This window comes from Embleya scabrispora DSM 41855, from assembly GCF_000372745.1.
Classification (GTDB): domain Bacteria; phylum Actinomycetota; class Actinomycetes; order Streptomycetales; family Streptomycetaceae; genus Embleya; species Embleya scabrispora.
Genome location: NZ_KB889667.1, coordinates 57,672 through 141,789, shown reverse-complemented (window position 1 = coordinate 141,789; position 84,118 = coordinate 57,672). Strand labels below are relative to the sequence as shown.

At 70.2% G+C, this 84,118-nt stretch carries 60 protein-coding genes, 3 tRNA genes and 1 pseudogene (1 of these 64 running past the window's edge); 33 read left to right on the top strand and 31 right to left on the bottom strand.

All coding sequences use genetic code 11. The features are described 5' to 3' along the window. Window positions 1-5,994 (top strand): non-ribosomal peptide synthetase, encoded by a 5,994-nt coding sequence (locus A3IC_RS55710; protein ID WP_020552118.1) that lies wholly within the window; start codon window positions 1-3, stop codon window positions 5,992-5,994. A 284-nt stretch (window positions 5,995-6,278) separates the two neighbouring features. On the opposite strand, the gene A3IC_RS0121495 is transcribed toward A3IC_RS55710, so the two are convergent. Genes A3IC_RS0121495 through A3IC_RS55705 form a run of 3 tightly spaced genes read right to left on the bottom strand, consistent with a single transcriptional unit; the run spans window position 6,279 to window position 16,443 of the window. Further along, window positions 6,279-7,475 carry an NAD(P)/FAD-dependent oxidoreductase gene (locus tag A3IC_RS0121495; RefSeq protein ID WP_020552117.1) on the bottom strand — a complete coding sequence of 399 codons (1,197 nt, stop codon included), beginning with the start codon at window positions 7,473-7,475 and terminating at the stop codon, window positions 6,279-6,281. Beyond that, the gene (locus A3IC_RS0121490) at window positions 7,472-10,399 is read right to left on the bottom strand and encodes a non-ribosomal peptide synthetase (protein WP_020552116.1); all 2,928 of its coding nucleotides are present in this window, start codon (window positions 10,397-10,399) and stop codon (window positions 7,472-7,474) included. Before A3IC_RS0121490 ends, A3IC_RS0121495 begins: the two co-directional genes overlap by 4 nt. Continuing rightward, window positions 10,396-16,443 carry a non-ribosomal peptide synthetase gene (locus A3IC_RS55705; RefSeq protein WP_158696043.1) on the bottom strand — a complete coding sequence of 2,016 codons (6,048 nt, stop codon included), beginning with the start codon at window positions 16,441-16,443 and terminating at the stop codon, window positions 10,396-10,398. Before A3IC_RS55705 ends, A3IC_RS0121490 begins: the two co-directional genes overlap by 4 nt. A gap of 429 nt (window positions 16,444-16,872) precedes the next feature. Here A3IC_RS55705 and A3IC_RS0121480 point away from each other — a divergent pair, with 429 nt between their 5' ends. From A3IC_RS0121480 to A3IC_RS0121455, 6 genes are read left to right on the top strand one after another with little or no spacing between them, the layout of a single operon-like run. After that, on the top strand, window positions 16,873-17,202 hold the full coding sequence (locus tag A3IC_RS0121480; RefSeq protein WP_020552114.1) for a cupin domain-containing protein: 330 nt from the start codon (window positions 16,873-16,875) through the stop codon (window positions 17,200-17,202). 1 nt (window position 17,203) lies between these two features. After that, on the top strand, window positions 17,204-17,758 hold the full coding sequence (locus tag A3IC_RS0121475) for a prephenate dehydratase domain-containing protein (RefSeq protein WP_052173684.1): 555 nt from the start codon (window positions 17,204-17,206) through the stop codon (window positions 17,756-17,758). Then, window positions 17,755-18,507 (top strand): RraA family protein, encoded by a 753-nt coding sequence (locus A3IC_RS0121470; protein ID WP_020552112.1) that lies wholly within the window; start codon window positions 17,755-17,757, stop codon window positions 18,505-18,507. The genes A3IC_RS0121475 and A3IC_RS0121470 overlap by 4 nt, the downstream gene beginning before the upstream one ends. Window positions 18,508-18,533: 26 nt before the next feature. After that, window positions 18,534-19,505, top strand: coding sequence for a quinone oxidoreductase family protein (locus A3IC_RS0121465; protein WP_020552111.1), 972 nt, complete (start codon window positions 18,534-18,536; stop codon window positions 19,503-19,505). 57 nt (window positions 19,506-19,562) lie between these two features. Next, on the top strand, window positions 19,563-19,838 hold the full coding sequence (locus A3IC_RS0121460; protein WP_158696042.1) for a chorismate mutase: 276 nt from the start codon (window positions 19,563-19,565) through the stop codon (window positions 19,836-19,838). 38 nt (window positions 19,839-19,876) lie between these two features. After that, window positions 19,877-21,121, top strand: a complete 1,245-nt coding sequence (locus A3IC_RS0121455; protein ID WP_191864114.1) for a 3-deoxy-7-phosphoheptulonate synthase — start codon at window positions 19,877-19,879, stop codon at window positions 21,119-21,121. An 83-nt stretch (window positions 21,122-21,204) separates the two neighbouring features. Here the strand turns inward: A3IC_RS0121455 and A3IC_RS55700 are convergent, their stop codons facing one another. The 7 genes from A3IC_RS55700 to A3IC_RS0121415 form a co-directional block, all read right to left on the bottom strand. Next, entirely contained in the window at window positions 21,205-21,981 is a 777-nt protein-coding gene (locus tag A3IC_RS55700) for a thioesterase II family protein (protein ID WP_052173682.1), read from the bottom strand. A 22-nt stretch (window positions 21,982-22,003) separates the two neighbouring features. Further along, window positions 22,004-24,577 (bottom strand): non-ribosomal peptide synthetase, encoded by a 2,574-nt coding sequence (locus tag A3IC_RS55695; RefSeq protein WP_158696041.1) that lies wholly within the window; start codon window positions 24,575-24,577, stop codon window positions 22,004-22,006. Window positions 24,578-25,730: 1,153 nt separating this feature from the next. After that, a complete protein-coding gene (locus A3IC_RS55690; protein ID WP_020552105.1) occupies window positions 25,731-27,383 on the bottom strand; it encodes a sugar ABC transporter ATP-binding protein in 1,653 nt (550 codons plus the stop codon). Beyond that, complete coding sequence (locus A3IC_RS0121430) at window positions 27,380-28,465, bottom strand: ABC transporter permease (protein ID WP_020552104.1); 1,086 nt, start codon at window positions 28,463-28,465, stop codon at window positions 27,380-27,382. The genes A3IC_RS55690 and A3IC_RS0121430 overlap by 4 nt, the downstream gene beginning before the upstream one ends. Continuing rightward, complete coding sequence (locus A3IC_RS0121425) at window positions 28,462-29,562, bottom strand: ABC transporter permease (protein ID WP_020552103.1); 1,101 nt, start codon at window positions 29,560-29,562, stop codon at window positions 28,462-28,464. Before A3IC_RS0121425 ends, A3IC_RS0121430 begins: the two co-directional genes overlap by 4 nt. After that, window positions 29,559-30,647, bottom strand: a complete 1,089-nt coding sequence (locus A3IC_RS0121420) for a mandelate racemase/muconate lactonizing enzyme family protein (protein ID WP_020552102.1) — start codon at window positions 30,645-30,647, stop codon at window positions 29,559-29,561. Before A3IC_RS0121420 ends, A3IC_RS0121425 begins: the two co-directional genes overlap by 4 nt. Window positions 30,648-30,723: 76 nt before the next feature. Continuing rightward, on the bottom strand, window positions 30,724-31,794 hold the full coding sequence (locus A3IC_RS0121415; RefSeq protein WP_020552101.1) for a sugar ABC transporter substrate-binding protein: 1,071 nt from the start codon (window positions 31,792-31,794) through the stop codon (window positions 30,724-30,726). A 343-nt stretch (window positions 31,795-32,137) separates the two neighbouring features. Between A3IC_RS0121415 and A3IC_RS0121410 the strand changes: the two genes are divergently transcribed. From A3IC_RS0121410 to A3IC_RS71190, 7 genes and pseudogenes are all read left to right on the top strand, one after another. Beyond that, complete coding sequence (locus A3IC_RS0121410; protein WP_040876943.1) at window positions 32,138-32,815, top strand: GntR family transcriptional regulator; 678 nt, start codon at window positions 32,138-32,140, stop codon at window positions 32,813-32,815. A 160-nt stretch (window positions 32,816-32,975) separates the two neighbouring features. Further along, window positions 32,976-33,749, top strand: coding sequence for an SDR family NAD(P)-dependent oxidoreductase (locus A3IC_RS0121405; protein ID WP_020552099.1), 774 nt, complete (start codon window positions 32,976-32,978; stop codon window positions 33,747-33,749). Continuing rightward, window positions 33,746-34,651, top strand: a complete 906-nt coding sequence (locus A3IC_RS0121400; protein ID WP_020552098.1) for an aldo/keto reductase — start codon at window positions 33,746-33,748, stop codon at window positions 34,649-34,651. Before A3IC_RS0121405 ends, A3IC_RS0121400 begins: the two co-directional genes overlap by 4 nt. A 103-nt stretch (window positions 34,652-34,754) precedes the next feature. Continuing rightward, on the top strand, window positions 34,755-35,624 hold the full coding sequence (locus A3IC_RS0121390) for an amidohydrolase family protein (protein WP_020552096.1): 870 nt from the start codon (window positions 34,755-34,757) through the stop codon (window positions 35,622-35,624). After that, the gene (locus tag A3IC_RS0121385; RefSeq protein ID WP_020552095.1) at window positions 35,621-35,968 is read left to right on the top strand and encodes an L-rhamnose mutarotase; all 348 of its coding nucleotides are present in this window, start codon (window positions 35,621-35,623) and stop codon (window positions 35,966-35,968) included. The genes A3IC_RS0121390 and A3IC_RS0121385 overlap by 4 nt, the downstream gene beginning before the upstream one ends. Before the next feature lie 67 nt (window positions 35,969-36,035). Further along, window positions 36,036-36,908 (top strand): fumarylacetoacetate hydrolase family protein, encoded by an 873-nt coding sequence (locus tag A3IC_RS0121380; protein ID WP_020552094.1) that lies wholly within the window; start codon window positions 36,036-36,038, stop codon window positions 36,906-36,908. A gap of 62 nt (window positions 36,909-36,970) precedes the next feature. Continuing rightward, window positions 36,971-37,147 (top strand): annotated as a pseudogene (locus A3IC_RS71190) (NAD(P)/FAD-dependent oxidoreductase); the annotation flags it as partial. Window positions 37,148-37,154: 7 nt separating this feature from the next. Here the strand turns inward: A3IC_RS71190 and A3IC_RS0121375 are convergent. Beyond that, window positions 37,155-38,051 carry an RNA polymerase sigma-70 factor gene (locus A3IC_RS0121375; protein WP_026218550.1) on the bottom strand — a complete coding sequence of 299 codons (897 nt, stop codon included), beginning with the start codon at window positions 38,049-38,051 and terminating at the stop codon, window positions 37,155-37,157. A gap of 495 nt (window positions 38,052-38,546) precedes the next feature. Continuing rightward, entirely contained in the window at window positions 38,547-39,071 is a 525-nt protein-coding gene (locus A3IC_RS55685; protein WP_020552092.1) for a carboxymuconolactone decarboxylase family protein, read from the bottom strand. 180 nt (window positions 39,072-39,251) lie between these two features. Between A3IC_RS55685 and A3IC_RS0121365 the strand changes: the two genes are divergently transcribed. The 4 genes from A3IC_RS0121365 to A3IC_RS0121350 all read left to right on the top strand — a co-directional run bounded on the left by A3IC_RS0121365 (window position 39,252) and on the right by A3IC_RS0121350 (window position 43,293). Next, window positions 39,252-40,295: a hypothetical protein gene (locus A3IC_RS0121365; protein WP_020552091.1), complete on the top strand. Its 1,044-nt coding sequence runs from the start codon at window positions 39,252-39,254 to the stop codon at window positions 40,293-40,295. 41 nt (window positions 40,296-40,336) lie between these two features. Beyond that, complete coding sequence (locus A3IC_RS0121360; RefSeq protein WP_026218548.1) at window positions 40,337-41,347, top strand: clavaminate synthase family protein; 1,011 nt, start codon at window positions 40,337-40,339, stop codon at window positions 41,345-41,347. Window positions 41,348-41,678: 331 nt separating this feature from the next. Continuing rightward, window positions 41,679-42,740, top strand: coding sequence for a ferritin-like domain-containing protein (locus tag A3IC_RS0121355; protein WP_020552089.1), 1,062 nt, complete (start codon window positions 41,679-41,681; stop codon window positions 42,738-42,740). A gap of 130 nt (window positions 42,741-42,870) precedes the next feature. After that, the gene (locus A3IC_RS0121350) at window positions 42,871-43,293 is read left to right on the top strand and encodes a hypothetical protein (protein WP_020552088.1); all 423 of its coding nucleotides are present in this window, start codon (window positions 42,871-42,873) and stop codon (window positions 43,291-43,293) included. Window positions 43,294-43,429: 136 nt separating this feature from the next. Here A3IC_RS0121350 and A3IC_RS0121345 read toward each other — a convergent pair whose 3' ends face one another. Further along, window positions 43,430-43,882: an ATP-binding protein gene (locus A3IC_RS0121345; protein WP_026218547.1), complete on the bottom strand. Its 453-nt coding sequence runs from the start codon at window positions 43,880-43,882 to the stop codon at window positions 43,430-43,432. A gap of 170 nt (window positions 43,883-44,052) precedes the next feature. On the opposite strand from A3IC_RS0121345, the gene A3IC_RS0121340 reads away from it, so the two are divergent. Next, a complete protein-coding gene (locus A3IC_RS0121340; protein WP_020552086.1) occupies window positions 44,053-44,940 on the top strand; it encodes a helix-turn-helix domain-containing protein in 888 nt (295 codons plus the stop codon). Next, window positions 44,937-45,128 (top strand): DUF397 domain-containing protein, encoded by a 192-nt coding sequence (locus tag A3IC_RS0121335; protein ID WP_020552085.1) that lies wholly within the window; start codon window positions 44,937-44,939, stop codon window positions 45,126-45,128. Before A3IC_RS0121340 ends, A3IC_RS0121335 begins: the two co-directional genes overlap by 4 nt. Before the next feature lie 120 nt (window positions 45,129-45,248). Here the strand turns inward: A3IC_RS0121335 and A3IC_RS0121330 are convergent, their stop codons facing one another. Together A3IC_RS0121330 and A3IC_RS55680 are read right to left on the bottom strand one after the other, a co-directional pair. Further along, complete coding sequence (locus tag A3IC_RS0121330) at window positions 45,249-46,499, bottom strand: hypothetical protein (protein WP_020552084.1); 1,251 nt, start codon at window positions 46,497-46,499, stop codon at window positions 45,249-45,251. A 761-nt stretch (window positions 46,500-47,260) separates the two neighbouring features. Further along, entirely contained in the window at window positions 47,261-49,990 is a 2,730-nt protein-coding gene (locus tag A3IC_RS55680) for a M28 family peptidase (protein ID WP_079026583.1), read from the bottom strand. Between the two features lie 252 nt (window positions 49,991-50,242). On the opposite strand from A3IC_RS55680, the gene A3IC_RS70150 reads away from it, so the two are divergent. Continuing rightward, window positions 50,243-50,848 (top strand): site-specific integrase, encoded by a 606-nt coding sequence (locus A3IC_RS70150; RefSeq protein WP_211232303.1) that lies wholly within the window; start codon window positions 50,243-50,245, stop codon window positions 50,846-50,848. 116 nt (window positions 50,849-50,964) lie between these two features. Here the strand turns inward: A3IC_RS70150 and A3IC_RS0121315 are convergent. Beyond that, window positions 50,965-51,041 (bottom strand) — tRNA-Pro (locus A3IC_RS0121315). A 44-nt stretch (window positions 51,042-51,085) separates the two neighbouring features. Between A3IC_RS0121315 and A3IC_RS0121310 the strand changes: the two genes are divergently transcribed. The 4 genes from A3IC_RS0121310 (at window position 51,086) to A3IC_RS55670 (ending at window position 55,569) form a co-directional block, all read left to right on the top strand. Continuing rightward, window positions 51,086-52,129, top strand: a complete 1,044-nt coding sequence (locus A3IC_RS0121310) for a hypothetical protein (RefSeq protein ID WP_158696039.1) — start codon at window positions 51,086-51,088, stop codon at window positions 52,127-52,129. After that, window positions 52,119-53,171, top strand: coding sequence for a helix-turn-helix domain-containing protein (locus A3IC_RS0121305; RefSeq protein WP_020552080.1), 1,053 nt, complete (start codon window positions 52,119-52,121; stop codon window positions 53,169-53,171). The genes A3IC_RS0121310 and A3IC_RS0121305 overlap by 11 nt, the downstream gene beginning before the upstream one ends. 37 nt (window positions 53,172-53,208) lie before the next feature. Further along, entirely contained in the window at window positions 53,209-54,129 is a 921-nt protein-coding gene (locus tag A3IC_RS0121300) for a DMT family transporter (RefSeq protein ID WP_026218545.1), read from the top strand. A 279-nt stretch (window positions 54,130-54,408) separates the two neighbouring features. Then, window positions 54,409-55,569, top strand: coding sequence for a M28 family peptidase (locus tag A3IC_RS55670; protein ID WP_205353904.1), 1,161 nt, complete (start codon window positions 54,409-54,411; stop codon window positions 55,567-55,569). A gap of 89 nt (window positions 55,570-55,658) precedes the next feature. On the opposite strand, the gene A3IC_RS0121290 is transcribed toward A3IC_RS55670, so the two are convergent. The 8 genes from A3IC_RS0121290 to A3IC_RS62485 form a co-directional block, all read right to left on the bottom strand. Continuing rightward, window positions 55,659-58,100 (bottom strand): endonuclease/exonuclease/phosphatase family protein, encoded by a 2,442-nt coding sequence (locus A3IC_RS0121290; RefSeq protein WP_020552077.1) that lies wholly within the window; start codon window positions 58,098-58,100, stop codon window positions 55,659-55,661. Between the two features lie 315 nt (window positions 58,101-58,415). Continuing rightward, window positions 58,416-58,486, bottom strand: a tRNA-Cys gene (locus A3IC_RS0121285). Window positions 58,487-58,590: 104 nt separating this feature from the next. Then, a tRNA-Cys gene (locus tag A3IC_RS0121280) sits at window positions 58,591-58,661 on the bottom strand. 233 nt (window positions 58,662-58,894) lie between these two features. Continuing rightward, window positions 58,895-59,794 (bottom strand): glutathione S-transferase C-terminal domain-containing protein, encoded by a 900-nt coding sequence (locus tag A3IC_RS55665; RefSeq protein ID WP_052173678.1) that lies wholly within the window; start codon window positions 59,792-59,794, stop codon window positions 58,895-58,897. Between the two features lie 14 nt (window positions 59,795-59,808). After that, window positions 59,809-61,707, bottom strand: coding sequence for an FAD/NAD(P)-binding protein (locus A3IC_RS55660; RefSeq protein WP_020552075.1), 1,899 nt, complete (start codon window positions 61,705-61,707; stop codon window positions 59,809-59,811). A gap of 558 nt (window positions 61,708-62,265) precedes the next feature. Continuing rightward, a complete protein-coding gene (locus A3IC_RS68830) occupies window positions 62,266-62,622 on the bottom strand; it encodes a hypothetical protein (protein ID WP_158696038.1) in 357 nt (118 codons plus the stop codon). A gap of 1 nt (window position 62,623) precedes the next feature. Next, on the bottom strand, window positions 62,624-65,038 hold the full coding sequence (locus A3IC_RS55655) for an RHS repeat-associated core domain-containing protein (protein ID WP_026218544.1): 2,415 nt from the start codon (window positions 65,036-65,038) through the stop codon (window positions 62,624-62,626). Window positions 65,039-65,042: 4 nt separating this feature from the next. Next, window positions 65,043-65,927 carry a hypothetical protein gene (locus tag A3IC_RS62485; protein ID WP_026218543.1) on the bottom strand — a complete coding sequence of 295 codons (885 nt, stop codon included), beginning with the start codon at window positions 65,925-65,927 and terminating at the stop codon, window positions 65,043-65,045. On the opposite strand from A3IC_RS62485, the gene A3IC_RS0121250 reads away from it, so the two are divergent. From A3IC_RS0121250 to A3IC_RS0121230, 5 genes are all read left to right on the top strand, one after another. Next, entirely contained in the window at window positions 65,890-67,812 is a 1,923-nt protein-coding gene (locus A3IC_RS0121250) for a hypothetical protein (protein WP_020552073.1), read from the top strand. The genes A3IC_RS62485 and A3IC_RS0121250 overlap by 38 nt on opposite strands. Window positions 67,813-68,406: 594 nt before the next feature. Next, window positions 68,407-68,577, top strand: a complete 171-nt coding sequence (locus A3IC_RS68825) for a hypothetical protein (protein ID WP_020552072.1) — start codon at window positions 68,407-68,409, stop codon at window positions 68,575-68,577. 96 nt (window positions 68,578-68,673) lie between these two features. Further along, a complete protein-coding gene (gene ssuE / locus A3IC_RS0121240; protein ID WP_020552071.1) occupies window positions 68,674-69,207 on the top strand; it encodes an NADPH-dependent FMN reductase in 534 nt (177 codons plus the stop codon). Window positions 69,208-69,281: 74 nt separating this feature from the next. After that, window positions 69,282-70,409 carry an LLM class flavin-dependent oxidoreductase gene (locus A3IC_RS0121235; RefSeq protein WP_020552070.1) on the top strand — a complete coding sequence of 376 codons (1,128 nt, stop codon included), beginning with the start codon at window positions 69,282-69,284 and terminating at the stop codon, window positions 70,407-70,409. Between the two features lie 13 nt (window positions 70,410-70,422). Further along, the gene (locus tag A3IC_RS0121230; RefSeq protein ID WP_079026580.1) at window positions 70,423-71,892 is read left to right on the top strand and encodes an NtaA/DmoA family FMN-dependent monooxygenase; all 1,470 of its coding nucleotides are present in this window, start codon (window positions 70,423-70,425) and stop codon (window positions 71,890-71,892) included. 195 nt (window positions 71,893-72,087) lie between these two features. On the opposite strand, the gene A3IC_RS55650 is transcribed toward A3IC_RS0121230, so the two are convergent. From A3IC_RS55650 to A3IC_RS0121195, 7 genes are all read right to left on the bottom strand, one after another. Beyond that, window positions 72,088-73,032, bottom strand: a complete 945-nt coding sequence (locus A3IC_RS55650; protein WP_020552068.1) for a glutathione S-transferase C-terminal domain-containing protein — start codon at window positions 73,030-73,032, stop codon at window positions 72,088-72,090. Between the two features lie 322 nt (window positions 73,033-73,354). Beyond that, the gene (locus A3IC_RS0121220) at window positions 73,355-74,410 is read right to left on the bottom strand and encodes an LLM class flavin-dependent oxidoreductase (RefSeq protein ID WP_020552067.1); all 1,056 of its coding nucleotides are present in this window, start codon (window positions 74,408-74,410) and stop codon (window positions 73,355-73,357) included. Then, window positions 74,407-76,221 carry a dipeptide ABC transporter ATP-binding protein gene (locus tag A3IC_RS0121215; protein WP_079026579.1) on the bottom strand — a complete coding sequence of 605 codons (1,815 nt, stop codon included), beginning with the start codon at window positions 76,219-76,221 and terminating at the stop codon, window positions 74,407-74,409. Before A3IC_RS0121215 ends, A3IC_RS0121220 begins: the two co-directional genes overlap by 4 nt. Beyond that, entirely contained in the window at window positions 76,218-77,078 is an 861-nt protein-coding gene (locus A3IC_RS0121210) for an ABC transporter permease (protein ID WP_052173676.1), read from the bottom strand. The genes A3IC_RS0121215 and A3IC_RS0121210 overlap by 4 nt, the downstream gene beginning before the upstream one ends. Window positions 77,079-77,080: 2 nt before the next feature. Beyond that, window positions 77,081-78,013: an ABC transporter permease gene (locus A3IC_RS0121205; protein ID WP_026218541.1), complete on the bottom strand. Its 933-nt coding sequence runs from the start codon at window positions 78,011-78,013 to the stop codon at window positions 77,081-77,083. Further along, window positions 78,013-79,659, bottom strand: a complete 1,647-nt coding sequence (locus A3IC_RS0121200; RefSeq protein ID WP_079026578.1) for an ABC transporter substrate-binding protein — start codon at window positions 79,657-79,659, stop codon at window positions 78,013-78,015. Before A3IC_RS0121200 ends, A3IC_RS0121205 begins: the two co-directional genes overlap by 1 nt. 565 nt (window positions 79,660-80,224) lie before the next feature. Continuing rightward, on the bottom strand, window positions 80,225-81,205 hold the full coding sequence (locus A3IC_RS0121195) for an NAD(P)/FAD-dependent oxidoreductase (protein ID WP_020552061.1): 981 nt from the start codon (window positions 81,203-81,205) through the stop codon (window positions 80,225-80,227). 200 nt (window positions 81,206-81,405) lie between these two features. On the opposite strand from A3IC_RS0121195, the gene A3IC_RS0121190 reads away from it, so the two are divergent. The 3 genes from A3IC_RS0121190 to A3IC_RS0121180 all read left to right on the top strand — a co-directional run. Continuing rightward, on the top strand, window positions 81,406-81,735 hold the full coding sequence (locus tag A3IC_RS0121190) for a hypothetical protein (RefSeq protein ID WP_020552060.1): 330 nt from the start codon (window positions 81,406-81,408) through the stop codon (window positions 81,733-81,735). A 46-nt stretch (window positions 81,736-81,781) separates the two neighbouring features. Beyond that, complete coding sequence (locus A3IC_RS55645; RefSeq protein ID WP_020552059.1) at window positions 81,782-82,402, top strand: hypothetical protein; 621 nt, start codon at window positions 81,782-81,784, stop codon at window positions 82,400-82,402. 256 nt (window positions 82,403-82,658) lie between these two features. Further along, window positions 82,659-84,118, top strand: the 5' portion of a protein-coding gene (locus A3IC_RS0121180) for a glycoside hydrolase family 18 chitinase (RefSeq protein WP_052173674.1). 385 nt of this gene lie beyond the right edge of the window; only the first 1,460 of its 1,845 coding nucleotides appear in the window; the start codon lies at window positions 82,659-82,661; the stop codon falls past the right edge of the window.

Here is an 84,118-nt window from a genome sequence, read left to right as displayed (position 1 = left end):
ATGTACCGCACCGGCGACGTGGTGCGCCGCGGCAACGACGGCCAGCTCGAATACCTCGGCCGCAACGACGACCAGGTCAAGGTCCGCGGCTTCCGGATCGAGCCCGGCGAGATCGAAGCGGCCCTGGCCGAGCACCATGGTGTGGCCCAGGCCGTCGTCGTGACCCGCAAGCTGCGCGGCAACCCCCAACTCGTCGGCTACGTGGTGCCCACCGGCGACCGCAACGCGGACGCCGGCGACGACTTCGACCTGACCACGGGTGTGTCCGTCGACGAACTACGCAAGTTCGCCACCGGACGGCTGCCGGAGTTCATGGTGCCGTCGGTGTTCGTCCTGCTCGACGAGCTTCCGCTGACCCCGAACGGCAAGCTGGACAAGGCCGCGCTGCCCGAACCGGAGTTCACCGGGGGCGACTACCGTGCCCCGCGCACAGCCCGGGAGCAGGCCATCGCCACGGTCTTCGCCGAGGTGCTCGGTGTCGAACAGGTCGGTGTCGACGACGACTTCTTCGCCGTCGGCGGCGACAGCATCCGCTCCATCCAGGTGGTCTCCCGCGCCAAGGCACACGGCATCGAGGTCACCCCGCGGCAGATCTTCGAATACCGCACCGTGGCCGACCTCGCCGCGTTCCTGCACACCGGTGACCACGCCACCCCCGTCCTGGCCGGACTGGAGGGTGGCGGCGTGGGCACCATGCCGCTGCTGCCGGTCGCCCGCTACATCACCGAACTGGGCGGCGGCCACAACCGGTTCAGCATGTCCATGGTGCTCGAACTGCCGACCGGCATCGACGAGCGGAACCTGGCCGCGACGCTGTCCGCGGTCCTGGACCACCACGACATGCTGCGCTCGCGCCTGGTGCCGGGTGCGCGGCCGGAGCTGGAGGTCGCCGCGCCGGGCACGGTCGACGCGACGGCACTCATCCACCGCGTCAGCTGTGACGGTGCCTGGGACCGGGACGACCGACGGGAGCGGGTCAAGGCCGAACTCGACGCGGCCGCTGCACGGTTGGACCCGAAGACCGGCGCCATGGCCCGCTTCGTCTGGTTCGACGCGGGTCCGAAGACCGCCGGGCGCCTGATCGTCGTCCTGCACCACCTGGTGGTCGACGGCGTCTCCTGGCGCATCCTGCTGCCCGATCTCGCCCACGCCTGGGAGCAGGTCCGCGAGGGCCGGACGCCCGAGCTCGCCCCGGTCGCCACCTCCGCACGCCGGTGGGCACACGCCCTGCTCGAGGAGGCGGCACGGCCGAAGCGGGTCGCGGAGCTGGAGCTGTGGCGCTCGGTGGTCGAGGGGCCGGACCCCCTCGTCGGCTCGCGGGACTTCGACCCGGCCGTCGACCTGCGCTCCACCGTGGAGACCGTGCGGGTGGAACTGCCGCCGGCGGTCACCGAAACCCTCCTGACCACGCTGCCCACCGCATTCCACGGCGGTGTCAACGACGGACTGCTGGCCGGACTGGCCCTCGCGGCGGCGAAGTGGCGCAAGCGGCGCGGCGTGCACGAGTCCTCGCTGCTGCTGCGCCTGGAAGGTCACGGCCGTGAGGAGGCCGCGGCGCCGGGTGCGGACCTGTCGCGCACGGTCGGCTGGTTCACCAGCGTGTTCCCGGTCCGCCTGGACGTGACCGGCTTCGACCTGGAGGACGCGTTCACCGGTGGCGGCTCCGCTGGCGGCGTCGTCAAGGCGGTCAAGGAGCAGCTCAAGGCCATCCCGGACAAGGGCATCGGCTACGGCCTCCTGCGCTACCTCAACCCCGAGACCGCCGACGCCCTCGGTGCCCACGGCACCGGTCAGTTCTCCTTCAACTACCTGGGCCGTTTCACGGCGGACACCAAGCCGCAGAGCGCGAGCGGCACGGGTTGGACGGTGGCGGCGGACGCGGCGGACCTGGCCGCGGAGCCGGACGCGGACATGCCCGCCCTCGCCACGGTGGAGATCAACTCCTACGTCCTGGACGGTGCGCAGGGCCCGCGGCTGAGCGCCGAGATCGGCTTCCCGGCCGGTCTGCTCACCCGGGACGAGGCGCAGGAGTTCGCCGACCTGTGGCGCACGGCACTCGAGGGCCTGGCCCGGCACGCGGCCAAGCCCGGCGCGGGCGGCCTGACCCCGTCGGACGTGCCCCTGGTCCGGGTGAGCCGGCGCGACCTGGAGGCATGGGAGGAGGACCACCCCGGCCTCGTGGACGTGTGGCCGCTGACCCCGGCGCAGTCCGGCATCCTGTTCCACAGCGTGATGGCGGAGTCGTCGTTCGACGCCTACCGGATCCAACTCGTGCTCCACCTGTCCGGGGAGGTGGTTCCGGAGCGCATGCGGGCGGCAGGCCAGGCGCTCCTCGGCCGCTACCCCAACATGGGCGCCGCCTTCGTGAACGGCGCGGCCGGCGAGCAGGTGCAGCTCATTCTCGATCACGTTGAACTCCCGTGGCACGTGGCGGACGTGCGAGACCTGAGCGCCGACCTGCGGGACGAGGAGCTGGAGCGGATCCTCGCCGCCGACCACGCCGAGCCGTTCGACCCGACCGTGCCGCCGATGGTGCGCATGACCCTGGTCCGGACGCACGAGCGGCGCTCGGAGCTGATCCTCACCGTCAACCACGCCCTGTACGACGGCTGGTCGCTCTCGCACCTCATGCGGGACCTGATCCTGCTGTACGAGGCGGAGGGCGACGCCTCCGCGCTGCCGCGCGTGCGTCCCTACCGTGACTTCCTGGCCTGGCTCGCGCAGCAGGACCACGAGGCGTCGGCCCGGGCGTGGGCCGAGGAGTTGGCAGGTGTGACGGAGCCGACCATGCTGGCGCGCGTGGCCGCCACCGAACAGGGCGGCGGCCTGGGTCAGTTGGAACTTCCGCTCGGTGCGGAGACATCCCATGCCCTGTCCCGCCGGGCACGCGAGTTGGGCATCACCCTCAACACCCTGGTGCAGGGCGTGTGGGGCGTGCTCCTCGGTCACCTGACCGGACGTCAGGACGTAGTGTTCGGCACCACCGTCGCCGGCCGTCCACCGCAGCTGACCGGGGTCGACGAAATGGTCGGCCTGTTCATCAACAGCCTGCCGGTGCGCGTGCGGTACTCCGCACAGGAGACGTTCGCGCAGGTGCTCACCCGGCTCCAGGAGCACCAGACCGTGCTGATGGACCACCATCACCACAGCCTCAGCGAGATTCACGAAGCGGTCGGCCTGGGCACCCTGTACGACTCGATGGTGATCCTGGAGTCCTTCCCGGTCGACCGGGAAGGGCTCACCGAGGCACACGCCTCGGCCGGTGTCGCCGTCACCGGTGTCCGCATGCTCAGCGGCACCCACTACCCGCTGATGCTGGCCGGCACGGCCGACCCGCACCTGCGGCTCGGCCTGCAGTACCAGGACAACATGTTCACCGCCGATGAGGTCGAGCGGATCGGTGCCCGACTGGGGCGCCTCCTGGAGCAACTGGCCGCCGATCCGCACACCCCGCTCACCGACCTGGACGTCCTCGACGCGGCCGAACGCGACCTGGTCCTGCGCCGATTCAACGACACGGCGCGCGAGCTGCCCGAGCGCACCGTCACGCAACTGGTCGAGGAACAGGCCGCCCGGCGGCCCGAGGCGACCGCGGTGGTCTGCGCGGACCGGTCCCTGACCTACGGGGAGCTGAACGAGTGGGCCAACCGGCTCGCCCGCCACCTCACCGGGCAGGGCATCGGCCCCGACGACACCGTCGCCGTCGTTTTGCCGCGCACGCCCGAACTGGTCGTGGCCCTGCTCGCCGTGATCAAGACGGGGGCCGCCTACGTACCCATCGACCCGGGCTACCCGAGCACCCGCCTGGCGCACATCCTCGCCACCGCCGAGCCGCGTCTGATCATCACCGACGCAACCGCGGCCGGTGTGCTCCCCGAGCGGGACACCGAACTGCTGCACCTGGACCGCGCGGACGTGTCGGGCCGGCTCGGCACCGACCTCGACGACGGCGACCGGACGCGGCCGCTGCGGCCGGACCACCTGGTGTATCAGGTGTACACGTCCGGCTCCACGGGCCTGCCCAAGGGCGTGGGCATCAGCCACCGCAACCTCGTCAACGCCCTGGCGGGGCTGGCCGAGGACATCGGCGTGCCACCCGGTTGGCGGATGCTGGCGAGCACCTCGATCGGCTTCGACATCGCGGCTTTCGAACTGTTCGTCACGCTGACCACCGGCGGCAGCGTCGAACTCGTCCGGGACGTCCTCGCCCTGGCCGAACGCGACGCGTGGGACGTGGACGTGATCAGCTCGGTGCCGTCGGCCTTCGCCGAACTGGTCGACCAGCTCGGCGACCGCGTGCACCCCAAGTCGCTGGTGTTCGCCGGTGAGGCCCTGACCACCGCGCTGGTCGACCGCCTTCGGGCGGTCTGGCCCAAGGCCCGCATCGTCAACGGCTACGGGCCCAGTGAGACCTTCTACGTCACCTCGCACATCGTGCCCGAGGACGGCCCCGGAGCCTCCGGCATCCCGATCGGCAAGCCGCTGGGCAATCTGCGGGCCTACGTCCTGGGCCCGGGCCTGACTCCGGTCGCCCTCGGCGCGGTCGGCGAACTGTACATGGCGGGTACCGGGGTGGGCCGCGGTTACCACAACCGCCCGGCCCTGACCGCCGAGCGCTTCGTGGCCGACCCGTTCGGCCCGCCGGGGGAGCGGATGTACCGCACCGGCGACCTGGCTCGCTGGAGCGAGGACGGCGAACTCGAATACATCGGGCGAGCCGACTCGCAGGTGAAGATCCGCGGTTTCCGGATCGAGCCGGGCGAGGTCGAGGCCGCGGTGGCAGCGCATCCCAGGGTCGCCCAGGCCGCAGTGATCGCCCGCGCCGGCGCGGGCGGCAAACAGCTCGTCGCCTACGTCGTCCCGGCGCCGGACGGCGGCGAGTCGACCACCACCGAGCTGCGCGCCTTCGTGTCCGAGCGGCTGCCGGAGTTCATGGTGCCCTCCGCCTTCGTCACCCTGGAGCGGCTGCCACTGTCACCGAACGGCAAGCTCGACCACAAGGCGCTGCCTGCGCCGGAGCTGACCGGCTCGGCGGCCTACCGGGCACCGCGCACTCCCCAGGAGGAAGTCCTGGCGGGCCTGTTCGCCGACGTCCTCGGCGTCGACAAGGTCGGCATCGACGACAACTTCTTCGACCTGGGCGGCCACTCGCTGCGCGCCACGCGCCTGGTCGGTCGTATCCGCACGGTCTTGATGATCGACGTACCGATGCGGACCGTGTTCCAGTCCCCCACCGTCGCGGGGCTGGCCGCGCACCTGAACGGCGGTACGGAATCCGGCGGCCACACCGACCCGTTCGGGGTGGTGCTGCCGTTGAGGACGGGTGGCGACAAGGCGCCGGTCTGGTTCATCCACCCCGGTATCGGCCTGTGCTGGTCGTACCTGGGCATGGCGATGCAACTGGGCGACCGGCCGGTGTACGGCATCCAGGCCCGTGGCTTCGACGGCGCACCGCTGCCGGAGAGCTTCGAGGCGATGGTCCTGGACTACGTGGAGCAGATCCTCGGCGTCCAGGCATCGGGTCCGTTCCACTTCATCGGGCACTCGATGGGTGGCACCCTCTCGCACGCCATCGCCGCGGAACTCCAACGGCGCGGTCACGAAGTGCCGTTGGTGGTGATCCTGGACGCCGCCCCCAGCAGCAGGTTCGCCGAGCAGGACGTGGTCCTGGACCCGTCCCAGGCGCGAGATTTCCTCCAGGGCTACCTGCCGGGCGGACAGGACGACGCCGACCGCCTGGCCCTGATCACCAACGGTTCGTCCCTCATGGTCGAACACGTCAAAATGGTGCGGGAGTTCGTACAGCCCACCTACCGGGGCGACGTGGTCTTCTTCAACGCGACGCTCAGCCCGGAGCCGTCAGCCGACCTGTGGGAGCCGTACGTCCGGGGCAGCGTGCGGTCGTACGACATCGAGGCCACACACTTCGGCCTGACGGCGCCCAAGCACACGGTCGACATCTGCGCGATCGTCAACCGTCACCTCGAAGAGTAGGCACCGCCGGCCGACGCCGGGTACGCGCGCCCCGGCCGGTCGGTGTGAACCACACCGACCGGCCGGGGCCGTCGAGCCGGGGAGGCAGGCACCTGCCGCGGTGACACCCGGCGAGTGCCTTCGGTACGCACGACGAGCCCGGCCCACTGGCAGTGGGCCGGGCTCGTCGTGCGTACGGTGGTCGAGACCGGCTTCGCACCGGCTCTTCGGCGGTGAGTCCCGCCGCCTTCACATCCTTCACATTCCGACGACCGTGGCCGGCAGCCCGCGGCCACCGTGCCCCGTCACGTCGACGCGAGCAGGTCCAGCAGTTCGGGTGTGACGAACTCGTCCGCCGGACAGGCGCCCGACATCGCCGAGAAGTAGCGATCGGTGAGTTCGGCGCTGCCCGCGATCACCCGGAGCAACTCGATCTGGTGCTTGCCGGCCGCCAGGGCGGCGGTTTTGAGTGTGTTGCGGTAGTCGGTGACGAGCATGTCGTCGCGCTCCGCGGCAAACCTGCCCAGCGCGCGATCGAGCCGCTGCGGGTCGTGCAGCCCGTCGCCGACGCAGTCGACGAGGAGCTGAACCTGGCGGAAGGCATCCGTGATGCCGCGTGCGGTGATGGAATCCTTGTGATGCCCGGCATCTCCCACCAGCACCCATCCCGGTCCGGTGGCCTTGCGGAAGAAGTTGAGCTGGTCGCCCGTGCCGTGCAGGCGCTCGAGCATACGGCCGCCGGCCATCTGCTCACGCAGCTCCGGGGCGGTGTGTTGGACGGCGGTGAGCAACGCCCCGAGACCGTCTCCGCGCAACTGCCCGAACCGGTCCTGGGGAAAATACGCACCCACCAGCGTCGCGCCGTCGTTGGTGGGGATGGTCCCCACCCAACTGCCCGGCGCCTCGTGCAACCGGAAGCGCTGCGGCAGGTCCGACCAGTACGTGTAGTAGGCGCATGTCAGCTTGGGGTCTTCGATCTCGACCGGCGCGCCGACCTTGGCGGCCACCGTGGACCGCATCCCGTCCGCGCCGACGACCAGGCCGGCACGCACCGTGTACTCGGTTCGGCCCGATCGCACTCGTACCCCGGTCACCCGGTCACCGTCGAACGTCAGGTCGAGCACGGTGGACTCGTCGCGGAACTCGGCGCCCGAGTCGACCGCGGCCTGCGCCAGGAGCGAGTCGAGGAGATACCGACGGGGTGCGAACGCGGTCCGCACCCCGTCGACGGCCCAGGAGGACCCGTCCAGTCGGACATCCGCCACGGTGTAGCTGACCCGGTCGATCGGCGGGCATCCGGTGGCGACCACACCGGGCAGCACGTTCCACCGCTTGAGCAGCGCGACCCCGGGTTGGTGGATGAGCAAAGTGGACAGTGTGTCCCGGGGAAAACGCCCGCGTTCCAGGAGCAGGACCCGGTATCCGGCACGCGCGAAGTGCATGGCGGTGGGAGATCCGGCGACGCGGGCGCCCACCACGACGACGTCGTATGTGTCGTTCATCGCGAACCTCCAGCGATGTGGGCGCAGTCGAACTCGGGCTCCGGCAGGGCCGCCCGGTCGAGCTTGCCGTTGGGAGCCAACGGAAGACGGTTCAGCAGGACGAAGTCCGACGGGACCATGAACTCGGGCAACCACTCGGCGGTGAACCTGAGCAGGTCACTCGCGGAGAGCGTGGCCGTCGAGTCCACGTTCGGGTCGCCGGGGCCGTCCGTGTCGCCGAATCCCGGATCGCCGGCGGCCACCGGGACGACGTAACCGACCAGGCGCCGGCCGGACTCACCGTCGTGGGCCGTGACCACGGCCTGCGCCACCTTGGGATGCGTGGTGAGTGCGGCCTCGACCTCGCCCGTCTCGATGCGCACGCCGCGGATCTTGACCTGGGCGTCGTCGCGGCCGACGTACTCGTGGACACCGTCGTGGCCGGCCCGGACGAGGTCGCCGGTCCGGTACATCCGCGCACCGGCCGGACCGAACGGGTCGGCCACGAACCGGGAGGCGGTCAGGCCGCGGCGGCCGTGGTAGCCGCGGCCGATGAGTCCCGCGACGTAGAGCTCACCGACGATGCCCGAGGGCACCGGCCGCAGCCCCGGGCCGAGGACGTAGCACCGCATGTTGCCCAGCGGCGACCCGATCGGGACGGCGGGCCGCTCGTCCGGCTCGCCGAACGCGGTGAACGTCGTGGCGTAGAAGCTCTCGGTCTGCCCGTACGCGTTGATCACCCGCGCCCGGGGCGCCACGGCGCGCAGGCGGTGCACCAGGGAAGTCGGCAGCGCCTCACCGGCCGACACGATGGTCGGCGCGTCGATGCCGTCGGGCAACCGGTCGAGGACCTCCGCCAGTACCGACGGCACGATGCTGACGACGTCGCCCGACCAACCGCCGCGCTCTGCGATGACGAGTCCGTCGCGGACGATCTCGACGCAGCCGCCGACGGACAGCGGGGTGATGATCTCGAACACCGACACGTCGAAGTCGACCGAGGTCGCGGCGAGTACCCGCGACCCCGCGCGCACGCCGATGACGTCCGCGAGCCCCCGGACCCCGTTGACCACCCCGGCGTGCGTGATCACCACACCCTTGGGCGGGCCGGTCGACCCGGACGTGAACATGACGTACGCGGCGTTGTCCGGGCCGGCCGCGTCGATCGCACGATCGTCCGCGGTGTCGACGTCGCGATCGAGCAGCAGCACCGGTACGTCCGCGGGCAGCACCGACGCGGTCGCCCGGTCGGTGAGAACCAACCGCGGCCGTGCGTCGGTGAGTACCGCGCCCAGTCGTCTGCTCGGATACTGCGGATCGAAGGGCACGTAGGCGGCCCCGGACTTGAGGATGCCGAGCATGCCGACCACGAGTTCGGCCGTTCGCGGCAGCGCGATGCCCACCAGATCCTCCGGCCCGATGCCTCGGCCGGCCAACGCGTTCGCCACCCGGTTCGCCCGCGAGCGCAGTTCACCATAGGTGAGCGAGCCACCCGCACTGATCACGGCCACCGCGTGGGGATCCGTGTCGGCCTGCGCGTCGACCAGGCCGGGGACGGTGAGAGCGGGCACGGCGGACGTGGTGCCCGCGAACCGCGCGAGCAGCGGGTCGCGTTCGGCGGCGGTCAGGATGTCCGCGAGGGCCACCGGCAGGTCCGGGTCCTCGGTCAGCTGCCGCACCAGGCGCAGGTACCGCGCCACGATGTCGGCCGCCGTCGCGCGGTCGAACAGGTCGGTGGCGTACCCGAGTCGGCAGCGAAGTCCCCCGGTTTCCGGCTCTGGGAAGAGGGTGAACTCCAGATCGAACCGCGCTGTCCGGGTATCGAGCACTTCCAGCCGCGCGGTCAGGTCCGGCAGCTCGATGTCGATCGCGAAGTCGTCCTTCCAGGTGAACATCACCTGGAACAGCGGGTGATACGCGGTGGGCCGCTCCGATTCGACCAGTTCGACCAGGCGCTCGAACGGGGCGTCCCGGTTGTCGTACGCGCCCAGGGCCTTGTCCCTGACCGACTCCAGCAAGTCGCCGAACGAGGGGTCACCGGACAGATCGGCGCGCAACACCCAGGTGTTGGCGAATGTGCCCACCAGATCGTCGAGTTGATCGTCCGTTCGCCCGGTGATCGTCGACCCGATGGCGATGTCGGTATCCGCGGCGAGGTGCCGCAGCAGAGCCACCACCCCGGCCTGCATCACCATGGGCACGGTCACCCCGTGCGCCCTGGCCAGTGCCTGGACCGCCGCGAGTTCGGTGCGGTTCAGCGAGCCGTCCACGACGTCGCCGCGGTGGCTGGGGATCGGCGGCCGGGGTCGGTCGAGCGGAAGCCTGGTCGGCTGGGAGATACCGGCCAACTCCCGGCGCCAGTACTCGGCCTGCTTCGACAGGAGAGCGGCCGGATCGCTCTCGTCCCCCAGCAACTCCCGTTGCCACAGCGTGTAGTCGACGTATCGAACGGAAAGCTCCGGCCGATTCGGGGCTTCGGCCCGGACCCGCGCGGTGTACGCGGCGGCCAGATCACGGGCCAGCGGCGCCATCGACTCGCCGTCGAAGGCGATGTGATGGATCGACAGCACCAGCACGTGCAGGTCCGAGCGCACGCGCAGCAGCGTCGCCCGCAGTGGAAGGTGCACCGCGATGTCCGGTCCCCGCTCGGCGGCCGACCGGAGCGCCGCCTCCAGGTCCGGTTCGGCCACCTCGACCACGGGCAGGTCCACCACCGCCCGATCGACCGCAAGCACTTCCTGGTACGGCACACCGTCGTGGTCCCGCACGATACGGGTGCGCAGGCTCTCGTGCCTGACGACGACATCGTGCAGGGCGGCACGCAGCGCCGGGACGTCGAGACGTCCCGCGAGGTCGAGGCGAAGGGGCACGGCGCAGGTCGCCGACGGGTCCTCGAACCCATCGACGAACCACCACCGGCGCTGAGCGAACGACAACGGGATCACGACTGGGCGCTCCTGTCCATCCGTCGCAGACCTGGTCTGGTGGACTCACCGGCTTCCTTGACCGCGCGCGCCAGGTCGACGATGGCGGAGGACTGGAAGATCGTCCGGATCGAGACGGCGACGCCGAGTTCCTTGCGGATCCGGCTGCTGAGCCGGGTCGCCATCAGCGACGTCCCGCCCAGTTCGAAGAAGTCGTCGTCGATGTCGACGTCGTCGACCTCGAGTACGTCCGCGAACAACGCGCACAGCACTTCCTCGTGCCGGTCGCGCGGCTCGCGGCGGACACGCTCGGCCGCGTCCGCCGAAGGCAGCGCGGACACGTCGACCCTGCCGTTCGGCAGGCGAGGGATGTACGTCAGCGGAACGACGGCATCCGGGACCATGCAGCGCGGCAACCGGTCGGCGGCGAACCCGGCCAGTTCCCCGGCGTCCACACCGGCACCCACCACGTACGCGCTCACATGCGGGAGATCGGATCCGAGCCCCGCCACCGCGGCGACCTCGACCACCTCCGGGTGCTCGGCCAGCGCCGCTTCGACCGCGGGCAGGCTGATCCGTACGCCGCGCACCGACACCTGTCCGTCGGCACGGCCGACATGCTCCAGAGCACCGTTTCGCCCTCGACGCACCAGCTCGCCGGTGCGGAACATGCGAGCCGGGCCCGGACGGAACGGATCCGGGACGAACCACCGCGCGGTTGTCCCGGGCCGGCCCTGATAGCCGAAGCCGAGCGCCGGGCCGGCGACGTACAGTTCGCCGACTGCTCCCGGTGGCGCGGGGTGGAGGGTGTTGTCGAGCACGTAGAGCCGCACACCCGGCAACGGTGGGGCCGGCGAGACGTCACCGGACGCCCGGTCACCGGAACGCGGGGAGAGCGAGTTCGTGCGGCCGGTCTCACTCGCGGCGTACCCGGCCGCTCCCGTCGTCGGGTCACCCGGCACCTCGGGGTCGGCGGCGATCTCGACGCCGCCACCGACGCACACCGCGCCGAGCACATCGACCAGCCACAGGCCGAAGTCGCCGGTGAAGTCGGTGCGCAGACTTGCTCGCGTCGCGGCGTTCCCGACACGCGCGGCGAGTACCGCGTGGTCCACCGCAACGGTCCGGCGACCGTCCGGGTACCCCCACGTCGGCAGCAGCGCGGCGATTTGCCCCGGGTGCACCGACTCCGGCGCACCCGCTCCGGCCGCCGGCGCGGGCAGCTCGGTGAGCAGCACGTCCGCGTCGTCGTCCGGGGCCACCAGACAGCCTCCCGCGCGCAGCACCGCGACCAACGCGATCACGACAGCCGGCGAGGCCGGCAAGCGGACCGACACCGTGGTTTCCCGCCCGACACCACGCTCGGCCAGCACCCGCGCCACCGCCGTGGCCCTGCGGTCGAGTTCCCGGTAGGTGAGCGAGTCCCGGGCTCCCCGCACCGCGACGGCGTCCGGTGTCAGCGACGCCCGTACGTCCAGCAGCGCGAGGACCGTCTTCGCCACGGGCGGGGCATCCTCGGCGGCCGCGATCGTGCGCTCGGCCGGGAAGAGGGCATCCACCGCACCGGCGCGCAGCACCGGGTCCTGCGCGATCCGGCGCAGTATCAACGCGAACCTGGCCGCGATGTCGGCCGCCGCCGCCCGGTCGAACAGGTCCCGCCGGTACTGCACGCAAGGGCGCAGCGGGCTGTCCGGCTCGGCGAACACCATCAGGGCCAGCGGATAGTGGCTCACCGTGAAGGAGCGGATCCCCACCACCTGCAACCCGGCCGCGTGACCCGCGGCGGCGATGCCGGTCCGGTCCAGCGGGAACGACTGGAATCCGACCACCGTGTCGAACAACGCCGTCACGCCGGAGGCCTGGTGCAACTCGCTGAGTCCGTGGTGGTGATGGTCGAGCAGCGTGGCCTGCCTGTGTTGCAGGTCGACGACCAGTTCGGCGAGCGTGCGGGCGGGATCGCAGTCCAAGCGGACCGGAACCGTGTTGAGGAGCATGCCCACGATCGCGTCCACGCCGGGCACCGCGGGCGGGCGTCCGGAGACGACGGCTCCGAACAGGACGTCGCGCCGACCGGTCATCCTGGACAGCAGCAACGCCCACGCCGTCTGGACCAGGGTGTTCACCGTCACCCCCAGCCGCGCGGCACACGCGGCGATCGCCTCGGACTCGGCCGCGGTCAGCGTCGCGTCCACCTGCCCGATTCCCTCGCCGCCGCCGGTGTGGCGTCCGTCGTCGATCAGCGTCGGCTCGTTCACGCCGTCGAGTTCACGCGCCCACGCGGCCGCCGACTCGTTCGGGTCGCGCTGCACACGCCACTCGAGGAAGTCCCGTTGGCCGCGTGCCCTCGGCAGCCGCGCGGAGTCGGCACCGTAGTGCAGCAGCAACTCCCGCACGATCAGCGGAATGGACCACCCGTCGACGATCGCGTGGTGTGCGGTAAGGACCAGGTCCGCCACTTCCGGTGTGCTGTGCACGAGTGTCATCCGCAACATCGGAGGCAGCACGGGGTCGAAGTGTTCCCGCAGGTCGTCGGCGAGCAGGCGCTCGAACGCGGTCGTCCGCGCGCTCTCGTCCAGGTCACCGAAATCGACCACGCGCCAAGGCAGTTCGGCGTCGGCGAGGATGAGCTGGACCATCTCCCCGCGGCCGTCGGGGGCGAAGACCGAGCGCAGGCCCGGATGCCGTGCCAGCAGTCGCTGCCCGGCCGCGCGCATCCGCGCCGGATCGATCGGCCCCAGCAGCCTGAGGACATACTGCACCTGGTAGGCGTCGAAGCCGGAGTCGACCACCATGCTGTGGAACAGCAGGCCCGACTGCAGCGGCGTCAACGGCCAGACGTCCACCAGGTTCGGGTGCCGTTCGGCCCACTCGTTCAGGTCGGCCTGCGTGACCGACACCAGCGGTACGTCCGAGGGCATCAACCCATGCACGCCCGGGGTGGCCGCGTGTTGGGCGACGCCCGCCAGCGCGGCACTCCACAAGCGCGCGATCTCCTCCAACTCCTCGCGGGCCAGCACGCCCGAGGGCGCGGCGAACACCGCGCGCAACTGCGGTCCCCGCTCCGTGTCCACGAGGCTCGCGTTGATGTCCAGCTCGGCCGGCGCGGGCATCCTCGGGTCCTGACCGGCGTCCAGCTGCGCGAGCTGGGGCACCTCGACCCGGCTCCAGGCACCGGTGTCCGTCGGGGCGAAGCGACCGAGGTAGTTGAAGCCCACCTGGGCCATCGGATACTCCTGGAGCACCGCCGCGGTGTCGTCGTTGAGATGGCGCAGCAGCCCGTACCCGACGCCCTTGTCGGGGACCGCCCGCAGGCGCTGCTTGGCCAGCATGACCGCCCGGCCCGCGGCCGGGCCGCCCGCGAGCGCGTCGGCGACATCGATGTCGGCGAGATCGAGACGAATCGGGTACACGGTGGTGAACCACCCCACCGTCCGGGACAGGTCGGCTCCCGGCGCCGCGCCCTCCTCCCGGCCGTGTCCCTCCAACCGGATCAACACGGACGACTCGGCATCCCCTCCGGCTCGCCGCCGAGCGGTCAGCGCCAGTGCCAGCGCGGCGAGCAGACCGTCCATCACCTCGCCGCGGAACACCGACGGCACCGTGGTCAGCAGCGCCTCGGTGACCGGGACCGGCACGGTCACCGGGACGTCGATCACGGTGGCGACCACATCGGTCGACGGGTCCAGTCGACGCGTGCCCAGCAGTGGGTCCGGACCGGCCAGGATCGAGCGCCACAGCGGCAGTTCGGCCAGCCGTCGCGGGTTGCGCGCCTCGTCGGTCATCGCGTGTGCCCACCTGCGCATCGAGGTGCGCACCATGGGCAACCGCGGTTCGTGTCCGCCGCGCACGGCGGTCCACGCGTCGGCGAGGTCGGACTGCAGGACACGCCAGGACACACCGTCGACGACAAGGTGGTGCAAGACCACGAGCAGCTTGCCCGTTCGGCCGTCGAACCAGACGAAGCGGGCGAGCGCCCCCGAGGACGGATCCAGGCTCATGGTCGCCCGGTCCAACTCCCGTGCCAGGGTCGGGTGCCAGGCCGGGTCGGCCTCGTCGATGCCGTCGACCCGGTCGATGGCGACCGAAACCGTACCGGCGGGCGCCACCACGATCTCGTCTCCCACCAGGCGGGCCCGCAGCATGTCGTGGTGGTCCACCACGGCCAGCAGGGTCGCGGTCAGACCCGCCTCGTCGACCCCCTCCGGCAGGGACACCACCATTGCCTGCGCGAAGCGGTCGAATGCCGGTCCCCAGTCGCGAATCCACCGCGCGACCGGCAGCAACGGCATCGACCCGACGCCGCCACCATCGAACTCGTCCAACGCGTCGGCCGGCGCCGCCGCAGACCGCGTCGCCGCGAGCTCGGCCAGTGCGGCCACCGTCCGCAGCTCGAAGACATCCCGGGCGCTGAGGTGAATGCCAGCCTCCCGCAGGCGCGAAACCACCTGGATCGACTGGATGCTGTCGCCACCGATCGCGAAGAAGTCGTCGTCGACACCCACCTCTTCGAGCCCGAGCACCTCGGCGAACCGCTGCGCGAGTGCCGCCTCCGTGTCGTCACGTGGGGCCTGGTACGCCACCTGCCGCAGCCGGGGCGCCGGCAGCGCCGCGAGATCGGGCTTCCCATTGGGAGTGAGGGGAATCCGGTCCAGCGGCACGAACGCCGCCGGGACCATCGCGGAGGGCAGGAGCCGTGCCGCGAACGCGCGCAGGTCGCCGACCGAGAAGGTCGGCTCCAGCGCGAGGGCGCCGTAGGAGTCGCTCGACACGCCGCCGGAGCGCTCGGCTCGCTCCTTCGGGACGACGTACGCGACGAGTTGCTTGCTCGATCGTGTCTCGCGGGCGACGACCACCGCGTCCGCGACGCCGGGATGCGCGGCCACAACGGCCGCCACCTCGTGGGTCTCGATGCGCACGCCGTGGATTTTGACCTGGGTGTCGGCCCGGCCGTGGAACACGAGCGTGCCGTCCGCCGACCGGGCCACCAGGTCCCCGGTGCGGTACATCCGGGCGCCGGCCGGCCCCGACACGTCCGGGACGAACCGGGCCGCGGTCTCGCCCGGGTTGCCCAGGTAGCCGCGGGCCAGCAAGAGGCCGGACACGTACAACTCGCCCACGGTGTCCGGCGGAACCGGGCGCAGCGCGGCGTCCAGGACGTGTACCCGCGCACCCGTGATGGCACGGCCGATGGTCGGCATCCGGCCGTCGGCGACCAGCGGGTCGCTCATGGTGGCGCACACGGTGGTCTCGGTGGGCCCGTAGGCGTTGATCATCTTCCGGTCGCCGGCCCAGGCTTCGACGAGATTCGGCGTGGTCGCGTCCCCGGCGACTACCAGGTACTCGACGTCGGGCATCGCTTGGGCGGGGAGCGTGGCCAGCACCGGCGGCGGCAGCGTCACGTGGGTGATCCGGCGGGTCGTCAGGGTCTCGGCGAGCGGGCGGCCCGGACCCAGATCCGCGTCGTCCGCCAGTACCAGCGTCGCGCCGGAGAGCAGCGCCATGCACAGCTCCCACACCGAGGCGTCGAACCCCGGGGAGGCGAACTGGAGTACCCGGCTGCCTTGGGCGACGCCGAGTCGATCGGCGTGTGTGGCGGCCAAGTCGGCGAGTCCACCGTGGGTGACCGCCACGCCTTTCGGCCGGCCGGTGGAACCCGAGGTGTAGATGACGTAGGCGCTTTGCGCCGGCCTCGGGAACGCCGGCATCGGGGCGTTTCCGTCGAGCTCGTCGAGCCCGAGGGTCGGTACCGCCACATCGGGCAGCTCCGGGTGGGCGGACTTGTCCGCCAACACCAGCGTGCAGCCGGACCTGTCGATCATGTACGCCAGGCGCTCGGCCGGGTGCGCGGTGTCCAGGGGTAGATATGCCGCGCCGGCGCGGAACACCCCCAGCAGCGCGGTCACCCAGTCCACCGATCTGCGCAGGGCGATCGCCACGATGGATTCGGCCCGCACGCCGGCGGCGAGCAGCCCACGAGCCACCTGTTCGGCTCGTTCGTCCAGCTCTCGGTAGGTCAACGACGTGGAGCCGTACTCCACGGCCACCGCATCGGGTGACGTCGTCACCCGAAGGTCGAACAATTCCGGAAAAGATCGTGCGCCACCGTCGGCATCGGTGCCCGGTCGTCCCACGTTCCCATCCCCCACGGTTCCTCCCTCAACGTTGCCGTGCGACGGGCTCCGCAGATTCCCGGTCATGGCCTGGCGGAGTAGCGAACTCAAAACAGTGCAAATTGACCGCCGAATCCGATTCGACCAGCGTACGAACACGACTGCTCAAGCTGTCAAGGAATGCACGCCGACGGCCTTCCGATAGCGAACGGTCGACCGCAGGGAGCTTGCCTGGTGTCCTGTTGCCGGGACACCCGACGGTACGCTCTCCTGGTAAATCCGCGGGAGACGGACCCGATCGGAATTTCCCGAACCACATCGGGCCGCACTTTCATCCACCCATTTCGGCCGTAGCGCACCTCGACGACCCACGGGAGTAATAAAATGGCAGCGAAGAAGCACCGCTCGGGCACCTCGGTGATCGCCGACATGTTCCCGAAGGCGCGCCTGGAATTCATCCACGGCGACACGATGACGGTCACCCTGTGGCAGTTCGAGCAGGGCGGTGACGTGCCGCCCCACCAGCACCCGCACGAGCAGATCGTGCACTGCCTCGAGGGCCTGTTCGAGGTGACGGTCGACGGCGAAGTCGTCGTGCTGGAGGCGGGCGAATCCGTGATCATCCCCGGCGGTGCCGAACACGCGGCACATGCCCGAACGGCCGCCCGGGGAATCGATATCTTCCACCCGGTACGCGAGGATTACCGACTCTGAAGTGAAGGGAACATTCGTGCCCATCAATAACCGCCGCCTGCAGGTCCACACGCTGGGACCGACAGGCACGAACTGCGAAGCGGCCGCACAGTACTACCTGGAACAGAACAACCACAAACAAGGCGACGTCGTTCTGTACGAGACCCTGGAAGAGGCGCTCGACGGCGTTATGACAAATCCGGCCGACAGCGTACTGCTCGGTTGTGTCGTCTACCCGAAGCTGAACGAGATCGTCTTTCGGAACCTCAAGGCGATGTCGTTGCACGAATGCTTCATGATGCCGACCCACCCGATGGTTCTCGCCGCGCGCGGTCACGGTCCGGTACAGAAAGTGCTGAGCCACCCGGCGCCGGTCAACCTCATCGAGGACCGCGGCTACGACATCCGGCTCGTGACAAGCAACGCCGCGGCCGCGCTGGAGTGCGCCGGCGGTTCGGCGGACGCGTGCATCACGACCAGTGTCGCCGCCGAGGCGAACAACCTCGAGATCCTCGAGGACTTCGGCCCGGTGCGGATGGGCTTCAGCATCCACGTGCCACACGGAACCACGCTGTGACGGCGGGCATCGACGACCGGCGGCTCGACACCGACGCCGAGGCGCCGCGCGACGAAACCCACGCCCTGGTCGCGAAGACGGTGCGGGAGCACGGCATTTCCACCGCCACGATCGCGGACGTGCTCGACGGGTTGGGTATCACCAACCGGGTGCTGGACTCGCGGCTGCACCGCGTGTCGGGCGGCGACCGGTTGTTCTTCGGCGCCGCGTACACCGTCGGCTGGGTGATGGTGCGCAAGGGCCCGAGCATCGTGGCCGCCTCTCCGAGCACATGGCAGGAGGTCCGCGACTTCCTGGTACCCGAGGTCGTCGACGGCCGAGGCATGGTCTACGTCGCGGGCTCCGGGCCGCTGATCACCGACGCCGCGCTCGCGGGCGGCCTGTCCACGACCTATCTGCTCGAACAACTGCGGTTCGAGGGGATCGTGTTGGGCGGCGCCATCCGCGACCGAGACGTCGTCGAGCAGAGCACCCGTCCCGTCGTCGCGAGCAACTTCGTCCCGACCGACACCCAAGGCGCGTACCGCGTCGAGTCGGTCGGTGGCACCTGCCTGGTCGAGCACGTGCTGGTGCACACGGGGGACTGGGTGTTCTCCGACGGCAACGGCACGGTGGTGGTGCCGGCGGCACGCCTGCACGAGGTGCTGGCCGCGGCCGCGACCACCGGATGCACCGAGCAGGACGTTCTGCGGCGCATCCGGGCCGGCGAGCGACTGCCGAACATCATCGACGAGGTCGGCACCATCTAGCCCCGACACCCGACAAGGAGGCCGCAATGCGTGCGGTCGCGGTATACCGGCATGGCGGTCCCGAGGTACTGACACCGACCGAGTGGGACACGCCGGTCGCCGGTCCGGGCGACGTGCTCGTCGACGTCGCCGCCATCGGCGTCAACTACCACGAGACCTACGAACGAAGCGGCCTGTACCCGCGTGAGCTGCCCTACGTCCCCGGACGTGAGGTGGCGGGGACGGTGGCCGCCGTCGGGGCCGACGTCACCGACCTCTCGGTCGGTGACCTGGTGGCAACGGCCGACGTGCCGACGCCCGGCGCCTACGCGGAACAGGTGGTACTGCCCGCCGACCGGGTCGTGCGGGTGCCCGAGGGGGTGAGCGCCGAACAGGCCGCGGCGGTGCTGTTGCAGGGCCTCACGGTCCACGTGCTCACCCGGGACAGCCACCCCGTACGTGAGGGGGAGACGGCTTTGGTGCACGCCGCGGCGGGCGGTGTGGGGCTGCTGCTCACCCAGGTGCTGCGCGCGCTCGGCGTCCGTGTCATCGGAACCGTGTCCAGCGCGGCGAAGGAGGAGGCGGCGCGGCAGGCAGGGGCGCACGAGGTCATCCGCTACACGAAGGTCGACTTCGCCGCCGAGGTCGGCAGGCTCACCGGCGGCGGTGGCGTGGACGTCGTCTACGACGCGGTCGGCAACACAACCTTCGAGGGAAGCATCGCCTCGTTGCGTCCCCGGGGCACTTTCGTCCTCTACGGACAGTCCGGCGGCAAGATACCGCCCATCGACCTGAGCACCGGCACACGCGGCTCGATCAAGCTGACCCGCCCCTACCTCCCGGACTTCATCGCGACCCCCGAAGAACTGCGGGCTCGCGGCGCCGCGGTGTTCTCCTGGATAGGCCGGGACAACCTCAACGTCCACATCGGACGACTCTATCCACTGGCCGACGCCGGCACCGCGCAGGCGGACATCGAGCAGCGCCGCACCATCGGCAAGCTGCTGCTGAAGCCCTGAGCGAAAACCGTGCACACACCCGACCCGCGGCAACCGCACGACACAAGGGGGCAAGACGTGTTGGACTCAGAGACCGAATCCCTAGCCGGAGTGGACATCCGACTGTCCACAAGAGAAGCGCGTACCGACATCGACAACCTCGACCTGGGCATCATCAGCCTGTTGCGGATGCGTCGTGAAGTGTCCCAGCGCATCCAGCAGGCTCGCCGGCAGGCGGACGGGCCGAAGTTCGACTCCGGCCGGGAAGCCGACATCGCGGAGGTGTACCGCTCCTACTTCGGAGACAGCGGCGACGAGGTCGCGGCCGCCGTCCTGCGGGCCTGCCGGTCGTGACCGCCGCGACGAACACCGCGCTCAGCGGCGTCGATCCGCTGCATCTGCCGGTCGAGAACCAGCAGCCGAACTGGCGCGACCTCGACGAACTGGCCGATGTGGTACGCGCATTGGGCAGTCTGCCCGCGCTGGTGTCACCCGGTGACTGCGACGAGCTCCGGCTGCGCCTGGCCGCGGTGGCCCGCGGTGAGGCGTTCCTGCTCCAGGGCGGCGACTGCGCGGAGCTGTTCGCGGGGCCGCTGATCGAGCCGACACAAAACAAGCTGCGCTGCCTCGCGGACATGGCGGCGGTGCTGACCTCGGAGTCCGGGCTGCCGACCCTCACCCTCGGCAGGCTCGCCGGACAGTACGCGAAACCGCGCTCGATGGGCACCGAGACCAGGGGCGACCGGGTGGTGCCCGTCTACCGGGGCGACGCGGTGAACGAGCTGCGTTTCGACGCCGAGGCGCGTACCGCGAACCCACAGCGTCTGCTCGCCGCGTACCGGGCCGCGGATCGCGTCCTGTCCGACATCCGGCGGCTTCGCACCAGGAACCACACACTGTTCACCGACCTCGGCGGCGACTTCTTCACCAGCCACGAAGCGTTGCTGCTGCCCTACGAGAGCGCGCTCACCAGGGTCGACCCGGCTTCCGGACGGACGTACGGCCTGTCCGGTCACCTGCTGTGGATCGGCGAGCGGACGCGACGACTCGACGGGCCACACGTGGCCTTCGCGGCCGGCGTGCACAACCCGGTAGCGGTCAAGATCGGGCCGACCACGACCCGCACGGACATCGCGGAACTGATCGAACTGATCGACCCACACAGGGAGCCGGGCCGGCTGACGTTCATCACCCGCCTGGGCGCGGATGCGGTGCACGACCGGCTGCCCCCGCTCGTCGACGAGGTGATCACCCGGGACTCGCCGGCGATCTGGGTGTGCGATCCGATGCACGGCAACACCTTCGCGACCGCGGACGGCACCAAGACTCGTCGGTTCGAGGCGATCCGGGCGGAGGTCCGTGGGTTCATCGAGGTCCACCGGGCGATGGGTACCCACCCGGGCGGCCTGCACCTGGAGTTGACCAGCCGCGACGTGACCGAATGCGTGGACGAGCACACCCCGGTGCGCGAGCGGGATCTGCACCTGCGGTACGAGACGGCCTGCGACCCGCGCCTGAACCGCGGCCAGGGGCTGGAGCTGGCCCGGTCGATCGCACCACTGCTGCGCCCGAGTGCTTCGAGTGCTTCGAGCGCTTCGGGCGGGGAATTGTTGCGGAACGCCGCCACGCTCGGCTGAGCACATACTCGTGATATCCGACAAAGACGCTGCACGGGCGATCCGCCCGCGCAGCGTCTTTGTCGGTTGGTTCGGCAGCGGTGCTATGTCCCCAGCAGGGTCCGGCCGACGAACCCGGGGACGTCGTTGCCTTCTTCGGTCAGGTAGAAGTGACCGCCGGGGAAGATCTCGGTCGTGAACGACGCCGAGGTGTACTCGCTCCACCCCACAACGGTTTCCAGCGGGGCCCGCCAGTCGGACTTCCCGACGAGCGCGGTGATCGGGCTGTCCAAGGTGGGTACGGTGGCGACGCGGTGGCGCTCCCAGAGCTGGAAGTCGGCGAGGACGACCGGTACCAGCTCGTCCATGACCTCCTGATCCGCGCTCACCTCCTCGTCGAATCCGCCGAGGCTGAGCACGGCGGCGTGGAACTCGCGCTCGGGGAGGTCGTGCAGCTTGGGCCCGGCCCAGATCACTTCGGGCGTGGACTGCGCGGACACGAACAGCCGGGTCGGGCAGGGGCCGCCCTGCGTCTGCAGCGCCCTCGCCACCTCGAAGGCCAGCATCGATCCGCACGAATGCCCGAAGAAGGCGAACGGCCCGGTGAGCACGGGGCGCAGGTCCGCGACGATCTCCTTCACGAGTCGACCGACGTCGGTCGCCGGCTCCTCGGCGATCCGGTTCTGCCGGCCCGGCAGTTGCACGGCCGCCAATTCGATGTCCTGCGGTAACGCGCGCGCCCAGCTCGAGTACGCGTTGGCACCTCCGCCCGCGTGGGGGAAGCAGACGATGCGGTGCCGTGCCTCGGGTCGCCGCGCACGCCACAGGTAGCGGTTCTCCGGGACCAGACGTCCCTTGAGGCCAGGTCTTTGGGTGCGCACAATGCCCTCCGCGAATGTGGAATCAGCAGGATTGGTCAGCAGGTGCGGCGTCCGCTGCCGCTTCGTCGCTCAGTGCCGCGATGGTCTGTAGGCGGAACAGGGCCTTGGCCGAGATCGACACACCCGCGGCCCGAGCCTTGGCGACGACCTTGATCCCGAGGATGGAGTCGCCACCGAGTTCATAGAAGTTGTCGGTCACCCCGACGCGATCGATGTCGAGCACGTCGGCCCAGACCTCGGCGAGCACACGCTCGTCGTCTGTTCGAGGCGCGACGTAGTCCTCGGCGTCGGCGATACGCTCCGGGGCCGGCAGCGCGGCGCGGTCGACCTTTCCGCTCGGGGTGAGGGGGAACTCGGCGAGCGGCACGACGACCGCGGGCACCATGAACTCCGGGAGTCGGTCCCCGACGAAGTCCCGCAGCGCGGCCGGCTCGGGCCGGCGTCCCGGCTCGGGGCGAACGTAACCGACGAGGCGCTTGTGCTCACCGTCGTCGAGCACGATCACCACGGCCGCTTCGACGTCCGGGTGTTGCTGGAGCACGAGTTCGATCTCGTTCGGCTCGATCCGGAAGCCGCGGACCTTGACCTGGCGGTCGATCCGGCCGACGTACTCCAGCGCGCCCTCCGCCGACCAGCGCACCAGGTCACCGGTGCGGTACAGCCGATCTCCGGGTGTCGTGCCGAAGATGTCGGGCAGGAAGCGTTCCGCGGTCAGGCCCGGACGGGCCAGGTAACCCCGCGCGACCCCCGGCCCACCGATGAACAACTCGCCGACCACACCCACCGGTACCGGGTTCAGCCGTTCATCGAGCACGTGAACGCTGGTGTTCACGACCGGACGGCCGATGGGCACCGTGCGGTGCTCCTCGATCCGCTCCACCAGGTGCCAGGTGGCGAACGTGGTCGTCTCGGTGGGCCCGTAGCAGTGGATCAGGCGCTGCGGTGGACCCGCCGCCAATGCCTGCGCCACCCGGTCCGGATTGACCGCCTCACCGCCGAAGAGCAGGTGGCGCAGCGTCCTGAACGCATCCGGCTGCGCGGCGACGACCTGGTTGAACACCGCCGTCGTGAGCACGAGCGTGCTGATGTGATGCCGAGTCAGCGCGTCCGTCAGCGCCTTGGGGTCGAGCATCGTGTTCTTGTCGATGACCACCATCCGAGCACCCGCGACCAGCGGCCCCCAGATCTCGAAGGTCGCCGCGTCGAACGTCGCGTCGGCACCCTGGGCGACGACGTCGTCGGACCGCAGCGGGATGTAGTCGGCCTCGCCGAGCAGTCCGGTGATCGAACGGTGCTCGACCACGGTCCCCTTCGGCCGGCCGGTCGAGCCCGAGGTGTAGATCACATACGCCCCGTCCCGCCCGGAGACCGGGATGGCCGGCGGCTCAGTGGGCTGCGCGGCCAGTTCGCGTTCCTGTTCGTCGATCGCGACGAAGTCTGCGTCGGTGGCCTCACGCAGTTTCCCGACCAGCGCGCTTTCCGTTACGCACACCGCCACGTCGGCGTCGCCGAGCATGAAGTTCAGCCGCTCGGTCGGGTATCCGGGGTCCAACGGCAGGTAGGCGCAGCCGGCACGAAGGACCGCGAGCAGTGCGGTGACCAGCTCCGGGCCGCGCGGCAGGCACACGGCGACGACATCACCGCGCCGAACCCCGGCGGACACCAGCAGGTTGGCGAGTCGGTTGGCCCGGGTGTCCAACTGCCCATACGTCACGGTGTCCGTGCCGGCGACGACCGCGACCGCGTCGGGCTTCGCCCCGGCGCGCTCGGCGACCAGCTCGTGCACGCACGGCCATGCCTGCAACTCCACCTGGTTGACGCCCCACTCGCCGAGCAGTGTGTGCCGTTCCCGCTCGTCCGGCAGCGGAAGATCGCCCACCGGGCGCTCCGGATGACGCACGGCGGCCGTCAGCAGCACCACCAGGTGCCGGGCCAGCCGCTGGATGGTGGCTGCCTCGAACAACCCCGGATCGTAGGTGAGGGTGCCGACGAGTTCGCCCGTATCGGTCGACCGGCAGTCGATGGTGAGGTCGAACGGCTGAGGTACCTCGACGGGGCCGGGGTGCTCGTCCCGCAGCACCAGCAGCACCTGAGGCAGGGGAGAGCCGGCATCGACGCCGTGGGGTCCCGGCGCGTCCGCAAGATCGGAAAAGGGCAGGTCCGCGTTGGCGACCGCGTCTTCGACGAGCGGGGCGTTTCGCTCGATCAAGCGCGTGAACGGGTCGTCCGGCCGGATCGTCGACCGCAGGACGACGACATTGACGAAACGAGCGTCCGGTCCATCGAGTGTGCGGCCGGTCGCCACGGTGGCCACAGGAATGTCCTGCTGCCTGCCGTAACGGGAGAAGAGCACCTGGGAGGCGGAGAGCAGGGCGGTGAACAGCGTTCCGCCGACCTTGCCCGCCAGGTCGTTCAGGGTCTCGACGACCTCCGCCCGCACCCGGAACTCGACGGCGGCGCGCGCCGTGCCGGCCGTGGTCGGCCGCGGCCGGTCGGTCGGCAGCCGCAACACCGGAAGGTTGTCGAGCCGGTCGAGCCAGTAGCGCCGCTGTTCGGCGAGGTGAGCCTCGGTGAGCCGGGCGCGCAACAATGTCACTGTTTTCCCTTCGCGTTTATTGCCTGCGACAAGCCCGGCGCGCAGCGCCAGGGCAGCCCGGCTCGTGAGTTCCGCGGTTTCCGACGCGATCGCACGCGCAATTCCGCGACGACGTGCTCGCGCAGGGCACCCTGAACCGCATCTCGACAAACTCTTCCCGAAGCAGTTCGAACACGCCGCCGGTACGGGTGGCCGAGAATTGAAAGTCGCAAGCCCGCGGGCGAAACGATTCGATGATGTCACCACCCGGCACCACTGCGAACCGCGAGGCCGGCGCCTTTCCTGAAAATGCCGCCCGGGGAATCCGACGCGATCTGGTCGTCGTGGTCGTGCAGTCGGTGTTCCCCGAGGTCACCGCGTTGCCGCACCGGCTTCATGACGTAGTGCCGACGCTATCCAATGTCGGTTGACCACGGTAGTGAACCAATCGTGATCGATCAATCGGCACGATGGAACGACACCGTCGGTGATCTCCCATCTGTCTCGTCGACAGGACAGACCCCACGAACTCGACCGAATACTTGACGGACCTTTGCACCCGTGCCACGGTCTCAGCGGGAGCGTAATCGACGTTTAACCCCGGCCGGCCGAGTCCGCCTGCAATCGGCGCCGAACTTCGGACGCCGCGTGGCGTCGGCGAACGTCGGTCGAATTCCGCGGTTCCGATTTCTTGCAAATCACTGCCGTAGCGATATCTGCCGAGTACCTGCCCGCCGAGTCGGCGTCCGGCGTCCGGCGTTCGGCTCGTTCGTCGGAGCCGATCGTCCGGCAGGTCTCCGGTCGACGGCCGCACCGTGATCCTCGCCATCACCCACTGCCTCGGCCCCATTCGGACCTTTGGAACCAGGCAATGCCACTATCGAGTTGGTTGATTGCCCGAGGGGGCCTTGGCGCGTTGCGCATGTCCTTGATCGCCGGCGGATGACGTGCGAGCCGAAACGCCCGGGCTTGGAACTCTTTGCCGCATATGTCCGTAGGGCGATGTCAAGCGCGACGCCGCGCTCGCCGCGGCGCTGCGGGCACACGTCGGCGACGACGTGCCGCCGATGTACGACGGGTCGGCGGGCTTCGTTCGGCATCACCGCGTACACGCGGCTGCGCGAAGGCGTGGACATCCCTCGTGGGATACGTCCTCGCCATGCGGGGTGCCCGCTCAGGGTCTGTTCGAGGGCTCGAAACCGCAGGCCGGGTCCGGGTTCGAAGGGTCGGGTGCGGCGGTCGGGAGGCTCCCGCTCCCGGTGCCGTGGATGAGGCGGATCACCGCCTGGCTCACCGAGGCGTAGTCGTGTGTGTTGGGCACCTCGCCGGTGATCCGGTGGTCGCGCATGACCAGCACGCGGTCGGCGAGGGTGACCATCTCGGGCAGGTCGCTCGTGATCAGCAGGATGGCGAGGCCGTCGGCGGCCAGTTGCCAGATGAGTTGGTGGAAGGCGGCCTTGGTGCGGACGTCGATGCCGACCGTGGGTTCGTCGATGATCAGGATCTCGGTCCGCGCGGCGAGCCACTTCGCGAGGCTGACCTTTTGCTGGTTGCCGCCGGAGAGTTGGCCGACGAGTTGGCTCGGGCCCGACACCCGGATGCCGAGCCTCTCGGTGTACTCGGCCGCGAGTTCGCGTTCGCGGCGGGCGGGGATGTACCCGAGGGAGCGTCGGATCCGCGACCACACGGTCACCGCGATGTTCATCGTGAGCGGTTGGTCGAGGAAGAGGCCCTCCTCCTTGCGGTTCTCCGGGACGTAGCCGATGCGGTGGGTGTTCAGCGCCTGGCCGACGTTGCGGATGCGGACGTCCTCGCCGCGGACGCGGATGGTGCCGCCGACGACCCGGTCCAGGCCCATCAGCGCCTTGGCGAGTTCGGTGCGGCCCGCGCCGACGAGCCCGTACAGGCCGACGATCTCCCCGCGCCGCACGTCGAGCGAGACGTCACAATGCCCCGAGGCCGTCGACAGCGCGTCCAGTTCGAGCATGGGCGGACCGTGTGGATCCACCGTGCGGGGCGCGAACTCGCGTGCGGTGTGGGCGCGTCCGACCATGACGCCGACGATGTCTTCCCGGCTGTACGCGGCGATCGGCTCGCCCTCCAGGACCGAGACGCCGTCGCGCAGCACGGTGACCGTGTCACAGACCGCGAACACTTCTTCGAGTTTGTGGCTGACGAGCAGGACGGCGGTGCCCTGGTCGCGCAACCGACGCACGATGTCCAGAAGCCGGTCCGTCTCGCGCAGCGTGAGCGCGGAGGTCGGTTCGTCCAACAGCAGTACCTTGCTGTCGGTGGACAACGCCTTGGCGATCTCCACCAGTTGGACCTGTGCCGTCGACAACGAGCCGACCCGCGTGTCGAGATCCAGATCGAGGTCGAGCAGGTCCAGGCAGCGTCGGGCCTGCGCGCGCATCCGGTCTCGGTCGACCAGTCCGCGACGGGAGGGAATCCGCCGCAGGGTGATGTTCTCGGCGACGGAGAACTCGGGGATGACGTTGCGTTCCTGGTGGACCACCGAGATTCCCGCGCGCACCGCGTCCTGGGGAGAGTGGAAGTCGATCGGGGTGCCGTCGAGCGCGAGCCGGCCACCGTCGGGGCGGTACAGGCCGGTGACGACCTTGATCAGGGTGGACTTGCCGGCGCCGTTCTCGCCGAGCAGGGCGTGCACGGACCCGGCGCGCAGGTGCAGCGTCGCGCCGTCGAGGGCTCGGACGCCCGGGAAGTACTTAGCCAGACGGTCGGCCGACAGGATCGGCTCGGCGGGTTCGGCGGGTTCGGCGGGTTCGGCGGGTTTGGTGGGACCGGTGTGTGCTGCGGGGTGGGTCATGATGTGCTCCTCGCGCCGGCGGTCGGCAGCGGTTTCGCCTGGTCGTCGGGTCGGGGTTCCGGCCGCAGGGTCGAATCCCGATCGGGCGCCCGCCCGATACGGTCCTGCCGGCTCGACCGGATCCGCCCCACGAGCACGGTGCCCAGCACCACGGCGCCCACGGTGAAGTTGACCCAGCTGGGGTCCAGCGAATACTGCGCGCGGGCCACGTCCACCAGTCGCACGATGAACGCCGCGAGCACGGCGCCGAGTACGGACACCGACCCTCCCGCGAGGGCGGCCCCGCCGATGATGGGCGCGGCGAAGCTGGGCAGGAGCCAGTCCCCGCCGATGCTCTTGTTGACCCCGGGTGCGGAGGCGACGGTGAGGATGGCCGCGACCGCGACGATCAGCCCCGACAGCGCGTGCGCCACGATCACGCTGCGATCGTTGGAGATGCCCGACAACCGCGCGGCCAGGGGGTTGCCGCCACTGGCCAGGAGACGGCGGCCGGCGGTCGCGCGTCGCAGGAAGAACGCCAGCGCGGCGGCGAGGACCAGCGCGATCAGGAAGATCACCGGAATGTTGAACACGGACCGGTCGCCGAGTCGGGCCAGGCTCGACGAGCCCGGATCGATCGTGCGGGTGCCGGCGAGCCGGTACTGGAGGCCGCCCAGGATCGTCATGGTGGCGAGCGTGACGATGAACCCGTTGATCCGCGAGGCCACTACGAGCAAGCCGTTGACCGCGCCGATCGCCGGCCCCGCGACCAGGACGATCGCAATCGCGATCGGGGCGGGAACACCGTGATCGGCCATCAGTACCGCGATCAGGACGGCCAGGAATCCGCCGAGCGTGCCGACGGACAGGTTCATCTGTCCGACCGCGAGTACCACGAGTTGGGCCAGGCCGATCAGGATCGGGACGGTGAGGTAGATCAGGATGCCGTGGACCGCGTTGCCGCGGAGCAGGCTGCCGTGCGAACTCGCCGCCAGGATCGTGAATCCGATGGTGCCGACCGCGAACAGGGTCATCTCGGTGGAGCGGGTGAACCGTCCCAGCGTCGCGCGGTAGGCGGCGGGGATCGTGTGCGCGGTGCTCATGGGTGGGCCACCGCCCGTCGGGCCGAGACGACCGACCTGATCCGGTCGGTGGACAGCGCGAGGAGCAGGATCACGCCGAGGTAGATGTTGAGGTTCTCCAGACCCGTGCCCAAGGTGGTCAGGCCCTGTCGGATCACCTGTACGAGCGACGTGCCGAGCAGGGTGCCCACGACCGACACGGCGCCGCCGGTGAGCAGGGTGCCGCCCAGGACCGGGCCCAGGAAGGAGGGGATCATGAACTCCGAGCCGATGCCCGCGGTGAACGAGCCGCTGGTGACCGCGAGCATGAAGCCCGCGAGGCCCGCCAGCATCCCCGACAGGGCGTGGGCGCCGATCACCCGACGCGTGACGGGGACGCCGGAGAGCCGGGCCGCGGTGCTGTTGGAACCGACCAGGAGCAGTTCGCGACCGGTCCGGGTGCGCGAGTACAGGTAGCCGACGAGCAGCATCGCCACGATCGTGAACAGCAGGATCTGGGGGATCGCGGGCGAGCCGCAGACGTTGCCCACGCACACGTCGGCCATCGAGTAGCCGCGTAGTTCGTCCATGCCGGCGGGCTTGGCGGTGAAGGCGGCCACGGTGGTCAGTTGCGAGTACGTCAGCGACACCAGGCCGAGCAGGGCGAAGTCCATCGCGAGCGTGACCACGAACGAGTTGACGCCGGTGGCGCTGATGATCCAACCGGTGAGCGCGCCGATGGCGGCACCGGCGAGGAGCCCGACCGCCAGTCCGGCGTACAGCGGCAGGTGCCACTGCTGGTACGCGATCCCCATGAACATCGCGGAGAACGCGGCCATCCGGCCGACGGCCAGATTCATGTGGCCGATCGACATCGTGGCCAGTTGGGACAGTCCCACCACGGTGAAGACGGCGATGTCGCGCAGCAGTGGGAAGACGGTCAGTTGCTGGTCGTAGAAGGACGCGCGGGCGGAGCCGAAGAGCACCACCAGGGCCGCGCCGACCAGGACCAGACCCAGGCGTTGGGCAGTGCCGGCCGACCAGCGGCCGGCCCATCGGGGGACCGCCGGCGCGGAGTCGGTAGCCGTCCGCGGCCGCCCGACGTCCGCGTCGTCGGGTGCCGGGGTGTGCCCGGTCATGTCGTCCTCCTGTCGTCGATCGCGTCGAGGTTCCACGCGATGCCCAGGCCCGCGGCATCGGGTGCGACGGCGTGCCCGTCGCGGACCCGCATCTCGTCGTGGGTGATCGCGCGCAGTTGTGGGATGTGTTCGACGTAGCGTCCGTTGGGTACGGCGGCGGTGAGACTGACGTGCAGTTCCATCAGGAAGTGCGGGCATACCTCGACGTTGAACGTCTCGGCGAGGTGGGCGACCTTGAGCCAAGGGGTGATCCCGCCGACCCGGGCGACGTCGACCTGCACGATCGACGCCGCGCCGCGGGCGAGAAAGTCGCGGAACTGGCCCGGGGAGTAAAGGGATTCGCCCACGGCGATCGGAATCGACGTCGAGCGGGCGAGCGCGACGTGGCCCTGGACGTCGTCGGCCGGAAGCGGCTCCTCGAACCAGGCGATGCCCAGCCCTTCGAGCGCGGCGGCGCGGCGGCGGGCCTCGGCCGCGGTCATCGACTGGTTGGCGTCGACCATGATGTCCAGGCCGTGCCCGACGGCCGCGCGTACCGCGCCCAGGCGTTCGACGTCCTGCTCGATCCTGGGTTTGCCCACCTTGAGCTTGACGCCCTGCCAGCCGGCGGCCTGGGAGGCCAGGGCCCCGGCGACGAGTTCGTCGGTGCTCAGGTGCAGCCAGCCGCCCTCGGTGTCGTACAGCGGCACCTCGGGGCGAAAGCCGCCGGCCATCCGCCACAGCGGCTCGTCGGCTCGCAGGCAGCGCAAATCCCACAGCGCGGTGTCCACCGCGGCCAAGGCAAGGGACGTGATCGCGCCGACGGTGGTCGCCCGGGTCGCCGCGAACAGATCGTGCCACACCCGTTCGATCTCTCGGGCGTCGCGGCCGGCGAGCCGGGGCAGGAGGTGGTCGCGCAGCATCGCGAGCACGGAGGTTCCGCCGGTGCCGATCGTGTACGAGTAGCCGGTGCCGGTGTTCCCGTCGTCGGTGGTCAACTCGACGAAGACGGTCTCCTGCTTCACGAATGCCTGCACCGCGTCGGTGCGCTTGGTTTCCACCTCCACGTCGATCATGAAGGCGCTCGCCTTGATGATCCTGGTCATGCGTGTCTCCCGGGGTCGTGGGCGTGGGTGCCGGTGTGCGTGCGGGTGAGGCGGGATGGCGGGATGGCGGGATGACTCAGGGGCAGGACAGGACCGAGGTCTTGAAGTCGTTCATCAGCCGGTCCGTCTTGGTCTGCCGCTCGACGTCGTAGGTTCCGACGTTGTCCCGGGTGACCACGAAGGAGCCGGAGTCGACCACTGCGCCGGGAGCGCGCACGGTGCATTGCCCGCTCTGCAGGCGGCTCAGCGCCCACGATCCGACGTATGCCTGGCCGGCCGGGTTCTGCGCGACGGTCGCGAACACCGAGCCGTCGGAGATGCCGGCCAGGATCTTCGGGTCGTCGTCGATGGCCACCACCTTGATCGGCAGGTTGCCCTGCTTGATCGCGGCGGCCGCGGCCACGGCCGGGTTGTAGGCCGTGGCGACGAGCCCGTTGATCTGTGAACCGTGTGCGGTCAGCAGGTCGGAGACCGCCTTCTGCGCGGTCTGCAGGTCGGTGTCGATGTCGGTCACCGTGGTCAGCAGGGTGACCTGGCCGTTGGTCTCGGCGACCGCCTTCTTGACCCCCGCCATCCGCCGCTGGGTGTTGGAGTCGACGTTGTTGCCCGTGAGGTGGACCAGGTTGCCGCGCCCGCCCATGGCCTGGATGTCCGCCTGGGTGGCCTTGTACGCGGCCTGCTCGACGTCGGTGGACAGGCAGAAGTCGGCCTTGAGCGTGCCGCCGGCGGGACACGATCCCAGCGACGCGACCGCGAATCCCTTGGACTTGAGGTCGGCGAAGGTGCTGTTGACGTCGGTCGGTGACACGCCGAAGACGCCGAACGCGTTGTGGCCGCGCGCCGCGAGCGAGGTCAACAGGCTGTTCTGCTTCGCCTGGTTCCATTCGGCGGTCTCGTCGTAGGTCACGTCGCCGAGCCCGAAGTCGGCCTTGGCCTTGGCTCCGGTTGTCTTCCAGAGCTGGAAGTACGGGTGTGCGCCGCCGGGGACGAGGGCCACCTTGACGGCCGAGAGCGGAATCTTGTCCGCCGCCTCCTTGTCGCTGGCGGCACCGGTGCCGCCCTTGGTGCTGCACCCGGTCAGGGCCGCCGCCAACGACAGCGACACGGCGGCGCAGAACAGGGCGTTTCTGACGGGCGATCGTTTCACAGGACCAACCTCCGGAGCCGGATACTATATTTTCGAGAAGCATGCTCGTGGATCTCGGCGGGGTCAAGGCTTGCGAGCGCGGCGAATGATTTCGGCCGCATGGCACTGGAAGGCGCGCCGTAATCGCGGTCAAATGTTGCCATGTGGCGGAAAGTCGCTGGTCATGGTCGGGAGTCGAGCTTTGATCGGCGTCGATCCGACTCTCGGTAACATCGTGTATCTGTAGCCACGGGGGATGCAGATCGTATATTAATGAGCCATGGGGGTCGTACGACATGCTTGGATCTGCGGATGTCGTCACCGAAGCAGCGCGCCGGCGTGTCTGCGTCGAGGAGGAGAAGCGATGACAGAGGCGCAGCCTCGACAGATGCTCGCGGACACCGTGTGCGAGGCGATCGCACAACGGCTGGTGGATCACGAGATCGAGCCCGGAGCCAAGCTCAACATCAACACGTTGGCTCAGGCCCTCGACGTGTCCCCCACCCCGGTGCGGGAGGCGTTGGCCCGCTTGGAGGCCGACGGCCTGGTGGTCAAACGGGCCCTCGCCGGATACTCGGCCGCGCCGCTGATGAGTGGCAGGACGTTCGAGGAACTGTTCGAGATGAGGCTGCTGTTGGAGCCGGCGGCGGCGGCCAGGGCCGCCGTGCGGGTCGGCGAGGAGGGCCTGCGGGCGCTCACCGACAGCCTGACCCGGATGCGTGCCGCGCACGGCGACAACAGTCGCGAGACCATGCGCCGATTCCTCCACCACGACGCGCTCTTCCACGACGTGATCGCGAGCTCCGGCGGCAACTCGCTGATGGCCGACACGCTGCGCCGCTTCCGGTCGCACACGCATCTGTACCGGCTGTACTTCCCGGTCGGGGTCCCCGACGCGACCTGTCGGGAACACGAACGCGTGCTCGACGCCATCCGGGACGCGGATCCCGACGTCGCGGCGGCCGCGATGCGCACGCATCTGCATCGGGCGCAGGAGCGCCTGCTGCCCGGGCTCGTCGCGGCGGAAGACGAGGAGGCGTGAGTGGGCGGGCAGGGTGGCGTGGCGTGGAGTGAAGCGAGGTTCGGTGAGATGAGGGCCCGAGGGCCGGTTCCCGAGATGTCGTCCGTTGTGTGAACAGGGTCGAGAGAAAAAGGGGTTCGCTCATGAAGGTGTTGCCTTCGGGTCCCGTCGGGAGGAACTCGTGATCGGGGAGCGGGACTTCGCCGGGCTGGCCGCGGTGGTGACCGGCGGGGCGGCCGGGATCGGGTTGGCGACCGCGCGCATGCTGGTCGCGCGCGGTGCGCGGGTGGCGGTGTTGGATCGGGACGTGTCGCCGTTGGCCGGCGACGGCGACCTGTCGGTGTTCGCCGCGGATGTGACCGACGACGCCTCGGTCGTCGAGGCCGTGCGCGGCGCGGCCGCGCTGCTCGGTGGGATCGACGTCCTGGTCAACAACGCGGGGATCGGCGCCGCCGGGACCGTCGCGGACAACGACGATGCCGAGTGGCACCGGGTATTCGATGTGAACGTGATCGGGATCGTGCGGGTCTCGCGGGCGGCGTTGCCGCATCTGCGCGCCTCGCGGCACGCGGCGATCGTCAACACGTGCTCGATCGCCGCGACCGCGGGACTGCCCCAGCGCGCGCTGTACTCGGCGTCCAAGGGCGCTGTGCAGTCGCTGACGCTGGCGATGGCGGCGGACCACGTTCGGGAGGGCATCCGAGTCAACTGCGTCAACCCGGGTACCGCCGACACCCCGTGGGTGGGCCGATTGCTGGATACCGCCGCGGACGCGGACGCGGAGCGGGTCGCGCTGAACGCCCGGCAGCCGATGGGCCGCCTGGTCACCGCCGACGAGGTCGCGTTCGCGATCTCCTCGCTCGCGAGCCCGCTGGCCGCGTCGACGACCGGGACGAGCCTGGCCGTGGACGGCGGGATGCAGGGGCTGCGACTGCGCCCGGCGCAGGCACGGTGAAGGGCGCGGCGCTGGGCCTGGGCTGCGCGGGACTGGGCGGTCTGTACGAACCGCTCACGGAGGCCGCGGCGCAGGCGACGCTGGAGGCGGCCTGGGCGAGCGGGATCCGCTGCTTCGACACGGCGCCGCACTACGGCGCGGGGCTCTCCGAGGAGCGCCTGGGAAGGTTCCTGCGCGGCGTGCCGCGGGCCGAATACACGCTGTCCACGAAGGTGGGCCGGCTGCTGGTCGACGACCCGGACGCGCCCGAGTACGGCGACGGGTTCTTCGGGACGCCGCGAAGGCGTCGGGTCCTCGACTTTTCCCGGGCGGGTGTGCGGCGCTCCGTCGAGGCGAGCCTGCGCCGGCTCGGGCTCGACCGGATCGACATCGCGCTCGTGCACGACCCCGACGAGCACTGGGAGCAGGCGTCCGAGGAGGCGGTACCCGCCCTGGTGGAACTGCGCGACCAGGGCGTCGTCGGGGCGGTCGGGGCCGGGATGAACCAGTGCGCGATGCTCGATCGCTTCGTCACCGAGACGGACGTGGACTGCGTGCTGCTCGCCGGCCGCTACACCCTGCTCGACCGCAGCGGGAGCGCGTTGCTCGACCACTGCGCCGAGCTCGGGGTCTCGGTGCTGGCCGGCGGCGTGTACAACAGCGGCCTGCTCGCCGACCCGCGCCCGGGCGCCCGCTTCGACTACGCGCCCGCCGACGCCGACATCCTCGCCCACGCGCTGCGGCTGCGGGATGCGTGCGCCGCGCGCGGAGTCCCCTTGCGGGCCGCCGCGTTGCAATTCGCGGCCGCTCACCGCGCCGTCGACACCGTCCTGATCGGCGCGCGCACTCCCGCCGAGGTATCGGACGCCGTGGCGATGGCCGCCTTCGACATCCCCGCCGACCTCTGGGAGCGGCTCGGATGATCGCGATCGACGCCCACCATCACCTCTCCGCAGCCGTCCACAACGCCGCCCGCCCCGCCCGGACACCCGCGCTCGTCCTCAGCACACCCGAGGTGACCTTCCCATGACCCCGGATCCCATCGTCGACGCGCACCAACACGTCTGGGACCTGTCCGCGCGCGACCAGCCCTGGCTCGCCGACGCGGCCCTCGCCCCGATACGGCGCAGCTTCGCGCTCACCGAACTGGAGCCCGAGGCCGCCTCGACCAAGGTCACCTCGACCGTCCTCGTACAGACGATCGCCGTCGCCGACGAGACCCCCGAATTCCTCGCGCTCGCCGCGGCGAGCCGGCTGGTCGCCGGAGTGGTCGGCTGGGTCGACCTCACCGCACCCGACATCGCGGAAACCATCGGCGCGCTTCGCGAACTTCCGGGCGGTGAGCACCTGGTCGGCATCCGCCACCCCGTGCAGGACGAGCCGGATCCGCACTGGCTCATCCGCCCGGACGTCATCCGCGGACTCGCGGCCGTCGCCTCGGCGGGACTCGCCTACGACCTGCTCGTGCAATCCCATCAGATCCCCGCGGCCGCCCGCGCCGCCGCGACACTGCCCGAACTCACCTTCGTTCTCGACCACCTCGGCAAGCCCCCGATCGCAGCAGGCGAGAGAGCCCCATGGGCCGGCGACATCAAAACGTTGGCCGCGCTGCCCAACACCGTGTGCAAGCTCTCCGGTCTCGTCACCGAAGCCGACTGGCGGACGTGGTCCCTGCGCGACCTGCGCCCCTTCGCCGAGACAGCCCTCGAGGAATTCGGACCGGACCGGCTCATGTTCGGCTCCGACTGGCCGGTCTGCCTGCTCGCGGCCTCCTACCGCGACGTGGTCGACACGGCCGCGACCCTCACCGGCTCGTTGAGCCCGACCGAACAGGCGACCGTCTTCGCCGGCACGGCGACACGGGTGTACGGACTACTTCCCCGAGGAGAGCGATGAACGAAAGCACGAGTGACGGGGTCCGCCGGATCGCATCGGTGATCCGCGTCAGGCCCGAGAAGCTCGAGGAGTACAAGCGCCTGCACGCCGATCCCTGGCCCGGTGTGCTCGACCGACTCCGAGCGTGCAACATCGCCAACTACTCGATCTTTCTCCACGAAGGGCTCCTGTTCAGCTATTTCGAGTACCGGGGCGTCGACTTCGACGCGGACATGGCCCGCATGTCCCAGGACCCGATCACCCAGGAGTGGTGGAAGCTGACCGACCCCTGTCAGGAGCGCCTCCCCGGCACGCCCGAGGGGCGCCAGTGGACCGAGATCCCTTCGATCTTCTTCCTGGAATGAGCGACACCGTGCAGCGGATGCCCGACCGCCCCGGAGGCGGAAACCCCACCACGAAGGGAAGTCCGACATGAAGGTACTGCGCATCGGCGCCCCGGGTGGCGAACGCCCGGCGATCCTGACCGACGACGGACGGCTGCTGGATCCGTCCTCCGTCACGACGGACATCGATGCCGCGTTCCTGGCCTCCGGCGGCCTCCAAAGAGCCCAAACCGCCGCCGAAGCCGGACTGTTGCCGGAACTCCCTTGCGCCGGCGTACGGATCGGCGCCCCGGTGACCCGCCCGGGCAAGGTCGTATGCATCGGCCTGAACTACCGCGACCACGCGCAGGAGACCGGCGCACCGATCCCCACCCGGCCGGTGGTCTTCATGAAGGACCCCGCAACCGTCGTCGGCCCCCACGACACCGTATCGATCCCTCGCGGCTCGACGAAGACCGACTGGGAAGTCGAACTCGCCGTAGTGATAGGCAACCGGGCCCGCTACCTGGACTCGCCGGACGAGGCCGCCGCCGTGATCGCCGGATACACGATCAGCAACGACGTCTCCGAGCGCGAGTTCCAACTGGAGTACTCCGGACAGTGGGACCTGGGCAAGTCCTGCGAAACCTTCAACCCGCTCGGCCCCTGGCTCGTCACCCCCGACGAGGTCGGCGACCCGCAGTCGCTCGCGCTGCGCCTGTCCGTCAACGGCGTAGCGCGCCAGGACGGCAATACCAAGAACATGATCTTCGACGTGCCGTACATCGTCTGGTACCTGAGCCAGTACATGGTCCTCGAACCCGGCGACGTCATCAACACCGGAACCCCGGCCGGAGTCGCCCTGGGACTACCGAACACTCCCTACCTGCGTGCCGGCGACATCATCGAACTCGAGATCGCCGGGCTGGGCACACAGCGCCAAGTCCTCGAACAGGCCCGAGCCGAAAGCGGCGCCATGTGACCCGCGGTGCCGCGCTCGCCGAGGCGGCGGCGACGCTGCCTCGGCGGCCCCGGGCGACGCACGTGTGGGCCGCCGGCGACGATGCCTCGGTGCCCGATCTCGCGGTGGGGCGGCCGGGAGCGCACACGGTTCCCAACGCCCAGCACGCGGTTCGGCAGGTCAAGCGGCCGGCGAAGCACATCATGGCGACGCTGCGAGGGCGGCCCACCCGGAACCATGTCCACCACAGTCTGGGCGTAAGGGTGTTCAACTGCTCGGCGATGTCATGTAGGGCGACAGCTTGGCCGCGTTCATCACCCACAGGATCCGGTCGATCCCCTCGGCGGACACATCGACGGAGAGGAGGGCCACGGCCTCCCCGCCGGACGAGACGACGACAGCGGGACGACCGTTGGCCTCGACCCACCGCACCTCCGACCCGGGCCAGAACCGGGGGGCGAAGGCCACGAGGTACTTGGAGACGTGCAGACGTCCGACGACCGGTATCTTCGACGCGCCGCGCAGCCCGCCGCCGTCGGTGTAGCTGACGACATCCGCGGCGAGCACGTTCTCCAGCGCCGCCAGATCACCCTGCTGCGCCGCCGCGAGGAACACCTCCAGGAGACGACGGTGATCAGTCGTGCCGACGCGTTCCCTGCGCTCGGCGGCCAGGTGTTTGCGCCCGCGGCTCACCAGTTGACGGGTGTTGGCCTCACTCGTCTCCAGGATTCTCGCGATCTGCGCGTAGGGGTAGTCGAAGGCTTCCCGCAGGACGTAGGCGGCACGCTCCATCGGGTTCAGCTTCTCCAGCAGGAAGAGAACCGCCAGTTCGAGGGCTTCGGCCCGTTCGGCACCCATCTGCGGATCCGCGCTGGTGTCGACCGGCTCGGGAAGCCACGGGCCGACGTAGGACTCCCGCCGCACTCTGGCGGACTGGGCCAGGTTGATGGCCAGACGGGCGGTGACCGTGGTCAGGAAGGCCGCAGGCTCCAGGATGCGAGCGCGGTCCGCGTTCTGCCACCGCAGCCACGCCTCCTGGACGATGTCCTCCGCCTCCACCGCGCTTCCGAGCACCCGGTACGCGACACCGAAGAGCCGCGGGCGCGCCGCGAGGAAGTCTCTCGCCGCCTGGTCGAGAGAATCGGTGTCAGCCCCAGCGTTTATGGTTGTCCCCTTCGGCTTCGGCGCCGCCATGCTACAAGCCACTCCGGAACGGTGCTTCCGGGGGTTCACACGCCGAATACGAGGCGAACACACACTGCCACACTCCACGCGCCGGTCCGCGCCTTCGACCGGCTTCGGCGTCACACCGTCCCTCTCCCCACCCACCGTCCGACCGCCTTCGGATCCCCGCCCGCCCTCTGCCGTCCGGGAACCATGGCGAACGCCAACGCCCCTGTCACGGATCCACGGGGCACCCGGTCATCACTGCGAACGGCCATGGACCCGGGGCGCGATGACGCCTCCGGCAGACGGCGTGTCCGCCGCATGAGGCGGCGGACCTACGAAAGGTGACGACACTGTGTCGGAGAAGGACCAGGGGAGCTGACACCCGTGATGCGCGCCGAGAGGGGCGGTGGGCCCGAAGGCCCACCCGCCCCTCTCCGTTCCCGCCATCCGTGACGGTGTGCGGAAACCTCCGGCGGTGCGCCGGGCGGCTCAGCCGAACCGGCCGGGCTGGTAGTCCCCGGCGGGCTGCTGGTTGATGATGTTGATGCGGTTGTAGGCGTTGATGACGGCGATGAGCGAGATCAGCGCGGCGAGCTGGTCCTCGTCGAAGTGCTTGGCGGCGTTCGCCCAGGCCTCGTCCGTGACGCCGCCGGCCGCGTCCGCGATGCGGGTGCCCTGCTCGGCCAGCTCCAGCGCGGCGCGCTCGGCGTCGGTGAAGACCGTGGCCTCCCGCCAGGCTGCCACCAGGTTGAGGCGCTGCTGGGCCTCTCCCGCGTGGGCGGCGTCCTTGGTGTGCATGTCGGTGCAGAAGCCGCAGCCGTTGATCTGGCTTGCGCGAATCACCCCGTTGGACACGGCGAGGAGTGTGACGCCGGCGGAGTACCGCAGCGCGGTGCGACGGCCCGCAGCGTGTTCGGACCCGCGGCGCTCGACCAGTTCCTCCGGCTGGAGCAGCCCGCGCCGCCGGACGCGCCGGCGCAGTCGGACCGATATGTGACGATCGGTCGGTTCCATGCCGCGATCGAGGAAGGGCGGCGCGAACTGTGCGCCCGGCGCAGCGCACAGGAATGGTCTTGCAGTTCAGGGTTTCGTGTGGAGCGCTCCTGGCGAAGTACAGCCATGGGCATATCGCCGGTTGCCGGTCATCCTGCTGTCGCTGTTTTCCGCGAGCCCCGAGGCGGGCGGTCCGTCCCGGTGCTGGGCACGCGGGTCGATGCCGAGGCGAAGCGCACCGCGCGCGTGCTGGGCGGGTTGGCGACCCATGCCAGACCTGTCGAGCGGACCGTCGCGCTGCGGCAGGCCGCCTTGGCCGCCGGTGAGTTGGTGGCCGCGCTGTCGGCTCTGGCTCCGGCCGTGGCCGGTGAGGGACTGCCGGCGGAGTCGATCAGTCAGTCGTTCTTCCGGGTCCGTGAAGGGGAACTGTCGGATCAGCAGGCCGCCCTGCACGGTGTCCTGGTTGTCCACCGCGGTCTGGAAGACCTGTGTGAGGCTCCGCTGTCGGGTGCCGACCTGGCGCTGGAGGCGGCCGGGATGCGGCAGTCGGTGCTCGACCTCACCGGCGCAGCGCCGGGCGACGGCCCCGACTCCGTACCGCCGGTGGTCGTCCCCGGGCCTGCTGCGGGGGAGTCGTTGGAGAATGTGTGGAGTGCTCGGTGGCTCATCGGGCACCAGGTCCACGTCTTGTTCAACGTTTGTGCCGCGGTCGCCGTGGCCGACGCCACCCGCCATCTGCGGCACGGCGACGGCGATGCCGCGCTGCTGCGGCTGGCGGATGCGACGGTGTACGTGCGGGGCTTCCCGGCGGCCATGACCCACGCCAGTACGGTCCCGGCCGATTACTACATGACGGCGATACGCCACACCATGGCGCCTCCGTCGGTGGACGTCCCGTTGAGCGGGCGCCAACATCGTGGATACAAGCTGTTTCGGGCGGCGATGAAGGACCTGCTGTCCGTGGTTCCCGACTCCTACGAGCAGTTGGCGGCCCGCGCCCCGGAGTTGGCCGAGGCACGGGGCGCTCTCCTGGAAGCCGACATCGTGGACGGTGAACGGCACGTCACCCTCGCGTACTCGATGGTGCATCTACACCGTTCCATCGCCCAGAAACCGGAAGGCCCCGACAACGCCGTCGCCGAACTACGGCACATGCGCCATCGCCGCGCAGCCCGGTACGCCTCCCTGATCCGATTCGGGGACCACTACATCGCCGACGCCGTGGCCGGCCTGCGCCACTCGTGAGTCCGCGTGTCCGCCACCCACACCTCCGGCAGGAGACCCTGATGCCCGAGACGACGCCCGGCACCACCCGAAGCCCTGCCGTCGCCGGCGACTGGGCACTCGACCCGGTCGACGCCGGCGCGTGCGAGCGGCTGGCCCGCACCCTGTGCACGGGCGGGCACGACCACGTCGACAACCCCGAGTGGGTGGCCCGGGCCCGGGACGCCTGGGAGGACCTTCCCTTCCCGTTGCGCCGTGGGGTGCGCCGGTTTCGAAGGCATTCCGGGCCGCACGGCACATTGGTGATAGGCGGCCTGCCCGTCGATGAGGCGGCCCTGCCCGCGACACCGTCCGTACCCGGCTCGGTCCAGCGCCGGGCCACCGTCTCGGCCGCAGTGCTCACCATGGTGGCCTGCGGGCTCGGCGAGCCTCTCGCCTACCGGGCTGAGAAATCCGGTGCCCTCGTGCAGGACGTCGTGCCCGTGCCCGGGCAGGAGAGCTTCCACGGCAACGCCGGATCGGTGCCGCTGTCCTTCCACACCGAGAACGGCTTCCACCCCCACCCACCCGACTATGTGATCTTCCTGTGCCTGCGCGCCGACCACGACCGGATCGCCGCCATGCGCGTCGCCGGCATCCGCCAAGCGCTGCCGCTTCTCACCCCGGCCGGCCGCCAGGCCCTGTTCGCACCGGAGTTCATCACCACACCACCACCTTCCTTCGGCCCCGACGCCACCGCGAGTGAGCCCGATGCCAAGCCCCGACCGGTGCTGTCGGGAGCGGTAGAGGATCCCGACATACGGATGGCCCAACTCGTCACCACCCCGCTCACCCCTCGGGCCACCGCGGCGCTGACCGAATTCGGCCGCGCCTGCGAGGCGACCGCCCGCACCCTGCGCCTGACTCCCGGCGACCTGGTCATCATCGACAACCGCGTAACCGTCCACGGCCGCACCGCCTTCCGCCCCCGTTACGACGGAGCGGACCGCTGGCTGCAACGCACCTACGTCACCACCGACCTGCGCCGCTCCCGCGACCACCGCCCCCACGACGGCCACGTACTCGCCCGCTGACCGGCGTCCAGTCCCACGGATAGGTGTTCCCGGACGCCCGGAACCAGCACTTCAGGCTCGCTGAACGACGTCGGGGAACTCGGGGACCGCACGCCATCCGTGCGGTCCCCGACCACTCGAAGACACTGCACGGGCTGCGAACGGCGGCCCGCTGTTCCCCCTCACGGAATTTCACACATACGCGGTGTGCGCGCGGATCGAGCCGCGAATCACCCGGATGGTTGTCTCGTTTGGCGACGGACCGCGGGCCCGGGGCGCCTACGTTTGAATCCGTCGACGGTGGACCACGCCGGGCGCGTTTTCATGTACGGATCGGAAAGGTTGCGGTGTGATGACCCAAACCCTCGAGTACCAGAGCAACGCCATCGTCGAACTGATGGGGGTTCGCCCCACGGAACGTGACGCGGAATGGCTCAGGCACGCGCTCCAGCAGGCGATCATGGTCGAGGTCGCGACCATCGGCCCCTATGCGAGTGGCCTGTGGTCCATCGAGCAGAGGCAAGGGCCGGTCTACGACGCCATCCGGGCGGTCATGTTCGACGAGATGACCCACATGGGGCTGGTGTGCAACATGCTCACCACCATCGGCGGGAATCCGGTCATCGCCGACGCGAGCGTGGTGCCGAAGTACGAGCACCCGTTGCCGGGTGGTGTGCGACCCGAGTTGATCGTCTTCCTGGAGGGCTTGAACAAGGCTTCCGTCGAGATGTTCTCCGAGATCGAGCGTCCGGACGACCCCGTCGCGCAATTCGAGACCTTCACCACGATCGGAGCCTTCTACACCGCGATCGAGGAGGCGTTCGAAGCGCACAGCCACCTGATCACCGGTGCCCGACAGATCGACTACTCGTTGGCGCACCACGGGCAGGGCAACAACATCGTCCCGCTCGACAGCATCGAGAAGGTCCGCGCCGCCCTCGAGGTCATCAAGGAGCAGGGCGAGGGCACCTCTGCCTCGCCCGAGAATCCCTTCCCCGGGCGGCCGGGAGAACTGGCGCACTTCTACGTGTTCCGCGAACTCTTCCACGGCCGGAAGCTGATCAAGGTCTCGGAATCCCCGGACGTCTGGGACTTCACGGGCGATGCCATTCCCCTGCCCCCGGCGCACCCCATGGGCAGGGTCCCCGAGGGCGGCTGGGCCAACGACCCGACGAACGCTCCCACCCCCGAGATCCGGGAGACTCTCGACGCGTTCAACGCCGAGTTCAGCGCGATGTTGCGGGCGCTGGAGCGCGCGTGGCGGGCGGACGATCCGAACGTGGGCAAGAGCGAAGTGGGTGCCGCGGTCGGCCACATGTTCAAGATGGGGCCCCTCGCGCGCTCCCTGATGGTGAAGCCGCTTCCGGACGGCGGCGGGAAGACCTACGGACCGGAGTTCCTCTACGTCGAATAACGGCATACCGCGCTTCAGCGGGTGGCTCCGGAAAGGCCGCGGACTTCGTCGTTCGGCACCCGGACGGAGAACGGCGACCAGGAGCCGGACGACGAACCCGAGGAAGCCGGACGACACGGGGCCGAGCACTGTGCCCAGCGCCCAGGCGTTACGGCAGGACGTGCCTCACCCCGGCCGTTTCCCCGAACCGGACGGCGACTGGACAGCGCTCACCCATCAGGCCGCCGCCGCCCTCGGCGACAAGGCCACGGCCGCCGCACCCCACCTCGTCGTCGACGAGGGCCAGGACCTCTCGCCGGGCTTCCACGGGCTCGTCCGTCTTGCCGCCTCCTCCGTCACGGTGTTCGCGGACGAGTGCCGGCGCCTCACCGAGACGAACTCCACCCTCACCGAGATCACCGGCGCCCTCGGCTGCTCCACGCAGGGTGTCGGGATCACCGGCCACCGCAGTACCCGTGAAATCGCCTCCCTCGCCGAGCAGTTCCCCGTCGGGGACCCCGACCCCAGATGCCGATCCGCAGCGGGGCCCTGCCCGTCGTCCGCTACTGCTTGACGCCGATGCGGTGCCGGGCTGTCGGGTTGCCATGGAGGGCCCGACGGGTGTGTCCAAGGCGAGTTGAAGCGTTCGGTCGTGCTCGCGGGTGCTTCGGGCCGACCGGAAGGACCGGATGCCGTTGTGGCCGACGCGATCACGTGCGCGGTGCTCGTTCCGACAGCACGGCCCGCACGGTCTTGCCGCCGTGTGGATGGGGGACGGCGTCCCAGTGGTCGACGAGGGCGGTGACGAGCGACAGGCCGCGCCCACCGGTAGTGAGTGCGTCCGGTTCCGCGGCCGTCGCGTGTGGCGGGGGAGCGAGGTCCCCGCGAGCGTCGATGACTTCGACGCGGAGGCGGCGGGCCGGCGGGTCGTAGACAAGTACGAGTCGGACGCGGTGGCCCGGCGGGCTGCCATGGAGGACGGCGTTGGCGGCCAGCTCCGCGACGACGAGTTCGGCGCGCTCCGTGAGGTCCTGCGGCACGTCCCAGGACCGCAGCTCGACCATGGCGAGAAGCCGGGCGAGTCGGGCACCGCGCGGTGTGGAGGACAGCATGTGCGCGAAGGTGCGGGCTGGGGCGGCAAGTTGGCGAATCGCTCGGTCCATGGAGCCAGCGTGCGGCCGCCGCGCCCCTGGGGACCAGCAGAATGCCACGTACGCACAGTCAGTGTACGGACACGAAGAGTGGACGGTACGGGTGATTTTCCGCCACGATGGGCGGTGCCCGGGGCAGCTCATCAGGGCCGTTGTGATGCGGCATGAGAAAGGGGCGGCGGATGGACATCGTCGGAGTCGAGGGGGAGGCGTCCGGGGCGGTCGGCGCGCGAGCGGTTCCGGTGGGGGAATGGGAGCGGGAGCCTCACCCGTCCGACAGTCTGCGCACGTTCGGAGCCGTCGTCCAGGCACTGCGCGAGCACGCGGGCCTCAGCCGGGTCGACCTCGGCGCCCGGGTCCAGTACTCCAAACACACCGTGGAGTCGGTGGAGTTGGGCCGCCGAATGCCGGACGAGGCGTTCGTGGAGCGCGCGGAGGAAGCCCTCGGCAACACCGGTGCGCTGCGCAAGGCCGCCCGACACCTCACGCGCGGAGACGTGGGGCTCGCGGCGTGGTTTCGACGGTGGGCAGTGCTGGAGCGGGAGGCGGCGAGCCTGTGCACGTACGAGTGCCGGTTGGTGCCGGGGCTATTGCAGTCGGAGGCGTACGCGCGGGCGGTGTTCGACGGCACGATCCCGCTGCGGACCGACGAGGAGCTGGATACGCAGCTCGCCGCACGAATGGAACGGCAGGCCATGATGCGGGAGCGGCCGACCGTGCCGTTCAGCTTCATCGTCGAGGAGCACGTGTTCCAGCGGCGGTTCGGTGATGCTCAGGCGATGCGTGAGCTGGTGGACCACGTCCTTGAGCGCAGTGCTCCGCGTAACGTGACGCTTCAGGTGGTGCCGCTGGCGGCTGGGCTGCATGCGTGCCTGGATGGAACCATCCGCATTCTGGAGACTCCCTCGGGGCAGAGGCTTGGCTACTCCGAAGGGCAGGAGAACGGACGGCTGATTGCCGACCGGAAAGAGGTGAGCCTGCTCTGCCAACGCTATGACACACTGCGCTCGCAGGCCCTGAACCCCACAGAAACCCGGGCCTTGCTGGAGCGACTGCGAGGAGAGCTATGAGCAGCGGTGTGTCGGAACTCGCCTGGTTCAAGTCCAGCTACAGCGGCAGCCAGGGTGACGACTGCGTGGAGGTCGCGATCACCGAACAAACTATCCACGTAAGGGACTCCAAAGACGTGTCCCGCCCGGCGTTCGCCGTGGGCCGCGCGGAGTGGGCTCCGTTCGTACGGTCCGTGGCCGGGCGCTGATTGCCTTGTCCGCCGCCTGACACGACTGGAGTTCGAGGTGTCAGGCGGCGTGGCTCGTTTTGAGGCTCTTCGCAGTCGAGGGTGTCCGGGCCGCGCACGTGGCCTATGGTCGGCGCTCGCTCAGCTTTTCTCGTCGCGTTCCTCGTCCCCGCGCCGACGGCGCGCTCGCCCGGCGATCTCGCCGGCGAGCCTGCCCTTTACCGCGCCGGCCCGATCGAGGGTCTCGCTGCCGATGCTCTTGGCGGCTCCGACGCCCCTGGCTCCTGTGTCGAGCGCCTTATCCCTCACCTCTGTGGCCGCCTCCACCCATCGCCTCGCCTCCGATGACTGACGGCCGGACTCGATCCCGAGCCGCCCGTGGAAGTCATGGACACCGGTTACGACATGGTTGCTCGACCGGACCACAGCCGGGGACTTGGTCGGGTGCAGCAGCACCTTCGCGTTGGCCGTGCCAGCCGCCGCATTCATTCGGGCCACCAGACGCTCGGTGCTTCGCGAGATGAGATCCAGCCGGTTCTGTCGGGCAGTCCGAAGCCCGAGGCGGTGATCGTCCAGCTCATCCGGAGTCGTGTTCAGCACTCGGTCGAGTTCGAGCACCGCGATCGCGTCCTGTAGTTGGAAGCAGCGAGCCAGAACGGCGAGCCACTCCCGAACTTTGGACTCGGCTTCCTCGGCTGCCGTGGCGATGTCACCGATCTTGGTCTCGCGCTCCATCTTCTCCGCGAGCGCGTCGAGTTGGCGCAACGCGTACACCTGGGTTGTCGCGATCGTCGTCGGCGCGTTCTGCACCTTCGACCACGTGATCTCGGAGACCCGGCCCACCTGCTTCCGGATGGTCATGGCCTCTTCGATCGAGAGGTCCACTGCGATCATGTGCGCCAACGCAGCGTCCTTCTGTGCGCGCAGCACGTCATCGACCTTCTTGTCGATCGTGGCGAGATAGTCGGTGATCTCGTCCATGGACTGTTGCATCGCAAACTGCGCCATGATCCCTGCGGCACCGGCAAGCGCCGCCGGGTTGCTCAGAAACGCTCGGGGCGACTGCGCGATTTCGATGAATCCCCTGATCTGGCCCTTCTTTCCCCTCACCACACCCGTACTGAGACCCGTCTTCCGGCTGTTCCGCAGTCCGTACTTCTTGACCAGCTGTGCCGACTTCGGAGTCAGTTTCACCCAGTGACCGGAGTTCGCGGCGATGTCCGACCCTGCTTGTGCGACTGCAGCTCCCGTGCCGAAGACGGACTTGAGCCGTTCCAGTCCAAGGCCTTTCGACGACAGTCCCTCAGAGACGAGGAAGTGTTCGACATCCGTCGCATCTCCGATGACTGCCAGTCCATCACCGTCACTGATCAGCTGAATCTCGTTGTCCATCCCGGGCCGGGCCCTCGTGGGCCCGGCCCTCGAACACGGGACGACAGGAATTGAACCTGCGACCCCTTGACCCCCAGCAACGCAGGGTGTGGCAAGGAGGTGGTTCACGGCTCTTTGGACGTGCCGGCACAGTCCCGGGAGGTACGTGGACGTCCGGAAAGGTGCGCGGTTGTTGTCACGCAGGGGCGGGTGCCTTGCTCCATAGCGGTGATCCGGGATTCCGCAACGCTAGAACGCTGGAGGTTACGACGCGCCCGCTTGCCGCGATATACGACCTGAACTTTGCGCTTCGAACGCGTCTGCCATGGCGGTCAGGACGTTGGCCACGGCTCGGATCCCTGTCTGGCCGGCCGGCACCTTGGCGCGATCGGTGACCTCATTGACCTGGGTCCCCGGCCCGCAGCGGCTTCACCGCAGCCGCGAACCGGTCGACCGGGCTGTGGTTGGGATCGTTGACTGGAGAGCCGGATGCCTGGAAATCGGGCCCATCCGGTTCGGGAAGGGCCGTCTAAAAGGAACCTCGGCCAGGGGCACCTCGTCGGCGGCCTACTTCATTCGGAGAGCGGCCTGGAGAAACGGGCCGGTGGCAACACCGGAACCGTGCTTCAGGCCGACTCAACCGGGCGGGTGAAGGTCCTTGACTCCGGGATTGACGGTTCCATCCGGAGATAGAACTTTTTCGTCCTTGGGGAAAGGGGCTGCGTGGGGGCGATCACCGGTACGCCCTGCTCCAGCCGGCCGGTACCGGTGATTGTCAAGGTCTAGGTGGTGGGCGTGGTGACGCCGACTGCGGTCTTCCAGATTGCGTACGCCACGCCGTCGGCGCTGCGGTTGAGCACCGTGGCGTTGATGTTGCTCGTGGTGTCACACGCGGAGTGGTAGCACGAGTCGTAGGAGGCGCCGGCCGTGCCGCCCCACTTGGTCGCCTGTGCCGAGCTCTTGGTGGCGCTGGCACCGGCCGCGTAGCCGGAGGTGGGGATGCCGGCCCGCTGGAAGGAGTAGTCGTCGGAGCGGCCTTGGCCCTCGACGTTCTCCTCGGGACGCAGGTTCAGCGTGTCCCAGTACGCCTTGAGGGGCGCAGCGGTGGCGGAGTTGATGTTGTTGATGAAGTAGCCCGCGTTGCGTGAGCCGACCATGTCGAAGTTGTAGTAGCCCCTGATCGCGGAGCGCTGTGCCGAGGTGAGTTGGCCCACGTAGAACTGCGAGCCCTGGAGGCCCTGTTCCTCGCCGGCCCACCAGCCGAAGCGCACGTGCTTGGTGAGGGTGGGGTTGGCCCGGGCGAGCGCGAGGGCGTTCTCCAGGAGGGTGGCCGAGCCGGAGCCGTTGTCGTTGATGCCGGGGCCCGCCTGGACGCTGTCCAGGTGGGCACCGAACATGACGACCTGGTTGGCGGGGCCGCCGGGCCAGTCGGCGATCAGGTTGTTGGAGCGGTATCGGCAGGAGGTGCAGACCTGCTCGGACACGGTGAAGCCGGCGGCCTGGAGCTTGCCCTTCACGTAGGCCACGGACGCGGTGTAACCGGCGCTGCCCGCACGGCGGTTGCCGCCGTTCTGGTTCGCGATGGTGTTGAGCTGGGTCAGGTGCGCCTGGACGTTCGCCACGTTGATGTCGGGCGGCACAAGGCTCCGGTTGCCAGGACCTGTGACGGTCAGGGTGTACCGGGCGGTGTGCGTGGCGGTGGGGCTGCTAGCGGTGACGGTCACGGGGTAGGTGCCTGCCGGCGCGGTCGAACTCGCCGACAGGGTCAGGGTCGAGCCGCCCGCCTGGACGGACGCCGGGTTGAAGGTCGAGGTCACACCGGTCGGCAGACCGCTCGTGGACAGGGTGACGTTCTGCGCCGCGCCTGCGGTCACGGCCGTGCTCACCGCGGTCGTGATCGAGTCGCCCGGTGTCACGATGCCCGAGGGCGAGGTGAAGGCGACCGAGAATTCGTCGCGGCCGGAACCTGCGGTGCAGGTGGGGTCACCGGTCTGGGCGGGCACGCTGATGGCGTTCCAGGCGGCCTTGGTCTTGTTGAACAGACCACACGTGGGGTCGAGGGTCTTCGCCGATTTCAGGGTCGCGGTGCGGTACTTCTTGTAGGTCATGCCGCTGGTCTTGAGCAGCATGCCGCCATAGAAGACTTTGCCTGCGGACTTGATGCCGACGCCGGTGAGCGTGGTGTTGTTACAGGTGGGGCTGGTGGGCTTGCCGCCGCCGGGGTTGGTGCCCTCGGCGAGCAGGTAGAACCAGTGGTTCATCGGTCCCGCCGCCGCGTGCTCCTCGGTGTTGGGGATCGACGAGCTGTAGCAGTTCGGGTCGCCGTTGGTGGAGGGCTTGTACATGTAGCGGATGGGGCCCTGGCCGACCAGGTTGACCGTTTCGCCGACGGTGTAGTCGGGGGTGTCGTAGGGCGAGGATTCGTTGGTGTACGCCTCGGTCAGCGCGCCCATGATGTCGCCGGTGGACTCGCCCAGTCCGGGTTCGGTGCCGGCGCCGCCGGGGGTGAACTGGTCGATTCCGTGGCCGAACTCGTGGCCCACGACGTCCATCGAGCCGATCCACTTGTTCGCCTGGTTGTGCCCGATCGAGATGGACGAGCCGTCCCAGTAGGCGTTGACGTCGTTGAGGCCGACCTTGACCGGCCAGCTGCCGCCGTTGCCGTTGTGCCCGTTGCGACCAAGCCAGTCACGGAGCATGTTCCACTCTTTTTGGGCCGCGAACATGACGTCGGCGCAGCCGGTTTCCTTGCTGGACGCCTGGCCGTTGCCCCACGAGTCGGTGGACTTGGAGAACACCGTTCCGGTGGAGTAGTCCGCGCAGGACAGGCCGGGTCGGCCCGGGTCGCGCAGCGAGTACCTGGCACCGGACTTGGTGGTGTCGATCGGGATGTTCGGGCCGTTCCACTGGCTGTTGCCGGTGCCGGCCTTGACGTCGTCGACCGTGTCGAGCACCGTGCCCGTGCTCGCATCGACGAAGACGTGCAGCCTGCTGGGCGCGGTCGCGGTGCGGCCGACGACCACGGTCTCCCAGGCGAGATTGCTCCGACCGTCCCTGACCCGGACGACCAGGCGGTGTGACTCGACCCGGTCCACCGACGCGAGTTCGGCCCTGGAGATGGTCTCGGCGGCGTCGGCCGTCACGATCGGCTGGACCGTGGTGGATATCTGCACATCGCTCGCGGACTGGGCCGCGCGGACGCGGCCCTTGCCGTCGGCGAGGACGACGGCGTCGCCGCCGACGACCGGCAGGCCGCGGTAGGTACGCTCGTAGGCGACGGAGTACAGATCGTCGACCCACGGCGTCACCGCCTGCCGTTCGTACTGTTCGTCGGGTCCCTTGGCCAGGACGTCCAGGCCGCTTGCGGCGGCCCGGTCGGCGGCGGCGACGGCCGGCGCCTGAGAGCCGGGCGGCGCGGGCGGGTCGGCCGCGGCCGACTGGGCCGCCGCGCCGATGGTGAGGCCGGCGAGTAAGGCGAGGACGGTCCCGGTGGTGGTCATTCTTCGATTCATCGAGGCTCCTTGGGTGGAAGGCAGACCTCGACCACGCCACCGACCTGCTGTCGCGGGCACCTCGTGAGGGCCGCGGACGACCGAGCAGGACGGGGTTCGTGCCCGAGCAAGCGAAACATTCACACAGGCGTCCGTGCCGGGCGAAGGGATCCGGCCGAACCGGCAAATTCCGGGAAACGAGCCCTCTTCGGGTGCTCTGGGACCACGGCCGGGCGCCGTGTGCCGACCCGCGCACGCCGCCGCACGCACACCGTGGCCCTGGACTACGCCGCTGCCGAACACCACCCCTGCGCTTGGTGCGGGACCGGGTCGTTCCTGCCCTTTCGGGAAGTGCCGGGCCGGCGTGCAGGGACCGGTATACAGGGGCTGATAGACCCGCTCGTTGGCGCACAGGGTGGTCACCGTGACGAGCCCGTTGTCGGTCTTGCTCAGCCGTCCCAACCACTGACGGCGCACATGCGCGGTCGCGGTATCCGGAATCGTTCGGCCGTTGCGGCCGCAGGCCCTGTTGGATCGTTTCCGTCGCTGGTCCGTCGAGGCCGGCTGCCCCGGATCACGATGCACGACCTGCAGCACCTGGCCGCGACGCTGACGATCACCGCGGGTGTGCTCCTGACGGTGATGTCCAAGACGTTGCGACACTCGACGTTGTCGACGACCGCGAACATCTACGCTCACTTGACCCGTCAGGCTGCGCACGACGCGGTGGACGCCATCGAGGAGGCCCTCGTCGGTGCCGAAGGGGTGGACGCGAGGATCAACCTACCGAGTCGATTGCGACCAGATCGCGACGACCCATCCGGCTTCGTGACCTATTCGGACCGATCTACGCCGCTGCAGTCGCGGGCCGTTCGATGATGTGGCTCGGGGTCGGTCGACAGCCGTGCGACCACACTGGCGACCACCACGCCCCGAGACGCGGAAAAGGCCGTCCTCCCATTTCTGAGAAGACGACCTCCGACCTGCGTAAACGCTGGTCGGGACGACAGGATTTGAACCTGCGACCCCTTGACCCCCAGTCAAGTGCGCTACCAAGCTGCGCCACGTCCCGGTGTTCGGCTGGCCGAACACCGAAACCATATCGCACTCTGGGGGGTGGTCCGCCACGTGGTTGTTCGGTGGTGTCGGGCGTGGGGAGGGGGGTGGGTCCGGGAAGATCTTGGGGTGGCTTATCCGGTGAATGTCGATGTCGTGCCGCTCGAGACCTATCCCGATCTGGATGAACTCCAGCGGCTCGGGGTCGGGGCGTTGCTGAGTGATGGGCTCGAGTCCGTGGAGGGCTTCGAGGAGGCGGATGGGGTCGGGGTGGACCTGGTGGACTATCGGGTGACGCCTCGGTCGGACGGGGCTGCCGTGTTGATGTCGGTGGATGCGCCGACGTTGGAGGCGGCTGAGCGGACGGCGCGGCAGATGGTGCTGGCGGTGTTGGAGGCCAGTGTGTTGCTCGCGGAGTGGCGGGTGGTGCGCAGCGAGGTGCAGCTGCATGAGGAGTTGGTGTACGAGAGTTTGTTGGCGGCGGAGGGGCCGGATGCGCCCGCGGGGGATCCGGCGTTGCGGGCGCGGCGGCCGATGCCGGAGGAGCGGCTGCGGATCGAGCGGCAGGCCGCGGGGGTGCGGGCCTTCGGGCTGGATGCCTTCGGGTGTGAGCCGGACACCGCACAGCCGGACGTCCCGGAGGAGAAGGCCCGGCTCGCGGCGGGCGCGGTGGCGAGTTCGGTCGGGGTGCTCGTGGATCTGTTGTTCACGGATCTGGTGAACCTTCGCGAGGCGGACGGGGCTTCGTTCTTCGTGCTGGATGCGTTGCCCGTCCTGGAGGAGGGGTTCGTTCGGCGGTTCGTGGTGGCCGCCGTCACGGTCACCGGGCGGCTCGGTGGGAACGAGTGGGCGCCGCCCGCCTGCTTTGCCGAGGAGATGGCGTTGCGGTTGTTGGTGGATCAGGCGGCGTCGTTGTTGGAGCGGCACGGGCTGTACGACGACGACGTCGAGGCGGCGTTCGTGACGTTCAGCGATGCGGCGTCGGACGATCCGGAGTCGGTCGAGCTGCGGCTGTCGGACCCAGGGCCGGAGGAATGGTTCGAGCCGATCGTGCCGGGGCGGCCGGTGCATGGATATTTGAGAGCGCATCGACATGAATGGTGACCCCGCACCGGGAGGCTCGGAGGGCCTCGGCGACCGCCGCGCCCCCGGTGGCTCCGGCGACCACCGCGCACCCGGCGGCTCCGGCGACCGCCGCGCACCCGGCGGCCCGGGCGACGGCCGCGCACCCGGCCCATCCGGCGACCGTGGCGACTGTGCCCGTCCCCGCGCCGGCGTGCGGGCGCGGCCCGATTCCGGGCGGGGCGAGTCCGCCGTGTGGACGCGTGTGTACGGGGTCGAGGACGCGCCGCTCGACCTGATGACCGCGCGATTTCGGCGGCACCGGTACGCGCCGCACGCGCACGAGGAGTACGCGATCGGGGTGTGCGTCGAGGGCGTCGAGCAGATCGGCTACCGCGGCGCGGTGCACCGTTCCGGGCCCGGCACCATCGTGGTCGCCGAGCCCGGCGAGACGCACACCGGCGGGCCCGGCATCCCCGAGGGGTACGCCTATCGGGTCTTCTACCCGTCGGCCGCCCTGGTCGGCGAGGACCTGCCCGGCCCCGCCCCGCACTTTCCGTCGCTGCTCGTGGCCGATCCGGCGCTCGCCGCCGAGATGGTCGCCGTACACGTGCACCTGACCGCCGGCGGTGACGCGTTCGAGGGCGAGTCCCGCGTGGTGGAGGTGCTGCGGGCGCTGGTCGCGCGGTACGCGGTACGGGCCCGAACCGATCGGCACGGCTCGCCGGACGCGGCCCGGGTGGCCCGCGCGGTCCGCGAGCGGCTGGCCGATGAGCTGGTGCGGCCACCCTCGCTCGGCGAGTTGTCGGCCGGGATCGGGCTGTCCCGCTACCAGACCCTGCGTGCGTTTCGCGACGCGGTCGGGCTGCCCCCGTACGCCTGGCTCGCCCAGCATCGGGTTGCCCGTGCCAAGGTGCTGCTCGCCGCGGGGATGACGCCGGCCGAGGTGGCGCTTGCCGTCGGGTTCGCGGATCAGGCGCATCTGGGGCGATGGTTTCGCCGGGTGCTGGGCGTGACCCCCGCCGGCTACCGCAGCAGCGTGCTGCGCAACAACGTTCTAGACCGATCGGCCCCGCGTGGTTGAAGATCCTCTTCGATCAAGAGATTGAGGGGACACGGCCGTGAGTCGTCGTGGAGCGTTGTTGTTCGCGTGCATGTGCGTGATCTGGGGGATCCCGTACCTGCTGATCAAGGTCGCGGTGGACGAGGTGTCGCCCGGTGTGCTGGTGTTCGTGCGCACCGGACTCGGGGCCCTGCTGCTGTTGCCGTTCGCGCTGCGGGGCGCGGGCATGCGGGGACTGGCCCCGTACAAGTGGCCGCTCCTGGTGTTCGCGGTGACCGAGTTCGTCGGGCCCTGGTGGATGTTGTCGGACGCCGAACGGCGGCTGTCCAGCTCGACGACCGGCCTGCTGATCGCTTCGGTACCGATCTTCGGGGCGGTGCTGGTGTACCTGATCGGCGGAACCGAGCGCATGGGGCCGGTGCGCTGGGCCGGCCTCGCGATCGGGTTCGGCGGGGTCGCGGTACTGGCCGGCCCCACGCTGGGCGGCGGGGACCCGTGGGCGGCGCTCGAGGTGCTCGCGACGGCCCTGTGCTACGCGGGTGCGGCGCTGGTGGCGGAACGCAGGCTCAAGGACGTGCCGAGCCTGCCGATGACCGTGGTGTGTCTGGGCTTCACCGCGCTGGTGTACGTACCGCTCGCCGCCGTGCAGTGGCCTTCGCACGTGCCGGGCGGCAAGGCGCTGGGTGCGATGGGCGTGCTGGCGCTGGTGTGCACCGCGATCGCGATGGTGATCTTCTTCGAACTGGTGCGCGAGGTGGGCGCGGCGCGGGCGACGGTGATCACGTACGTCAACCCCGCGGTCGCCGTGGCGGCCGGGGTGCTGATCCTGGACGAGAACTTCACGCTCGCGATCGGGGCGTCCTTCGTGCTGATCCTGAGCGGAGCGGTACTGGCCACGCGCAAGAACGCGACCCCGGCCGCGGCGACCGACGAGACCACGGACCTGCCGGGGGCGGTGGACGCGCCCGGGCGCTGCTAGGGCTGCGCCGGACTGAGCCCATTGCCCGAGCCCACCCTCCCCGGAGCCCCCGGAGCCCCCGGAGCCCCCGGAGCCCCCGGAGCCCCCGGAGCCGGGCCCACCCCCCTCGAACCGACTCGCCGGTAACAAACGTGCTCGGCGGGGCGGACAGGGTGCCGGTGGGCGTGGCATCGTGGCGGGATGACGAGCCGCGGGGGAAACGACGCACATCGGGGGCACCGCCACGGGAAGCGGTCGCGCCGGCCGTCCGAGGCCGAACTGCGGGCCGTGATCGAGCCGTTGGCTGAGATCGAACGGCTGCCCACCTCGGCCGGCGAGCGCGAGGCGGCGCAGCGGATCGCGGAGATGTTGCGCGAACTCGGGGCCGGGGACGCCGTGGTCGAGGAGGAGCCGGCCTACGCGTCGTACGCGCGCCCGATCGGGACGCTCACCGCCATCGCGACGGTGGCGGGTCTGCTCGCAGGGCGATCGCGGGTCGCGGCAACGCTGGTCGCCGCCGCGGCCACACTCGGCATCGCCGACGACATCTCCTATCGCGGCCAGTACGCCCGCCGCGCGCTCGGCGGCCGCCGGCGCAGCGCGTACAACGTGGTCGCCTCCGTCGGCGACCCCGATGCCGCGCGCACCCTCGTGGTGACGGCACATCACGACGCGGCGCCCACGGGAGCGGTGTTCGACGAGCGGGCCGCGCGCTGGGTGGCCACCCGCTACCCGCATCTGCTGGACAAGGCGAGCGAAAACCCGCCGCTGTGGTGGCCGGTGGTCGCCGGCCCCGCCCTGATCGCACTCGGCGCGGCCACCGGGTCCAAGGGCATGCGCCGCGCCGGGATCGGCCTCGCTGCGGTGAGTACGGCCGCGTTCACCCAGATCGGTCGCAGCCGCGCGGTCCCGGGCGCCAACGACAACCTGTCCGGGGTCGCCGTGCTGGTCGCGCTCGCCACCACCCTGCGCGACGAACCCGTGGACGGCGTGCGGGTGTTGCTCGTATCGGCCGGCGCCGAGGAGGCGCTCCAGGAGGGCATCCGCGGTTTCGCCCGCCGCCACTTCCCCGAACTCGATCGCGAACGCACATGGTTCCTCAACGTGGACACGGTCGGATCCGGCAATTTGGTCCTGTTGGAGGCCGAGGGCCCGCTGCGCATGGAGCCCTACGACATCCCGTTCAACAACCTGCTCTCCGAGTGCGCCACCCGCAACGACATCGCGGTGCTGACCGGACTGCGCTCGCGCAGTTCCACCGACGGCGTGGTGCCCAACCGGCACGGCTACCCGACGGCGACCCTGGTCTCGATCGACGACCAGAAGCTGATCCCGCACTACCACCTGCACACGGACCTGCCCGAACACGTCGACTACGACTGCGTCGCCGACGCCTGCGCACTCGCGGAAGCGGCGGCACGGGCGTTGTCCCAGGTCGAACGGCCCGTTGTCACCGGGTAGTTCCAAAAGCAGCGGATGGTCCGGGCAGCCCGACTGCCCGGACCGCCCGGGCAGCCCCACCACCCGGACGGCCCGGACTGCTCAGACCGTCAGGACCGCTCGAACAGCTCCTCCCACAGCCGCTCCAGCAGATCCAGGAAGTCGTTGCCCGTGCTCGGGCGCACGCGCAGCACCTGCGGATCGTGATCGCTCGCCTGGTCCGCGAACGCCGCGTTCACGTGCACGATGTCGTACTCGAAGCGGCTGATCCGCGGGCTGGTCAGAATGTGGTCGAGCATCTGGCTGTTGCCGTTGAACACATACCCCCAACGCTCGTTCGCGGGCAGCGTGTCGACCATCTTGCGCAGTGCGCCGCCGTCGGTGAGTGTCTTGAGCGTCGGCGAGAACGCGAAGTCGTTCAGGTCGCCGAGCACCACCAGATTCGCCTTCGGGTCGGACCTCAGCAGTTCGTCCACGAACGCGCGCAGCACCTTCGCCTGCGCCACCCGCTGGACCTCCGAACTGCGCGTCGGCGGCTGGAATCGGCTGTCCAACGCCTGGTCGCCGCCCTTGGAGGCGAAGTGGTTCGCGATCACGAACACCGATTTGCCGCGGAAGCGGAACTCCGCCGCGAGCGGCTTGCGGCTGTTCTCCCACGCCGGGTCCGCGGGGGAGACCCGGCCCGGGGACTGGGTCAACCGGGTACGCCCCAGCCAGTCCTTGTCGACACCCACCGCGCTCGTGGAACCGCCACCGGGACGGTCCACGAACTCGACGCGCGTAGCGTCGAACAGGAACGCGTTACGGATATTGCCGCCCGGCTGGCCGCCGTCCTTGCCGTCGACCGGCTCGATCGAGCGCCACGAATAGGCCGGTCCGCCCGCCGCCTTGATCGCCGCGACCAGCTTGTCCAGCGTCTGGTCGGCCGCGACCACGCCGTCGTCGGTCGGTCCGCTGTTGTCCTGGATCTCCTCCAGGGCCACCACGTCCGGCGTGGACAGGCTGGTGACGATGCCCTTCGCGAGCCGGTCGAACTTGGCCTGGGTGTCCTTGGGGGAGAGGTTCTCCACGTTGTACGTGGCGACCGCGAGTTCGCTGTTCTTCTGGTCCCGCGTCGTCTCCGGCGTCAGCGCGCCCTTGACCACCTTGCCCAGCGTGGTCGCGGCCAACGAGTATCCGCCGAACTGGTCGTAGGTGAGCGGGCCGGTGGTCTCGCCGGTGAGCGTGTCGCCGACGTTCGCCTGCGGGAACGGCTCCTGGGAGAAGGGGATCAGCGACGCGACCTTGAGCCGGCCGCCGTTCTGCGCGTCATACCCGCTGTACAGCGTGCCGCCCTGCGCGGTCGGGTTCCGGGTCGGCTCCAAGGTGACCCACAACTCGCCATGCGAGGTGCTCGGGCCGACCACGCGTGATTCGCCTACGCGCGTCAACTGGCCTTCGAGCGACTCGTACAGGTCCAGCGCGTACTTCGACGGCTCCAGCGCGAGCGACTCGATCGAGGGCGTCCCGGCGGGCGTGTACGCGTCCGGCAGGGTCGCCGCGTCCAGCAACGCCGGTGCGGGCAGCGCCTGTCCGGATGCGTCGATCACCCACGTGGCGTCGGTGACCTGGGTCAGCGACTGGCCGCCGATGTTCGCGCCGCCGGGGTAGAACTCCTCCACCTTGCCGGTCACCTTGACCGCGTCGCCGACCGCGACCTTCGGGGTGACCGTGCCGGTGAACACGAACAGGCCCTCGGACGTGCGGGGATCGTCGTCCGGTCGGGTGTCCTGGAACCAGAAGCCGCGGGCGCTGCCGAAGCCGCGCACACCGGTCACCACGCCCGGCACGCCGGCCACCCGGGTGCCGTTCTTCGGCGATACCCGGGTGGTTCCCTGGATTTCGTGGATGCGCGCGTTCGTCGGCTCGGGCTCGCCCGGACCCGGGTCGGTCGGACCCTGTCCACGCGCGTTGAGCGGCGTCGGCGCGCCCGCCGCGAAGTCCGCGCCGTTGTCGTCGGTGTCCGCGAGCGATGAAGGCCGGGCCACCGAGGCCGAGTTCGACGCGCCGGCCGCCGGGGTGCCCTCGCGCACCACCGCGTCGCCGTAGCCCGCGACGTCCACGACCCGGCCGTCGGCCAGGCAGTCCGCCGCGGTCAGGCACGTGAGCGCCGTGGTGCCGCGGACCAGCGCGACGGTGCCGCCGGTGCCGGACATGTTGATCGCACCCTGCGCGTCCGGCGTGGGCAGCGCGAGGGTGCCGCCGGCGCCCTTGGCCTCGCCGATCAGGTACCGGCCGCCGGGCGCCACCGCACCGGTCAGCGCGGTGACCTGCCAGGCCGAGGTCGGCTTGGGCGCGGCCGGGAGGTACTGCACGCTCCAACCGTCGACCGCGACGGCGGCCGACCCCTTGTTCGCCAACTCGATGAAGTCGTTGCTCAGGCTTGCGCCGCTGTTGCCGCCGCCGCCGTACACCTCGGCGAGCAACACGTCCACGGCGGGGGCCGCAACGGCGGGAGCGGGCGCGATGACGAGCGCGCCGCCGGCGAGGGCGCCGGCCACGGTCGTGGCCACGACACCGATCCGTCGCCGCCGCGTACTCGGCACGGATCGTCGTCGAGACGATTGCTGACGGAATGTCACCCAGGGCCTCCGAAAAGCGAAAGGGACAGGTGCGGGACATTCTCGGGACTGCGGGTGAACGGCGTCCATCCTTTGGGCGGCCCGAAAGGGGCCAAGGTTCACCAGGCGCCCGAATCTTTCCCCGCCCCCGCGCCCACGCCCACGCCCCGCCCCGCCCCCGCGCGCAAGCGCCTCATCGGGCGGCGCGCCCGGCCGACATCGCCGAACTCGCCCGCCCTCGCCCGCCCTCGTCCTGCACCAACTCGGAGACGGAGGCGGGATTCGAACCCGCGTACACGGTTTTGCGGACCGCTGCCTCGCCTCTCGGCCACTCCATCGCATCGGACGATCCACCCGAACATCCGTGCCCCGGCTTCCGATCGGCCCGAGGCCGGGAACTCCGCGCCGACCGCCCGCAGTTCGCGCGGCGTCCTTCCCTTCGAGGTGGAGACGGGATTCGAACCCGCGTGAACGGCTTTGCAGGCCGTTGCCTCGCCTCTCGGCCACTCCACCCGGCCGGGCCGAAGCCCGGTCGATTTCCGCACCCCACCCGGGCGATCCGGTGGGCCTCCGCACCGGATCGCCCGGCACCCCCGGGGGTGCGCCGCAGGCCCCCTCCGCCCGGCGGCGCACCCCCGATCCGGTCCCGCCACCCCGGGATCCCCGGCGCGCACGCGTCCCAACGTGCGGCGCATCCCGCAGGACCGACACCGACCCGACCCCGCGTCGGATCGGCGAGCCGAGGATCAGCCCAGCGTCGCCCGGTCCTGCGGCGCCGCCCACTGCTCGGCGGTGGGGGAGGCCGGCGACTCGGGGAACCGACGCAGCCGGTTCTCCTCCTGCACCGCGAGATCGGTGGTCTCGCGGAACTCCGGCCGGGTGTAAAGGTCTCGCGCGTACGCCCACAGGTTGGGGTAGTCCACCAGGGTGCGGCCGTCCTGGGTGATCGCGGCCCGGTAGGTCTGCGCGAAGCGCAGCAACTTCACCCAGAACCGGATGTCCGAGATGGTGAATCGGTTGCCGAACAGGTAGCGCTTGTCCGCCAGATGCGCATCCGAGCGCTCCAGCGTGTTGATCGTCTCGCCCTCCTCCGACGTCCACAGGCCACCCTTGCGCGCGGCGGTGGCGAAGTCGGTGTCGGTGATGTCGATCGCCTCGCGCAGGTCCTCCGGATACAGGTCCGGCGCGTGCTCGTCGACCAGTCCGGCAAAGCTGGTCGCCAGGTTGTTCGGAATGGCGTCGAACGCGTTGGACACGATGCGACCGCCGGACCGGTCCCACAGGGTCGGCACCGAGATGTGCCCCGCATACCCGGGCGCCGTCGCCTCGTACGCCTCCCGCAGCAGGGTGAACCCGTTCACCGGATCCGGGCCGAACCGCTCGCGGAACGCCCAACCCCGCGCGTCCCGTTCCTCGTCCACATAGGACGCACCGACGATCTCGGTGAGTCCGCGCGCATGTCGAACGATCGCGGCGATGTGCGCCCATGGGCAGCCCTGCGACAGATACAGGTGGTATCGCCCGGCCTCCTCGGGGAATTCCGGGTCACCGATCAGACCGTCGAACGGGTACCGCGGGTCGGTGACCGCGTACGGACCGTACGTGTCGACGTCGACGGGGCTCGCGTAACCGAGCTGTGTGGTCACTGAGTGGCTCCTGGTCACTGGGTGGCTCCTGTCACAAGTTCCAGCCGATCGAGAGCCCGATCGGCGGCGGGCCCGATGCCCCGCAAATGCTTCAACACGCCCCGCACCAACGCGTCGTTGACCCGAAACGCAGGCGCGTCGAAGCGGGGCCGGGAGAACCCCGCGCTCCCGGCGCCGCCCGCCACACCGTGGCCGACCGCGAACCGACCCGGATGCGCGTCGCCGCGCACGTTCACCACCCGGCGGTCGCCCGGTCGCGTGTTCAGCCGGCCCGCCGAATCCGTGGACGCCTCGCCACGCGCGGCCAGTCGGCGCAGTAGCGCGTCCCGAGTGCGCTCCAGCGACGGATCGGGCAACCGGGCCTCCACCAGCGCGCGAGTATGCACCCGTACGCCCGGCAGACTCGGACTGCTCGCCCGCCAGTCGCCGGTGTCGTCGTCGCCGGCTATCTCGACGTCTTCGCCCAGGAAGCGGATCACCCCGGCCCGGGCCAACGCGAGCAACTCCTCCAGACGCGGCCCCGGCGGACCACTGGCCAGATAGCTGAAGAAGCCGAGCAACCGGGCCGGATCCGGCACCGGATCACCGGCGTCCTGAAGCCGAAGCACCACCCCGTACACACTCAACAGCGCGTGTATCACGGCCAGATCCTGGCTGTAGGCGGGATCGTGCCGGCGCGTCAGGTCGGCCTCGATGTGCGCGTGCATCCACTCCTGAAGCGCGTCCTCGTCGGCGAACGGCCGCCCCTGCGCCGGCCGGTCCAAAAGCGCCCGATCGAAGCGATCGTCCGGATTCGGCACCGCGCGGGCGATCAACTCGCTCGGATCGGCCGCTGCGGCGAACTCCGCGTCGAACTCGGCCCATTCCATCGTGGTGCGCTCGCGGTGCGCGGTGAACAGCCGGTGATAGTGCGCGCCGGCCAACTCCTTGCCGATCAACGACCAGACATCCGCCGTCGCACGCGCCGCCTCGACGGTGAAGTGCCGCGGCAAAGGGGGCCGTTCACCCGTCCACGAGTAACCGGTCTTGGATCGGTACGGCACGCCGCGGCGTGAGGCCGCAAGCAGCAGCGGCTCGCGCCCGGAGGCCCGATAACGCAGCACACCCGCCGCGTCCCGCTCGAACGCGCCACCGCGGCCGTGACTCAACCGCACCATCAGGTCGACGAACGCCAACCCGATGCCGCGCACCAGCACCGGCTCGCCCGGGCGCAGCGCGTCCAGGTCCAGATCGGCGGTGTACCCGGTCGGGATGTACGCGAGCCCGTGCCGGCGGGCGAACCTGATCCGCTCGCGTTCCTCCGCTGTCGGTTCGGCGTCCAGGTGTCCCTGGGCCAGGATCACCGCGTCCACCTGGAGCGGTGGCCGCCGCCCGGCCAACCGGACCCGCTGCCGGCGCGGCCCGTCGACGATGTCCACGACCGCCGTCTGGTGCACGATCACCCGCACGTTGGCCGGCGCCCCCTCCACGGTGGAGCGGAAGAACCACGCCAGATAGGTGCTGAGCAGTGGCCGGGACGGGAACGAGGTCGGCCCACATGCGGCCAACTCCGTTGCGAACGGCTCCAGTTCCGCAGACCCACGATCCTCGCGCAACTCGTCGGTGCGGGCCGCGGCCCACTCGGCCAGCGAGGGTCCCGGACGGATCGGCCCCTCGATCGTGGACACCTCGTCGGTGAACAGCGTGATGTCGGCGGCCAACGAGTTCGCCCACAGCAGCGGTGACTGGGCCCGCCGCCACACCCGACCCGCACCCGGCGGGTAGGGGTCGACGACATGCACGTGCAGCGGACGGTCACCGAGCAACTCGGGCGCGTTGGCCAGGAGGCGCTCGAGGACGGACGCGCCGCCGGGACCCGCGCCGACGATGCAGACGGCGACGGGGCGGAGGCGGCCGGACGGATGGTCGGGCATGGCTCTCCCCTCGTGGGGGTGCGGCAGAAGAACGCGAACCGGCACCCGGCGGCCGCGGACGGGTACGCCGAGATGCTGGCTCAACGGGTGGGAAGGGCCTTACGCCACAAGGCCGAATGCGCGATCCCGGCGCAAGCTCGGGATTCCTCGGCGCGAAGGTCGATGCGAAAATCCGGACCGACGTACCACACCGAGGGGCGCGGCGGCGAGGTCAGCCGCGGGTACGACACAGCCCGCCGGCCACACGACACAGGTCGATGGGGCGGCACGACACGAGGAAGAGGTCGGGGCTCACGATGTCGACGCTACGGAGCCGCCTGACGAGTTGTCAACGTCGAAAGACCGCACAGGGACTTCGATCTCTCGCTCGAACCGTCGCGACGGGCCGGACGTCGACCCGTCGCGATTGCCGGCGACACCGCCGCCGCTCGACGCGAACGGTCACCTGTGCACGCCGGCCGGTTCGATAGCCCAAGACCTCGCCACGGACGGGAACGCGTGGCCGCGACAGAACCGGAGCACCCGGCCGCAACCCACCCGAACACCCGTCGCGACGGATCAGAAGACGTAGTCGTACACCCGGAACACGGTCAACGTGGCCAGCTTCGCGGAGCATGCGAAGGTATGTCCCGAAACGAGCCGCCAGATCAGCGACAACAATTCCAAAAGCACCACCAGACCGAGGAATCCGCCCGCCGGAATCGGGCCGAACAACGCGGCGATGCCGACCGTCACAATGACGCTGACGACGATGCCGTAGATCGAATCCCGGAAGACACCGGACCACCGGACCGGCCCCGGTTCGAGCCCTTTCTTCCGGGCGTATTCAAGCCTGATGTGGTCCGATGTGGAGCATTTTTCCTTATCCACGTTCGAGCCTTTCACGCGCACCGACCCCCGGTGTAGCCATGCCATCCTAAGACCACAGGCTCTTGATCGCGCCGGCCACCGTGCTCCGCCATTCGCCGCGTGGAACACCACTCAGGATTGGTGGCTTGCCGCCCCACTTCGCGGCTCGGGGGACCCATTTCTCCTGCGGACCCCTGACGAAGCCGCCGATCAGACCGCGTCCGAACAAGGTGCCGCCGATGATTCCCTTGGCCTCGGCCTTGGCCGTTCCGAGCATGAAGGGAACCGGCCCCGCTTTTCGTTCCTCGGGTGTGGCAACCGCCATGTGCGCCTCCAGCCCCATGACATAGAGATAGCTTGCCCCGACCACGAACAGACCCACGCCGCAAAATGCCGCGGCAATACATGCGGCGGTACCGACCGCGGCCAACATCCCGACGCCCGGGTTGACGAGCTTGTGTTTCCACTCGTCCTTCCACTCCTGGACCTCGGACTTCACCTTGTCGGTGACCTTGTCGATCGCCTTGGACGCCTTGCAGGCGAGATCGAACCGTCCGCACTTCTTCGGTTTCGGCGGCTTGGGCGCGGCGGGCGGCGCGGGCGGCTCGGCGGCGGGGCGCGGGCGGTACTTCACCGTGCTCGCCTTGCGGGGAATACCGAGCGCGTCCTCCTGGCGCCTCAGGTTCTCCACGGTCGCGACCGCTTCGTCGTGCGTTTCGTACCGCAGCGTCGCGATCACGTTCGGGTCGTAGTGATTGCACTCGCTGCTGGGGCAGTAGTCCAGGCCGGTCGGGTCGCTGTTGGTGGCGGGGTTGCCGCCTGCGTACAGGTAGCCGTGCATCTGTTGACTGCGGGACAGGTCCATCACCGGGTCGACGCTGAGGAAGCGGCCCGTGCCCGGGTCGTACTCGCGGGCGCCGAGGTGGGTCAGTCCGGTCGCCGAGTCGGCGGTGCCGCCGACAAATCCCTTGTCACCGGCCCAGGTTCCGGGCGCGGGGGCAGTGCCGCGCGGTTCGCCGAAGGGCTTCAGGGCGCGCCGGGCGGTGGCGAGGGTGGCGGCGTCGAGGCTGGTGGTCCCCGTGCCGTGCTCGTCCACGGCCTGGTAGGAGAGTTTGCCCGCCTCGCGGACGACGACCGGACCGCCGTCCGGCGTGGCGTAGCTGCGGGTGCCGGTGACCTTGTTGTCGGCGATGGTCAGGGTGACCTCGTCGGAGCCGAGATACAGGGTGGTCCTGCCGGGGTCACGGCGGATGAGGCGGTTGCCTTCGGAGTCGTAGGTGTAGCTGCTGGTCTTGGCCAAACCGCCGCCCGTGGTGGTGTCGCTCGCCAGGTGACCTTCCGCGTCCCACGTGAGTGCCTGGGTGCCGGCGTCGGGAGCGGGACGGGAGATGGTGTTCCCGGCGGCGTCGTAGGTCCAACTCCGGGTGCTGCTGCCGGCCGGCCCGGTGATGCCGGCGGAGCCGACGGTGTGCGGCTTGGCCTGGCCCGCGGTCGGGCTCTGATAGGTCGTCACCGTGCCGGCCGCGCCGGTCGGGTCGTGCTCGACGAGCTTGGTGCGGTTGCCGGTGCCGTCGTACTCGAAGTCCTGCCAATAGGGCACCGGGCCACCGACGTTCGTGCCCGACGGCGTCGTGGTGGAGCAGCCGCCGACGCCGGGGACGGAGGGGCCGGGCCGGGTGGTGACGATCCCCGTGTCGGTCCATGCCTGGGTCAGTCGCTGCATGTGGTCGTAGTTGAAGCACTGCCGGTCGACGCTGCCGTCCTCGCGCGAGGTGGAGATGGACGTGACATCGCCGGACGGCTTGTAGGTGTACGTCGTGGCGTCCACCGACGTCGTGGTGGCGGTCTGCTTGTCCAGCAGACTCCGCAACACCCGTCCGGTGGCGTCGTCGTAGACCCGGGTGAAGGCGACCTGTTTGGGCACGTCGCCGTAGGTGATCCGCCGCGGTCGACCGAACGGGTCGTATTCCGTCCAGTTGACGTAGTCCGCCAGGCCGCCGACGGACACCAGGCCGCCGCCGCCGTTGTGTGCGTAGTAGACCGTCTCGGCGGAGAGGTCGCCGATCGCGGGACGAGTCGACGAGTAGGGCAGGCCCTCGATCGGTTCGAAGACCGAGGACGCGTCGTAGGTGCCGGCCAATGCGCCTTCGACCGCGGGGATGCTCACCCGGGTGCCGGTGGGCCGGTATCCGGCGTCGAACGACGTGGTCTCCGTGGCGTACTTGGCCCCGTTCGCCCCACCGACGTAGCGCACCGATCCGTCCGGCACTCCCTTGAGAAGCCGGTCGTAGGACCAGGACGCGAGCTGGTTCGCGGGAGCCGCGGCGCCCGCGTACACGGCGGTCTTGCGACCGATCTCGTCGTAGGCGTACGTCAGCGTCGAGCCGCGTGCGTCGGTGACCGAGGTGATCGCCCCCACGGCGTTGTAGGTGGTGTCCGTGACGCCCTTGTCCGGGTCCACCGAGTGCGTCTGATGCCCCATCAGGTCATTCGTACGACCAGGTGTTGCCCGCGTGGTCCTTGGCCGTGTCGAGTTGGCCCCGGGCGTCGTAGGTGTACCACGTCGACTCGTAGGCGCCGGTGGCGGCCGGCGTGGTGTCCCTGTACCGGCGCAACTCGCGGATCTTGCCCCGCGGATCGCCGATCGCGCTGGTGGCCGTGCCGCCTTTGGGCGGGACGACGTCGGTGCGATCCGCTCCCGGGTACGTGGTCGTGGTGCGCCACTGCTCGATCGCCTTGGAGGAGAACGCCTCCGCGGTCCGGCGGCCCTGGCCGTCGTAGAACAGCCCCGTCTGGCCGGGGACTTCGTCGTCATTGGCGATGTAACGGGTGGTGGACGGCGATCCGCCGGTGTAGTAGGGCTGGTTGGTCTTGGCGGTACGCCCGAGCGAGTCGTAGAAGGTGTCGGTGATCAGGCGGCCGGCGCCGCCGTTCCTGGCCGACTCCTGGAGTTGACGCTCATTCAGGAACGAGTCGAGGATTTTGATCGACGACGTGTAGTTGCGCGATGCCCGCAGGGTCTTGGTGGTGACGCTCGTCGGGGCCGTCTTCGACAGGGCGTAATCGAACGTCATGTTGGCGGAGTCGCCCGCACCGCGGTTGCGACCGGGCAGCCACACGGCGGTGGTTCGACCCAGCGCGTCGTAACTCTGCTCGGTGACCCGGTTGTTGGCGTCCAGGCTCTTGACCGGGAGGTTGCGCGCTCCCGCGAGCACCTTGGCGGTCTCGAAGTGCTTGGGATCGATCGTCCTGACCTCGGTGGGGAGAGACCCGGCAGCGGGGGTGTACACCGTCCTGGTCTCGTTGTTCAGCGCGTCCTTGGCGGACGGGTCGTTGACCATCGACGACTGGACGCCGACCGGCCGGGGCACGAACCTGCTCGTCGTCCAGGCCGTCGATCGGGCGGGCAACCGCTCCCAGGCGAACACGTACACCTTCTACGTGCCCGACAACCCGGACGCGCCGAGCGTGGCGGGGGACATCACCGGCGACGGATCCCCCGACATCGTAGTGCCCGACAAGAACGGCAACCTCCAGCTCTACCGGACCGACAGCGGTACCGACAGCGGACCCCTTCTCGTGTCCAACCCGGCGAACGCGCCGGACCTGAACGTCGACCACACCGGCTGGACCAAGGTCGCCACCAGCCACCGCACCGGCAACGGCATCCGCACCGACGAAGTGTGGGCCTACAAGCGCGACGACGGCACCCCGGCGAACTCCAAGCTCGCCGTGTACCGCAACAGCCTGTCCGCCGGCGTGCCGACACCCGGACTGCCCGCGAACGACAACCAGTACTTCTCCGCCGCCAATCGCGCCGCGGTCACCCGCCCACCCGCCTTCACCTGCACGGGCGTCTGCGGGACGTACGCCGAAGACTGGTCGCGGGTACAGCAGATCCTCGCCATCGGCGACCTCACCGGCGACGGTCGCACCGACCTGATCACCGTGGAGGACGACGGCACCGGCGCCCACCGCAGCCAACTGTGGCTCTTCGGCAGCACCACCAACCCCGCGAGCCTGGCCGGCCCGACCCTGATCGGGGCGCTCGACTGGCAGCGCTACACGCTGTCCACGCCGGGGGACAACACCGGTGACGGCATCCCGGACCTGTGGGCCCGCAACCTCGACACCGGGGACCTCTTCCAGTACGCGAGCCGCAAGAAGGCGGACGGAAGCCCGGACCCGACCGGGCTGGGCGACCACACCGCCCGACTGAAGATCGGCTACGGTCTCGGCGAGAGCCGCTATCCCGTGGTGTCCACCGAGGGCCACATCACCGCGGACGCACCCCCCGACCTGTGGTCGTTCACCGCCGACGGCGACCTGATGGTCTGGCCCGGCAACGTCGTCCCGGCCCCGCAACGATTCAACTTCCGGGCCCCGGCCGACCTTTCCGGCGGCTTCCGGATCGAGGCCGAGACGCACATCGCGGGCGGATTCGCGACGCAGGCCAACTGCTGCGGCGTCACCTGGTCCAAGAATGCCCGGGCCTACCTGCCCAACGGCACCGGCACCGGCACCATCGCCTTCGACCTCCCCGCCGAAGGGAACTACAAGATCGAGCAACACATCACCGTCGCACCGGACTTCGGTATCCTGGAGATCCGCCTGGACGGTGCCCTCCTGGGCAGCCCGACCGACACCTACAACCCGACCGTGAGCACCACCCGGGCACACCAGGGCACCCGGCACCTCGGTTCGGGACCCCACACGCTCACCTACACCGTCACGGGCCGGAACGGGGCGTCCACCGGCAGCGCCGCCGGAATCGACCTCGTGCGCCTGACCCCGGACGCCGGGGGCGTGAACCACCTCGCGGACTCGGGGGTGGAGCGGCAGGCGACCGACTTCCTGCAGAGCCCGTGGTGGTACAGGGGTCGCGCCGGGGCCGACATCAGCCGAGGCTTCGCACGCAGCGGCAGCAACGAGGCATGGGTCTGGCCCGCCCGGGGATCGGGCTGGAACAAGGTCGTGCAACCGGTCTTCGTGAAGCCGAACACCCGGTATCGACTGGGTGCCTGGATCCAGCGCGGTACCAACGCTTCGGCGTACTTCGGCGCCATGCGTTGGAGCGAGGGGGCGATCGTCGCCGAGACGCAACTGCCCACCGGGGCCTCGGGCGGCTACGCCTACCACGAACTCACCTTCGACACCGGCGATCTGGACCGCATCGACATCTATGCGGGTACCTGGGACCAGGGCGCCGATCCGTGGATCCGCGTCGACGACCTGAGTCTGGTGCCGCTGTCCTGACCGTCGCAGAAAGCCGGTATGACCCCGGCGGAGTACACGTGCGCGGCACACGGGAATACCTGCGTGGGCCGCACACGAGCGGACCCGATCCCGGTTCCGGGCGGGTCGAAACGGCTGTCCGACCCGGTGCGGTCGGCTTCGAGCAATTGACCGAGCACCGCCCGGCGGGTTAAGTTCCGGAATATCTTGCCGTGGCGTCCCGCCACGGCCCAGCGAGGGGATCCCGGTGGCGCAGCACGCGCGACGCAGCGACGGGGCGGCCATGTCCGCCGCCGGTTGGCTGCTGTCCGCCCGCCTCCACATCGACCTCGGGCGCGTCACCAGCGCCGCCTGTTGTAGCTGACCCAAGCGCGCGGCCCAGGCCGCGCCGTCGGCGTTCCCTCGATCGGGACCGAACCACCGCGCCCGGCCGGCGCGCCACCGCGTACCCGGTACGTCACGGCACCCGGACCGACCGTTCGCCGAATCCGTCCGCCGAACCCTGCGCCGACCGGCCCGCCGTACCCGATCGCGAAGCCGGTGGGAGCGATCTCCCGTGGAGCGAGATCCCCTCGAACGACTCGATCGTCCCCGACCGATCACCGTGGGCCCGCCTTGCAACGGCGCGAAGCGGCCGACGGGTCGGAGGAGGTCGAGGAGGTCGAGGAGGTCGAGGAGGTCGAGGAGGTCGACGGTGGCGAGGAAGTCGAACTCCCATCGCGGTCGCCCGAATACCATCCCACGGCCGATGGCACCACCCCTGAACAACCCCTGAACAACCCCTGAACAACCCCTGAACAACCCCAGATCACCCCGCCGGACCAACGCTGAACCGCGCCGGACCCCCTGAACCGCCGGACCACCCCTGAACCGAGGTAACCCATGGCAACCGTCCTGACCGTATGGGGCAGCCCCTCCGCGACCTCGCGCACCGGCGTCGTCGCCCGCCACGTCGCCGCCCGGTTGACCGCCGACGGACACGACGTGTCCACCCTCGCTGTGCGCGACCTGCCCGCCCAGGCCCTGCTGCACGCCGACTTCGCCGATCCGGACCTGCGCGCCGCGCTGGCCCGGGTGGCCGACGCCGACGCGCTCGTGATCGCCAGCCCGGTGTACAAGGCCGCCTACAGCGGCGTGCTCAAGACGTTTTTGGACGTGCTCCCGCAGTTCGCGCTGCGTGGCAAGGAGATCCTGCCGGTGCTCACCGGCGGCACCCCCGCGCACGTCCTGGCACTCGACTACGCGCTGCGGCCGGTGCTCACCTCGCTCGGCGCCGACCACGTCGCACAGGGCTGGTTCGTACACGAGCGGTTCGTCTCCGTCGAGGGCGCCATGGAGGCCGAGGGCGTCGCGCCGCTGGAGGAACTCGCCGACGCGTTCTCCGCCCGGCTGCGCCGCCCCGCCGCCGTCGCCTGACCCGCGGCACCGGTCGGCGCGCCCGCCCGCCGACCGGGTCGGGGCCGACCCGTCCGAACGACAAGGGAGTTCGCATGACCACCGGTCACCTCCACCTCGGTGTCGCGCTCGACGGCGCGGGCCGCCACCCCGCCGCGTGGCGCTCGCCGCACGCCCGCCCGGCCGAGTTGTTCGATCCGCGCTACTGGGTCGAGCTGGCCCGCACCGCCGAACGGGGCCTGCTCGACTTCGTCCGACTCGACGACTCGCTCGGGTCACCCTCCACCCGGATACCGGGCCGCCTCGACGCGGTATCGGTGGCCGCGCGGCTGGCTCCCGCGACCGGCTCGATCGGCCTGATCCCGACCGCGACCACCACCCACACCGAGCCGTTCCACGTATCCACCTCGATCGCCACCCTCGACCACGTCAGCCGAGGCCGCGCCGGCTGGTGGCCCCAGCCCTCCCGTACCGCCGCCGAGGCCCGCCACTTCGGCCGCAAACCGGTTGCCTCGGCCGGTGAACTCAGCGACGAGCAAGCCGAATTCGTGGACGTGGTCGGCCGGCTGTGGGACAGCTGGGAGGACGACGCGATCATCCGCGACGTGGCCACCAGCCGGTTCCTGGACCGGAAGAAACTGCACTACGTCGACTTCGAGGGCACCTACTTCGACGTCCGCGGCCCCTCCATCACGCCGCGCCCGCCGCAGGGCCGGCCGGTGATCGCAATCACCGTGGACGGCCCCGACACGCTGGAGATCGCCGCCCGCTTCGCCGACGTGCTCTTCGTCGACGCGTCCGGTCCCGACGAGGCCCGCCGACTGCGCGAGCGTGCGCACGCCATCGCCGAGGGCAACGGCCGCGACCCCGGTGAACTGCGCGTGCTCGCCGAGATCACCGTGTACCTCGCCGCCACCGACTCGGACGCCCGCCGCGAACGCGGCCTCCTCGACGCACGCTCGGACGTCCCGGTCCCGAACGGGCTCTCCTTCACCGGCACCCCCGAGGCCCTCGCGGACCGCCTCGCCGGCTGGTACGTCGGCGGCGCGGTCGACGGCTTCACGCTCATCCCGGGCGTGCTGCCGTACGACCTCGACCGGATCGTCGAGGACCTGGTGCCGATCCTGCGCGAACGCGGCCTGGCCCGGGCGGCGTACACCGCCGACACCCTGCGCGGACACCTCGGCCTGCCGCTGCCCGCCAACCGCTACGCCCGGACCTGAGGAGAGGTCACCGATGCCCCAGCCCAACAGCCCCCGGCCCAACAACTCCCAGCCCAACAGCCCCCAGCCCAACAGCCCCCACACCAAAAGCCCTTACCGCCCCCGTAGCCCCGGACACCCCACCCGCCGCATCCACCTCGCCGCGCACTTTCCCGGCGTCAACAGCACCACTGTGTGGAGCGATCCGCGCTCGGGCAGCCAGATCGACTTCGACTCGTTCGAGCACCTCGCACGCACCGCCGAGCGCGGCAGATTCGACTTCTTCTTCCTCGCCGAGGGGCAGCGACTGCGCGAACACCACGGCCGCATCTTCGAGTTGGACGTGGCCGGCCGCCCGGACGCACTCACCGTGCTGGCCGCACTGGCCGCGATCACCGACCGGATCGGCCTGGCCGCCACCGCCACCGCCACCTACAACGAGCCGTACGAACTCGCCCGCAAGATCGCCTCGCTCGACCACCTCAGCGCCGGCCGCGCCGCCTGGAACGTGGTCACCTCGCCGGACGCCTGGACCGGGGAGAACTTCCGTCGCGGTGGCTTCCTGCCGCGCGAGGAACGCTACGAGCGGGCCATCGAGTTCGTCGAGGCGGCCCGCACGCTGTGGGACAGCTGGGCCCCGGACGCACACGTCGCCGACGCCGAGGGTGGCGTGTTCGCTGCTCCCGGCGCCGGCCGATTCGACTACCACGGACGGCACTTCGCCATCGACGGCCGCTTCACCGTGCCGCGCGGCCCGCAGGGCCGGCCGGTGCTGATCCAGGCCGGCGACTCCACGGACGGCCGCGAGTTCGGCGCCGCGCACGCGGACGTGATCTTCTCCCGGCACGGCGAATACGAGGCGGGTCGGGCGTTCTACGCGGACATGAAGGGTCGAGCGGCCCGACACGGGCGCAGCCCGGACGAGCTGAAGATCCTGCCCGCGGTCACCGCGGTGATCGGCGCGACCGCCGAACAGGCCCAGGAGAAAGCCGCCTGGATCCGTCGGCAACAAGTCAGCCCGCAAAACGCGATCCAGTTCCTCGAACAGGTGTGGGGCCGGGACCTGTCCGACCTGGACCCGGACGGCCCGCTCCCGGACTTCGACCCGATCACCGACGGCACCTCGATCGCCCGGGGCCGGGTCCGCACCGGCGGCGACCCGTTGGAGCTGGCCCGCAGCTGGCGTGAACTCGCGGCGGCCAAGGGCGGGTTGAGCCTGCGCGAGGTGGTGATCGAGGTGGCCGCCCGACAGACGTTCATCGGCACGGCGGAACACGTCGCGGACCGGATGGAGGTGCACGTACGCGACGGCGCGAGCGACGGCTTCATCCTGGTCCCGCACCTGACCCCGACCGGTTTGGACGAATTCGTCGACCAAGTGGTGCCGATCCTCCAGGAACGCGGCGTCTTCCGCAGCGAATACGAGGGCACCACCCTGCGCGAACACCTGCACCTGCCGGCGCCGCGCCCGGCCGGCACGCACCGCACCGACGTGGCGGTGTGAGCCGTTCAGCCCCGCGCCACACCGGCGTCGTGAGCGCCGATGGTTCCGGTCACCGCGGCGGCGTGAGGGCAGCACATCCGAGCCGCACCGGCGGTGTGGGCGCCGCAGGCCAAAGCCGCACCGGCCGGCGGTGTGAGTGCCGAAAGCCGAGCGTTTCCTCACGCTCCCCGGCCCCACACCGCCGCGCCGGCCGGATCAACTCCAGTCGCTCAGCGCGATCGAGACACCCGAGGCCGCCGGACCACGACAGTGGCTCCGGTGGTTGCGGGCGATGTGGTCCAGCCGCAGGTTGTCGCGGAACGCCGGAATCAGGTGCAACCGCCGTGCATACGCCCACAGATGCGGATGTGCCGCCAGCCGGTGCACGTCCTGGGCGTCGAGGTGCCGTTTGTGCACCGCGTCCAGGTGCACGAGCGTGGTCCACAACTGCACGTCCGCCGCGGTGAGCGTGTCACCCAGCAGGAACGGCCGGGCCGCGAGTCGCCGTTCGGCCACCGCCAGGGTCGCCAATACGGTGCTCATCGCCTCGACCCGCCGCGGGCCCGCCGAGGCCCGCCCGGCCCGCTGTGCGGCGTCGGTGACGTCCTCCTCGAACAGGGTGTCCAAAGCGCACAGTTCCTCGCGCCGCTCCGCGGGATACAGCGCCCGGCCGCCGCCGAAACCGGTGGCCAGGTCGCGCAGGATGTGCGGCGCGTGGTTGCTGACGATGCGTCCGCTCCACCGGTCCCACAACACCGGCACGGTCACCGGGCCGTCGTAGTGGTACTCGGTCGCCTCGTACGCCTCGCGCAGGAACGCGAACCCGCCGTTGGGGTCCAGGCCGTGCCCGTCCCCGTCCCGAAACGCCCAGCCGCGCCCGTCCCGGACCGGATCCACCAGCGAGGTCCCCACCACCTCGCCCAGGCCCGCGAGGTCACGCGTGATGGCCACCCGCAGCGAACGCGGGCAGGCCAGGCACAGGTAGAGGTGGTAGCGGTTGGCCTCGGCCCGGAAGCCGGCGCCGATCCGGCTACGGAAGCGCTGCATCGGCGGGCGAATGGTCTCCAGGCCCGGCAGCGGCGATCCGGAGTGGCGGACGCGGTAGCGCCCGTGGGTGCGGAAGTCGATCGGTCCGGCGGCCTTCGGGGGTGTCGTGGACATACGGGTCTCCCTCGCGCAGGTCATGAGTGTGGCAACGGTCGAGGTGGCACGGCACGGCGCGGTCCGACCCGGATGCGGGCGGACCGGTGGCGTGAACTCAGACCGAGCGACAACTCGCGCTGCACACGCGAAGGAAGTCGATGTGTCGGCGAACCAGGAGGTGGACGGCAATCAGGACCCGCGCCCTCGGCAGTCCCGGGCGGGGGCCCGCGTGACACACGCAGCCGTCCATGGCTCGGATTATTCGCGCTCCGGACACGTCCCCGCAAGAGGATCGCGCCGATCTCCACACCCCGACGCCGCCCCCGACCCGCCCGCGGGTTCAGGCCGCCTGCTCCCAGACCCGCGAGGGCAGCGCGGCACGCAGCGCGGGCGCCACCTCGCCCGCGAACAGCTCCAGGACCGCCCGCCGTTCCGCACCGTCGAGCCCCTCCGTCCCGATCGCCTGCACCTGATGCCCGTAGGCCGCGTGGTAGCGCCCGATCTTGTCCACGATCTGCGCCGGACTGCCCACCAGCGCCGGACCGTTGGCGATGTTGTCCTCCAACGACGTGAACGGCGACCGATTGTGCCGCGCCGCCACCGACCCGGCGAACGCGTCGTAGTACGGCCGATATCGCGCCAGCGCCTCCTGCGACGTGGGCGCCACGTAGCAGCCACCCGCGCCCGATCCGACCACCGCGTCCGCCGGATCGCGCCCGTACGCCGCCCACCGCTCGCGATAGTGCTCGATCAGGTCGGCGTACTTGGCCATCGGATGGAAGCCGTTCGCGGTGAACAGCGGATCGCCCCACTTCGCGGCCAATTCGGTGGACGCCCGGCTGGTCGCGCTGCCGTGCCAGATCACCGGGGCCCGCCCACCCGGGCGCGGGAACGGCCGCGGATAGGTGGTTACTTCGTGCAGCGGACTGCGAAAGCGCCCGGACCAGGTGACCTTCTCCTCACTCCACAACCGGCGCAGCAGCTCGAACTTCTCCTCCTGCAGCTCCCACTGGTCGTCCTCGGCGAGCCCGAACAGCGGGAAGTGCCGCGGGTCGTTGCCCTTGCCGACCATCAGGTCCAGCCGGCCCCGGGACAACTGGTCCAGCGTCGCGTAGTCCTCGGCGACCCGGACCGGATCCAGCACACTGATCACGGTCAACGTGGTCAACAACCGAATGCGCGAGGTGCGCTGCGCGACCGCCGCCAGGATCACCGGCGGCGCCGAGGACAGGAACGGCTCGCCGTGCCGCTCGCCCACCCCGAACGCATCGAAGCCCAACTCCTCGGCCAACGCCGCCGTCTCGACCAGCTCCGCCAACTGCTCGTGCGCCGGAGCGCGCTGCCCGGTGATCGCATGCGGGGCGTTGGCACCCAGGGTGAACACCGCGAACCTCATGACACCGCTCCCAACGGTTGCGGGCGCCGGCGCCCGGGGATGGCCGCGATCAACTCGCGCGTGTACGGGTGCGTCGGCGCCGAGAGCACCTGCTCGCAACCGCCCTTCTCGACCAGCCGACCGGCCTGCAACACACCCACCCGGTCGGCGATCTGGCGCACCACCGCGAGGTCGTGCGAAATGAACAGGTAACTGATCCCCAACTCGTCCTGGAGCCCTCCCAGCAACTCCAGGATCTGCGCCTGGACCGAGACGTCCAGCGCGGACACCGGCTCGTCACACACCACCAGATCCGGCTCCAGCGCCAACGCCCGGGCGATCGCCACCCGTTGTCGCTGCCCACCGGACAACTCGGCCGGTCTGCGTCGCAGCACACCCTCGGGCAGCGCCACCTGATCGATCAACGCCGCCGCCCGGGCACGCTGCTGCGCCCGGCTGCCGACCCGGTACGCGCGCAGCGGCTCCTCGACGATCTCGGACACCGTGAAACGCGGATCCAGCGAGGCGTACGGGTTCTGGTAGACCAACTGCATGCGTCGGCGCAGCGCGCGCAACTCGGCGCGCCCGGGCCGGGTCGTGTCCCGTCCCTCGATCAGGATCCGGCCCGCGCTGGGCGCCTCCAGACCCAGGATCATCCGCACCGTGGTCGACTTCCCCGAACCCGACTCGCCGACCAGCGCGAACGTCTCACCTCGGCGCACCGTGAACGAGACGTCGTCCACCGCGCGCAGCGTGCGGGCGCCCTCCTTGGTCCTGGGCAACGCGAACTCCTTGACCAACCCCGACACGGTCAGCAACGGCTCGGCTCGCGGGACGGGTTCGCGCACCGGACGCGCCCGCGCCCGACGGGTGGTCAGGCTCGGCGCGGCGCCGATCAGCTGCCGCGTGTACGGGTGTTCGGGATCGGTCAGGATCCGCGCCGCCGGCCCCTGCTCGACCACCGCGCCCCGGGACATCACCACCACCCGCTGAGCGCGGTCGGCGGCCACCCCCAGGTCATGGGTGATCAGCAACATCGCGGTGCCGTGCGCGTGGGTGAGCTCGTCGATGTGATCCAGGATCCGCCGCTGCACGGTGACATCGAGCGCGCTGGTGGGCTCGTCGGCGATGACCAGCCGAGGCCGGCAGGCCAACGCGATCGCGATCAACACCCGCTGACGCATGCCGCCGGACAACTCGTGCGGAAACTGCCGTGCCCTGGTGGCAGGTTCGGACAGGCCCGCCTCGCCGAGCGCGGCCACCGCCCGCTCGGCCGCCTGCTTGCCGCCGGCCAGGCCGTGCACGATCAGCGCCTCGGCCACCTGATCGCCGATCCGACGCACCGGGTTCAGCGAGACCATCGGATCCTGCGGGATGAATCCGATCGACCGCCCGCGTACCTCGCGCAGTTCACGCTCGCGCAACGTCAGCAGATCACGGCCCTCGAACAACACCCGACCCGCACCGACTCGGCCGCCGGTCGGCAACAGCCCCACGATCGCGTGCGCGGTGGTGCTCTTGCCCGAGCCCGACTCGCCCACCACGGCCACCACTTCGCCCGCCCCCACGGTCAGGTCCGCGGCGGTCACCGCGTCCACCGGGCCGTTCGAGGTCCGGTACGACACGCGCAGCCCCCGGATGTCCAGCAGCGGGGCCTGCGCGGCATCCACCACCGACAGCCCGCCCGCGGCCCGATCGGTACCCAGCACCCGATCCGCACCCACCCGGCCCGCGGCCGGCACCCGATCCGAACCCGCCGACCCGGCCCCGCCGGCGCCCCCGACCCCGCCTCGTGGGGAGCCCTCGGTGACTCCCTGCCACGTCTCGCTCATCGATCCTGCCTCCGCTCTCCGTCCAAGGCCCGCGAAATGCGGTTCGCGGACAGCACCGTCGCCGCGATCACCAGGCCGGGAAATGTGGTCAACCACCACGCGGTGGCCACGAAGTTGCGCCCGTCGGCGACCAGCACACCCCACTCCGGCGTCGGCGGCGGCGCGCCGAAACCCAGGAAACTCAGCGCCGACACGGACAGGATCGCGATGCCGAACTCCAACGCGGCCATCACCAGCACCGGCCCGGACGCGTTCGGCAACACATGCCGGGCCAAGATCCCGCCCGACCGCACCCCGCTCGCCCGCGCCGCCTCCACGTACACCGACGAGCGCACCCGCAACACCTCGGCCCGCATCACCCGCGCGAAGCCCGCGACACTGGCCACCCCCACCGCGATCGCCACCTTGGTGGTACCGAAGCCCAGCGCGCTGACCAACGCCAGCGACAACAACAGCCGCGGAATCGCCTGCAACACGTCGACCACCCGCATCACCACGTCGTCCAGCCACCCACCGAAGAACCCGGACACCAGCCCGAGCAACCCGCCCACCACGAGCGCCACCGCCACCGCCACGAACGTCGCCCGCAACGACAGCGAACTGGCGTGCACCACCCGGGTGAACAGATCGCGCCCGAGCTGATCCGTCCCGAACAGGTGCTCCGCGCTCGGCCCCCGCAACTTCTCCCGCGGCGTGCCCACCAGCGGATCGTCGTCGGTGAACAGCCCCGGGAACAGCGCCGCGAGCAACACGAGCGCGAACATCACCAGCGACAACAACAACCCGGGACGGCGCAGCACGAAGCGCGCATGCCCACGAGCGGCGGGCAAGACCTCCGTCGCGAAACCGGTCGCCATCGTCACACCGCCCTTCCCACCCGCGGATCCAGCACCGGGTACAGCAGGTCCACCACCAACGCGACCAGTACGAACACCAGCGCCGCGAGCAGCACCACGCCCTGCACCATCGCCACGTCCTGGTTGTCCACCGCGGCAGCCGTCAGCCGGCCGATCCCGGCCCGGGAGAACACCGTCTCCACCACCACCGACTCCACCAGCACGTTCCCCGACACCACCGCCGCCAGCGTGAGCGCCGGCAGCGAGGCGTTGCGCAGCGCATGCCGCAGATGGATCCGCACTCGGCCCGCGCCCTTGGCTCGCGCGGTCTCCACGTACGGCTCGGCCAGCGCGGTGGTCATGCTCTTCGCCAGCACCTGCGCGACCATCGCGCCCGCCGGCAGTGCCAGCGTCAACGCCGGCAACACCACGCTCTCCCAGCCCTCGTTGCCCATCGCCGGCAGCAGCCCCCACTGGAAGGACACCACCTGCACCAGCAACAACCCCACCCAAAAGCCCGGCATCGAGATCCCGATGGCCGGCAGCGACAACAACACCTGGCGCAGCGCCCGCAGCCGGGTGAACGTCGCAGCCAACGCCACCCCACCGCCGCCGAGCACCGCCAACACCATCGCCACACCGGTCAACTGCAGCGTCTGCGGCAGCGCGTCGACGATCGTGCCCGCCACCGGTGCCCCCGTCTGCGCCGACGTGCCCAGATCGCCGGTGAGCGCGTCGCCCAGCGCGTGGGCGTACTGCACGTGGATCGGGTCGTCGAGACCGTTGGCGCCGCGCACCGCGTCGATCTGCTCCCGGGTGGCGGTGCCCTCCAAGCCGCCCAACTTGATCGACAACGAATCGCCCGGCAGCAGGAACAACACGATGAACGACACCGTGAACGCCGCCCACAGCACCACCACCGCCTGCAACAACCGGCGCACCAGATAGCGCCGCATCAGCTGCTCACCCACGCGTCGTGGAACTGCAGGCGCGAGGACGCCTCGAAACTCAACCCGTGCACCCTGGGGCCCAGCCCGTGCACCTGGGACAACTCGAACAGCGGGATCACATACGCCCGGTCGGCGACGATCCGCTGCGCCTGGGCGACCTTGGCGTTGCGCTGCACCGGATCCAGGCTCTGCGCCTGGTCGTCCAGCACGGTGTCCAGATCGCCCGAGGCGATCTTGAGCCGGTTGACCGTCCTGGTGCTGAACAGGGTGCGCAGGATGTCCGGGTCCGAGCGGGTGACGTTGTAGTAGGCGAAGTCGTAGTCGCCCGAGTTCTGCACCTGGTTCTGCTCACCGGCGGCGAGCTTGCGCAACCGCAGATCCACGCCGACCTTGCGCAGTTCCTGCTGGACCAGTTCCAGGACGGACTGGCTGGCGTTGAACAGCGGCGCGAAGATCACGTCCACGCTGAGCCGGCGTCCGTCCTTGACCCGCACGCCGTCCGAACCGACCTTCCAGCCCGCCTCCTCCAACAGCCGCTTGGCGCCCTCCGGGTCGTAGCCCAGCTGCGCGGACAGGTCCACCCAGCCGGGGGTGACCGAGGCCAGCGGCGAAGTGGCGGCCTTGTACTTGGAGGTGAGCACGGTCTGCGCCAACTCGGGCCGATTCACCGCCTTTTGAATCGCCCGCCGGACCGCTTCCTCGGCCAGGATGGGCCGGGACACATTGGCCTGGAGGTTGAACACGACGCCCGGGTTGGGCCGGGTCAGCACGGTGTACCCGGAGGCGAACCGCCCCTCGTCCTGCGGCTGCACGTCGCTGATCGCGTCCACCTGGGCGGACTCCAAACTGCCGGCGCGCACGCCGGACTCGGGCACGACCTTGAACACCAGCCTGTCCAGGTACGCCTCGCCCGGGTGGGCGAACAGCGAGGAGCCCCACGCGTAACCGGTTCGCCTGGCCAACTCCACGCTCTGGTTCGGCTTGTAGGAGCGCAGCGTGAACGGTCCGGAGCCGACCAGATCGCCCTGGCAACGCTGCTCGGCGGTCTTGGCCACTGTGGCGGGGGAGAGCAGCCCCAGCGACATGGTCGAGGTGGCCTGCAGGAACTGGGCGCTGGGCGCGGCGAATTCCACCCGCACCGTGGTCGCGTCCAGCACGGTGGTGCCCTTGTACCCGGTCAGGTAGCTGCCCGCGATGGTGGCCTTGGCGCCCAGCGCGACCACCCCGTCGAGATTGGCCTTGACCGCCGCGCCGTCCAGCGGCGCGCCGTCCGCGAAGGTGACGCCCGGACGCAGGTGGAAGGTGAAGTGGGTGGCCTGTGGGTCCACTTCCCACGAGGTGGCCAGCCACGGCTTGATCTCGCCGGTCCCGGCGTCCTGGTCGGTCAGCGAGTCGACGATCTGGCGGCCCACGTTCAGGCTCGCGTTCGCGCCGAACTGCTGCGGGTCCAGGCACGTGGGGTCGGCGGCCAGCGCGAAGGTGAGCGTGCCGCCGGACTGCGGCGGACCGCCCTCGGCGGAGTTCGCGGCCTTGTCGCCCGCGCCGTCGCAGGCGCCGGCCAGCAGCGCGAGGGCGGCCACGGCGGCGCCGGTGCCGGCGGTGCGGCGCAGTCTTCGAGGAGGGGCGGAGGCGGCGGATACCGAAAAGCGCATGGGAATCTCCGGGCATGGCGAATTCACGCGGCGGTGCGCGTGATTTCGGGCAGGGGCAACCGTCGATTCGCGCGAATGCGCGGCGTCGAAAGTGGCGCGGGCACAAAAGGCGCGTCAGGAATCGCGCCGGCGCGGGACGCGGCGAATCGAGGGGAAGGTCGTGGAACGGCGGGCGGACGGCCGACCGGTGATCACGGGGATCGCCGGCGAGCGTCCGGCGGCGGAGCAGCCCGGTCCGCGGGGATCAGCGGGTGCGACAGGCCGAACTGTGCACGCGGCCGAAATCGACATGCCGGCGGGTACACAGGGGAGTTCGCGGACGGCGCACGGCCGCGCCACAGGGCGCGACGGCCTCGACGCGCCGGGAGGAGACTCCGGGCGTGGAGGCGGTGACCGGCACCACGAGCGTCATGACGTCCTTCGACAACAATGGATCGATATCTGCGACTGCGTGAGCCTATCGAGTCATCCGCCGAGCCAACAAGTGCCTATTCCGCTTTTCGGCCGGGGTCGGCCGGAAATCGTCCTCCGAAACGCCGCCCGGCAATACCCCGCCCGACACCCCCTACGGCACGTCCGAGGAATGCCCCGGGAAGACGTGCGCCGACGGGTCGACCACGGTCATCGCGTTGTTGACCGCCGTGGCCGCCTCGCCGAACCCGGTGGCGATCAGTTTGACCTTGCCGTCGTAGTCGACGATGTCGCCGGCCGCGAACACCCGTGTCAGGTTGGTGCGCATCGCCTGGTTCACCACGATGTGCCGCTTGCGCTGCTCCAGGCCCCAGTGCGTCATCGGCCCCAGGTCGGCGATGAAGCCCAACGCGGCCACCACCGCCTGCACCGGCAGGGTGCGCACCGCGCCGTCGGCCTTGGCGACCACGTCCGCGGCCCGCACCTGTCCATCTCCGTGCAGCGCGGTGACCTCGGCGGAGGTGATCACCTCGGTGGTCGAGGCCAACACCCGGCGCACGGTGTGCTCGTGGGCGCGGAACTTGTCCCGGCGGTGCACCAGCGTGATCGACTTGGCGACCGGTTCCAGGCTGGTGGCCCAGTCGAACGCGGAGTCGCCGCCGCCCACGATCAGCACGTCCAGCCCGGCCAGATCGGCCAGGCGCGGCACGAAGTAGCGCACCCCGTCGCCGGTGAACGCGTCGGCGGCGGGCAGCGGGCGCGGGCTGAACGTACCGATCCCGCCGCTGATCAGGACCACCTTGGCGCGTACCACCAGGCCGCTCGCGCAGGTGATCGTGACGCCGTCGTCGTCCTGCGCCAACTTCTCGGCGCGGTGGCCGAGCAGGTAGCTCGGCTCGAACGGCGCGGCCTGCTCGACCAGCGCGTCCACCAGGTCCTGACCCTTGATCGCGGGGAAACCCGCGACGTCGTAGATCATCTTCTCCGGGTACATCGCGGAGATCTGCCCACCGGGTTCGGGCAGCGAGTCCAGCAGTGCCGTGCGCAGGCCCCGGAAGCCCGCGTAGTAGGCGGCGTACAGGCCCGTCGGGCCCGCACCGATGACGAGCAGGTCGGTGTCGACGGTGGAGGACACGCGCGCTCCTTCCCGAGCGGGGTTGCCCGGACCCTAGCCCAACGGCACACAAGCTTCTTCAAGTTCGTGCCCCGCGTCACACGAACGGAAGCACCGACCGGGCGCGAGCTCGCCCAACCACGGGCAAATGTCCGTACGGTGGCGTATGGAAGCGATGGAACTTGTTCTCATCCGGCCCGCCGATCGTTAGGGTCCAATTCATGGAGAACTCCTGTGCGCCGCCTCCCTCGGCCGACGCCCCGGCACTGATCGCGGACGCCAGGGGTTTAGACCACGCCCGGACCGGGCCCCCCGGGGCATCGGCGCGCCCCGGCGACGCCCGGAGCACCCTCGCGCCGACGCGACACCGCGCCGCCCGAAGCGCCCGTCGGTCGAGGGGTCGGCTCACCCTCGACGGCGGCGCCGAACAGGTGTGCGGCAAACTGGCGACGCTCGCGGATTCGGGCGGCGCCGAAGTCGCCTCCTGGCCCCTCGGTCCCGACCCGGTACGCGAGCCCACCGCGTTCGTCGCGGCCGCCGCACCGTCCTGATCCGCTCCGACCCCGTTCGAATCCCGCACGACCGCGAGGACGCACCATGACCCTGTTCCCCGGCAGGGACACCGACGTCACCACCGCCGTCGCCGCTCTGCTGGCGAAGTGCAGACTGTCGATACCCCGCACCTGGATACTCACGGCGCTCGACTACGCCTGGCACGACGAACGCCCCGTCGTGGTCGTGCGCCACCAACCCGCCACCCACCCACATCCGGGCGGGCCGCACGCCAGCGTGGTGGTGGACCGCGCCGACGGCACGCTGCTGGGCTGGACCCGGCTCGACGGCCCGCGCCCGGGCCCGCTGCCCGGCACCGAGGAGGCGCACGCCGCCGCCGAGGCGTTCTGGCACCACGTGGACCCGCTGCACGCCGAGGGACTGACCGTGCAGTGGGTCGCGCAGCACGACGAGACCATCGGCACCGCGGCCGGCCGAGCCGCCTCGGTGAGCGGTATGCGGGTCAACGCGCGTCACATCAACGGGCTCTACACGTGGGCGGTGCTCGCCGGGGACCTGTCCGTGCTGACCTACGAGCGCGACGTGCAATGGGACGAACGGGCCGCCCGCCGGCGCACCCAGATGTGGCTGCACGACCGCTGGCGCGCGGCCGTGGACGGCACCGCGCCCGCACCCGGCGCGCCGTACGCCCCCGCCCGACGCTGAAGCCGCATCCGCCGAACGCGCGGAAAATTTCGGCAAGTTCGGCAAAGCCCCAGACCACGCGGGCCCTTCGGGGCCCGCGTGTGGCATTTCCGGCGTCGGGCAGGGTGGTTGGTCCAGACCATTTTGGTACAGACCATTGACCCATGGTCCAGACCTTTCCTACTCTCACTGGACCTGCGGTGGGGTGGCGGTCGAATCGTTTCCCCACCGGGAGGTGCCACGTCCCCGTATGTCTGGCCCCACTCGAGGAGCACCCTTGAGCACAGGAACCAAACGACGCACCACCCCGTCCCGGCGCACCCTTGTCGCCATGATGAGTGCCCTGCTGCTCCCCCTGGCAGCGATGGTCGGCCTCGCGTCCCCCGCACAGGCCGCCGGTACCACCGCCACGTTCGTCAAGACCTCCGACTGGGGCTCCGGCTTCGGCGGCAGCTGGACCATCAAGAACACCGGCACCGCGGCGATCACCTCGTGGACCCTGGAATGGGACTTCCCCGCCGGCACCGCCGTCGGCTCGTCCTGGGACGCCACCGTCACCCGCACGGGCGACCACTACTCGGCCAAGAACGTCGGCTGGAACGGCACGGTCGGGCCCGGCGCGTCGGTGACCTTCGGCTTCAACGGCACCGGCCCCGGCAACCCCACCGGATGCAAGATCAACGGCGGCTCCTGCGACGGGGGCCCCACGAACCCCGGCGACAACCCGCCCTCCGCGCCCGGTGCGCCCGTGGCGAGCAACGTCACCGACAACGGCGTCAAGCTGACCTGGGCCGCGGCGACCGACGACCACGGCATCAAGAACTACGACGTGCTGCGCGGCGGCAGCAAGATCGCCACCGTCACCACGCCCACCTACACCGACAGCGGCCTGGCCGCGGGCACCGACTACTCCTACAGCGTGGTCGCCCGGGACACCGTCGACCAGACCGGCCCGGCCAGTGCCGCGGTCACCGTGCACACCACCGGCGGCGGGGGCAACCCCGGCGGCAGCACCGTCAAGCTCGGCTACTTCACCAACTGGGGCATCTACGGCCGCAATTACAACGTGAAGAACATCGTCACGTCCGGCTCGGCCGCCAAGATCACCCACATCAACTACGCCTTCGGCAACGTCCAGGGCGGCAAGTGCACCATCGGCGACTCCTACGCGGACTACGACAAGGCGTTCACGGCCGACCAGAGCGTCAGCGGCGTGGCCGACAACTGGGAGCAGCCGCTGCGCGGAAACTTCAACCAGCTGCGCCAGCTCAAGGCCAAGTACCCCAACATCAAGATCCTGTGGTCGTTCGGCGGCTGGACCTGGTCCGGCGGCTTCGGCCAGGCCGCGGCCAACCCCGCCGCGTTCGCCGAGTCCTGCTACAACCTGGTCGAGGACCCGCGCTGGGCCGACGTGTTCGACGGCATCGACCTGGACTGGGAATACCCCAACGCGTGCGGCCTGACCTGTGACACCAGCGGCGCGGCCTCGATCAAGACGCTGCTCGCCGCCACCCGCGCCAAGTTCGGCGCGAACAATCTGGTCACCGCGGCGATCACCGCCGACGCGTCCTCCGCGGGCAAGATCGACGCGGCGGACTACGGCGGCGCCTCGGCGTACGTCGACTGGTACAACGTGATGACGTACGACTTCTTCGGCGCCTGGGACGCCAAGGGGCCGACCGCCCCGCACTCGCCGCTGACCTCGTACACCGGCATCCCCAAGGACGGCTTCAACTC

Bases quoted from the DNA above. Each gene is read 5' to 3' on its own strand.
- A3IC_RS55710 (WP_020552118.1), top strand. From the start codon at position 1: ATGTACCGCACCGGCGACGTGGTGCGCCGCGGCAACGACGGCCAGCTC.
- A3IC_RS0121495 (WP_020552117.1), bottom strand. From the start codon at position 7,475: ATGAACGACACATACGACGTCGTCGTGGTGGGCGCCCGCGTCGCCGGA.
- A3IC_RS0121480 (WP_020552114.1), top strand. From the start codon at position 16,873: ATGGCAGCGAAGAAGCACCGCTCGGGCACCTCGGTGATCGCCGACATG.
- A3IC_RS0121465 (WP_020552111.1), top strand. From the start codon at position 18,534: ATGCGTGCGGTCGCGGTATACCGGCATGGCGGTCCCGAGGTACTGACA.
- A3IC_RS55690 (WP_020552105.1), bottom strand. From the start codon at position 27,383: ATGACCCACCCCGCAGCACACACCGGTCCCACCAAACCCGCCGAACCC.
- A3IC_RS0121430 (WP_020552104.1), bottom strand. From the start codon at position 28,465: ATGAGCACCGCGCACACGATCCCCGCCGCCTACCGCGCGACGCTGGGA.
- A3IC_RS0121425 (WP_020552103.1), bottom strand. From the start codon at position 29,562: ATGACCGGGCACACCCCGGCACCCGACGACGCGGACGTCGGGCGGCCG.
- A3IC_RS0121420 (WP_020552102.1), bottom strand. From the start codon at position 30,647: ATGACCAGGATCATCAAGGCGAGCGCCTTCATGATCGACGTGGAGGTG.
- A3IC_RS0121410 (WP_040876943.1), top strand. From the start codon at position 32,138: ATGACAGAGGCGCAGCCTCGACAGATGCTCGCGGACACCGTGTGCGAG.
- A3IC_RS0121390 (WP_020552096.1), top strand. From the start codon at position 34,755: ATGACCCCGGATCCCATCGTCGACGCGCACCAACACGTCTGGGACCTG.
- A3IC_RS0121385 (WP_020552095.1), top strand. From the start codon at position 35,621: ATGAACGAAAGCACGAGTGACGGGGTCCGCCGGATCGCATCGGTGATC.
- A3IC_RS0121380 (WP_020552094.1), top strand. From the start codon at position 36,036: ATGAAGGTACTGCGCATCGGCGCCCCGGGTGGCGAACGCCCGGCGATC.
- A3IC_RS55685 (WP_020552092.1), bottom strand. From the start codon at position 39,071: ATGGAACCGACCGATCGTCACATATCGGTCCGACTGCGCCGGCGCGTC.
- A3IC_RS0121360 (WP_026218548.1), top strand. From the start codon at position 40,337: ATGCCCGAGACGACGCCCGGCACCACCCGAAGCCCTGCCGTCGCCGGC.
- A3IC_RS0121355 (WP_020552089.1), top strand. From the start codon at position 41,679: ATGACCCAAACCCTCGAGTACCAGAGCAACGCCATCGTCGAACTGATG.
- A3IC_RS0121345 (WP_026218547.1), bottom strand. From the start codon at position 43,882: ATGGACCGAGCGATTCGCCAACTTGCCGCCCCAGCCCGCACCTTCGCG.
- A3IC_RS0121340 (WP_020552086.1), top strand. From the start codon at position 44,053: ATGGACATCGTCGGAGTCGAGGGGGAGGCGTCCGGGGCGGTCGGCGCG.
- A3IC_RS0121335 (WP_020552085.1), top strand. From the start codon at position 44,937: ATGAGCAGCGGTGTGTCGGAACTCGCCTGGTTCAAGTCCAGCTACAGC.
- A3IC_RS0121330 (WP_020552084.1), bottom strand. From the start codon at position 46,499: ATGGACAACGAGATTCAGCTGATCAGTGACGGTGATGGACTGGCAGTC.
- A3IC_RS55680 (WP_079026583.1), bottom strand. From the start codon at position 49,990: ATGAATCGAAGAATGACCACCACCGGGACCGTCCTCGCCTTACTCGCC.
- A3IC_RS0121305 (WP_020552080.1), top strand. From the start codon at position 52,119: ATGAATGGTGACCCCGCACCGGGAGGCTCGGAGGGCCTCGGCGACCGC.
- A3IC_RS55660 (WP_020552075.1), bottom strand. From the start codon at position 61,707: ATGCCCGACCATCCGTCCGGCCGCCTCCGCCCCGTCGCCGTCTGCATC.
- A3IC_RS68830 (WP_158696038.1), bottom strand. From the start codon at position 62,622: ATGGCATGGCTACACCGGGGGTCGGTGCGCGTGAAAGGCTCGAACGTG.
- A3IC_RS55655 (WP_026218544.1), bottom strand. From the start codon at position 65,038: ATGGGGCATCAGACGCACTCGGTGGACCCGGACAAGGGCGTCACGGAC.
- ssuE (WP_020552071.1), top strand. From the start codon at position 68,674: ATGGCAACCGTCCTGACCGTATGGGGCAGCCCCTCCGCGACCTCGCGC.
- A3IC_RS0121235 (WP_020552070.1), top strand. From the start codon at position 69,282: ATGACCACCGGTCACCTCCACCTCGGTGTCGCGCTCGACGGCGCGGGC.
- A3IC_RS0121230 (WP_079026580.1), top strand. From the start codon at position 70,423: ATGCCCCAGCCCAACAGCCCCCGGCCCAACAACTCCCAGCCCAACAGC.
- A3IC_RS55650 (WP_020552068.1), bottom strand. From the start codon at position 73,032: ATGTCCACGACACCCCCGAAGGCCGCCGGACCGATCGACTTCCGCACC.
- A3IC_RS0121220 (WP_020552067.1), bottom strand. From the start codon at position 74,410: ATGAGGTTCGCGGTGTTCACCCTGGGTGCCAACGCCCCGCATGCGATC.
- A3IC_RS0121215 (WP_079026579.1), bottom strand. From the start codon at position 76,221: ATGAGCGAGACGTGGCAGGGAGTCACCGAGGGCTCCCCACGAGGCGGG.
- A3IC_RS0121210 (WP_052173676.1), bottom strand. From the start codon at position 77,078: ATGGCGACCGGTTTCGCGACGGAGGTCTTGCCCGCCGCTCGTGGGCAT.
- A3IC_RS0121205 (WP_026218541.1), bottom strand. From the start codon at position 78,013: ATGCGGCGCTATCTGGTGCGCCGGTTGTTGCAGGCGGTGGTGGTGCTG.
- A3IC_RS0121200 (WP_079026578.1), bottom strand. From the start codon at position 79,659: ATGCGCTTTTCGGTATCCGCCGCCTCCGCCCCTCCTCGAAGACTGCGC.
- A3IC_RS0121190 (WP_020552060.1), top strand. From the start codon at position 81,406: ATGGAGAACTCCTGTGCGCCGCCTCCCTCGGCCGACGCCCCGGCACTG.
- A3IC_RS55645 (WP_020552059.1), top strand. From the start codon at position 81,782: ATGACCCTGTTCCCCGGCAGGGACACCGACGTCACCACCGCCGTCGCC.